Raw genomic sequence first — 106096 nt, 5'->3', positions numbered from 1 at the left:
TTGGTACTATTTGTATTCGCATCAATGTGAAAAGTTCTATTTTCCTGATATTTCACCCATCCGGTGAATTCGTCTAACAGTCATACGCGTTATTGTTCAATAGGTTACATGATTATTGGGGTGTCTATAGCGGGGATAAGGGAATTAACAAAATGAGATTGCTTTTTATGTTTGATTTTCAAGGAAACAATTGTACATTTGCACAAACAACAACATTCTTTCACTAACTGTTCGGAGTAAACAATGAGTCAGAAAGTAAAATCTGTCCATAAAGAAAGTATTATCAGTGGATTACTTCTTGTAAGTGTTCTTGTTCTTTTCGTGTCTGCTTTTTCATTCTCCCAAGATGAGATATTCTCAAGCGGTGGTACGGCTCGAAATATTGCACTTGGTGGCGGACCAATAAACCCGTTTCTTGACGATGCAATGCGTGTGCATATTAATCCGGCACAGTTCATTGAATATAAAGACTTCATTTGGGGTGATGTTGGATTCCGCACTACCGATGGTTCTTCTGGGAGTGGTAGCACACAATATTTGGGAGCGAATATTACACTCTCGGAAAATTTTAATACTGCGATTATTTTTAATAAAAGAGAGTCACCGCTCTACACTTCCGATTATTCCAATGCCTGGTTTGATCCGACTTCAGAGATGAACAGAAAAACATTCCGGGTCGGACTTTCGGATTTTGGAAGACCTCTCAATCCTGTTGAATTAGCGCTTGCCTATCGTTTTGAGAAGTTTGACCTCGGAGCGTCATTGAGTATTGGAGGTTGGAGTAGAAGTGCTGATGATATCGCAAAAGTCACTGAGCAATCAAGTAGAACAACCCGCCTGAAAATCGGTGGCAATATGGAAGTTCGTGACAACGTAGTTGCAGACGCGGTTTTTTTATTTGGCTTCAATTCAATGAAAGGAACCTATTCCTCATTTTATCAGACTACGACACTTGAAACGGATGGAGGAACTGAATACGGATTTGATATAAGAGTGCGTTATGAACTCGATGATAAATTAACATTGATACCGATTGGGCGACTATACAGTTTCACATGGGAGCCTAAAATTACGACGACCGAAGTTAGCAACCCAGTAGAAACATCAGAGTGGAGTAATTCAACTTGGGAAATGGGAATTGGCTTTAACTATAGTAAGAATCGGTTATTGCTTGTCGGTGGTGCGACTATGCAGATTCAGTCACTCTCAACAAATAATAAAATGAGTTCAATTTCAAGGGTAGAAAAAATGTCAGACTTACCAAAAATATCATTTGGTATGGAATGGAAATTTACTGACTGGTTCATTGGTAGAATGGGCTATTTTAACAGATTTACATCAACGAGGATTGAACAGACTGCAACCAATACTTCGACTACAACAAGCACTACAGAACAGCCATGGTATGGGGACCCCAATGGATTTTCCGCAGGTCAACAAAGAATTACGCTCGGCTTAGGATTTCGATTTTGGGATTTTGCCATTGATGGGACGATAAGTGAAGGAATGATTATTAAAGGTCCTTGGTTTATCTCCGGTGAGACACAATCATTATTTAGCCTTCTCTCGTTACATTATCAATTATAAAAAAAGTTTGTTACATTACTATCGAAATTTAGTATGGAGATTCTTATGAACGTTAAATATTTATTAGCAGTTGTGCTCACGGCTTCAGTCATATTTATTTCCTGCACGGAAAAGATTGTTGAGTACAGAACAGTTAATCCTACAGATAAACCAACCGTCAATGACCAGTTTCATGGCGATATTGTCGGGCGTGTAGTACAAAAGAACAGTGGCGCGAAAGTCTATATTAGTCAGGTGAACATTGTTGACTCTGCGCTGATTGACCCGAACGATGGCTCGTTCGCGTTCAACAGTATTCAAATCGGAAACTATGACATGACGGTGAAGGCGGCAAATTATCGCTTGTACAAACGGTACAATGTTGTCGTCACAGGCGGGGGGGTTATTTATGTCGGCGATTTCGATTTATCGAAAACGCCTGACCTCGTTTCATCCTATTATCCACAAGATAAAGCAGAAGTTGTGTATGATAACAGGTATGCGCGACTTTCGATCTCGGTAATGTTCACTCAACCGATGGATAGGAAAAGTGTTGAAGAAGCGTTCTCGACCAATCCACCGACGAAAGGAGTTTTCCATTGGGGCGTGTACGCACCGACATTGCAGTATGCTTATTACTATCGCGATATGTCGTTCTCGCCGATTGAATACGGGGCAGTGATAACAACCTACAGCAAAATTACTTCCTTTACATATTCAATCGCTAAAGTAAATTCGTACGTTGATACGACGTATACAATCACGCTTGGAACCGGAGCGAAAGATACAGCAGGAAATCATTTGCAATTTCCTTTGAACTTTAGTTTCAGTACTGTTCAAGCAGGCTACACAGTGTACGGAATTCAGAGTGACCCGATAGATGGGGACATTGATGTTCAGCCATTAACGTATGATGGAATAACAGTAACATTTCCGCGACGGATGAATAAACACTCGACTCAACAAGCGGTTTCCATTACACCGAATGATGCACGGATATTTGTTTGGCCCGACAGCAACAGGATGAAAATTTATCTCGGTGGAGTATTTCGTGCTGACACGACCTACAACGTGTTGATTGATTCAAATGCGCTTGACCTCGATGGAAATAAACTCGGTGAGCAATTTGCATTTTCGTTCAGAACTGCTTCCGTCGCATTATCGAACACCTATCCAACGAATGCAGAATTGTTTGTATCCACGGGAACATATATTCGGATGAATTTCAATACGTATGTCTTGAAATCAAGTGTTGAAACTGCGTTTTCAATTTCGCCCAATGTTTCCGGTACTTTTGTCTGGGGAGATGGTTATTACAATTCAGAAAGCAAAACTCAATTGACATTCAAACCATCAACAGCGTTGCAAGCGAATACGCTCTACACGGTGACGGTTGCAAATACCGTACGTGATTTGTTCGGGACACCGATGAGAGAGAGTTATTCGTTCTCGTTTGTGACAAGACCGAATTGATTTGATTTCGGATTGCGCCCGCCTGCCAAATAACTTGTTCGTCGGGCAGGGATTGTGAATTGCGGATTGGCGCTTGGGAAAATTTCTCCCAAGCGCCCTCGCTCTCTACACCCCAGCAATTACTATCTTGTATCCGCTTACTTTTTCACAGACCAAAACCCCGGAACTTTCAACCTGCACTTCGGGCAACACCCATTCTTCATCGTGTTCTTTTGAATAGTATATCCCCAACGGGCAATCAACAACTCATGGCATTTCGGACAGTAGGTATTCTCATAACTGCCAACTTGTCCCGGAATATTTCCGGCATACACAAAGTGTAATCCTGCTTCATAGCCAATCTCTGCGGCGCGCATCAGCGATTTGATTTGTGTATTTGGAGTGAGTTGCATTTTATAGTCGGAATGGAACGCCGTAACATGCCAAGGAATATCAGGCGAAACGGAAACAAGAAAGTTTGCAATATCTTTCAACTCTTCTTCCGAATCATTGAATCCGGGAACGACGAGCGTAACAACTTCAATCCAAAATTTCTTTTCATGCAATAATTTGATTGTATCAAGCACGGTTTGCAAAACGCCGCCAAGTTTTCTGTATTGTTTATTCTGAAATCCCTTCAAATCCACTTTGTACAAATCAACCCAAGGATGGAGATATTCGATGACTTCCGGTGTTCCGTTTCCATTCGAGACGTATGAAGTGACGAGCCCGTAGCGTTTTGCAATTTTGAAAACTTCAACCGCCCATTCACTAGTAATGAGCGGCTCGTTGTATGTGCTTGTAACAACTGTTGCATCGTATTGATGTGCGGCGAGAATGATATCTTCGGGCGAGAGAATTTCAAACCGTGCGCTTGCAGAAGGGTCACGAAGTGTTTGAGATGTGAGCCAGTTCTGACAATAGCCGCATTGATAATCGCACCCTAACATTCCGAAACTCATTGCAAGATGTCCGGGAAGAGCGTGGAAGAACGGTTTCTTTTCAATCGGGTCAACCTGCAATCCGGCGACATATCCCCACGGTACAAACAATTTCCCGCCGCGATTAAATCTGACACGGCAAATTCCATCTTTCCCATCGCCGATAGCGCAACGATGTCCGCACGAATAACATTCGATACGTCCGCCTTCGAGTTGATTGTAGAGAACACCTTCGTGCGTGTGAGTTGCGAGAATTTCTTTCGGCGTGGTTTCGGATTTTGTCATGACATTGGCTTTACGTCGCTGTAAATATACTCTAATTTTCCCGCACGGTCAATGAAAATCGCTTGCATCGCCAACAGAATTTTCTTATTTTGTTTCGGAAACTTATCAACAACCATTGCTCTTGTTGACCATTCTCTCAAAAATTATTGAAGGTTAACAATAAGTAGCCCACGACTTCAGTCGTGGGACAATGAAAACAAAATTAATTCACCGCTTCTGTAACCATGAAGCGAATTCAATTGTCTAATCATTACCATCAGTAAGAGAAACTATGAAATTTAAAATAATAATTATCGCTACGATTGCTATTGCATTGACAATATTACTTTCTTCATTTGCTCATGCGCTTTCAAAGGGGAAGCCGAAAAAACCGGTGAAAACAAAAAGCAAATCTATTCTTCTCAAACCCGTGAAGCCGCTTCTTGATACGTTGTTGTGGATGGAAAACCTTGCAATTCAACCGTGTGCAGAAGATAGTTTGAGTCTTGCCGCGATGTCGTTGATGCGTGAAGTGAACGAGTGGACGAAAGTGCGATACAGAAAAGGGGGCAATACAAAGAAGGGCGTAGATTGTTCCGGCTTCGTGAAGAATGTTTTCAAAGATGCATTTTCGTTTGCACTACCTCGCACATCGAGAGAACAATTTACGTTGGGCGATTCTGTTTCTCAATCTGAATTAAAGACGGGCGACCTTGTTTTTTTCAAATCAAAAAGAAAACGAATTAACCACGTCGGGATTTATCTCGGCAACGGACAGTTCGTTCACTCCGCACGAAAACTCGGCGTTTCGATTGCCTCACTCGCAAATTCGTATTACCACAAACGATTTGCGGGGGCGAAAAGGATACTTGGATTTAATTCCAACGCACTCGAATCCAACTGAAAAACTTTGTGCGCTTTGCGAGACAACTTTGTGTGCTTTGTGGTTAAACTATCGCTACAACTCCAAAGCAAGTTTCTTCAGTAACGAAAGATTCATTTTATCCTCATGTAAATCCTCACTCTTCGGTGTTTCAAGAATTTTCGGAATGTCAGTGAATCGTGAATCCTGCATCAAAAATCGAAAACCATTCTCACCGATAAAACCTTTCCCGATATGTTCATGTCGGTCAACCCGCAAGCCGAGTGGTTTCTTTGAATCGTTGACATGAAACGCGACGAGCCGTTTCAAACCGAGCACTTCATCAAACTCCTGCATCGTTTTCTCATACCCTTTTTCGGTACTGATGTCGTACCCCGCAGCAAAGATATGGCACGTGTCAATGCAGACTGCCATTCGTTCCGGCTCATCCACTCCATCAATGATTATTCTGAGATGTTCGAACTTATACCCGATTGCGGTTCCTTGTCCGGCTGTCGTTTCGAGAACGCTTAGCACGCAGAATCCCTTTGTCTGCTCGTGCGCAAGATTGAGTGATTCGATGATGAGTTTAATTCCATCCTCCTCGCCTTTGCCGATGTGTGAGCCGGGATGAAAGTTGAGATACGGAATTCCCAGCAACTCGCACCGTTGCAACTCATCCACAAACGATTCTCTTGATTTCTTCAGAATTGCCGAATCAGCCGCACACAAATTAATGAGGTAACTGTCATGCGCAATCACCGGTGCGATGTTTGATTTCGACTGAGCGATTTTGTAGTTTGCAACGTCTTCATCGGTGAGCGGCTTGCCCTGCCACTGATTGTTGTTCTTGGTAAAAACTTGCAACGTTCTGCAACCGACAGAAGCGCCACGCTCGAACGCTTTGTAGATACCGCCTGAGATTGATTCATGCGCGCCGATGAGAGGTTCGTGGTTACTGGTTTGTGGTTCGGATTTTTTGGTTGTCGGATTCATGTATTCATTTATCAAATGAAAGTCATTAGTCAATTGTCATTTGTCATTTGGTGGTATAACTGACAACTCTCTATGTACTAATCACTATTCACGAATCACCAATGACCAATGACCAATGACAAATAACAAATAACAAATGACAGAGAATTAATATGTATGTTTAAACGTATTCAGAATAAAGATAAAAAGAAAAAACTCATTATCGGTTTGATGTCAGGAACGTCGGCAGATGGAATTGACGCGGCGTTGACTGAGATAGTTGGGAACGGAATTCAAACGAGAGTGAATGTGCTTGCGTTCGAGACGTTTCCGTATCCAACCGGATTTAAGAAATTCCTTCTGAAGAATTCCGATGCAAACACCGCTCGACTTGATGATGTTGCCCGATTGAATTTTCTCATTGGCGAGTTGTTTGCCGATGCTGTCATTGCTCTTTGCAAGAAGGCGAACGTGAACATTGAAAATATTGACCTCATCGGTTCACACGGACAGACTATTCAACATCTTCCTGAAACAAAGAAATTATTTGGAAAAGATATTCGGGCGACGTTGCAAGTCGGTGAGCCAAGCGTGATTGCCAAGCGAACAGGAATTGTAACCGTTGGTGATTTTCGTGTTGCGGATGTTGCGGTAGGAGGAACGGGCGCGCCGCTTGTTCCGTATGTTGATTATCTCTTGTTCAGGTCAGAGAAAAAGAATCGTGCGTTGTTGAACATCGGGGGAATTGCAAACATCACCGTACTTCCGAAATCCTGTTCACTCGATGAAATGTCCGCTTTTGATACCGGCCCGGGAAACATGGCTATTGATGCACTGATGAAGAAATTTTACAACCGGGCGTATGATATGAATGGCGAAGTGGCATCAAGCGGAAATCTTATTCCTGAGTTACTTCATCGGATGATGGAACATTCATATTTGAAAATGAAACCGCCAAAGTCAACAGGCAGGGAAATGTTCGGTGAATTGTTTGTGAAGGAGATTCTCGCTCATTCCAAACGAAAACCAACGGAAGATATCATTACAACAGTAACGGAATTCACTGCGCTGAGTGTGTTTGAGGCGTATCTTCTTTTCATCAAAAAGAAAACGAAGATTGAAGAATTGATTGTCAGTGGTGGCGGTGTTCACAATTCTTATTTGATGAACTCGCTTCAAAAATATTTCAGTGAGGCGAGAGTTTCTTCGATTGAAAAATTTGGAATGTCATCAGATGCAAAAGAGGCGGTTGCGTTTGCGATTCTTGCGAATGAGACTATTGCAGGAAATGCATCGAATGTACCGAATGCAACTGGTGCGAGTAAACAAACAATGTTAGGGAAAGTTTGTTTGCCCTGAATATGGCGTTACAGAACAATGAATAATCTTACAACATTTATACTACACCAATCTATTGATTTAGGATAGAGCAATGTTTCTTGATTATGCTGCATATAATGGGCTTAAGTACTTTTAGTCGAAATTTCTCTGTTCGACGTTTGATGCTTCGGGTTAGAGCTTTTTTGTTCTTCTTTATATACTTGGTAAAAATACCTGACTAGTTTGCTTGGTGTCATTTTGCAATTTCATCTAAATTCTCTTTCATTGTTTTTGCATCAACCATCCCCATATTTTCCGAAATAATATTTTCCCCAGTCAATTCAAATGAATTAATAAATTTCTTCAGCAAATCATTTGAAAACATTGATTTTTTCCATTCAAAGTAAAGTTTCTGAATATTTTCATTTGATGCTTCAAATGGAATTTCAAAAAATGCCCCATCAGAAGGTGAAAAGTTTTTAAGCACAATTTGAAAGTATTCCGGGGGATTTCTTTGAAGAATATTTACATCTGCTGTAGCAGGTTTGCTTGTCATTATCGGAACAGAATGATTTAAATAATTCGATTTCATTAAGTATAGATGAAACACTAACGAATTAGCAGTAGCAGGACCTTGGTTCATAATCATTACGCTAACAATCCACCTTCCAGATTTTTCTAAAGTTGAAAAAGGACTACTCACTGGACTAATGGTAAATGCATAACAGATTACAGATTTACTTTTCTTTTCAGATTCTTTTTGAATATCCCAATCAGTTTTAATGCCAAAGTAAAATACAACAGCTGCAAAAACGGCACTGATTAATTTAGTATATGGGCTGGAAATAATTTGCCGAAAACTTTTTTCTTTTTGTTTAATATACTTAGTATTCATCTCTCCTTTTTTTCATTATTTTTATAACCTTGAATTTATACTACCTAACGAACTGGAACAAAGTTGCGTTTTAACGTTTCTGACCGGAGCAACTTTTATTAATTTGTTGATTACTATTGTATCCTAAGTTGTCATTTATAGGAACTCACCATTCAAAACTCAGACGCGTCGTCAGTTGCAACGTCTGGTTGACTGACGGTCTTTGTGAAAGCACGAAAGTAAATTTATTTCTTCTTTCGATTCAACAGTTTCGAGATGGCTTCTTTTAGTTGTGATTGTTCCCGGCGTATCTCACCGACGCGTTCTGCAAACGAGGATAGAACAGTTCTAATTGTACCTGCTAAGTCTAAACATTCTTCATCAGTCTGTGCATGGATGCCTTCACTGAGAGCTTGATGAAGCAATGTCAATGGATTGTGGCCTTCTATCAACAAAGAATCTGGTATTGCTCCTTTGAGAGATTCTACTGCTCTTGAGAACTGAGGTTCTTCTCTTGCTTGTTTTAGTGCTTCTTTTAAAGAAGTTGGGGCATTGGTTAGATCAGCAACTTTGATAACTTCGTCTAAAATCCGATTCTTTTGGTTTTCGACAACTCTTCGATAATAAGCAAATGCACCAATACCAAGACTTTGGTTTTCCGCACGCCTGCCTTTAAGAAAATAATCCTTTTCAGACCCAAGTAAACTAAGTAATCTAGTTGGTGTTGGATCTCCAAAAACAGGAACCTCACCCATTTTATATATGGTTGCGGAAGTATTGTCGTGAAGTGTGAAGATGACAGCAAAAATCTTCTTATTGGTCAAACAGTTTCTACATGAGTACTGTAAGAATGTGATTTCTGATTCCTTCACTTTTGGATAGAGAGATTTGGTTTCAGATCTAAACGATCGAATGCCATTGCATTGCTCTGAGGAGCAATAAAGTTGTAGGTCGCCGAGCGGCATTTCAAGGCCGCTTGACATCGAGGTTTTGTAGGATGTTACATAAACTCTGACTTTGGATTCTGTCCCTGGGGGATAGGACTCAAGAAACCTATTGATTATGACTGGGCTTTCTTCTATTGCCATATTTTTTCGAGTAATAAGTAGAGTCTTTCCATTTAGCTATTGTTTATACAGATTCCTGATATTTCGACTTTCTAGTAAGCGAACTCTCAACAACATTGTAAAATATCCGCATTAACTTAAACAAAGTGAAAAACAAATGCAAACCATCATCGTTTATTGTTCAAATCCTTGATAAAAGATTGAGGTATCATCAGTAGTCCATCGTAAAAAAGAAATACAAAAACACCATCGCCATGCTGAGTTGCAATAAGCGATAGTAATTCGTTTGTTTCGTCTTTAAGAGATTCCAAAGGTAAGCAACAGCGAATAAAACAATTGTTACAAAGAGAAACATTCCGATTGATTCAGGAATATTCATGTTCATACCCCAAAGTTTTGTCATGTTTGTTTTGGCGTTCAGGACTGAGCCGTAAAGAATCGGGAGATGGAGGACGTACACCAACAACGACTCCCGTCCGAGAACTGTCCACCAAGGATTTGCTGATTGAATATTCTGAGAAGCAAACCAGATTGCCGTCGTAATCAAAAACAACGCGCCGGTGCGAATGAAAAAATATGTCGGACATGTGTACCAGAAATCGTGCGCGCCGTATTCATGCCCGGGAATTAATTCGGCAAGTAATCCGACGACAATCATCGCAATGCCTGTTAAACCGAGTTTCTTGATAAACGCTCTCTCTTTTCCGTTTCGGACTGCGACAAGAAATTCAAACGAAGTGATGACGCCTGCATACAAAAATCCGACAAAAGGAAAAAGCGGAAACACAGAACCGTTGTTCATGTTCATCAATTGAGCGAACGCAAGCGGGAGTTTATCAAGCCAATTGATATTCCATGTGATTGGTGTGAGGAACGCAAGCGCAAGACTGATTGCGATAACAAGATAATAAAACCAATCTTCCCGCTTGAAGAAAAAGACCAACGCGTGAAGCGAAAGTAATCCGATGCCGATGCACGCAAGAACATCGGATTGAAAGAGTTGCAGGTAATCTCTTGTGGTTCCTTCAAGTAAGGTTTTTCGGAAAGAAAAGAAGGGGAGATGGATTGCAAGTCCAAGCCCGATGATGATGATGAACCTGCCGACACGTCGTGCAAGCGGCGAGCCCCAGCGATGATATTCCTGCCAGCGTTTATGTGTTGAGATGACAAACGTCAGTCCCGCACCGAATAGAAAAGCAGGCGCACTCAATCCATGAAAGAACTCATGAAACAGAAACCAACCTGTTTGCTGAATCTCCGGAGTTAATAACGCACGAAGCACATGTCCTTCGAGCATGAGAAGGATGATGCATGTCCGGTACACGTCAATGAATAGGTAGCGATGCTTCACTTCGTTCAGTTAAAAGTTAAAAATTAAAAGTGAATGAGAAGTTATACGGTATCAGTTATAGGTTACAGGTTGCAGGTTAGAGGTTACTGCATTTCTCAAAATTAATAACAAGTATCCAGCAACCAGCATTAAGGATCCAGCATCCAGCATCAAGAAACGAGTTCACGCTCCCATCATACAATTAATTGCAACCGTGTTTACAATATCATCTACACTGCAACCGCGTGATAAATCAAAGGCGGGTTTTTTTAATCCCTGCACGACGGGACCAATTGCTTCTGCGCCGCCAAGTCGTTGCGCAAGTTTATAGCCGATATTTCCCGCGTTTAAGTCAGGGAAAATCAGGACGTTCGCATTTCCTGCAACGGGACTTCTCGGCGCTTTTGATTGTGCGACTTTTGTAACGATTGCCGCATCGAGTTGTAACTCTCCGTCAACAATAAGTTGCGGCGCTTTTGATTTGACAAGTGCAGTCGCTTGTTGAACTTTTTCAACAAACGGATGACTTGCACTTCCTTTCGTAGAGAACGAAAGCATTGCAACACGAGGTTCTTCGCCGGTGAGTTTCTGATGATTTTCCGCTGTCGAGATTGCAATATCGGCAAGTTGTTCGATGGTCGGGTCGGGAACGACGGCGCAATCGGCAAACGAAAAAACTTTGTGTGGAAACACCATCAAAAAGAAACTTGAGACAATGCTGATTCCTTCTTTCATTCCGATGACTTGAATCGCCGCACGCAAGACATCGCCTGTGGTTGAAAGCGAACCGGCAACACTTCCTGCCGCCATGTTTTCCCGCACCATCATTGCGCCGAAGAAAAGAGGATTCTGCATAATCTTTTGTGCTTCTGTGAATTCAAGTCCTTTTGCTTTTCGGAGATTAAAAAAGATGTGAGAGAAGTCGCTCAACTTTTCTGACTTGCTCGGGTCAACGATTCGGATTCCGCCGAGAGCGACGCCCAGCGCTTCCGCTTTTGTTTGAATTTCCAATTCGCTTCCGACGAGAATCGGGTTGGCGATTCCTTCATCGGTGAGAATGCGCGCCGCTTTGATTGCGCGTTCATCCGTTGCATCGGGAAGGACGATTGATTTCTTGAGTAGTTTGGATTGTTCTTTTATCGAAGTGAGTAATTCTGAGGGTATCATGGTATTCGTTTTCAAATGTTGTTACAATGTTTTGGCAGATGCTTCATTCGATTCGGTCGAATTGCCATCTTTGGTAAAGAGTTTTAATTTAAAAAAATATGTTGTTCCGGCGAGAAGAGGAAAAACTGTATCGCGTGTTGTGTTTTGGTTGTAGATGTCTTTGATGAATGTGGAAGATGAAGTGGTGAAGCCCCGTACCTTCGAGCGATGAATTTGGTAATGGTCGAACTCAAACGAGTTGCTTCGTGTCCATTTGAGAATGACGGAACTTTCTGTTATGCCTGCGGTATCAACTCCCAGCAAAATGTATTCACGCGTTATGGCTTTTTCTTCTTCTTCACATGCTGAAAAAATAAAAATTCCACCGATGGTAATGAGAATAAGAAGAAATATTTTGCTTGACATGATGAGTTACTTTGTTTGTTGATGCCTGATGAAGATACGAGTTCCCAACATAAAACACTAAATTCGAATATCTAAATCCGAAACAAATTCGAATTTTACAATCATAAATATTGCAAACATGATTTACTGTTTTTCATTCGATAGTAGAATTTTTCTCATGTAGTTCATCCAACGCCATTCCCAGTCGTTTCAATCCTTCAGCAAACAGTTCCGGTTTGCCGCATAACCCAAGTCTGAAATGATGAGGCATGTCGAAGAATTTTCCGGGGACGAATGCCGTTTCATATTTTGTTCGAAGTAGTTCGCTCAACTCGTCAACATTTCCTCTTTTGAGTCGAGGAAAAACGATTGTTCCGTCACTTGGAAGTACGCAATTCAATTCGTTTCTTGAGCTAAGGAATTGATAGAGTAACACGCGGTTTTGGTCGAGGATCGTGCGTGAACGAGTAGCAAGTTTGTCTATTTGTTGAAATGCACGGACACCCAATCGCTCGCTTAATGTTGTTTGATTAACGTACAGAAGGTCAATCAATCGCCACAACTTGTTTGTAATTTCCGGTTCTGCCAGAATCCATCCGAGCCGCATACCACTGAGACCGTACGCTTTCGTGAGACTGTTCGTGGTGATGAATTCTTTTCCGAGTGAAGCGGCAGTGAAAAACGATTTGTCAAACATTGTCGTCAAATAAACTTCGCCAACTAAGACATGAGCATTGACGCTTCGGGCGATGTCGCCGACCTGAAGCAACGTCAGTTCATCGGTATAAACGCTTGTCGGATTGTGAAGATTGGTTAAAACTATCAGCCGCGTTTTGGGTGTGATTGTTTTTTTAATTTCTTCCGGGTTGATATGAAAGCCGTAGTCGAATCTTCTCATAAATCGTTTGACATCAGCGCCAAGAAATTTTGCCGCAGAAACAAGTAGTTCATAAGCCGGATATTCGATGAGAACTTCATCTCCGGGTTTGAGGAGCAATGCCATCACCAAATAATTTGCCATCGAAGCGCCGAGCGTTGTAACAACCGAATCGGCTGAAACGCTGTATTGCTGAGCAATGATTTGTTTGAGCGGTTCATAGCCGTACGAACCCGCTCCGCTGAGGAGCAAATCTTCTTGCTGATAAGGAATTTCAGAAAGCGGATAATCAACCATCCCGCTGATAGCAAGATTGTACCTTACACCCGAAAGAGTTTTTACCCAGTGCATGTATTCCGAACTGAGAAGACGTTGTGTCATGCGTTTCTTCTTTTGATTTTCCAGAGATAAAAAAGTGGTATTCCTGTTGCAATAATTGCCAAGCCAATCAAACTATCAAACGGGAAATTGTACACTGTACTAACGACGATAGCAACGCAGGCAAGTGTGTAAATTCCTGTCGTGTAAGGATGTCCCGGCATTTTGTATCCCGAATGATTGTTGCCAGCGCGCTTATCTCTCAAACGGTAAACAAAAATACACGCGCCGCCCAAACCAAACCAAACCCAATCTGCGGCGACGACATAGTTCAAAATCTGTTCGTACTTTCCTGAAAGTGCGATGACAATTGCCGCGACTCCTTGCATCACAATTGCAACAACCGGCGCTTTTGTTTTGGGATGAACCCAGCCGACCTTCTTAAAAAATACTCCGTCGTTTGCCATCGCATAGTAAACTCTCGGTCCGGTAAGAATTGATTGACTGAGGAACCCGAGAGTTGAAATTGTGATGCCAAGTCCGATGAACAATGCGCCTGTGTTTCCGAGCGCAAGTTGCATCACTGCGCTTGCAGGAGTTTTTGTTTGGGCTAATCCATCTGCGCCGAGCGCATGAAGACAAACGTAGTTGACAAGAATGTAGAGAACGACCACCGTTCCTGTTCCGATTAACAAGCCGCGTGGAAGATTTTTATCGGGATTTTCTACTTCACCTGCGATAAAGTTCGATGTTTGCCAACCACCGTAAGCGAAGAGTAATGGAACTAATGCCGCGCCAAATCCTGAAACTAAATCGAACGAAGGAGGTCGGTCAAGAAGCGGTTGCATCGTGAATCGTGAATCGTCAATCAATAAATATCCACAAACAATCAGCATCAGCACTGCGCCGATTTTCAAAACCATAAAGAAACTTTGGAGGTTGCTTCCCTCTTTTACGCCGAGACAATTCACAGTGGTAAGAATGACAAGCGTTATTATTGCAATGAGCCAATCGGGAAGCGCAAGTCCGGTAAGTGAGAGAAAGTATCGCGAAAACGTGAGAGAGACAGCCGCCATTCCTCCCGTGTGGACAACGAACAATAAACCCCAGCCATACATGAACCCGACAACAGGATGAATTGCATCGCCAAGATACACATACTCTCCGCCTGCTTCAGGTTTACGCGCGGCAAGTTCTGCATAAACGAATGAACCGGCAATTGCAATGATACCGCCTACAAGCCACGCGCTTAAAATCAAAAACGGAGTATGAACATACTGTGCCACCACGTACGGATTCATGAAGATTCCTGAACCGATGATGCCGCCCATGACAATCATCGTCGCATCGAACAAGCCGAGGCGGCGGGCGAGGGTTGGTTGTGTAACTTGGTTGTTCAAATTCATTTTTGACAAAAATACGATAAAATGAACCAGAGTCAAAATAATATTAGTTTGTTCTTGGTTTTGTATATTACCATGAAAATGAAAAAGTATTTTATGTGTTTCCGTACAACGTATCTCATACTCTCTGTCTTGTTAAACTTGTTTCCGATAATGGTTTGGAGCCAGATGGATGAACAGCCATCGAATGTTCTTCGGGATAGTCTTCTCCAAAAAGGGATTCAGTATTTCACGCTCTCAAAATATTCTGAAGCAGTTGAGGTTTTTTCAAAGATTGATTCAAGCGACGGAACCGCCCAGTTTTACCTTGGCATGTGTTGTTTCCAACAGAACGACATTCAAAACGCGATCTCTTACATGAAGCGAGCAGTGATGATTGATTCTGTGAATACATCGTATCGTTTTCAACTTGCAAGAATTTATACCGTATCGGGATTGGTGAACGATGCGAAGCGCGAATTGGAATTTATTGTAATACACGACTTTGATTTTGTCCCTGCCCGATTTCAACTCGCACTCCTGAATTATGAATCAAAAAACATGGAACAAGCGCTTAATTATTTCCATGAAGTTATCAAAAAGAATCCGAAGGATTTTCTCAGCTATTATTATATCGGCTCGGCGTTGATGAATCTTCAGAAAAGTGATTCGGCAATTGAGTTTCTCTCGACAAGCATTTCGCTCAACCCGAACTATTTGCCCGCGATAAATTCTCTCGCGTCCATTTATTTCGGGAAGAAAGAATATCACGAGGCGTTCAGGTTGTTTACCAAAGCAAGGACGATGCGCCCTGAAGTAGCAGACTATCATTACAAAACCGGATTGTGCTATCAAAGCACACAAAATTATGATAGCGCGATTGTGTATTACTCGAACGCCATCGAACGGGATACTTCCAATGACACGTATCTTGCTCAGTTGGGATATTGTCAGTTGATGTTGCAGAACTATGAAGAAGCATTGTCGGCATATTCCAAGGCGCTTCTCATTGATAATGAGAATCCGTTGTACTACACAAATCTTGCACTCGCATATTCAAAACTTGATAGCGTGAAGCAAGCGGCGTCAACATACCGGAAAGCGATTGATGTTTCTCATCCAGAAGTGATTACTCAAATGTATATCAAACTTGGGACGTTATATTTTTATCAGAAACAATATCGCAACGCACTTTCTGCCTACCGAAGAGCGCTTGATATTCATCCTTCAAATAACGAAGCCCAATATTATGTCGCGTTGACGCTTGATTACCTGAATGATTCGAAATCAGCAATCAAACAATATGAAAAGTATTTGAAACTTGTCGCTTATGATTCGTCTCAAATGGAACGAATCGAACAGGCAAATGAGAGAGTGAAATTATTAAAGGCAAGCGGGAAGCAGACTCGATGATAAAATATATTGTCACGCTTTTATTGGTTCTGTTCACCTCCTTTGCAATCAGCCAACTGAAGACGAAAACGAAGATTCCGTTTGAACAGCAATTCCAATCAAACGTAAAGGAAGAACGAATCGGCGAAGAGATACGGAGAACGACTCAAACCCATCAATTCTTTTTTTACGATTCATATCCGCTTGAAGAAGGGAAGTCCGGCTCATTGTTCATTCATCAAACATCGGATATTGTTTCTTCCAATTTTATGGAGGGAAGCGATGGGATTCTCACCATCAACGCATATATGAATGAGAAAGAACGTTACGATAAACCTGTTTGGACAATTGTTGATTCAGCAGAGCAGAGCGAATTGTGGAGGAATTTCATAAAGACAACTAACTTTGCCTGTTGCGGTTCTGAAAACACTTATCGCTACTACAACGTTGTGACTGGAACCAAAATTCTTTCCTCGTCAATTCCGCTTGCAAGAATAGAAGTGTATGATTCGCCTGACGTGCCGTCTCAGAAAACAATGAACCGATATGTAGCGTATCTTTCGAGCGAAGTGTTGAAAGATAATCCGTTTGATAAAACCGATGAAACGATTATAGGGAAACTTATGCTTGCAAGTGATGATGCAGTTCTTCAGAGTTTGATATTGCACGACACGAGCAAGTCGGAAATTCAACCGGCATGGTCTCCGAAGGTAAGCGTGTTCAGAGATGATTATGAATTGAAAGATGAACGAACCGAAATTTGGTTTGAAGGAAATGTAACCGAGCAAAATGAAAAAGCAGTAACGGGCGTTTTCGTACGACTTGTTTTCACTTATATGGATGATGAGCGGGAAGTCCTTGTTCCGATTCTTGATGGAAGATTTGATGTTTCATTCATTCAGAAACCGGACAAGATTGCAATCGAAGAAATCGGAGAGAAGAACGATTGACTCCTGAACTGCTTGGTTACCTCGGCTCTGTTTTTATTGCCGTTTCATTGTGGATGACAAACATCCGTAAGTTGCGATTACTAAACATGACCGGAGCGGGAATGTTGGCTGTGTACGGCTTGCTTATTCATGCGTATCCTGTTCTTGTGTTGAATGCCTTCAATGTGTGTGTCAATATATTTTTCATCAGGCAAATATCGCGGAAGCAGGATTACTTCACGTTGCTTCCGTTACCCGAAGTGAAGACTCCGTACTTAGAAAAATTTCTTACATTTTATCAGAACGACATCAACAAATATTTCCCTGATTTCAATTGGGAAAAATTACACGTGCCGCATTGTTTCTTTATCTTGCGGAATCTTATTCCCGTTGGATTGTTCATCTACGAAACACGAGAAGCCGGAATCATTGACATCAAACTAGATTACGTCATTCCCGATTACCGTGACTTCAAAAACGCGTCGTTCACTTACTCAACAAAGAAAGAAGAATTGAAACAGCAAGGATTTACTACGTTTCAGGTTCATACAACGGTGAAAGAACATCAAGCGTATCTTCTGAAAATCGGATTTACTAAGGATTTTGAAAATTCAGAATACTATCTGAAAGAAATTTGATTCAAGATATAAGATTCAGGATTCAATAGTCAGTGACCAATGACCATTGACAAATTACTAATGACTCATGACAACTAACCACTAACAAATTAACCAATCACTAATCACCAATTCACTAAAAACGATGGCAGACAACAAAATCATCTTCTCCATGATCGGAGTCGGAAAAGTTCACAAACCCAACAAGCAGGTTCTCAAAGATATTTACCTTTCATTTTTCTATGGTGCGAAGATAGGCGTACTTGGATTGAACGGCGCAGGCAAAAGCACGCTATTAAAAATCATTGCTGGAGTTGATAAGGATTATCTCGGAACTATCAACGCACAGAAAGGAATAACGTTTGGCTATCTCTCTCAAGAGCCGGAACTTGACCCGAACAAAACAGTAAAAGAAATTGTGGAGGAAGGCGCGGCAGAAACGGTTGCGTTGCTGAAAGAATATGAAGAAATCAGTGCAAGGTTTTCTGAGCCGGATGTGGACTTTGATGCGCTTTTGGAAAAGCAAGCCAAACTTCAGGAGCGAATCGAGCATCTCAACGCATGGGATTTAGACAGCAAACTTGAGCAAGCGATGGATGCGCTTCGTTGTCCGCCGGGCGAGACATCAGTCAAGACAATTTCAGGAGGCGAGAGAAGACGGGTTGCATTGTGTCGTTTGCTGTTGCAGGAACCGGATGTTTTATTGCTTGATGAACCGACGAACCATCTCGATGCGGAATCGGTGGCATGGTTGGAACATCATCTTGCCGAATACAAAGGAACGGTGATTGCCGTTACGCACGACAGATATTTTCTTGATAATGTCGCCGGATGGATTTTGGAATTGGACAGAGGCGAAGGAATTCCGTTTGAAGGAAATTACACTTCATGGCTGGAACAGAAACAGGCGCGGCTCGCCGTCGAAGAAAAACAGGAATCGAAACGACAGAAAGTGTTGCAGAGAGAACTTGAATGGGTGCGATTGAATCCTAAAGGAAGACATGCAAAAAGCAAAGCAAGAATCAGCGCGTACGAAAAGATGGTTGCTGAACAAGGCGAAAGTCGGAATGAAGAATTGGAAATATTTATTCCGCCCGGACCGCGACTTGGCAACTTAGTGATTGAAGCCGAGCATGTAGAGAAAGAATACGGTGATATTGTGTTGTATGATGACATGTGTTTTAGTTTACCGCCCAGCGGCATCATCGGCGTGATTGGTCCCAACGGAGCGGGAAAGACAACGCTTTTCCGAATGATAACGGGACAGGAGAAACCTGATTCAGGAACGATTCGCATTGGCGAGACTGTGAAGTTGGCGTACGTTGACCAAAATCGACCGCTCGACCCGAACAAAACTATTTGGCAGGAAATATCTGAAGGAGAAGATTTGATTAAGTTGGGAACTCGTGAAGTGAATTCACGTGCGTATGTTGCCCGCTTCAACTTCAGTGGAACCGATCAGCAGAAACCGTGCGGTGTTCTCTCCGGCGGCGAACGAAACCGTGTTCATCTTGCAAAGATTTTAAAAACGGGAGCGAACGTACTTTTACTCGACGAACCAACGAACGACCTTGACGTGAACACACTCCGTGCGCTTGAAGAAGCGTTGAGCAACTTCGCCGGTTGCGCCGTCATCATCTCCCACGACCGATGGTTTCTCGATAGAGTTGCAACACACATCCTCGCGTTTGAAGGAGACAGCAGTGTTGTTTGGTATGATGGCAACTACTCCGAGTATGAAGATTTCCGGAAGAAGAAATTAGGCATTGATGCGGAACGACCGCACCGGATTAAGTATAAGAGGTTGGTGAGGGAGTGATAATTAACATAGTACAAAAGGAAAAAAATATAATGGATCAATTTATTCAACAAATATTTGAGAACCTTGACAAATGGAGACACCTTCCTGCTTACCAGTTGGAGCGCAGGGCAGATATTTTCTTTTCAGTCTACCTTCCTGAGTATATCAAGCGGGAATATCAGTTAGAAGTTGAATTAATTATACCTGAATTTCCTATAAAAGTAGATATAGCCTTTCCTAAAGCAAAAGGCAACAGATCGTTTAAGATCGATTATTTATTCAAGTTTAAGAACACCAGAAAAATTTGGTTTATCGAATTGAAGACTGACACGGAATCAGTTAATGAAAAACAAAAGAAGTACTTGAGTTCAGTTAAAAATACAAGTATGGTAATGATATTGAATAAAATTAAGGAAATCATCAAAGCATCTTCATCGAAAAAATATAATAATCTTATTACTCTTTTAATCCAAGGTGGATTCGTCAAGGATTCAGAGGATGTTTTTGATATTATAGTTGGTGATTATGAAAAAGAAATCGTTTTTGTATTACCCAAAAAGATGAAGGAAGATTTAGAAAAAGATTTTCGTGTAATTTACAACCATGATATTTCGAGTGTTATACAATCTTTCCCAGATGAATTGAGTCGAAGATTTGCAAAATCTTTAACTGAGTGGGCGACAATCAATGCTGACGGGAATTCTGTTAGCAATGTTTGATTCATTAGTTATAATTTATCCACAACTCACACTCCAATAATCCAACTTGCTCTCCCTTAACTCCATAAGCATCCAATTCGGCGGCCGCTCGCTGTTTGATGATGTCTCGTTCATGATTGGTCCGCACGACCGCATCGGGTTTGTCGGCTCGAACGGCGCGGGGAAATCAACTCTGCTGAAAATTATTGCCGGCATCAACGAAGCAGATTCGGGGAGCGTTGATAAAGCGAAGTATGTTACAGTTGGGTATCTTCCGCAAGATGGAGTGATTGCTTCCGGCAAGACATTGTACAAAGAAGTTGAAACAGCGTTTGAAGATGTAATGTTTGTCCAACAGGAATTGGAGGAGGCGCAACAGCAACTCAGCACACTCAATCCTGAAAGCGAAGAATATGCGGATGTGTTGGAGGTATTCGGAGAACTTCAACATAAGTTGGAGGACTTAGACGCGTTCCGAATGAAATCAAAAATTGAGCGGGTGTTGATGGGGCTTGGTTTTTCAGTTCCCGATTTCGAGCGGCAGACGGAAGAGTTCAGCGGCGGTTGGCAAATGAGAATCGCTCTTGCAAAGTTATTGCTCAAAGAACCCTCGGTGCTTCTGCTCGATGAACCGACAAACCATCTCGACCTTGATTCGCTTCAATGGCTTGAAGAATATCTTCACAATTACAATGGCGCAATCATTCTTGTCTCGCATGACAGAGCATTTCTCGATAGCATCACGACGAAGACCATCGCCATCAGTCTGGGAAATGTTGACACTTACGCAGGCAATTATTCTTTCTATGAAAAAGAGAAGGCGGTGAGAAAGGAGTTGCAGGTTTCTGCGTTCAAAAATCAGCAACAGCAGATGAAGCAGACTCAGCAGTTCATCGAACGGTTCAGGTACAAAGCGACGAAAGCACGGCAGGTGCAAAGCAGAATCAAACAACTTGAGAAAATTGAACTCGTAGAGATTGAAGACGAAGAAGAGGAAATTCATTTCCACTTTCCGCAGCCGAAACCGAGCGGCGCGATTGTGATGGAGTTGAAAAGTATCAACAAAAGTTATGGACAAAAAAAAGTATTTCATGGTTTGAATTACACGCTCGAACGAGGAGATAGAATTGCAATTGTCGGTGTGAACGGCGCAGGCAAATCAACATTCTCTCGGATTGTTGCGGGAGTAGAACCGTTTGATTCGGGTGAACGAAAACTTGGATACAATGCGATTCTTTCCTACTTCGCACAACATCAGGCGGAAGAACTTGATATGTCGAAAGAAGTTTTGCAAATCGTTGATGAAGTTGCTGAAGGAGAAATCAGAACAAAACTGCGGACAATTCTGGGCTCGTTTTTATTTCATGATGATGATGTGTTTAAGAAAGTTTCTGTGCTGAGTGGTGGAGAGAAGAGTCGGCTTGCGCTGGCGAAAATGCTTCTTCAACCTGCAAACTTTCTCATCATGGACGAACCGACAAACCATCTTGACATGCGCTCGAAGAAAGTTCTTCAAGAGGCATTGCTGGCGTATGAAGGGACGTACATCATCGTCTCGCATGACCGTGCATTTCTCGACCCGATTGTGAACAAGGTGTTGGAATTTTCTTTATCCGGAGCGCGAACGTATTTGGGAAATGTCTCTGAGTATCTGGAGCGGAAGAAACTTGAACGAGAATCGGTTATGGAGAGCAAGGGCGCGCGGGTACAAGGGCGCGCTGGAGAATCGTTGAATGCGAGAAGTGGTGATTCACGAATTACCAATCACGAATCGCCAATGACGGAAAAGGAACGAAAGCGACTCGAAGCCGAGGCACGTCAGGAACTCTACAAAAAGACAAAGGAACACAAAGACAGGTTAGTGAAAGTGGAAAAGGAAATTGAGAAGATGGAACAACGAAAAGCCGAAATTGAGACGATGATGGCTGATGTCGAGTTCTACAAGAAAGGGGAGGAAGCGAAGAAGGTGGCGCAGGAACATCGGGAATTGAAGGTGAAGTTGGACGACGCATTTCTGGAATGGGCGGAGATTTCGGAGATGATTGAAAAGATAAAAAACGAATAATTTTGCCGTGAATTGATTTCTTTTTGTAAATGAATTTCTTACCTTTACCACAAAGACACGGAGACACAAAGTTGTTTTCAAATCAAGCATACACTCTGTGTCTTAGCGTCTCAGTGGTTAATAAAATCTATGAAACTGACTTATAAAAAATTAGACTCCTCAACATGGAATAACTTTGCCGAACTGTTTGGCGAGCGGGGCGCGTGCGGCGGATGCTGGTGCATGGCATGGCGACAATCATCATCGGAGTATGCGAAGAATAAGGGAGAGAAGAATAAGCGTTCGATGAAAAAATTAGTGATGAGCGAAGAACAACTTGGCATCATCGCGTATCATGAAGGAAAACCGATTGGTTGGTGTGCGGTTGCGCCGAGAGAACGGTATTCAAAGTTGGAAGCATCTCGCGTGTTGAAGCGAATTGATGATGCGGCAGTCTGGTCAATTCCGTGTTTCTTTCTTGCGAAGGAGTACAGGCGCAAAGGACTTTCCTCTGAAATTTTGAAAGGAGTTATTGCGTACTGCAAGAAAAAGAAAGTGAAAGTCCTCGAAGCGTATCCTATCATTCCGTATTCGGAAAACATGCCCGCTCCGTTTGCTTGGACAGGAATGTTGTCATCGTTTTTGAAAGCAGGATTTGTGGAAGTGAAACGCTGGTCGAAGTCGAGACCGATTGTGAGATATTATTATTAACAAAAGGCAGTTTATGGTAAATAAAGCATACTTGAATATTATTATTTGTATTTCATGTGTAGTAGTTGTGATTTCTTCATGCACAACAATAAATGCAACTTCTAATTATGATCGAAACCAATCAAGAAAGATTGGCAAGATTTTAATTCTTTTTTCAACGAATGAAGCTTTTAACGATTTAATGGAAGGATTTTATTCAACTTTCAAAATGAGTCTTGACAGTTCCGGAATAGAATCTAAGAATTGGAGAGATGATGGTCTTTCTTTAGAAAATGATTTAAAAAAAGTTATTAATGATTTTGAACCAGATGTTATTTTGAAAATAGTTCAAACGGAAGCAAAGTCCTATCATGATGGTTGGTTAACATTAGGTGCATCGGTAAAATTGAATGCTAGTCTGATTGATGTAAAACTTTTAACACCGTTTTGGAGGTCGAATATAGATGTTAATTGCACAAAATATAGTTATCCGGGTAGAGGTGATGGAAGATCGCTTGCACGAGAGGTGGGAAACTTACTTGAGAAGGATAAAATTATTTTAAACTTCAGACATATTCAAAGTAAATAATTTTTTATTCTATTTTTAAAAAATGCTCAAATACAATTTAAGGTATAGACGAACGACAGCAAATATGATTACAAAAAAAGATGGTTTTAAATGTTTCATTGGTTTATGTTCACTATCTATCCTATTTTTTTCCTGTGCAACAATTGTCGAAGTTAGATCTAATTTCGATGTAACATATAAAAATGAAGTTAAAAAAATGTTAATAGAGTTTGGAACAAATCATATCTTCAATGAAATGTCAACTGGTTTTTACAATACATTCAAACAATGTCTTGATAGCTCGAATATAGATTCAAAAATATGGCGTGATGATGGGCTTACATTGGAGGAGGATTTGAAAAAAGTTACTGGTGGCTATGAACCTGACCTTATTTTGTTGATAACTCAACGAGAAGCTACTTTGTTCCAAAATATATTTGGGGCAACGACGGGAACCGACCTAATTTTAAATGCAACAATTTATGATGCGAAGAATATTAAACGTATTTGGAGAGGGGATATTGACTTTAAAAAGAATGGTAGGGGCAAACCCAATATTGATGATGGAATAATTCTCGCTCAAGCAATAGCTAAAAGATTGGAAGAGGACAAAGTGATTGTAAACTTCAAAAATATTCTTAAGAGGTGAATACTGAAACTAATTAGTGTAAGTATTATCTTTAGTCAGGTCAGAATATTTATTGAAAATAATACGCATATTCAAAATTATGAACCTTGAATCAGTAAAAACATATTGTCTCTCATTCCCTCACGCCACAGAAAAAATTATGTGGGATGACGATTACGTTTTTAAAATCGGTGGGAAGATGTTTGCCATTGCGGCGACACGACCGGATGCAAAGTATGTGCTTTCTTTCAAATGCACACCGGAGAAATTTGCTGAACTGACAGAGCGAAATGGAATAGCGCCTGCACCGTATGCGGCTCGTTATTTTTGGGTTTCGTTAGAACGGTTTGATGTGTTACATCAGAAAGAAGTGAAAGCATTGTTGAAAGAGTCTTATGAAATGGTGTTTGAGAAATTGACGAAGAAGTTGAAGAAAGAGTTACTCGATGCTTGAAACATGAAACTCAAACCCGAAACTCAAAACTTGTAAGCAGAAACCGGTAACCCGTAGCCCGAAAGTGTAAGATTGTAGATTCAACCCTAACTAAAATTCAAATTCATTCTAAGGATAAATTCTATGGCGTACACATACGAACAACTCAGTAAAATGACTGTTGTTGACCTTCGGAAAATTGCCGATGGGATTACTCATGAGGCAACCAAAGGTCACAGCACGATGCATAAAGACAAATTGCTTCCCGCTCTTTGTACCGCGCTCGGTATTGAAGCGCATGCTCATCATTATGTTGTGGGCATCAATAAAGCAAAAGTAAAAACCGAAATTCGTGTGCTGAAAAAGGAGCGCTCATCCGCTCTTTCATCACACGATAAAGAGCAGTTGAAGGAAATAAGGAAGAAGATTCACAAGTTGAAACATACGTTGCGGAAAGCAACTCGGTAAAAAATCATAAAGGGATAACATTACAGTAGACGAGACTGATGTTATCCCTATTTTATTCTCGTCAAATAAAAAGATTGAATTATGCAAAGCGGAAGAATATTCTTTGATTTGACCGGAAAAATATTTAATTCTTTACTACTCATTGTGGTGTTATGCAGTGTTGCTCTTACTCAGGTATCTGACACCACTCAACAAGCAGATACAAGTTTAAGCGCTAAGAATAGAGGCTCTGACAATCGGGTGAGAATTTTTGCCGGGTTGGTGAGTAAATGGGAACCTGAATTATCAAAAATAGGAAGCCCGTTTCCGTTTATCAATTGTAATTATCGTCTATCTAATTTTTTACCATCTGATTCATCGTACAAATCGAAACTTGGATTTTCAACAGAAATTGGAACGAATTATATCATTATTCCCTATTTTAAAATCGGACCAGAGTTCAGACATTCAGGTGGATTGTACATTGATGTTCATGCAGGTGTAACGACATCTTTTACACAGTTATTTCCAATCATTCCATTTTATGGGGCGGAGTTGGGTTTGATTGGAAATCCAGATGCGAAAACGAGAGTTGAATTCGAGGTTGGTGTAAATTTTAGCATGATGATTCTCCCATATTTTGCTGTCGGCGTTAGTTTTTAATCAAAGTATACTTCCTGAAAAATTCCTATATTCTTTCAATAAAAAACTATCAACGTGAAAATTTCAGGTATCATTTGGTTGGATGAAATTGTTGAAAAAATCCAACAAAAGCATGATGTACTTCCTATAGAGGTGAAAGAAGTGATAAACTCTTCAAAGCATTTTCGTTTTGTGGAAAAAGGATTCCGTGAAAGTGAAAATGTTTATGCTTCATTTGGTAGAACAGACGCCGGAAGATATCTGATTGTCTTTTTTATCTACAAGAAAAACCAACAAGCCCTTATTCTCTCTGCACGTGATATGACGAAAGCAGAAAGGAAACTTTATGAAAAAAAATAAAACACCAATATCTCAGGCGACAACGTATTCTGAAGTAGGCGAGTACTGGGGAAATCATGACATAACGGATGTTTGGGACAAAACCCGCGCAGCGTCGTTTGAAGTGAACATCGAATCGGAAGTAACATATTTTGCTGTGGAAAAAGAACTTACTGAAAAAGTTCAATCGTTTGCAAAAGCACAAGGCGTTTCTTCCGGGACATTAGTCAATTTATGGATTCAGCAAAAGATACAAAGTCAGTCGAGAAGGAAAGCAGTTCGATAATGTCGAAAAAAAATGTTTTCCTCTTTCTACTCGTCGTTACGGGTTTTGTTTTTCAATCTTTCAGCCAACAGAAAATTGATTTTGCCAAACTGAAAGCAACGCCAAAGTCCGATGCGTACATGCAAGGATTTTACTGGAATGTGCCTCCCGGTGGAATTTGGTGGGACTCACTTGCGAAACTTGCGCCCCGTCTTGCTTCGGCGGGCTTCAGCGGAATTTGGTATCCATCTCCGGCAAAAGGGGCGGCAGGCGGCTACTCGATGGGCTACGACCCGTACGACCATTTTGATTTCGGAGAGTTCGACCAAAAAGGTGGAGTTGAAACTCGTTTCGGAAGTCGTCAGGAACTCATCAATTCAATCAATACTTTTCATGCAGTCGGCATCAGTGTTTTTGCTGATGCTGTCATGCGCCACATGAACGGAGCGGAAGCAAAAGCACCGTATGAATGTCAGCCTTATCCCGAACATCCCGATTCTTCTTGGATGGTATTTCAATATCCTTATGGTTCTGGGCGATTCAAAAAAACTCAGGCAGACTTCATTCCCAACTATACCATCTGCGACATTAATCCTCCGTATCATGGTCCCGACGACCCGATATACAAATTCGGTGAGTGGCTTTGCCATGAAAAGCAAAGTGTGAAAGATAGTCTCATTGTTTGGGGACAATACATGCGCAATGTTCTTGGCTTCGATGGATTCCGTCTTGATGCGGTGAAACATATTAATCCCTATTTCATGGGTTCATGGTTGCAACAGGCAAATGCGGGAGGGTTTGCGGTGGCAGAACATTACAGTTCGGTTTCAGAAATCGGTTCATGGTTGAATGATTGCCAAAATAATGCAGGCGGCGATGTTTCGATGTTTGATTTTCCGCTTCGTTTTGATTTGAAATCTATGTGCAATAATACATCGGGGGGATATGATATGCGATGGCTTGATGGTGCCGGGTTAATAAATAATGGAATTTCCGGTTTTGATGTTTCAACCTTTGTAGAGAACCACGACTTAGACAGAACGCAGTACGACGGGACGTATGCAAACGGTCACGACCCGATTCTTACCAACAAAGATATGGCGTACGCGTACATTTTGTTCTCCGAAGGTCGCCCGTGTGTTTGGTTCAGAGATTATTTTGCGTATGGATTGGCTGGGAAGATTGATACACTGAATTGGATTCGGACAAATTTTCTTTGGGGTGGAACGACGAAACGAAGTGGATTGGATCCTTGGTACGTCGGAAGTGCCGCATCGCAGGAAGACCAATCGCATGATATTTATGTAGCACGAAGGGATGGAGGAAACGGAAGACCTCCCGTTTATCTTGTTCTTAATGATCATGCAACAGAATGGCGCGGAGTATGGGTTGATGCAGAATCGAATAAAGTGTTTCGCGATTTTACAGGTCGTGCAATTGATAAAACTTCAACGAATGATGGTCGCGTAGAATTATGGGCGCCGCCTCGCGGTTATGCAATCTACGTTCCTGATACAACTGTAAACATAAATCATCCGCCGTACATTCAAACAATCTCTGAGCAGACTGCCTACATCAATACGTTGTATTCGTTTCAAACGCAAGCGGCAGACCCGAACAATCAAACAATAACGTACTCGTTAGGTGGCAATCCGTCATGGATGAGTGTAACTTCCGGCGGCGTATTGACGGGAACTCCGACAATAAACGATACAGGAACAACCTCGGTTATTCTTACTATCACAGACCCGTTCAATCAAACAGCATCGGATACATTTTCAATTTATGTCAGCAATCATCCAATTATGGATGGAGTGTTTGAAGGAATGGGAGTCTGGAATTCCGCATTTGTTACGGCAGATACTGCGGCAGGCTGGGCAGGCGCGAAAGCGCAAGAGATTTATGTAACGGAAGATGAACAGTATGTTTATCTCGGAGCGAAAGTAACTGCCAACACGCAAATGCACTGGGCGTTTCTGTTGATGTCGAAATACGGCGGCGGTTCATCAGAGAGTTGGGGGAGAAATATTGTCTATGCTCATCGCGATTTGCCCGATTACATTTTGCGGGGACATTTCCAAAGTTATGCTGAGTTTCATTCGCGTGATTTGAACTGGTGGAACGGAGTCGGTACACAGATGAACACTTCAGAATGGGGAGAGAATATTTCAGAAGATAGTTTGTTGCAGGAAGGATGGGTCGAAGGAAGAATTTTGAAATCCACAATCGGAAATCCGACAGGATTTGCAGTACAGTTTTATTTAACCGGAAATTCTGATGCGAATGCAACATTCGATGCGTGTCCCGACGATTCAAACACAACGGCGGCAAGCGGTGTTCAAACACGATTAAGAAAATATGCAAAGTACGGAACGGTAAATATTTCGTTTGAGAATTTGCAATGGCCCCCCAACGCGTATATCAGTCTTGGCGGTTCTGTGACAACCTACGGTCGAATCTACGCTTTTGAAGTTACGGACACAGTCGGACAAGGAAACGGAATAAGCGCCTGGGTTGGGTATGATTCAACAAACTCGAATCCTTCGACGTGGACGAATTGGTTGCCCGCCACATACAACGTTGATTATAGTTCGACCGATGAATACATGCAATCAATCGGTTCGACGTTGCCGAAAGGAATTTATTATTACGCGTATCGTTATCAAAAAGGAAGCGGAGAATTTTTGTACGGCGGGTATAGTACGAACGGAGGTGGAACCTGGGATGGAGTGACGAATGTTTCCGGTGTTTTGTATGTTGCGATGCCTCCGCTTGCGCCGACACTTTCCTCTCCGGCTCAAGGTGCAATCAACGTTCAGACGACAACAACATTATCGTGGACTTCTGTCGGTACTGCGACGCATTATCGTCTGCAGGTTTCGGTTGATTCATTGTTCGGGAGTTTCGTTGTGAATGATTCAACGATAACATCTACAAGTAAAAGTGTAAGCGGACTTTCTTCATTAACGAAATATTATTGGAGAGTTGTCGCGAAAAATTCTTCCGGTTGGGGAGATTGGTCGGAGACACGGAATTTCACAACTGTTTTGCCACCGCCTGCCGTGCCGACACTTTCATCGCCGTCGAATAATTCGGTCAATCAGGCAACAAACGTCACGTTGCAATGGAACGCTTCTTCGGGTGCGACATCGTACAGGATTACAGTTTCTAAAGATACCAATTTTACTCAAATCGTTTTTGATGATACTGTTCTGACAACATCACAAGCAATGAGTGGTTTGTTGAACTACACAAATTATTTCTGGCGCGTTCGGGGAATCAACGCAGGTGGTTCAAGCGCGTTCACGAGTGCATGGAAATTCAGAACAATCGTTGCCGCACCTGCTACGCCTTCGTTAGTTTTACCTGCTCAAGGAGCGACGAATCAGTTTACAACGCTGAAGTTGTTTTGGAATAAATCATCGCTGGCAGATACATACTGGTTGCAGGTCGCGAGTGATACGAATTTCACTTCAATAATTTTCAGTGATTCGACTCTTACCGATAGTTCTAAATCAATGAGCGGATTGAATTCAAGCACGAAATATTTCTGGAAAGTAAGAGCAAAGAACGTCGGAGGTGTTAGTTCTTTTTCAACAGTTCGCTCATTCACGACTGCTCAGCAAGTTACCACACAATTTACATTGTATGATGGCTGGAGTTTAATCTCTTTGCCTTACATGATGAATCAAATAACAAAGAGTACGTTGTTCCCGACTGCGGTTTCCTCTGCTTTTATGTTTGAAACAGGAAACGGTTACATTGCAAAAGATACATTACGAAACGGACTTGGCTATTGGTTGAAATATGCTGATACAACACAAGTGAGTCTGTCCGGGATTCTACTGGCGACAGATACATTCGATGTCGCCGCTGGTTGGAATTTGCTTGGCTCTATTTCCGGCTCTGTTGGTGTTAATTCGATTATTCAAATACCTGACAGCAATATAACAACATCATATTTCAAGTTCGAACAAGGAAGCGGCTACACACAAGCAACGACAATCGAACCAATGAAGGCGTATTGGGTGAAGACGAAGTCGGCAGGAAAACTTGTTTTATCAACAACCTTAGAAGCGCTTAATCGCTTGAGTCAACCAACAAAGAAATAAATCAAAATGACAAGACATACACGAAACAGAATAATTATTTTATCCTCATTGATTATCGGCTGGGTAGTTGTTGCCGTGCTTCGTTCGGGAACTGCATGGTGATTATGTTTACATCTAAACAATGATCTGGTAAGAAAATGAATAAAAGTGTTCTACTCATAGTTCTCACTTCTCTGTTCATCCTCTGGTGCGGGTTTGAGGTTCTTCACCCGACTGGTGAAGTTGGAAGGACGAAAAAAAATCCGAATGATAATGGTTGTTATTGCCACAGCCCTGGAATACCGACTGATACGATTTTAGTTTATGTTGAAGGACCGGAAACTGTTAGTGTTGGAAGTTCAAATATCTATACACTGCATATGATTGGGGGACCATCTGTTATTGGTGGATTTAATGTCGCTATTGGACGTGGTTCGCTTCAATCGTTAGACGTCTCAACACGATTGGAGAATGGTGAACTAACGCATACACAACCGAAATCATGGGGCGACGCAATTGTTAGTTGGCAATTCATGTACATAGCACCTCCAACAAGTGGAGAAGATACAATCTTTTCTCTGGGGAACAGTTGCAATGATGATGAAAGTCCGGTTGGTGATGAATATAATTTTGGAGATAATTTTTATGTGACTGTCATTGATTCACCACTTGGAGTTTCTGAGGACAAATTTCCGAATTCATTTGAGTTATTCCAGAACTTCCCCAATCCGTTTAATCCGTCAACTGTAATCAGTTATCAGGTTATTGCCGGAGGCTGGGTGTCCTTGAAGGTTTTTGATTTGAACGGAAAAGAAGTAAGTACGTTAGTGAATGAGGCTCAAAGCCCAGGTTTGTATTCAATCAAATTTGATGGTTCGGGTCTGACAAGCGGAATTTATTATTACCAACTGATGACTGACGAAATCAAACTGACAAAAAAATTATTACTTCTCAGATAGTTTCAGATTTGATTCTTCAGGAAGATTCTCTATATTCTGCCGAAATAATTGCCTGACAACAATGCCTTTCGATGAACGCGTAAAACACATTTTATTGGTTGATGATGAAACCGGCTTTGCTCAACTCGTTGCACAGATGTTGAGGATGGACGGCTATGAAGTTACCACAGCAGAGGATGGAGTTGATGCCTTGGAAAAGATGAAGAGCTTCAAACCCGATGCTATTATTTCTGACATCATGATGCCCCGGATGAACGGATTCGAGTTTTTTGAAAAAGTTCGTTCGGATGTTCTGACCAAAGATGTCCCGTTCTGTTTTATTACCGCGTATCAGGATTCGGAGGTGTTATCACGAGCGCGAAGGGTTGGCATTTTCGGAATCCTCCGCAAGCCGATTGACCTTGACCAGATCGAGCGAAGGTTAAGGGAACTGCTGAGGTAATTACTTTAAAAATAAAACTTCGTTCCTCATTCATTATTCAGTATTCATCATTTGATATTCTCTTAATATCGAATGTCGAATAATAAATGTTAAATATCGAACGAGATTTAACTTCCTTTATTACTTAATTATGACCGGTAAATTACTAATTGAATTTCTTCCGGCAACCAGCCCGACACTTCCCGAATAACATCTCCCCGCAACGCCTTCTCCATCAATTTTCGCTTCGTGGTTCCGAGTAGTAATCGTTCAACCCCGAACATCGCGGCGTGTTCACTAATGCTGTAGCCGACTTCATTCGAGATAATCGTGATGACTTTGTACGGGACACCATATTCATCACAGATTTCTTTTATCCATTCAAATGTAGGGAAGGCATCGGTTTGAATTTTTTGCGGCAGAAATCCGACGATGGAAATCTCCTTCACAGATAAAATAAAAAGGAACGAATTTCTCAACTTTGCTTCATGGCATGCCTGGCGTAACAGGTGTTCACCCCTGTTTTTTATTGCAACCATCATACGTGATTCGAACATCGCTCCGCCATTCATTTGTACGGTAGAAGATTGAATAACTGGAACCGGTTGTTGAGCCAATGCCGCAACAGGCGTTTTCCGGGCAAGCGCTCTTGCAGTCAACCCGACTGCAAGAACAGAAAGAGCAAAGAGAAGCGCTTTGGTCTTTTCGATAGCGATTGTTGCTTCAATGAAAAATAAAATTAAAGCAGAACCGATCATGAACCACCGCTTTGTCGTTGAAAGTTTTATGTCCGGGTCGGTACCGGTAGAGCCGATGTTGATAAGGACAGCGCCGACAACACCGATGGCGTACATCTGCGCAAGCGTAATGACGTCATGCACAATCACTAACACGATGATGGGAATAAGTGTAGCAATGAGCAGAGGGTAAACAGGAACACCATGTTTATTCAACTTACGGAGCGGTTTCGGTAGTTCTCCGTCAACTGCCATAAGAAATTGAATGGCAGTCAACGCGTTGATGGCTGTGTTGCCTGCGGAAATGAGAAGCAGTGCAATGACAAATCCGATAATAGGACCAAACCAATCACCGACATAGACAACGCCGAGATGCCGCACCATTTCTTCTTTGTATTCGAGCCGGTCGAGCGCAGGGATGGCGTTCATTGCAAACGTGAGGACGAGAGTGGCTATGGAAATTTTTGCAAGAACGGAGAGAATCGCGCGTCGAGAATTTTTAAGAGGGTCTTTCATTACTCCTGTCATGTTCGAGATTGCTTCGATGCCGGAGATGGAGAGGATGATGCCGACAAAGATTCTCCAATTATTTAAGAACCCACCTTCTGCGGGAGAGAAGGTTATATTTTGCACTGCAGTCGGAAAACTGAATGAAACGAGGAGGGCAAGGCAAAGTAATGTTGCACCGGAAATGATAACTGCAAACGCGCCTGCATGTTTCGGTCCAAACCAATTCATTGCTCCGATAACGATAATGATACCAATCGCCCAATACTGTGGATTATGGAATCCAAGGTAATGGCAACCATCGAGAACGGAAAGCGAAACGGTAACGACGTAATCGGCGGCAAGCATGAGCGCGCCAATAACAGCAAATGTTTTCGAACGATGGCTGACAGAACTATATACACCACCTCCGTTCGGATACAATCTGCAAATGCTTACGTAATTAAGAGCAATCATGATGGTAAATGCAACCATCATGACTAAATGTAAGCCACTACTGTATCCAGCGAGGGCGAATGCAATTCCTAAGACGTATGCAAGACTGGTTCCCCAATCTCCGTCTAAAATTGCCGCGCCACGAAGCCAACCAATCACTCTTGGTTGACTTGTTGAGAGTTCCATAAACTCTTAGACTTCTACCTGATAATTCATAAAAGCGGGTGCAATGATACCAAGAATTTTCAGAATAATCAACTACCTTGATTTTGAAAATGGAGTGTGAATCAGAAAATCACCGGAATTGTTGAATAATCATTCTATTCTCAATATATTCAGCCGTTCAAGAAATCATGCAAGTACCGTTTTCAAATAGTCTCCGCTTTAAAATCGGTTTCAGTTACATTTTCCTGATGGTGATTAACGTGGGAGTTACCATCTGGACGATTTATAATTTCGGACGGCTTACCAACGCCTTAACAGAAATTCTCAGCCAGAACTATCCTAATACGATTACGGTTGAAAACATGGCGCGCTCGGTCGAGCGGCACGATAAAGCCGTTCGGTTTTTCCTCAATGGCGATATCAACAACGGAAAGATTGAATTGACGATTGCGAAGGACGAATTCTATCAATATTTTGATGCGGCAAAAGAGCAAATCTCGAACGAATTGAATCAGGCAATTCTGGAAGACATTCAATCCACGCACACGGGGTATTTAATGTTGATTGATTCGCTCCAAATTATTGTCGAAGAGGGAAGGTTTACCCGCGCCCGTCAGTTTCATTACGATGCCCTTCTTCCGTTCTATCAACGATTGAGTGACAACTGTTTCTGGCTTGTGGAAGAAAATCAGAAATCCATGACGGCGGTGAGCACTCGCACTAAAGAAATTGCCAACGATTCAGTGATTGCTATTCTGACTGCTTCGTTGATTGCCTTGGTTGTAAGTATTCTCATAATCATTCAGTTTACAAAACGGATTATTTTGCCTGCAGAAAAACTTGCCGAGTCGGTGAATCAGATTGGCAGAGGACAATTGGATTTGAAAATTGATGTTCAAACGACAGATGAATTCGGTTTGCTCAGTCGTGAATTTAACAAAATGACCGAGCGGCTTCGGAAGTTTGAAGCGATGAATATTGATAAGATTCTTTCCGAGAAGCAGAAATCGGAAACGATTGTTACGAGTTTTTCCGATGCGATGATTGTGTGTGATTCAGCAGGGAGAATTCAGCACATCAACAGCGCGGCGGAACAATTGTTCGGAAGGAAACAGGAAAATCTTATCGGACAGTTTACGACGGAATTAACGTCAGACAAAATATTTTCATCCATCTTTTCAGAACAGGAACACTCGACGTATATCAATCAACCGTTTGTGGAATTTCAAATGAATGGGAAAACAGTTTATCTTCGACCGAGAATATCCTACATTTTTTCCCGACACAATGAACGGGAAGGAACAATATTTATTTTGCAGGATGTCACGCAGTTCAAAGAACTCGATAAAATGAAGTCCGATTTCATGGCTACCGTTTCGCATGAGTTCAGAACGCCTGTAACTTCCATGACAATGGGAGTTGATATTTTGCGTCAACAACTACTCGGTCCCCTCACGAAGGAACAATCGGATATGCTTGATTCTTTCAAACAGGATTGCGGACGATTAACAAAGTTAGTGAGAGATTTGCTTCAACTTTCGAAATTGGAGTCCGGCAAAATCAAGCGGAGTGAAGAGAAGGTTAATATGCGTGCGTTGCTTGATTCAACTGTGAATCAGGTGCGGTTGCCCTTCAAAGAAAAAAACATTTTACTTGAATTGCAATCAGCAGAAACGCTTCCTCCTATTTTCGGAGATGAGCAACAAGTTTCGTGGGTGGTTTTGAATTTATTGAACAACGCACTTCAATTCACACCGTCTGGCGGAAAAGTTGTTATTTCCACTTCGCTGGAAGGAAAATTTCTGAATGTTCAAGTGAAAGACACAGGGAAAGGAATTCCTGAAGAATCATTGGAAAAAATATTTAACAAGTTCGTGCAGGTGAAACATCCGAACGACCCGACTCCCGGAAGTGTTGGACTGGGGCTTTCCATTGCAAAAGATATTGTTGAGATGTACGGCGGGAAAATTTGGGTAGAGAGTGAACTTGAAAAAGGAAGCACGTTCACGTTTCAACTTCCTACTCAGAAAGGAACTATAGCATGAAGCATCGCGGAAGTATTATAATAATTGATGATGAACCAAATATCCTGAAAACCTTAACAATTGGTTTGCAATCGCTTGGATTTGAAGTTGATGGTTTTTTGAATCCCATCAATGCTCTTGAACATGTGAAAGAAAAAAAATATTCGCTTGCGTTTATTGATTTGATGATGCAACCGATGGATGGAATGGCGGTGCTGAAAGAACTTCGTCGTTGCTGTCCGGAAGTGACCGCCGTAATGATTACGGCGTACGGAACGGTGGATACTGCTGTCGAAGCAATGAAGATGGGCGCGTATGATTTTCTTCAGAAGCCGTTTGACCTGAAAGAACTCCAAGCGTTCACGGAAAAAGTATTCGAGTATCATCAACTTCAACAGGAAGTGCGGGACTTGCGAAGTAAATTGGCAGATGTAAAGTCAGCCAATATCATCACAAAAAATTCAGTCATGCTTCAGCAACTTGAATTGGCGACACAGGTAGCCGATAGCATGTTAACTGTGTTGATTGAAGGGGAAAGCGGAACAGGAAAAGAACTTGTTGCTCAGTTTATTCATGAGCAAAGTGTTCGGAAGGAGAAACCTTTCGTGAAAGTAAATTGTGCCGCGCTTGCCGAGAGTTTATTGGAGAGCGAATTATTTGGACATACCAAGGGCGCGTTTACCGGCGCGTACAAAGACAGGGAAGGAAGATTTGAAGTTGCTGAGGGAGGAACACTGTTCTTGGATGAAGTAGGAGAAATTCCTCAGTCGGTTCAGGTGAAGTTGTTACGGTTCCTGCAATCACGAGAGTTTGAACGCGTCGGAGAAAATATCACCCGGAAAGTTGATGTGCGGGTGATTGCCGCGACGAACCGACGACTTATAGAATTACTTCAGGAGGGAAGTTTCCGGGAAGATTTGTATTACCGAATCAATGCTGTACGGATTTCACTTCCACCGCTTCGCGAACGCCCCGAAGATTTACTTTTGCTGATTTATCATTTCATCAAGAAATTTTCAGGCGGAAGAAATGAGGTGGAAATCTCTGCTGAATCAGTGAAACTACTGACTTCGTACCGTTGGCCCGGGAACATTCGTGAGTTGGAAAATGTCATCGAGCGGGCTTCGATATTAGCGCGGGATGGAATCATTAATACTCAACATCTGCCGGAAGAAATTCAACATGCCGATACGGAAAAAATCGGATTGCTTTCACTCGAACATATCGAACAGCAACATATATCCCGCGTACTCAAGGTCACGAAAGACTTAGACGAGGCATCGAAAGTGTTGAACATTGACCCTGCAACACTCTGGCGAAAGCGAAAAAAGTACGGGTTGTAATGCTTGCAATCTTGCAGATTGCAAGATGTCTTATCCTTTGTAAGTAAATAACTTATCGTCTTCTCATTTGAAGTAGGGAGAATGTCGTGCATAATGCAAGATGGAGTATTGTCTTGCTAAGTATTCTAACCGAAAAAATCTGTTAATCTGAGAGATTTCCCAATCTATCAAACACTAATTGCTGGCATCTTATTTGAGTAAATGAGATATAGTTCAAATTAATTGTTTGGTAATTTATTCAGTGAGAATTCAATAAGGAATGTAATGGCTGTTAAAGCGAAGACAGAAAAAAATGGTCGCATCGGAATTATCGAAATCAAAGGCTCGTTAGTCGGCGATAGTGAAACCGATAGTTTCCGGGAAGCATACAGCGACCTCATCGAACAGGGAAATAAGTTTTTAGTTATCAATCTCAAAAAGGTTAATTACATCAACAGTTCGGGAATCGGTGCGCTGATAGGTTCTCACACTTCCTACGCGAAAATCGGTGGGGAAGTAAAGTTGGCAGGCTTAAGCAACAATGTTCAGAACTTGCTCGTCGTAACCAAACTAATTGATATTTTCGACACACACGATACCGTCGAAGAAGCAGTACAGAGTTTTGTAAAAGAAAAATCACTAAGTTAATTCACTCACGTTTCAACTAATTTCATGGAGTTCAAATGAAACAATCCGTATTCGCCACCATTTTAGTGGTTGGCGCTCTTGCAATATCGTTCGCAATCTATCTTTATATTTTAGGAAGTCCGGATAACTTCTCCGACGGAGAAAACCGGGAAAAACCAACCAACCTTATGGGAACCGTTTATACAGGCGGACCAATCGTGCCTGTGTTAATCACGCTCTCCATTATGGTTATCACATATGTTATTGAGCGAATGCTCTCGCTAAAGAAAGCCCAGGGACGCGGTTCATTAGCATCATTTTTGAAAAATCTTCAAGGTGCATTAGCCACCGGGGATATAGAAACCGCGATCGCCGCGTGTGATAAACAGCGGGGTTCGATGGCAAACATTATTCGCTCCGGCTTGGAAAAATATAGCGCCCTCGCGAAGGACAAGAATTTAGAAGCAAGCAAGCAGATGGATGAAGTCCAACGCTCCATCGAAGAAGCAACAGCATTAGAAATGCCGATTCTCGAACGGAACCTGATTGCAATGTCAACCATTGCTTCAGTTTCTACGATGTTCGGTCTTCTTGGAACGGTCGTCGGTATGATTCGCGCATTCTCTGCATTGGCAAACGCCGGCGCACCGGATGCAGTTCAACTTTCGATTGGTATTTCCGAAGCGCTTATCAACACCGCGCTTGGTATCTTCGGCGGTATCGTTGGTATTATCGCGTACAACTTCTTCGTCAATAAGGTTGACCATTTCACCTATATGATTGATGAAGCAAGTTATGATGTAATTCAAACATTAACAGCAAAAACGAAGTAACACCTCAAAGGTGAGAATATGCCAAAATTTAAAAAAGCCCGGATTGCTGTCAAGATAGACATGACTCCGATGGTGGACGTGGCGTTTCTGTTGTTGACATTCTTTATGTTGACGACGCAATTCCGTCCGCCGGAAGAAGTTCAGATAATCTTGCCATCATCCCACTCAGCATTCAAATTGCCTGAGACTGACGTGATGATGGTAAGTATCTCCAAAGATAGCCGAGTCTTTTTAGGATTTGATTCACAAAAGATGAGACAAAGAATATTCGGTGAAGAGAATAAACTCAAAGCCGGAGTGGAAGTTGATATTAAAGCGCTTCCCGATTTGTTGATTCGCGCGAGAACGGCAAATCCTAAACTGCGTACGGTAGTCAAAGGAGATGTGGATGCGGAATATGGAATCACCGAAGACGTGATGGATGTTCTGCAAAAGACCAACATAACTCGTTTTAACCTTATCACAGATTTAGAAAAGTAGAAAGGAACAGATTATGGCTGATGTTGGTGGCGGTGGTGCCCCTCGCGGACACGACAAGAAAAAGAAAAAGAAAAAAATGCGCCGGATTAGCATCCGTATAGACATGACACCGATGGTGGACGTAGCATTTTTATTACTCACATTTTTCATCATGACGACGACGATGAGTCGTCCGCAAACGATGGAAATTAACTTGCCTCCCGGTGAGACGCAAGTTGAAGTTGCAGAAAGTAATCTGCTCACGCTTCGTGTAAAAGAAGATGGTTCAATCTTCTGGAACATCGGAGTTGAAAAGCCCAATAAGATTGAGTTTGCAAAACTTCGCGAAACGTTAGAACAGAAAGCGGCTCAAAATCCGAAACTGATTACACTCATCAAGATTGACCGAAAAGGAAAATACGTGATGATGGTGGATATCATGGATGAGCTGAATCTTGCAAACATTACTCGTTTCAGTTTAGCGCCGATGGAAGAAACTGACAAGAAAATCCTTGAACAAGCAGAAACAGCATCGTAGAAAGGAGATGAGAAAATGACACAAGTAGAAGCAACAGTCCAATATGGAATGCGCGAGTTGAAAAAACTCTATCAAAAGTATGCTTTTGTAGGGTTGGCAATTGCCGCATTAATGCACTTTGGAATTATCGGTGTGTATTATTTAGTCGGTTATCTTCAGGAAGAAGAAGAGCCGGTTGTAATGGTACGCATAACAAAATATACAGACTTAGGTCCTCCTCCTTCAATCACAAATGCAGAAGCGGCTCCTGCAGTTCAGGTGAGCGCTCCGGTTGCCCGACCGACCGTCGGCGTGCCGGTTCCCGTGCCTGATGCTGAAGTCAGTCCCGAACAGACAATTGCATCACAGGAAGAACTTGCGGCAGTGCAAAGCCCGGTTATTTCGATGGATGGAGATGGTGGCGGAATTCAAGTCGAACAAGATTTGAAAGTCGAGTTAGATGAAGAACCGCCCGATTTCGTTCCGGTTGAAAAGCAACCCGTGCCTGTCAAGCAGGTTCCCCCCGAATATCCTGACATCGCAAAACGCGCCGGTGTTCAGGGAACGGTCTGGGTGAAATGCCTGGTGGACAAAGAAGGAAAAGTTAAGAAAGCGGTCATCATGAAAAGCGATGCGGAAATCTTTAACGAGCCGGCAATTCAAGCCGCGCTCCAATGGGTTTTCACACCGGCAATCATGAACAACGGACCCGTTGCCGTTTGGGCGGCAATTCCGTTCCGCTTTGTGTTGAATAAATAATTACGTGTGTCATTCTGAATCCCGTTGTATCGGTGATTCAGAATGACATAACATAAAACAGTTAGGAACAATTCAAACAGATGTGAAGTAACACCATTGTAATCAATTCGGAAACGAAGAGAAGAAAGGAAAGAATAATCATGACAGCAATATTGAACTCAGACCACTTCAGGACGAGAGGATTGCAAAACTTATCCTATCAAAAGAACGCGTTTTACGGATTGACCTTCGCCTTACTTTTTCATCTCTCCTTTATCGCGACTTACTATTTTACGAATAGTTTGGATGGTGGTGTTAATCCTCAAAGTGATTCAGGAATTATTTTTTGTAGATTAACACCTTTTCCAGTTCCTATAACAGATGTAGCTACAGGAACAGGTTACAAAGTCACAATACCTTTAAGTAAACCAACTTTTGGTGTGCCGATTCCTGTTCCCGGTGTTGAGATTTCTCCTGAAAAAACAATTGCGACTCAACGGGAGATTTCCCAAGCGAATGATTCTCAACTGAGAAATTATTTTGGAACAGGAAAAGAAATTGTTTCTCAACCAATTATAAAAATTGAAAATGAAGCAGAACCACCAATTGATTCATTTATTGCTGTTGAAATCCGACCACAAATAGTAAAACAAATTGTGCCCGATTTTCCTGATATCGCTCGTCGTGCTGGTGTTGAAGGAACGGTTTGGGTGAACTGCCTTGTTGATAAAAATGGAAGAGTGAAAAAAGCAATTGTCATGAAAACCGATAACCCGATTTTCAATGAATCGGCAACCGAAGCGGCAATGCAATGGTTGTTTACTCCTGCCATCATGAACGATGGTCCCGTTACAGTTTGGGCAACAGTACCGTTTAAATTTCAATTGAACAAGTGATGTTTAATCCGTCAATCATAATTTACATAGTCAGTTACTTCACGGCATCGTTGATTGCGGTGCTTGGAGTAGCGGCGTTGTTCGGTTGGTTTTTCCCGACATACATCCCGGAAAACATTCGCCTGCTTTTAGGTGTGATGATGATTCTGTGGGGAATCTACCGTGTTGTGAGTACGCGAATGAAGCAACAACAGGAAGTGAGAGAACGAGATGAAGAGTAGCCTGTTCAGATATTCGCTCGTGTTTGTTCTTGCTTTGACATTCTTTGGTTGTTGGAAAGAACGAAAAGAAACAACCACCAAAGGTGAAGTGGATGTTTTCGTTGATGAATCAGTGTTTCCTGTGATTAAACAACAGGAAGAAAAGTTCGAGTCACTCTACGCTCAAGCAAAGGTGAATTTGCACTCGCTGACAACACGCGAAGCGATTGTAAGATTTTTGAATGTCGAAACGACGAAAGTGATTATTACATTTCGCCCGATGAACGGTGAAGAGCAGTCGGTTGCACAACGGGCAGGATTGAAATTTCAGGAGATGAAAATTGCTCTTGATGGTGTTGTACTGATTGTCAACAAAGCCAACCCGGTTGAATCATTACGAACGACACAACTTGACAGCATCTTCCGCGGCGTAACTACAAAGTGGAATGAACTTGGATGGAAGAACAGTTCGTATTCAATCGGTACGAGTATTCCCGACCAGAATTCCGGTGCGTTCGAAGTTATGGCAGTAAAGATATTGCACGGAGAAAAGTTCGGTCCGGTTGCAAACATTACCTCCTCAGCCGACTCACTCATTGAATACGTTGAACAGTATGAGAATGGTCTTGGTTTTCTTAGCATCGGTCAACTGCGCGGCAAGGATGAAAACGTGAAGATTCTTGCTATCTCCAATCCGAACGCTCCTGATTCGTTGCATAGAGAAGGAGAATATTTCACTCCTCATCAGGCACACATGTACCGCGGCTATTACCCGATAACAAGTGAAGTCTATGTCTATTCCCGTGCTGATAAATTCAATGTTGGAACCGGATTTGTTTCATTCATTGCAAGCGCAGCGGGGCAAAAATATTTTCTCAACTACGGACTCGTTCCGGCAACAATGCCCGTCCGTCTGGTTGAATTAACAAAAAGAGAGATTAACCCGTGAAAACAATTATCAAAAACATTTGCTCATTCGTTCTTGTCACTCTTATCGTTGCAACATCAACTCATGCTGACGATAGATATTTGAATTGTATGGACGCATTCAATAAAAAAGATTATGCATCTGCAATTCCCTGCCTGAGAGAAGCCAATCGCAAAGACAAGAAAAACCCGAAAGGATTTTTCTATCTTGGAAAAGCATTGCTTGCTATTGATTCTGCTGAAGCCGCTGTTCCGGAATTGATTCAAGCGCGTGAGTTAGATACTGCAAACATTGAAGTGTATGTGCTACTCGGTGACGCGTACGTAAAGCAAAATCTTTATTCTGTCTCGATTGATTTTTATAAAAAAGCGGCTGACATGGATAGTTTAAATCCTAACTATCATGAAAAATTAGCCGATGCCTATATGAAGACCCGCCAATACACAGAAGCCGCAACTGCCTATCGCAGAGTTATTGCCCGTGATACATCAAACTTAGAGATGTTTAAAAAACTCGGCAACCTATTGTATAAAGCGAAACAATATGCCAACTCATTACCGTTTCTCGTTCATTACGTTTCAAGAGACACCAACGCAATAGAAGAAAAATATTCAGTCGTCAACGCGATGTATCTGACTAATCGTTTTGCGGAGTTGATTCCTTATGGTGAGAATCTTTTAAAATCTGACTCTACCAAAATAGATGTGCTGAGAATGGTTTCTTACGGCTATGTGAAAGCGAAAGATTATGCGAATGCCGAAATTTCATATCTGAAACTTGAACAAAAAGATACGTTGACTGCTGAAGAATATCTTGAACTTGCTAAGGCGTTAAAGGCGATGGAGAAAAATGATTCAGCAATTGTTTATTATGAAAAAGCAAAACAAAAAGATTCAACTCTCACTGCAATTTTTTATGACCTCGGTTCATTATACATGGGAAAGAAAATGTATAAAGAGGCGGCAGAAAATTTTGAACGAAAGATTGCAACCGATACAACTTCCGGTTATCAATTTGCTTCGCATCTTAATGCCGGTTTGTGTTTGATGCAGTTGAAAGAATACAACGCATCGCTTGCACATATCAAAGCAAGTCTTGAAATTCGTCCCGACTATTTACAAGGATGGAGTTCCCTCGCGGCATGTTATGCACAGATGGAAGACTCGACTGCTCAGCAACGCATTGCAAATCAAAAAGTAATTGAATTGATAACCACTGGTGGGGAAGAGAGTTTAGAGAAGAACAAAGGAAAGTTAGAAGAAGCATATCGAGTTGAAGGAATTATTTCCTTCACAGAAAAAAATTATGACCGTGCTTTGACAAACCTTTTAAAAGCCTATCAACTCGACCCGAAGAATTGCCAGACAAATTTACTTATTGCACAGTGTTATGCAGTTCAAAAGAAGAACGACGATGCAAAAAAGTATCTTTGCAAAGTACTCAATCAATGTCCGAAAAATGAAGATGCGAAGAAATTAGCCGCGTTCATCGGTGTCGTGAATGGAGATTGTAAATAAGAAATAATTGGTTCTCCGGGACTGATTCGGTTTTTACATTTTTTTTCTGTAATTTTGCACCGTTCTGAACGGTGATGCCGTTCCGCCTCTGTCAAAGTGGGGCGGAACGTGTCATTTTTCCCGGAACCGTGTGCAAATTTTCCCTTCTCGTTAGTAATATTATTTAAGGTTATTGACTTATTTTCTCAGATTATGAGTGTTCGTATCATTACCTTCTACAAATATTTCTAATCTTTCGTTTGCGCAAACCGGGAATTGCATTTTCCATCAATATTAATCGTAACCAATAACTATCCACCCAACGACGAATCGCCTAAGGCGTTCTCGTTGACAACTAAGGAATTTTAGATAGCACTATGGAATTAACTCTTATTTTAGGCATCAGTATCTTCGGTTTACTCTTTGCGTTGTATCTCATCAAGGATGTAATGAGGCGACCGACCGGAAGTGAAAAGATGCAGGAAATTTCCAACGCGATTAAGCAGGGAGCGGAAGCCTTCTTGCGTCGCCAAAACAAAACCATCATCTACCTTGCGCTTGCGCTCGGACTTCTTATTTACATTTTATACGCCTTCGTTCGTGCGCATAACGAGCACGACCCTGCGTCTCAAGCCGACCTTGCGCTTTGGACTACGCTTTCTTTTATTCTCGGCGCTGCATGTTCTGTTGCCGCTGGGTATATGGGGATGTGGGTTTCTATCCGCTCAAATATTCGTACTGCCGCGGGCGCATTGAAAGATATGAACAGCGCATTGCAACCGGCGTTACGAGGCGGTGCTGTTTCAGGATTCTTTGTCGTAGCAATGAGTTTGCTTGGCGTCGCAGGATTGTTTGCTTTAGTGGATGCCGCCGGAGTTACTGACGATGTGACAAAAATTCCTTTGTTGATTGTCGGTTATGGTTTCGGTGCAAGTTTCGTTGCGCTTTTTGCACAACTTGGTGGAGGAATTTATACAAAGGCGGCTGATGTCGGCGCAGACCTTGTTGGAAAAGTCGAAGCCGGAATTCCCGAAGATGACCCCCGCAATCCTGCTGTGGTCGCTGACCTTGTCGGTGATAATGTCGGTGATTGTGCCGGTCGTGGCGCTGACTTGTTTGAATCAACAGCGGCAGAAAATATCGGAGCAATGATTCTCGCGGCGGGTTTGTACAAAGCTAACGTCGGTATTTTTGAAAGTCATGGTTTGACACTTATTGGTGTTTTACTCTTCCCGCTTGTAGCGCGTGCATTTGGTATTCTTGCATCCATCGTCGGAATCATGATGGTCAAAGTGAAAAATGAAAAAGAAGACCCGATGAAAGCATTGAACCGTGGTTATTGGATAACCTCAGTTCTGGCAATTATCGGATTTTTTGTTGCCTCACGTTGGTTGTTAGGTGAACAATATTATTTCAATTTCTTCTTATGTGGTTTGATTGGAGTGTTGACTTCGATAGCATTCGTTCTCATAACTCAGTATTACACTGAATACAAATATCGTCCTGTGAAGTTTATTGCAGAGGCATCGCAAACCGGACCCGCAACAAACATTATCAGTGGTATTGCAATCGGGATGGAATCAACCGGTTATCCGGTACTTGTTATTGCCGCCGCAATTGTAAGCGCATATTTCCTCGGCGCAAACTCTGGACTTGAACACGCTGGATTGTTCGGAACTGCGGTTGCTACGATGGGAATGTTAGGAACTGCCGCGTATATTCTTGCAATGGATACGTTTGGACCCATCACCGATAACGCAGGTGGAATTGTTGAAATGAGTCAACAACCGCATGAAATTCGCGAGCGAACAGACCGACTTGATTCTGTCGGAAACACAACAAAAGCCTTAACGAAAGGTTACGCAGTTGGTTCAGCCGCGCTTGCCGCATTCCTTCTGTTCAGCGCTTACATTGATGAAGTGAAAATTTACATGCCGACGTTTGAAGGAGTCATCAATCTCAACAAACCGGAAGTGTTTGTCGGTGCGTTATTCGGCGCGGTGTTAGTATTTTTATTCTCCTCGATGGCGATTAAAGCAGTTGGTCGTGCCGCCTATGCAATCATCAACAATGTACGTGACCAATTCAAAAACAATCCAGGAATTATGTTGGGAACAACAAAACCGGATTATGGACAATGCGTTGATATTGCAACACGAGCGGCATTGAAAGAAATGGTTCTGCCGGGTTTGCTAGTGGTTGGAATGCCTGTTGTGGTTGGACTTGTCTTCAAATGGTTATTTGTTTCTCAAGGTTCTCCTGTTCATGGAGCGAGCGGCGCTGAAGTTGTCGGTGGTTTTCTCATGGTTGGAACGATTGTGGGAATTCTCATGGCGCTCTTCCTCAATAACAGCGGCGGCGCGTGGGATAATGCAAAGAAATACATAGAAACCGGCGCGTACGGTGGAAAAAAATCCGACCCGCACAAAGCATCGGTTGTGGGCGATACAGTGGGTGACCCGTTCAAAGATACAGCCGGTCCATCGCTTCACGTGTTAATCAAATTACTCTCAACCATTACCCTTGTGTTAGCTCCGTTGTTTATCTAACGGTGATTGAATATCGGGGAAATTTTTCGGGAGGCGAAACAAAAGTACTTGTGTTGAGTAAACAAGAGAAATTATTCTTGCTTTAGTAGTTTGAATTTCGTACATATATGCCCGAAAATAATACATGGCTGACGAAAACAATATAAACTCAATACACAATCAGGAATCGGAAAAAGGTGTCCGTAAACTTTGCGCAATCATGTTTACGGACATCAAAGATTTTTCCGGCAAAATGCAGCGTGATGAAGTAGGCACCATGCGTATGCTCGGCATTCATAACAGGATGATGACCGAAGCAGTACATAAGTACGGAGGCGTTGTTATTAAAACCATCGGGGATGCATTTCTTGTTACCTTCGACAGCGTTGTGAGTGCGACTCAATGCGCAGTCGAAGTTCAGCAAAGTTTCCTTCAATACAATTCCCAAATCAAAAACGAAGACGAAAAAATCACCGTTCGAATCGGCGTCCATCTTGGTGATGTGTTTGTTAAAGAAAACGATGTTTTTGGTGATGGCGTCAATATCGCTTCCCGTGTTCAATCCATTGCTGAAGTTGGCGGTGTCAACATATCGGAAAGTGTCTATCAGCAAGTAAGGATGAAACTAAACATCAAGGTGTTGAATCTTGGTGTCCCGCAGTTGAAGGGAATTGACCAACCGATAAAAGTTTATCAAATCATTGTCATTCCGACAGACAAGGCGAGCGGGAAATTTTCAACAAACTTGTATGTGGCGAAAACAATCCTCAAGCGAAAAAAAACGAAGAAGAGAATTGCATATGGATTTGCAACCATTCTTGTTCTTGCTGCAGTTTATATTTTTGTGTTTGCGCCGGAACCACCGCCCAATTCGTTAGCAGTTTTACCATTCGACTATAAAGGTGACTCATCTTTTTCATATCTCGCTGGTAGTTTTACAGATGACATTCGTACTTCCTTGCAAAACATGACTCATATTAAAGTTCTTCAATCAGGAAGTACTGACGGATATAGAAACACTAAAAAAGGAGAAGATGAAATTGCCAAAGAATTAAATGTGCGGTATTTGTTAAGAGGGTCTTTAGAATTTCAAGATGATGATTTAACGATACGGTTCCGATTGGTTGAACCACATGAACAACGGGACATTGAAAGCCGGGATTTCTCTTATCTTAAGAAAAAGGATATGTCGAAAATTCGAGGTGAAATACTTCGACAAGTTGTTTCATTATTTGAATCACAAATCAAGGGAGATTATGTTCCGAAGCCGGAAGCGTATGAGCATTTCATGGCTGGATTAGAATATGACCGACGAGAACGGAAGGAAGATAACCAATTAGCAATATCCGAACTAACTCAGGCGATTGAAAAAGATGAAAAATTTCTCCCTGCATACATAAAACTAGCAAGCACACAGTTACTGAATCACGAACGAGGCTATGATTTAAATGAGAGATGGTTAATTGAGGCAGAAAAAAATATTCGAAAAGTATTATCTTTCGATAGTACAAATTCTGAAGCATATTTGTTGCTCGGTCGACTGAACATCGAGCGAGGAGATAGAAAAAAGGGAGTGGAATATTTGGAACGTTCAATTCAAATGGATCCTAATCTGATGCGGGCATATGTCACCTTAGCGAATGAATACTTATTAAATCTTAATGACCCCCCAAAAGCAATCAGTGTGTTGTTGAAAGCGTTTGAAATAGAACCGACAAACTATAACATTTCCGTCAACTTAGCTGTTGGTTACGCCATGATGAAGAAATATGATGAGTCTGTTGAAGTCTTCAGGCGAGCCACAAAATTAAATCCGGAACATGAATTACCATGGATTAACTTGGCATACCTGTACGAGATATTGGGTAAACAAGACAGCGCGCTTCTTTCTTATGAAAATGCATTGAAACTCAATCCGGCGAATCCTATCACCGCTGAATATCTCGGTATTCTTTTTCTCAATAAAGGTAATTATACAAAGGCAGAATCAACAATAGTAGCATGCTTAAAGTATGAGCCTTCGAATTATCGGTTGATTTATACATTGGGGATAACACAATATCGTCGCGCGAAAAAGGATGTTGCGGTAAAAGCCTGGCGTGATGGACTAAGTCTTGCAGAAGAAAATACAAAGCTCAATCCCAATGTTGCAGAACATTATTATTTTGTTGGATTATTTTCCGCCCGACTTGGAGAAAATGAAAAAGCAATTTCAAATATACTGACAGCAGTGAAAATGGATTCCTCAGAAAACAATCTCATGGGTGCAGCGCGGGTGTATGCAATTCTGGGTAAGAAGCAAGAAATGATTTCCTGGTTTTCGCGTGCACGTGCTATGAATCCGGAATATGATGAGGCATTTATAACAAATGATATTGATTTACAAACGTATCGGAATGAAGCAGACTTGATTATAGCTGCTAAACGGTAGTTACCAACGCCAACTGTGAAAAGCCGGTCAGTTCATTGACCGGCTTTTTCATTAATACCTTTGACACTATTTCATCAGAAGCATTTTGCGTTGTGTCTGATACATAACTTTATGATTTGATGTTGAGGCATCAGTGACAGTAATACTATAAAAATAAACGCCACTTGATAATACCTCGTTGTTAAACAACTCTGAATATTTCCCCGCCTGTTGTTGTTTGTTTTCAATGAGTGTAGCAACGAGTTGCCCCAATACGTTAAACACTTTCAGTGTTACAAATCCGTCGGTTGGAATATCGTATCGAATTGTTGTTGATGGATTGAACGGATTTGGATAGTTCTGATACAACGCAAACTTCATAGGAATTGATACGTCTCTGGACGGCAATAATCTTAACCCTACATACGATGTGGGTGTTAATACTGTTGTTTGTCCTTTTCCCAAAAGCGGTATACTGCGTTTGTCAATTACGAGGTCTGCGGAAATGGAAGAGTGTTCCAACGTTTCCCATGAAATTGTGAGCGGGTATTTCGCTGAGGTGATTTGAATCGGAATTTCTCTAACGATTTCTTTGTGCCGAATGGCTGCGATTGAATTATGAGCGAATCGTGCATCGAAAATACCGGATGGCGACAATGGCGGCATTTCAAATGTACTTTCCGTGATTTCATTACTCGAACCAAAATAGAGTGATTGGTTATTCCCATTTGCATCGGATACCAACATTTCTCCAAGACTTTTTAGTATTCTATACGCTGAAGATGTTTTCGCAGTACCCTGAGAACTTTGTTGGAACGTCAAACTTCCAGCATTATTAACTTTTATCCAATATGCATGAAGAGCACGAAGAGTATCTGATACAAAATACCCGTTACGATACCCAAAAAATACACCGGAAATTTCTGCTCCGGTAGTATCAGTGACTGATGATGCGGCAATTGGAAAACTAATAGTTCCGACCAAATTCCAACCGCTTTCAACATCTACTGTGAGGGTGCGTTGTTCTTCACCAAGGATGCCAACGAACTCTGTTGCAGGAAATTTTAACCAGTAACCTGAGCCAATATCAAGTGAAGATTGCTGAAGATAGCCACTATTCTGGTTGAATTTAAAAGCATTTGAATTTGCTGAAGGAAACAGTGCGGCAACCTCGTAGGTTGTTTCCGGGAGTACCGGGATTGAAATCATATTCCAGTTTTGGTGCATTGTATCTGCCACGATTGGACCCTGCAATAACCGAAGGTCGGATTGTGATTGACCTTCAAATAATTCATCGTCGTCGTAACGTAGTTGTAGCGTTGCGTTAAAATTACCTCCGCCTGAATTTGTAATTGTGTACATCCTGCTCACTGTAGGAGAACCATAGTTGATTGAAGTGTTGGTTGCTTTGTTATATCCAGTACCGGGTTTGCCGAGCACCCACTTCGAGAATTTTCCAATCGAATCAACTGTCACTGTATTTGAAATTGTATCAAGCACACCGCCAACTACCTTCCAGTGAAAATCGAAAACATCGGTGGTTGTATCGGGCAACGTTGTAATAAGTACGGTGTCCGGTAATTCTTCTCCTGCGTTAAATGATAGAGAGGAGGATGTACTTTCAAATCTATATGTTCCGCCACTGATTGTGTTAATCACTCTTCTGATGGAACCACGGGGCAAAATTCCTGTACTGTCGATAGCATCGGGCGAAGGATTCTCAATAGTAATCGTATCCTCAGCCCGCGTATTCAACGACCTGTACAACGCAAGACTGTTTTGAATTCTCATATTGCCAATTAGATTTGTGTTCTCGCCATCAATGACAAGATTATAGAAACTATTTGATGTATAATCATTTGGAGTTCTCTCTTTTCCCGGAAGAGTAATTGTTTCACTTTCATTAACTATATCACCGGCAACAATTGATTTTGCAGAATCTCCCTTGAAAACAATAGTTGATTGTCCTGGAGCAAATATTCCATAGTTAATCCAATCGCCATATAGTACAAGTCCGGATTGAGCGTTGGTAAGGGATGACATTGTCCCGCCATCGAAAGAAAGTGTCCCGCCCGAATCAATTTGTAATCTCCCTTGAATGCGGAGAAACATGTTTAACAATCCAAAATGAATTCTCCCTCCTTGTTGAATACGAACAGAATGAATACTATCAGATGGTAATGAATCTATCACGACAGAAGTATCACGAGGAATAATTATCGGAGTCCCGGCATCGGGCGGATGACCGCAGCTCCAATTTGCCGGGTCTTGCCATGAACCACCTACCTGCCCGATATAACGGCACGCTATCGTGTTCCCAAAATCAAGTCCGGTCTTACTTATTCCCTGCGATAATTTCAGAATGTAAATTCCCGGTTGATAACCGGTTGCTACATCCACCGAACGAGGATATGTTTGTACCCATTCATCTTTCAAAACTTCTTTGATGATATACACACCGTCGGGAAGATTCTGGAATGAATAATTCCCAAGTGAATCAGTTGTATCTACCATGACAGTGCTTCGGGACGAATCAAATAATTTTATTTTCCAGTTTTCTAAACCCGGTTCAAGAGAATCTTTTACTCCGTTTGCATTGATGTCAAAGAACTTCATTCCACTCAAAGAATTTGGTAATTTATAATTACCGAAATCCTGATTAGTAATTCTTTGCCCGCTTGTTTTGATAGTATCAAAATAACGGAGGTTAGCCGGATACGTCTGTTGCCATCCTGCCTGATACACTTCATGAATTCTGTACGCTCCGGCAGGAAGATTGTTAAATTCATAATATCCGTCGGATGAAGTGAATGTTGTTTCGTTGACAGTTCCTTTTAGAACGATTTTCCAGTTTGATAAACCTGTTTCATTAGTGTCCCTTGCACCATTATTATTAGCATCATAAAATTTGATACCGCTGATATTACCGAAATTATAGTTGCCGAAATTAATCCCAGTTATGTTATTTCCACTCAATGCAGTAAAAGAATAATTTGAACTTCCGGGAAACGTTTGTGTCCACCCAGCCTGATTAGTTTCAATTAGGCTATGACTACCGGGACCGATGTTTCTGAACTCGAAATATCCTGTGCTATCAGTCGTAACAGATGTCCCGTTGTTCAATGTTATAACCCAACCCGATAGACCAGGCTCGTTGGTATCAAAATTACTATTTATGTTGAGGTCATTGAATTTCTTTCCGCTTAATGAAATTTTCTTAAAATTCAGAAAGCGAATACTATCTTCGAAACCACTTTCAGAAATGGTGAAAGTAAATGTATCGAATGAAGTAATCATCCAACCGCTTGTCGATGAGATTTGCTCTACTTCATACGTTCCAGCATCTAACACAACAGGATAACTTAATAAACCGTCTCCATGAACAAATTCTGAAATAATGGTAGTATCTTGTCTGAGAACAAATGTCGCCAACTCTCCTGCGGGGAGTGGTGCATTGTCAACGGAATCAACAGTTCCGTCACCGTCAATATCAATTGCAAGGTCTATTCGTATTTTGCCTAACTCGAAATTACCAAAATTTATATTTTCATTTGTTAGACTTCCGGGATGAATCGAAATATTATAAAATTCAAATGTAGGATATGTCTTTATCCATCCGGTTTTCAATGATTCTGTTACGATGTAAATACCTTCAGGTAAATGCTGAAACAGGTAATTTCCGTTCGCATCTGTTTGTGTTGTAAGAGAAGCAGGACCTTGTAGGTTGATTGTCCAACCTGCGATTCCTGGTTCGCTTGCATCGCGAGTTCCGTTCTTGTTTATATCTTCAAATTTGTAACCCGAGATACTTCCGCCGCTATCAACCTTTAATGAAAAATCATCAAACGCCCAGCCGCTATCGACACTCATTACATCGGAGTAAGTCCAGTAACGAAATTGAACGAGTGGTTTTCCTGCTACTTCCTGAGTTTGCCGGAATGAAGTAAAATATCCAAACGGACCCTCTGCAATGTCATTTCCTAAACAATCACCATTGCTTGTCCATTTCGGTCCTTGTGGGAACATGGAACCATCCGGAGCGACGGCGGCAGTTTGGTCGAAGCAATTTTGAGAACCGCCAGAATTTTGATAAACGGATTCATCATACCAATAACCGGAATAAGGTGCGCTGAGGTTTTCCATGTTTTCCCAAGTTGCGCCCATATTTGTAGTGAATTGAAATACGCTTCCATCCCAGGATGGTTCGGTACGAATACTGTGCGCAAATTGAATCTTGGGGAAAAAATTGTTACTCACATCAAAGTAGGGTGAAAATAAGAATGAATGTTTTTTAGGAGAATATTCATCCGTGAGTTTTGTTGTCCAAGCCTTAGTACCTGAATGAGTGCCACCTAATTTTTGAGGATTACCTAATTCCCAATCACCTGTTCCCAACCAGCCTTCTGTTTCAGTGTTTGTTTCAAATGTACTTGAGTAATTGTTTCCGTCGAAAATCGGAAAAACTCTGTGGGATTTGAATGATGAATCATTAGCAGGGTAGGAATCTGTAGCATGTTGACTCACTGCCTGTATTGTATATAATTCTAATGAACTGAGTGTCGGTGGTGCCCATGGCGCGGGTACGGTTGCTGAAAAAAAATCAAATGGTGGTGCGGTGAGAGTTACAGTACCGTAGTATATAGCAGTTCCGTTTTCATTTAATACAGAAACAAGCAATACAATATTTTCAGTTGATGAACCATTGTTTTTTCCCCGAACGGTTAAGTTGAGCGGTTGTCCTTCCGGTGAGCCGTACAAATATCCTGCAGAGATATTAAAAAGTTGAATATCACTGAAAGATTGCAGGGTGACATTTTCATCGCATCCGGCATCGGGGCTCATGCCGTTTCGCATTTCTCCATCTCTATCGTTTGCAACTTCTGTAATTTGAACACCAAGATTATTTGCATACGAAGTTCCGAAGTTTGCCAGATGAAGGTCTGTGGGACTTATGAAGCCGGGGTCACCGCTCACACTTGTTTGGCTAAGTCCGCATTGTGAATTCCATCCTTCAATATTTGGAATTCCTTGATAAATGCTTCCATTGGGAGAGTAGAGAACATTATGGTCTTCATAAGAAAAATCCGAACACCTCTTATCGGAAAATAAAACTGTTACCAAACCGTTTCCGTTTGTAGAGGAGTTCATAAAAGCATTGTTCCGGACATTTGCTTCCGACGATAACATGCTATCCCCTTGAACATAAAGACAAGTATTTATTCCGCTATTTGAACTTGCTTGAGAAAGCCAAACGGAGTTGTAGTATATCTTCGGCTGTCTATCTAATGTAAGATGAATTCCTGAAACCAAAACGGCTGATTTTGGATTCGAACTAAGGTCTTTATGTGAATTAACAGATGAAATGCTGTTGTTTGCCAGCAAATTATTTCCGGGCGAAGCAAGTGATAAATTTCCGGTAACTCTAATGCCTGATGAAGATGCTGTAGAGCCATCGGTTCTGTCCCAGACAACATTATTGATTGTGTTAGCTCGAAGAGTAGTGTTAGTTGTTGAAAGTGTTGTTATTCCTGCTATTCGGTTATCAATAGTAGAAAATATAATTTGAGCAGGCATCCGAACACCATCTATCAAATTCGATTCAATGCTTGATGAATCAATTCTATTAAGTAAAATACCACCTGAACTAAGTGAGTCGCGAATGTCGAACATCAAAATAGATGAAGCAATATCAGCAAATCCGCCTCCGAATTTGTTCATTGACACGAACCAATATTTGTCAGGTTGTGATGAAGAAGCGCCGTTCTGGTTAATTCCATACCGCCCGCGTGTTATGATACAGTACTGGATGTTGATAGAATTACACGAACCTGTTCCAACAGAACTTAAAGTTGAAATTGCATCGTAACCTTTAGTTCGGGCTGGGTTGAATCTTCCAAGAATTTTTGTGTTGAGAATTTGAATGTTTGAACTTGAGATAATTCGAATGGCGCCTGCATATTGATTTACGGGTTCAGATTGATTCTCATCGTATTTTATTGTCAAGGCATTAAGGCTCGTCCCATTTGCATTCATTCCATTGATGACAACATTGCTGATTTGTTTGATGACGAGGCATCCGTTTTCAGTATTATCAATGCCAACAGAAACAACACAAGAATTTACTCCGAGCGAGGGTTGAATGGTAATAGTATTGAATCCACCTGCGCCTGCAATTCCGTCGATTATTATCGGTGGTTCAATGTAAACCGAATCGGTGAGAAGAAGTCGGACCTGCCCTGAAATGCCGTTGAGTTTAAGAGCAGATATAGCATCTATAAGTTTAGTAAACTCTTGCCCGGAACCTACAAAATGGTCACCGGAAATCGGGGTGGACGAAACAGAACGTGGAGGTTCTGTTTGTGAATGTACAAATGATTGTACTTCAATGTGATTTTCTTCAGCAAGGATTGAACGAGAAACTTCTGAAGAAGTATTTTTCGGTTTGGATTGAGAAAGAACAGAGGATGAACAAATCCCTATGATGCTTATCGCAATGGAAATGAAAATTACAATGCGAATGATTGACGAATAAATTCGTCTGATGCTGTTTTTCATACAAATATCTCCACAGATGATTGTTAAAGAAAATTACCGGTACGGAAGCAAGAGTGTTTACTCTATGTGTCCTCAAATAAAAAATGAAAATACATTGATGAATTCATAGTCTCACGTTACCGCGCTAATATCATTTTTTTCATATCAGAAAATGAGCCGGCAGTCAACTTATAGAAGTAGACTCCACTTGACCAATCTGTTGTATTGAACGACAGTGAGTGGTGTCCTGCTTTGAATTCTGAATTATTAATGGCTGTGACAATTTCCTGTCCGAGAATGTTGAATATTTTCAAAGTAACAAGTTCATCCTTGGGAAGGTCGAAGGAAATAGTCGTTGTGGGGTTGAAAGGATTCGGGTAATTCTGATACAATGCGAATGATTGCGGGAACTCCGGTGATGGAGTGGTATTGAGTTTTAAAGCAACAGAAACAGCCGGATTGGTTACAGTAATTTTTCCATTTGTCCACAACGGAATTTCTTTCCCGTCAACAAGCAAAGTTGCATTTCCCGACTTATTTGTAATGTTCCATGATATGGTTAATGGTGTAGTCGTTGATGAAAGCGTGACAGGGAGTAATTTCGATGATTGATTTGTCAAATCTTCAAGCATATTTCCTGAAGCAAATCGCGCATCAAAAATTCCTTGTGGCGCTATTGGTGGAAGTTCAAACCGACTCGAATTCAAATTCTTTTTGTATGTGAAATACAACGATTGCTTTGAACCTGATGCGTCGCTGAATGAAATTGAATTGCTTTGCTTCAGTATCTCATCAACGGAAGATTTGGGAGAGGGTGTTGGCTCATTCATATCCAGAACAATTTCAAGCGCAGACGAAGATTTTACCCAATATGCTCTCATAGGTTCGAGTACGGTTGCAAGTTCATATCCATTATCATAACCAAAGAACGATGAAGAAGTAAAATATTCTTTATCATTTTCATTGTTGTAGTAATAGATAGCCGATGGGTCTATAGGATAGCTGATTGTTCCAATCATGTTCCAACCTTCTTCTAGATTAACGACGTTTGAAGTTTGGTCGTTACCGAGAATGGAAATTTCCTCAGTTTGTGGATATTTTAACCAATATCCGGTTCCAAATGATAACGATTGAGAAGATGTATATCCTGCAAAATTGTCAAATCGAAATGCATCAGAGGTGGAATTTCTGAACACAGAATCCTTTTGTGTATCATCGGGAAGAACGGGTAATGAAAGCATGTTCCATCGTCCACGAACCGAATCAACATAGAACGCTCCATACGCAAGTTCCAAATCCTCTTCATTTTGGCCATCATAAATATCTCCGTCTTCATACCGCAGTTGGAGAGTAGCATTGAATGAACTGCCGCCTTCTGCAAGTACCGTGTATGTCCTTGACGCTTTTGGAACAACATAATCAGGATTTGATGCCGTCCCTTTACGGTATCCGGTGCCCGGTTTACCCAATACCCATTTTGAAAAATGGTCGAGTCCCGAAACAGTAAATGTATTCGTTGTGGTGTTTTGAATTGCATCAACCTTTTTCCAGCGTAAGGTTGTTGAATCAGGGTGCGCGTCTGGCTGAGGAGTTACCGAAATATATTCCGGCGCGCCAGTTTCATCAAATTGAATAAAAGAGTCATCACTTTCAAATCTGTACTGGTTGTTCTGAGTAACTTTTCTCCTTAATGTACCCGTTGGTATTAATCCCGAACCTGATAGTGAACCGGCATTGGGATTTTCAAGCGATAATGTATCATCTTCGCCTAAGGATAACGATTCAACTAAATCAAGTTGATTATTTACAACAACATTTCCATTGGTAGAAGTATTTGTCCCGGTAATGGTTAGATTGAAAAATGTATTTCCGGTAATTGCTTTCACCTCTGGGCTCTTTTTCAAGGAGAAACTATTCGCGGGCGGATTGTAGATGATAGTTTTATTGTCCGTTCCCGTAAAGACGATAGTTGAGTTTCCTGCCTGGAAATTCCCTTGATTTTCAAAATCACCATCACAGTATAACCATGTGTTTCCAGAGCCTCCATCTAAAATTGCTTCTTCATCAATCTGTAATTTACCTTCAATGTACAGAGAACCACCGCCGGAATTTAGTTTGGATTTTGATAAAGTATTAAATGTAAGTCTACCGCCCGGACCGATACGTAATGCCCCAATAGAATCATCGAATGGAACATCATATACAATTTCTACTGAATCAAAATATACAGGTGTATCGTTTCCGGGAATGTCGCCACCTTCCCAGTTCCCCGGGTCATTCCATGAACCACCAGGAGGTCCGCTGAATTTATAACCAGAAGCGTTTCCGAAATTGATATTGGTATGAGAAGTTCCACCGGAGATTGTCAATTGGTATTTTCCATTTCCCGCGGGATATGTTTGAAGCCAACTAATTTGTTGTACTTCCGAAAGTTGATAAATGCCTTCGTCTAAATCAGTAAAAGAAAAGAAACCGAATTCGTTAGTGTATGTTGTTTCTGCTTTAAACGTGTTTGTAATGTCTGAGTTAGTAGGAAGTTGTTGCAAAATAATTCCCCAATTTCCCAACACAGTGTCGCCTGAGGTTTCATCATAATATCCCAAATTTACTCTATCCCAGAATTTTATACCGGAGACAGAACCCGGAATCTTGAATTCGGATGGTTGTCGGGCAATGTTGGATATGCGGATTTCATCAATAGAGCAGTGCAATACACCTGTTGATGTTTTTCCAATACCTGAGAATGTTCCCACCGTAACAGGTGCAGGGGAAATGTATAGCGAAGTTGGAAAACTGCCAACGGAAGTTGTTGGTTGTAACAATCCGTTGTGGAAAATTCTGACTTCAAAATTCACCAAATCAATGATTGCCGCAACGTGTTGCCAGGTATTTGCTTGCAACGGATAACTTATTGTAGATGTTTGTGATTGGAAAGTTCCATCGCTACTAAGATTAACTTCGAGTTGATAAAAGGGATTAATTTTGAATTGAAATGCTAACGAACTATCCAGGGGAGAACCATGACCAATAATCAGAACTTCACCTCCTCCATAAAATTCAGGATTCACCCAAGCTTCGAGTGTAAAACTTTCATCAGTAAATTCAAGTGAAGCATTTGAAATGATTTCAATTTGTTGAGTCAACCGAGTGAAGTCACGTGCGTAACCATATTTACCTGGAATGATCTCCGGCGAAGTTGATCCCGATAACGTATCAACAGTACCATTATTCTCTTGCCCGCTGTAATCTTGTATGAATTCTTTTGCGTCGTTCAAATGATAAAGTCCGACGGTGTAACCGTCCGGTAAGTATTCATTCGATGAAGCAAGAGTTGTAAACATCATTGTATTAAAACTGGTTGATGCGCCGCCGACATTTAATGCATTTGCAAAATACTGATACGTCGTGTTCGGTTGTAAATTGTTTACAACTGTGGTGTAAGGGTGAAACAATGTGTCGGAACCAATATTTACCGGTGAAGTAACATTCAAGAGAGAGTCTTTTCCCCATGTAAACCACGCAGTAGTGTTATACCCGTTGGGATTGACTTCGCCCTGAAACGTGGCAGAAGTTAAATCTATGTCAGAAGGAGGTCGAACATAGACAGTCGGAGTAGGGGCGGACGGTGTGGTAAAGCTTTTATCCACTCCATTTGATGTTCCATCGGAATTGGTAGCCGTGATGCGGAAATGATATTGTGTGTTTGGAGTTAATCCGGTGAGTAGTGCAGTAAACGGAACATTCGTGTTGCCACTTCCCACATTAGTAAGTGTTGTAACATTTCCGTACGATAGGGTTGTTCCCCATTGAAACTGTGCGGCAGTTAATTTGCCTTGTGGATTAACAGTTCCATTGAGAACGGCAGATAAAGCACTCGCGATAGTTGCAGGGTTTGTAACTACAGTCGGAGGTGTAGCAAGAGTAACATCAAGATTCGGCTTGATGTTGTATGTAGAGTTCTCTTTGTTGGATTGTGCAAATGTAAGCGTTGAAAAAATAATCAAGGTTGCACTAAGAAGAACAAGAATGGAACGAGTAAACATATTTATACCTTTACGCACAAGATGATGAATTGTAATAAACAAGAAAATTATTTAGTTACGGAATCAAGATTAAAGTAATTCCTGATAATTCTGAGACAACTATAAGAAAATAGTTTGGGAATGTCAAACTTTGGTGTCACAGTAAAAAACAAAATCGAAATAGAAAAGAAGTGAAAATCAAGCATTTGGATAACTGCCGTTTTTTTTGTTAATTTGCACCGAATCAAATGAAAATGTTCTGAAAATTGATGGAAACTCCACAAGCAGTTGCCGCACCGAAACCATCCGCTCCGGCTCGAAAGAAACGACCGAAAGAATTAGCTGTAGTTAATCAGGAAGGTTGTACCGGATGCGAGGTTTGCCTCGAATTTTGTCCTGTTGATTGTATTTACGTCGTTTCCGGACCTGATTACGATGTACACAAGAAAGTAGTTGAGATAGACCTTGATATATGTATCGGGTGTAAGCTCTGCGTGAAATATTGCCCATGGGAAACAATCGAAATGATTGAAAGTGAAACGGCGGGCGATATTGCAAAAGATTGGACATTGCGAACGGTACTTCCTGATAAAGAATGGATGTCCAGTGGAAACGCAGAGGTTTCAGAATTTTTCCCGACCGTATTTTACGGTCAGAAACCTACAGTATAAATTTTCGCTGAAGTAGCTCAGCTGGTAGAGCAGCTGATTCGTAATCAGCAGGTCGAGAGTTCAAGTCTCTCCTTCAGCTCACACACAATCCTGTCTCAATTTTTTTGAGACAGGATTTTTTTATTGAATGAATGTTATGAATAAACTATTTGATGTAATAATCATAGGTGCCGGTCCGGCGGGGATTGCCTGCGCGATCGAATCTCACAAATCAGGCTTGAAGTATCTTCTGGTTGATAAAGGTGGAGTGGTAAACTCCATTCAACAATTTCAACGCGACATGTTTTTCTTTTCGACACCTGAATTGCTTGAAATAGGAAATGTTCCCTTCATCGTTCCAACCACTCGACCCACTTCACTCGATTGTGTGAAGTATTATCGTAGGGTAGTCGAACATTACAATCTGGCAATTCAATTTTATCAAGACATTATTGGCGTGAAGAAGCACGATGGAATATTTTTTCTTGGATCTTCTACGGGAAACACTTTTCAATCCAAAGCAGTTGTGATTGCGACCGGTTATTATGACACTCCAACACCGCTCAATGTTCCGGGTGAGGAACTTCCTCATGTATCGCATTTTTATCGCGATGCGCTACCATTTTATAAGCAACATGTTCTTATCGTTGGTGGAAAAAATTCTGCTGTGGAAGCCGCGTTAGATTTGTATCGTCATGGCGCTTCGGTTACAGTTGTTCATCGAGGAGATGCGTTGAGTCCCGGAGTGAAGTATTGGATTCTCCCGGATTTTGAAAACAGGGTGAAGGAAGGTTCAATCACGCTACAGTTGAAGACTGTTGTGAAAGAATTCAGGCAAGGCATGACTATTGTCGAAAATCAAAATGGAACAAGGACAGAAATCAAAACGGATTTTGCATTTGTCTTGATTGGTTATCTTCCGGATGTTGCATTTTTAAGAAGTGTCGGCATCAATGTGGATGTAGAAACACTCGCACCGCAATGTCATCCTGAAACATTCGAGACAAATGTTCCTGGTCTCTTCGTTGCCGGCGGATTAGTTGGAGGAAAATTCAACAATAAAGTGTTCATCGAAAACGGGAGAGAACACGGGAAGAACATTATTGAAGCGCTGAAGAAAAAATTGAATCATAGATTGCCGTTGACTTAAGCCGACTGCAATCTATTGAAATCATTTTGTAGTTTGTGGTAATTCTCCGAGTTGTTTTTTTATTATTTCTCTCTTCGGAGAATTTGGAGGGAGTATTTTTGCATACTGCTCAAGTACCACCCTCATGTTATCAGGTCGTTTGAGTGTGAAATAGAGTTGATATAAATCTTCATACGCGGCTTCATTCTTTGGGTCCATATTCAACGCTTTCACTAACGTTGCTTCCGCTTCCTTCATTTTATTCAAACGCAACAACGCTCTTCCAGCCAATCCGAAAACACCCGCTTGCTTGGGATTATATTTCAACGAGACTTGCAATTGCTGGAGAGCATCGTCATAACGTTCTAATTCGAAATACACTGACGCAAGTTGATTTCTCAATGCAATATTTTCCACTTCTACCGTTAATATCTCGCGCAGGAGTTGAGAACTCTTTTCTAATTTTCCTTTTCGATATAAAATCAAATTCAGTTGTTTCAGAAATTTACTGATATGTAAACTTTCAGGATTTGACTGAAGTCTGTTAAGGAGACTCTCATCGAAACTCGGTTGAATCATTTCTTTCGGACAGCGATAGAGTTTGAACGAAGGTCCCGTTACTTCATCCGACGGGGTTATTTCAAACAGAACGTTCCACTGTTTATTAAGAGACGCATAGTACGAGAGAAAATCTTTGAACCGTTCTGGTTCACGTCTGAATCTTCCGCCGTCATAATCCGACGTAATCAAAACATCAACTTCATCATACCATCGGGCATCATAAAACGGAGCGACTTTTTCTGTCTCGACAGAAATAAACGGAATTTTAAGCGTGATGTATTCTTTTTCATCAAAGTAAACTCCATACGGACCGGACGCTATAACTGAACCTTGTTTGATGTTTTCCTGAATCCATTTTTTTGTAAGTGTTCGCGTATCCGGCAAGGTAAGCGAACGAAGATTGCGGTAGTTACTCATCGTCGGCTGGATAAGAAAGAGTAGAGCAAAAACCGATGCAACAGCGATGTTCATTGTCTTCGATGCGGGGTAAATTCCCTCTTTATGTTTTGAAATGAACTTGATAATCAAATCAAACAAAAAAAATATTCCAATAGAAGCAATGACAAGTAGAGTCGGAAACGCAGGAAGGATGTAACGCTCCGCACGCATCTGCCACGAAGAAAGGACTATCAAAAATATTACAGGGAAACTCAGGAGAATGTAATTTCTTTTTTCTTTCTGTTTGATGCAATACCAGGCACCAACGAAAACGAACGCATACACAAGCCAACTCAATTGATTTCCAAACACATCAAAGAGATAATATCCGATGGTGGATTCGGTTGTCAGCAATCCGAGATGACCGTAGGAAACATGATACTGTTCGAATGAAAAATCTGCGAGGAATTCATTGAAACTGAGAATGATGTATGGGTTGAGCAAAAAGAATGTGAATGCCGAAGCAATAAGTCCGACAAGAAGTTTTCTTTCTTGGAGATGATTGAGAGCGAGTTTGAAAGAACTGAAACGAAGCAGATGCGAAACGAGAAACACAGGTATCAAAAATGCACCTGTATATTTTGAAGCCGCTGCTAATCCGATTGTAATTCCCGAAAGCAAATAATTTCTGTTCGATGGCTGACGATATGAACGAACGATGAAGTACAAACTCAACGTGCAGAAAAATGCAAGCGGTGAATCTACCTGAATGAGATGTGCCTGCTGAATATGCAACGGATTAAACGCAAGAAGTGCAGATGCAATCAATGCTGTTTTTTTGTTTGAGAGTTCTTGTGCGAGGAGAAACACTGCAATGATAGTTGCAACTTCAAATACAACGGTTAGCAATCGTGAAGAGATGATGAGCGGGTCTTGCGTCACTCCGAAGTCCTGAAGACTTGAATAAAAGCCAAGTAGATGTCCAACCCAATAATGAATTGCCTGAACAGCAAAATTGAGATAGAATGTAAGCGCGGGATAATTAAAAAAATGTGGATTGAAATCGAATCCTTTTCCTTCAAAGTTCCAGAGTTTCCACGAAACTGTGAGAGGCGTAGCTTCTTCGTACAATTCCGGTAAGCCCCAGTTGATAAAAAGTACCCTGAGAATCGCTCCGACAAAAATGATTGAGAGGAGAATTCTGTTCTCTTTTAAGAGAGTCTTCAAAAATAATTTCATTTACTTGATTGTGCTGATTGTTGTAACTCTTCAATCCGTTGTTGAACGAGAAAAGTTGCTTCGCTTTCGTTCGGGAGAATTGATTGGTAGCGTTTCAAAATATCAATTTGCTTGGAAATATTTCTTGTTTTTCTGTACATCATTTCAAGGTCAAGATACGGAAATTCAAATTTATCATTGATGGTGAGTGCGTAGAGAAGTCGTTGCTCGGCTTCCTCGAACCGATTGAGCCGAAGGAGGGAGCCGCCTTCAAGAGCGATTACTTCCGCTTGCTTTGGCTCGATGTTAAGTGAGAGTTGAGAGTAACTCAATGCTCGTTCAAACTTGCCTAATCGAAAAAGAGTCCACGTTAGTTCTTTCAGCAATCGAAGATTGAGCGGGTCGAACATGAGAGCGTGTTCCATCAACTGTTCGCTTTTTTGCAGTTTTCCCTTAGAAAAAAGTGAATATGCAAGTCTATCGAGAAATGTAGTTACGAGTGTAGTCTCTGCTAAAATCCCTAACCCGCGAACTAAGTTCATGTCAAATAATTCTTCTGTGCTTTGCGGCGGATGATACAACCAAACAGTCGGTCCATTCTGATGTTGTTCCGGTTTGATTTCATGCACAAGTAAACACTGTGATTTGATGACACTATAAAATTTCAGGAACGCTCCATATTTTTCCGGCTCAAGAGCGTATCGGTCGTAATCGTAACTGCTGCAAATAAGAATATCAACATCAGTGAACCAACGAGCATCATAAAAAGGTAACAGTGCGTGAGGAGTTACCGGATGATACGGGATATTGATTTGGATAAATTTGTTCGGAGGTAATTCCATTCCAAAAGGAACCATCGCAACAGAAGATTGAGAGGGAATGTTTTTCAAAATCCATTCTCGTGCAACGGTGCGTGTGTTGGGAAGCGATTGTGAGCGTTGATATTCGTACGAGTGCAACGCCATCGGGAAGGACAGCACAAGTACGAGCACGAGAAGAATCGCAGGAGTTACAAATGCTAACTTCTTGTTTGAGTCTTCGCGCCCTTTAATTTTTGCGTTGATTTGATTCCACAGCGTTATCGTTCCTATAGTTCCAATGATAGTAAGAAGTGGAACGATGGGGAGAATATATCTATCTGCCCGATATTCCCATTGTGCAATGACAATCAAATAAATAAGAGGGAAAAAAAGTAAGAGGAAACTCTGTTTTTCTCGCTTCCACATCAAATAGAAAATTGTTCCGACGATTGTCAGCGTCAATGGAATTCCTAAGTGAGATGGAATTGATTGGAATAAGTAAAAGGCGATGCTGCTCTCCGATGAGACGACGCCTAAATGTCCATACGAAATTACATTGTAGTAGATGAAGGATACGCGGTGAAAGAATTCATCGAAACTCAGGATGATGTATGGATTGAGAAGAAAAAATATCGCTAACGCTATGATTCCGGAGAAAGTCAGATGAGATGATTTCAGAGATATAAACGCTTCTTTGATTGAAGATGAACGAAGAACGTGAGCGAATACAAGTCCGGCGAATAGAAACGCTCCGGTATATTTTGTCGCCATCGCAAGTCCGATACACAGTCCACTGAGGAGATACCATTTTCGGGATGGAGAATGATAAACCTGAAAAATGCAGAAGACTCCGAGCAAGACAAAAAATGTCAGCGGCGTATCAACATTTACAAGATGTGTCTCTTTAATGTGTAACGGATTTATTGCAAGAAATATCGCACTTAAAAACGCGGCTGGTTTACGAAAATTTCGCATGACGAAAAGATATGTAACGAGCATTGTTCCAACATCGAAAACGAGCGATGCCATACGAGCATGAATTAAAAAACTTGTTGTGTCAGTTTCAAACGCTTGATGAAAGGCTTCGAGGTTGGAATAAATCCCAAAGATTGTTCCTACGGCGAAATGAAGAACCTGAATCAGAAACTGCACATAAAAACTCAAAGCCGCATAATTGAAAATGTGAGGATTAAAATCGAAACCTGGCTTTCCCCAAATCCAGAAGTTCCATGCAGTTCTGAACGGGTAGGCTTCCTCATAAATGAACGGGAGAGACCAATTGATATTCCACAAACGCACTGCGATTCCAACTCCAAGGATGAGGAGGATGTATTTCTGTGCGGTTATGAAATCAAACAGTTTCTTCATGAGCGTGTGAACATAAAAAAAAATCCGTAGGTGAACAATTGCAGATAAAATTTTCCCGCTTCGATATTTCACCTCAACTTTGTATCTTGTTCCATCATTTATCAGTTGTTTGTGTTCATCAGGATTTTTGTTCTTAGTTTATTACTCTCTTTGCAGGTATCGTTCGCACAGGAACGATATTATTATCATGGCAGAAACTTCGGCAGCGAGGCATTATTCAATCCCGTAACACTTCTTCTGAACAGTAGTTTCGATATTCTTCAACTTGAAGAGTATCCGCGGGATGTCTTTTCATATCCATATCGCATTTCATCAAACAATGTTATGAGAAATTTAGGGAGTCCGTTTGCAACTATCAATCGGTATGGTTGGGGAAGATTTTTACAGAACGAAGTGTTCCCGCTCAACTGGTCATCATCAGGCGGGCAGTGGCTTCCGAACTATGAACTTCATTTGGTTGGCGGCGGAATGAACTACGTCGCTACGCGCGAATGGTACAGCGAGCATGGATTTCCTTCGCCAGCAGTTTTTTCAATCGCAACGATGGCAATGACTCACACGTTGAATGAATTCGTCGAGAACGGAAATTACGAAGGAGATAATGTTGACCCGATTGCCGACATTTTTTTATTTGATGCTGGCGGAATTGTACTTTTCAGTTTTGATGGAGTGAATGAATTTTTCAGTCGCACATTGAATCTTGCTGATTGGTCTCTACAACCATCCTATGGAGTTTCACAATCCACACTTCAGAACAACGGACAATATTATTCGCTCAAATGGAAATTTCCTTTCTCCGAGCAATGGCATCTCTTTTATTATTTCGGCATGAACGGATTGCTTGGTGTTTCTTACAAAGATGAACACGCCCAATCGTTTTCTGTCGGTGCCGGTCTTCGCTCAAAACATTTACGATTGATTGACCCTTCGACAAACCAAAAGTCGGCAGAGTTGGCGTGGAACGTAGGCTTCTTTTATGATAAAGATAATTCATTGCTTGCAAGTGTTCTGTTCAGTGGATTGGAGAATAATCTTGTGAATGTGAATGTATATCCGGGAGTGCTCGGCAACGAAACATTTTCACCGGGAGTTTGGCTCTCCGTTTCAAGACATGGGAATATAATCGGAGGGATTTCAACCATCTGGCTCCCCGGAATTTCTTTCGGGAACAGATAAGCATCCTACCCCTTACGCTCAGGCAAAGGAAAAATTCGTTTGGTAAATTCCCTTCAATCTGCTATATTTGTGCCGAATTTTCTTACAATCCCAGCACTCAAACCTGAAAAGTTGGGCTTTCTTACGCAATTTTATCTAAACAATCCGCCTTGGGCGGAAAGGAACTGAATGAACGAAGGTATAATTACGCAGGTCATCGGACCTGTCGTTGATATTGATTTTTCCGGCGGCAAACTTCCCGCAATTCTTAATGCTGTCAAAATTCCACGTAAAAATATCGAAGGCGGGCAAGAAGAACTTATCTGTGAAGTTCAACAACACCTCGGCGAAGAACGTGTTCGTACGGTTGCGATGGACTCGACGGACGGCTTGGTTCGCGGCATGAAAGCGATTGATGTCGGAACGCCAATTTCAGTTCCGGTCGGACCTGCAACGCTCGGTCGTTTAATTAATGTCACCGGACAAGCGATTGATGGACTTGCCCCATTAAAAACAGATACTTACTACGCCATTCATCGTCCTGCACCGGAGTTTAAAGACCTCAGCACAAAAAAGGAGATGTATGAAACAGGCATTAAAGTTATTGATTTGCTTGAACCATATTCAAGAGGTGGCAAAACCGGATTATTTGGTGGTGCCGGTGTTGGTAAGACCGTTGTTATCATGGAATTGATTCACAACATCGCAATGCACCACGGCGGCTACTCCGTTTTTGCAGGAGTTGGTGAACGAACACGTGAAGGAAACGACTTGTACCTTGAAATGAAAGAGGGTGGAGTTATTGATAAAACGGTGCTTGTGTTTGGACAGATGAATGAACCTCCCGGCGCACGTCAGCGTGTTGCGTTGACTGCTTTAACAATGGCAGAATATTTCCGTGACGAGGGCCGTGACGTTCTTCTCTTCGTAGATAATATTTTCAGATTTGTTCAAGCCGGTTCTGAAGTATCCGCACTTCTTGGTCGTATGCCTTCCGCTGTCGGATACCAGCCGACACTTGGAACAGAAATGGGTGAATTGCAGGAACGCATCACTTCATCGAAGAAAGGTTCAATCACGTCGGTGCAGGCAATCTACGTTCCTGCCGATGACTTGACCGACCCCGCGCCAGCAACGACATTCAGTCACCTTGATGCAACAACAGTGTTGAGCCGACAGATTGCGGAACTTGGAATTTATCCCGCCGTTGACCCGCTCGATTCGACTTCCCGTATTCTCGACCCACTTATCGTAGGTGAAGAGCATTACAATGTTGCAAAACGTGTGAAAGAAATCTTACAAACATACAAAGACTTGCAAGACATCATCAACATTCTTGGTATTGACGAATTATCTGATGAAGATAAAGTCACTGTTGCCCGCGCACGAAAGATTCAGAAGTTCCTCTCACAGCCATTCTTTGTTGCTGAACAGTTTACCGGTTTTGCAGGAAAATATGTGAAGTTGGAAGATACAATCCGCAGTTTCAAAGGACTCGTCGAGGGCGAGTACGACCACATTCCCGAAGGCGCATTCTATATGTGCGGCGCAATCGAAGATGTGATTGAAAATGCAAAGAAGATGGCAGCATAAGGTTCATGTCAGACAAAAAATTCCAGCTAGAAATTGTAACGCCACAACGCGTTGTCTTCAAAGGCGATGTGGAAAGTTTTACTGCACCCGGAGTGATGGGAAGTTTTCAGGTGTTGGTGAACCACGCACCGTTGCTTTCTGCCATTGGTGTTGGTGAAGCGAAGATGCGCGATACACAAGGCAACGAAATCAAGTATGCAACAAGCGGCGGCTTTGTTGAAGTGATGAACAATCGTGTCGTGATGCTTGCAGAATCAGCAGAACGCTCGAACGAGATAGATGTTCAACGAGCGGAGAAAGCAAAATCCCGCGCGAAAGATAGACTCGAACAGCATCCAAAAGAAATAGATATTGAACGAGCGAGAGCCGCTTTAGCCCGTGCGCTAAACAGATTGAAAATTGCAGGACGTGCATAATCTTCATTGTCATTGAATCTCAACCCACTTTGGAATTATTTTCGGAGTGGGTTTTTTGTTTGATGAAGAAATTGTATCTTTGCTTCCTAAAAGTGTCATATTTAGCAATAACAGTAAAATAACTATGAGACAAGTCGTAATCCATCCGGGCGACGATGGCTATTGGGTAGCCGAGTGTCCAAGTCTTCCAGGATGTATCAGTCAGGGGTTGAATAAAGAAGAAGCGATGTGTAATATCAAAGAAGCAATTCAAGGATATATTAATGCGTTGCGAGAAGATGGTATTGAAGTTCCGGAAGAACATTTTGATACTATGCTTGTCGCTGTATGAGTAAGTTACCGAATATTTCCGGCCGTGATTGTGTAAAAGCACTAAATAAAATTGGATATTTCTATAAGCGGCAAGAAGGAAGTCACATCATACTCAGAAGGACAGAACCCTTTAGTCAGTTAGTTGTTCCTGACCATAAGGAACTTGACAGAGGGACGCTGAGGGCAATCATTCGTCAAGCAGGAATATCAGTTGAACAATTCACCGAACTGCTTTGAGTGTTGTTTCATCAATACTAATTACAACAAACAATAAAACCTGAAACCACAAACCTATAACCTGCAAACATTAATTGTGAGAGTCTCCCGAGTCGAAATAAATCTTTCCGCACTTCAGCACAACTTCTCGTACGTAAAGCAGAAGGTTGGCAAAGATGTTAAAATCATGGCGGTGGTGAAAGATAATGCGTACGGACATGGAATGATTCAGATTGCGAAATCTCTTGAGCAATATGGAGCGGATTATCTCGCCATTGCACATGCAGATGAAGGAGTGATTCTTCGTCAGAACGGAATCAAAACTCCGGTGCTCGTGCTTGTCGGATTTCAGAAAGATGAGATTCATACGATTGTTGAAAACGAACTCGATGTTTCCATTCCATCGGTTGAGAAAGCAGAATACTTACAGTCGGAGTTGGAAAAACTTGGCAAAACAAAAGCCAATGTTCATTTGAAGATTGATACGGGAATGGGAAGAATCGGGGTGAGAACCGAGAGGGCGATTCAGTTTATTGAACGTGCGTGTTCGTTGAGTAGATTGAATGTGGTTGGATTGTACAGTCACTTTGCAAATTCGGATGAACAGGATAAATCGTTTGCATATTACCAACTTGCACAATTCAAACACATTCTTGCAGAACTTGAGCGGTTGAAAATTCAAATTCCGTTTATTCATATTGCAAACAGCGCGGCTGTACTTGAAATGCCCGAAACATATTTTTCGATGGTTCGTCCCGGCATCGCACTTTACGGAATTCATCCATCAAGAGAAATGAAAACGAGTAACGGATTGAAAGCGGTTCTCTCATTAAAATCAACCATGAATTTTTGGAAAGTATCACCCGCAAATACGAGCATCAGTTACGGAAGAAGGTACTTCACCAAAACTGCAACGAAGATTGCCACAGTACCAATTGGATATGGAGACGGATACAATCGTGGTTTGAGTAATAAAGCGGAAGTACTCATTCACAGCAAACGCTTTCCGGTGGTTGGAACGATTTGCATGGACCAAATCATGGTTGATGTTGGAATGCACTCGACAATTCATGTCGGCGAAGATGTTGTGCTGATTGGAACATCGGGAGATGAAACAATTACTGCGTGGGAACTTGCAGAAAAACTCGGTACAATTCCGTATGAAATTCTGACGAATATTTCTGAACGTGTCCCCCGAATTATTATCAATGATGGAAAATATTGATGATACAACTCAAAGCCCAAAACATGAAACATCAAACTAAAACTCAAAACACGAAACTCTAAACACGTAAATGAAGATTGTAACTAAGGAAATGTATGCCTAATGTTTATGCAGTAATCATGGCAGGGGGAGTCGGCACGAGGTTTTGGCCCCGAAGCCGCGAAAAAACTCCCAAGCAATTGCTGGAAATTGTTGGTAAAGGAACGATGATACAAAATACGGTTGGTCGTCTTCGTGATTTGATTGACCCGCGCAAAATTGTCATCGTCACTAATAAAACGCAGAAGCAAGCGCTTGTGCGGCAACTGCCGGAAATTCCGCTTGAAAATATTCTGCTAGAACCGGTCGGACGAAACACTGCGCCGTGCATCGGACTTGCCGCAATGTACATCCGTCGCTTCGACCCGGAAGCGGTAATGGTCGTGCTTCCCGCCGACCACATCATGCAAGACGAAGAAGAATTTCGGCGTGTACTTCGACTGGCAATCTGGGTCGCTGAAGAATCGGGAAGTCTCATCACCGTCGGCATTCAACCGACAAGACCGGAAACAGGTTACGGCTATATTCAGGTTCGAGATGACGAGGATAAGGATAATCCGTATTTTGAAAAAGGTGTTTACCGGGTGCGTACGTTTGCCGAAAAGCCAAATCTTCCGACTGCGTATCGCTTTTTGGAAAGCGGCGATTTTCTTTGGAACAGCGGTATGTTCATCTGGCGCGTGGACGCAATCCTAAGAGAAATTCAATTGCTTCTTCCTGAAATGAATGAGGAGTTGCTCAAGATTGACAAGGCATTCGGAAGCGACAAGTTCGAGCAGGTGTTTGATACTGCGTACCGGACAATCCGCGGAATTTCCATTGACTATGGTGTCATGGAGAAGGCGAAGAGCGTCTATGTTATTAAAGGAAATTTCGGATGGAGCGATGTCGGTTCGTGGGACGAAGTGATGCGACTTGCGTCGAAGGATGAGCATGGAAATTCAAGCAGTGGCAAAGTATTTTTCCATAATTCAAAGAATACGTATGTTCATGCCGGAAATAAATTCGTCGCTTCTGTTGATGTTGATAATTTGATTGTGATTGTAACAGATGATTCTGTCCTTGTGTGTAAGAAAGACCACTCACAAGACGTGAAAGAAGTTGTGGATTACCTGCGACGGAAACAACTCAACGACTATCTTTGATGCAAACGAAACGACACAGTCTTCGCAAATCCTATTTATCAGTTAAAGCGATCTCTTATTTTCTTCTTTGTTCGGGAGCGAGATTGCTTCATCCCGTTCTGATAAATGATGAACGGGATTCGCAATGACAATGAATTTCGAGTCATTGCGAATCCCGCTTCAGCGGGGTGAAGCAATCCCACTCTCAGTGCATCATTCGAGTGCGAGATTGCTTCGCTACGCTCACAATGAAAACAAGATTGTTTGTTTTTATTTTATATTTGCATGCCTTCTCTTGATTGGCTGTACCTCATCGCCGCGTTTTACCTCGCGATATGTCGGCGATGGAAATTATCAATTGGTAGAAGAAGGAATTGCTTCGTATTATGCAGAGCCGTATCACGGACAACAAACATCGAACGGTGAAATATATGACATGTATAAAATGACTGCGGCACATCAGACATTGCCGTTCAATACACGAGTAAAAGTAACAAATCTTACAAACATGAAAACAACAGAAGTCCGCATCAACGACCGAGGTCCGTTTGTCGGCGACAGGATTATTGACCTCTCGGTTTCTGCTGCTAAAGAGATTGACATGATTGGTCCAGGAACCGCTCGTGTGCGACTTGAAGTAATCGAACTTGGTCCCGTAACTCCTGAAAAATAAATTATGGCAAAAAAGTTAATCAGCGAACAGACAGTTTTCGAAGCATCGCAACGCGGTGAGAAAAACATCACGTATGAAAAAGGAACGCTCGTAACGATGGCGGCAAAAGAGCGGGCAAGACTTCTCGGTGTGAAATTAACCGAGCAAGCGAAGGAATCAGCAAAGCCATCAACCCCCGCGATGCCACAACCAAAGACGGACGGAAAAGGAGAAACCGTCGCCATCGGAAGCGACCACGGCGGATTTCAACTAAAAGAACAATTGAAGCCGTTCATCGAAAGTTTGGGATATAAAGTTGTTGATGTCGGCACGTATTCGGAAGAAGCGTGCGATTATCCATCTTTTGCGTATGCAGTTGCTCGAATGGTCTCGCTTGGCGAAGCATCAAAGGGAATTATGATAGATGCAGTCGGTGCCGCATCGGCGATGGTGGCAAACAAAGTTCCGAAAATTCGTGCAGCATGTTGTCATAACGAATTCACTGCACGAAGCAGTCGTGAACATAATGATGCAAATGTTCTCACGCTCGGCGGCCGCGTTCTCGGAAGCGAGTTAGCAAAAGCAATTGTTAAAGCATGGCTCGAAACATGGTTCGGCGGTGGCAGACATGTGAAGCGTGTGGAGATGATTATGGAAATTGAGAAGAGGTTTGGGAAGTAAGAAGCAATCCAGCGGGCAAGTTATGGCAGTTATTTCAATGTTTTATGGTTTGATTATCTCGATGTACTATTTGGATAACAAACGACATAATGTTCCACACATTCATGTACGGTATCAAGAAGAAGAAGCGGTTTTTGCTATTCCGAACGGAGAATTGCTTGAAGGTGATCTTAAATCAAATAAAATGAAACTGATTCAAGCATGGATAGAAATTCATAAGGAAGACCTCATGGCAGATTGGGAACTTGCTTCGAAAGGGGAAAATGTTTTTAAGATTGAACCATTAAAGTAGAAGGGAAATATGAATCCGCGTGTTAAATCTGTAAAGCCGAATAACGATTTTACTCTTGTGCTTAAATTTGAAAATGGAGAGAGTAAATTATTTGATATGAAACCGTATTTATCAATCGGAATATTTAAAGAACTGAAAGATAAAAACTTATTTTACACAGTCAAGCCGTTTTTAGGAAGTGTACAATGGATGAATGGTCAGGACTTATGCCCAGATACATTATATGCAGAAAGTAAACTCCTACAAGAGGAAGAAATGAATCAACAACTTGTAGGAGCTACTTAATTTTCTATAACAGGATTACTGAGACCTACGGCAACAATATCGCCGAAGCAAGCACTGTCGTCCACAACCCGTTCTTATCGCCTTCCGCAGATTGCGTGATGTTAAACGTCCGCACAATCTTTCCGCTCATCTTGTACTGTTTCTCTCGTTCATCCCATGCTGTGTCGGGATTAAACTCGACTCCTAATGTAGTTGCCAACATTGTAGCCGCAAGGTCTTCCGCGTACTCGCCCGCTTTTTCATCGGTTTCACCGAAGGGATGATGCTCGGACAGATAACCGTACTGCGTGCTATCTGCGGGGACTGCAACACCGATTGAAGATGCAATAAGACGATTCGGTTCGTTCGTTGCGTTGCGGGCAATGACTGCAAACGTAATTTGTCCGGGTTGAAGGGCTTTTAATCCTTCATCGGTGGGAATGCGTTTGCATCCGGGGGGATAAATACTGGAGACAGTGACGAGATTGCATTTTTCGATTTTTGCATCGCGCAATGCTAACTCAAATGATTGGAGGTAATCTTTATGGCGACCCACGCCTTTGGTAAAGAAGAGACGAGTTGGTACGTACAACTTAGTAATCCTTGAAATTAAGTAATGATATTTGTGACATAATTTATTGTATTGTTTTGCTAAATAAAACTTGAAACAGAAATCCTAAATTCTAAAAACGAATTTCTAAACAAATTCTAATGTCGAAAATTCACAAATTAGTTTGAAGTTTTGATATTAGAATTTGTTTAGGATTTAGATATTCGGATTTAGTATTTATTCAGTATTGCGTCTGCGGATTTCCCGCTCGGCATCTCGCTTGGCAATTGTCTCACGTTTGTCATACGACTTCTTCCCGCGGGCAACTGCAAGTTCAATCTTTGCAATGTTCTTGACAAAATAGACAGAAATTGGGACAAGGGTAAGTCCCTTATCAACGACACGCGCTTTCAGGCGTCTGATTTCCCGTTTGTGAAGGAGTAATCTCCGTTCCCGTTTCGGGTCGTGATTGTTGATGTTTCCTTTTTCAAATTGGTTGATGTGCATTCCGACCAACCAGACCGAGCCGTCACGAATTGCCGCGTAACTATCCTGCAAATTTGCCTGATTCAGCCGCAACGACTTGACTTCGGTTCCTTTCAGCGCAATGCCTGCTTCAAACGTTTCTTCGATGAAATAATCATGCTGGGCTTTGCGATTGGTAACGACGACTTTTCGTTCGTCGGTCTGTGGTGGTTTGCTCATCGCTCATTTTCGATGGGACAAAAATAATCATTTTGGAAAAATAATACAAGGGTGCCAATTCCTTCAATGAAAATTGATGAAAGTCAGAAGAATCCCTTGCAATACTTGAAAAAAATAGTTAATTTAGACCCGACATTTAATAAACTATTTAACTCAGTTTGCTGTACAAATTTAACATGGCATTTGATAACGCAACAAGTTTCTGGTTAACGATACTGGGTATCTTTCTTCAACGAGTGTTTTCCCCCGATTTCATCAGGGAACAATTGCCCACTTCGTTCCGTTACTTCGCTCCGGCAAAGGTCCGGCTGCTACGTTGCACACATTCTTACCGGCGACAATTCTTACAGCGGGATTATTTTTGGAGCGGCTGTCCGAACGACAGCTATCGAAAGGAACGAGGTACTCTACATGAAAAAAGAAATCATCATCAACGAAACAGCGAATGAAATACGCATTGCAATTACAGAAGATAAACGACTTGCGGAACTGTACGTTGAAACACCGGAGAAAGAACGCCTTGTAGGCGATATCTTTTTCGGTAAAATTGCCCGGGTTATGCCGGGTATCCGGGCGGCATTTATTGATATCGGACATAAGCAAGACGCCTTCCTTCATTTTTCAGACATCGGCGAATCATTCAATGAATATTCTGCATTGGTTGGTGAAGACGATGCTGATATTGATGATGACGATGATGATGATTCCGATGAAGACGATGAAATCCCCGGCGCTAACTCCCTCGAAGAAGTTCCTGCAACTCCCGTAACAAAAAGTCGTCAAGATTCCAGACCAAGACAACGATATGGTCGTCCGCCGGAAAACAAACGAACGAATCCAAATTTAACTGCCGGACAGGACATCATCGTTCAGGTGACGAAAGAACCTGTTGGGCGAAAAGGTGTTCGTGTCACTTCGGAAATTTCTCTCCCCGGACGCTTTATTGTTTTGATGCCGTTCAACGGACGGATTGGAGTTTCTAAAAAGATTCCCAATTTCCGTGAAAAGCGAAGATTACGAAGAATTGTCAGAAGCATCTTACCCAATGGTTTCGGCGTGATTATTCGAACGGTTGCAACCGATCGTGAAGAATCAGCCATTAAGCAAGACCTTGAGAAACTGATTGAAACGTGGCGTGAAGTTGAAAAGAAAGTAAAAGCAGAGCAACCGCCAACATTGTTGTACAAAGATATGTCCACAACATCGCATGTGATTCGCGATTTGTTTACGGACAATGTTGAGCGCGTTGTAACTGACTCAAAGAGACTTCACAAAGAAATCCGCACGTACTTAGACCAAAACTCGGCACATCTGATTGATAAAGTCGAACTGTACAAAGACCGCGAACCAATCTTTGATGCGTATGGTGTTGAAAAAGAAATTGCCACCTCGTTCGGTAGAAAAGTCTGGCTGAAGAGTGGCGGCTACATTATCATCGAACAAACCGAAGCGATGGTTGTTGTTGATGTCAACAGCGGACGCTACGCGGCGAAACGGGAACAGGAACAAAACTCGCTTCGAACAAATCTTGAAGCATCGCGTGAATTGTGTCGTCAACTTCGACTGCGCGACATAGGTGGAATCATCGTTGTTGATTTTATTGACCTCGAAGATGATTCAAGCAAAAAGAAAGTATATGATGAGTTGAGGAAGGAATTCCGTAGAGACCGCGCAAAAGTAACGGTTCTCCCGATGACTGAATTTGGTATCGTTCAAATAACAAGACAAAGAATCCGTCAGAGTGTTCTGCACAGTTTCAGTGAGCCGTGCCCCGTTTGCGGCGGCGCTGGTCTTGTTCAATCGAAGGCAACAGTGGTCAATCATATTGAACGATGGTTGCGACGATTTAAATCTGAGGGTCCCGAATTGCGTATCATCCTCAAACTCCATCCAAGTCTTGCGGCATATTTGAACCAGGGATTCTGGAATAAACGGCGGGAATTTATGCTGAGATTTCGTGTCATCATCAAATTGGAAGAAGACCCGAAGATGCCCGTTGCAGAATATCGCTTTTTCTCAATCAAGCAAAACAAAGACATTACCGAAACATTTGAATCTAATTAACACTGACTATGAAAATTTTTCTTGACACTGCAAACTTCAATGAAATCCGTGAAGCGGCAAGCACGGGTTTACTCGATGGAGTAACTACGAACCCAAGTCTTGTTGCAAAAGAAAACCGTCCGTTCAAAGACATTATCAAAGATATTTGTGGAATTGTGAAAGGCGATGTAAGCGCCGAAGTAACTGCCACGGATGTCGAAGGAATGCTAATCGAAGGACGTGAACTTGCAAAAATCTCTGACAATGTTGTCGTGAAAGTTCCGCTTATCAAAGATGGCTTGATTGCCGTTCAGCGATTCAGCGCGGAGGGAATTCGTTGCAACGTGACGTTGTGCTTTTCTCCGACGCAAGCATTACTCGCCGCAAAAGCTGGCGCGTACATTATCAGTCCATTCATCGGTCGGCTTGATGACATCAGTCAAACAGGCATGGAACTCATCAGCCAAATTATCACGATTTACCGGAACTACAATTTCGATACGCAAGTGCTTGTTGCAAGCATCCGCAATCCTGTTCACGTTGTTGAGTCAGCAATGCTTGGCGCAGACATTGCCACAATGCCGTACGGTGTCTGGACGCAACTCATCAAACATCCTCTCACCGATATTGGCTTGACTCGTTTCCTTGAAGATTGGAAAAAAGTTCAGGCAAAATGAAACAAACCGCATTTACCCAAATTCATCGGCAACTTGGTGCAAAGTTAATTGAGTTCGGTGGATTTGAGATGCCTGTCCATTATACCGGCATCATTGAAGAACATAAAGCCGTACGTTCGTCCGTCGGCGTGTTTGATGTTTCGCACATGGGTGAAATTTTCATTACAGGGACCGATGCTCTTGCACTTGTTCAACGACTTACGACGAACGATGCTTCAAAACTGACTCACGGAAAAGTTCAATACTCAGCGATGTGTTATCCTGATGGCGGCATCGTGGATGACTTACTTGTCTATTGCTTGGGCGATTCGTACATGCTTGTTGTGAACGCATCGAACCTGCAGAAAGATTTTGAATGGATGAAGTCGAACGTTGGTTCGCTTCAGGCAGAAGTGACGAACAGAAGCGATGAGTATTCATTACTTGCAGTGCAAGGTCCGCAATCCTTGGCAACAGTTCAGAAACTTACCGATGCGAAGTTGAACGAGATGCCGTACTATACATTCGTTCATGCGAAGGTTGCAGGAGTTGAGATGCTCGTTTCACGAACCGGTTACACCGGCGAACTTGGTTTTGAATTGTATTTCGATTCCAATCAATTGTTGGGTGAAAACGTCTGGAGTGTGCTCATGGATGCGGGGAAGGAGTTTAACATCAAACCAATAGGACTTGGAGCGCGGGATACACTCCGGCTTGAAATGGGATTTTGCCTTTACGGTAATGATATTGACCAAACAACGAATCCGCTAGAAGCAGGTTTGGGGTGGATTACAAAACTGAACAAGGGCGACTTTATCGGACGAGATGCCTTGCAAACAATTCAGCAAGATGGTTTGAAAAGAAAATTAGTGGGCTTCATCATTGAGGATGAAAAAGCATTTCCCCGTCATGGTTATGAACTTCGTTCCACGAATGTTTCCATCGGAGCGGTTACGAGCGGAACGCTTTCACCGGTTCTTGAAAAAGGAATCGGGATGGGCTATGTGTCGCCTGAATTTTCTCAACCGGATTCTACTATCGAAGTAGTAATTCGGAATAAAACCATCAATGCGCGTGTAACGAAACTTCCGTTTCTCAAAAAGTAAAACATGAAATCAAACAAAAATAAAATCGAAGTTCACTTTACACCATCAAGTGTTGATGAAGAATTGCTCACCGGCAAAAATGTCATCGTGATAGATGTGCTTCGTTCTGCATCAACTATTGTGGTTGCCCTGACGAATGGCGCGCGGGAAATTATTCCCGTCGGCGATATGGAAAGCGGCTACAAAGTCTTCAGCAATTTAACGAGGGAAGTAACTCTGCGGTGCGGCGAACGAAACGGAAAGATGATTGAAGGATTCGACCTTGGCAATTCTCCGCTCACCTTCACGGAAGAAAAAGTCAAAGGAAAATCTATCGTTCTTCTCACGACGAACGGAACCGCCGCGATGGTGAAGGCACGTTATGCAAAAAATCTACTCGTCGCGTCCTTCATCAATTTAACGAGCGTGGTAAATCTCATTCAAAGTTGGAAGAGCGACGTCGTCATCGTTTGTTCCGGTCAGGCAAATCGTTTCTCGCTTGAAGATACCATCTGCGCCGGGAAAATTATTTCCGCTTTGATGGACAACGAGGAAGACAAACTGCTTCTCGATGATAGCGCACGCTCAGCCGTCGCACTCGATAAAACATTCGGAAGCAATGTGTTGAAGATGATGAAACATTCAGACCACGGAAAGTATCTTGTCGAAATCGGGTTTGAAGATGATTTGAAATTCTGTTCGGAGATTGATTCGTACGGTTCCGTGCCGATGCTTGCGGGCGGAGTCATCAAACTCAGCACCGACGCGACGAACTCACACAGTAAGCAGGCGAACTAACTCACCGGCGACTTCAGTGAAGCAAGCCCCGAAAAAAACTCCGAAGAAACAATCGAACCCGGAGCGTTGGAAACAACTTACCGCGCTCGGCGTCATTGTGCTTGGTCTGTTCTCTTTCCTCAGTATTATTTTTTACAACGAAGAGGGGAACAGTCTTGGTATCGTCGGAAAGGTGGTTTCTGATTTTTTTGTCAACGCGACTGTCGGGTTTGCTTCGATTGCTTTGGCATCGCTCATGGTGATGTGGGGTTGGGTGGCTCTGCGCAAACTTGATAAGCGCAAGCCGGTTATTTTCACAAACTACACACTCATTTTCGTACTTCTCTTTTCAACGGCGATGGGAATATCCAATCTTGTTGTCGGCGATATCCGGAGCGAATGGTTTGGTGCGATTGGTGGATTCTCGGCAGAAATTCTTGTTGAACTTCTCGGAAGTATCGGTTCTTCGATAATCGTTGTAACATTGATGCTCGTTACCATCATCCTCGCAGTTGATTTAGATATTCATAAATCGCTTGAGCGATTGGAAAATCTTTGGAAGGAGATGACAGGTTCGCTTTCAAAAAAATCAGAGAAGGAAGAAGTCGAAGAAGAATCAGAAATGGAGTTTGCTGTTCGCAGGGAAGAAGACATCGAACAAGAAGAAGAACCTGAAGTCGAAGACAATGATGAGGAGGAAGAAGCGCCTCCGAGAGAAATGGAAATCGTTGTCCGACCACACGAGCCGGTTGATGAAGAGGAAGAAGAAGTAGAACCACCTCCGAAAAAGCAACCTCAACCAAAGCGAGTAGTACAGGAAGTTGAATCAAACAACGAGAATGAAGTTGAGCCACTGCCTCCGGCAGAAAATGAAAACGAAGAAATCGAGTACGTATTTCCTTCGGCTGATTTACTTGACATGGTTCGCGGCGGTGAGGAAATTCCGGAAGAAGAACTGAAAGCGAACGCAGAACTTGTTCGGGCGAAACTTGCCAACTTTGGAATTGAAATAGAAAGCGTCAGTGTTGTCCCCGGTCCCGTGATTACGTTGTATGAATTGGTTCCGGCATCGGGAGTGAAAATCAGCCGCATCGTGAGTTTGGAAGATGATATTGCGCTCGCGCTTGCGGCGAAAGGAATCCGCATTATCGCTCCGATCCCCGGAAAAAGCGCTGTCGGCATCGAAATTCCGAACAAGAATCCGTCAATCGTCTATCTCAAGAGTGTTATTGTTTCGAACAAATTCCGCGAGCAAAAATCATCGCTCCCGATTGCACTCGGCAAGACAATTTCAGGCGAGGTGTTTGTTGATGATTTATCGAAGATGCCACACTTGTTAATTGCCGGCTCGACCGGTTCAGGAAAGAGTGTCGGCATCAACACAATTCTTGCAAGTCTGTTGTTTAAGATGCATCCGTCGGAAGTGAAGTTTGTTATCATTGACCCGAAGAAAATCGAGTTGACGAATTATAAACGGCTCCGGCAGCATTTCCTTGCATGTTCACCCGATATGCGCGAAGAGATCATCACGACTCCGGACAACGCGGTGAGCGTGTTACGAAGCGTTGAGTTGGAAATGGAAAAACGTTACGACCGACTTGCCGCAGGCGGTGTTCGCAACCTTCAGGATTACAACGAGCGGTTAAAAGACGGACGACTGAAAGACACGGAAACAATCAAGCATAGGAAAATGCCTTACATTATTGTCGTGATAGATGAATTGGCTGACCTGATGATTACTGCCGCGAAAGAAGTGGAAGAACCGATTGCACGTCTCGCACAACTTGCGCGCGCCGTCGGGATTCATCTCATTCTTGCAACGCAACGACCGTCGGTTGATGTTATTACCGGCGTCATCAAAGCAAACTTTCCTGCACGCATTGCGTTTCAGGTTGCATCGAAAACAGATTCGCGAACCATTCTCGATATGAACGGAGCGGAACAATTACTTGGAAGCGGCGACATGTTGTACTTGCCTTCCGGTTCGCCCAAGCCGACGCGTATTCAGAACGCATTTATTTCCTCCGATGAAGTCGAGCGGTTGACAAATCATATCGCAAAGCAACAAGGATACAGCAAACCGTTCATGCTTCCTTCAATTGTCGAACGGAAGTCATCGAGAATGGGGGGAACTACAGGTGAGAGAGATGAGTTCTTTGAAGAAGCGGCAAGTCTTGTGGTGCGTCATCAACAAGGTTCCGTTTCGCTGATTCAGCGGCGATTGAAAGTCGGTTACTCCCGCGCCGCCCGTTTGATTGACGAACTCGAAGCCGCCGGAATAGTCGGTCCATTTGATGGAAGTAAAGCACGCCAAGTACTCGTTGAAAACGAAGAACAATTGGAGCGGATTCTTGAGAATCCGATGATGTTGCCATAGTTAATGCAAAAAACAAATCTCACATATTATCTTTTATTGATTGTAATTCTCGCCCCGAATTTCACATTCGCCGACGATTCAGAAAAAATCCTCTCTCAACTTCAAAAGAAGTATGATGGACTAAAAGACGCCACGATTTCGTTCGCTCAGAAGATGCAGTTCACCGTTTCAAAGAAAGAACAATCGTTCGTCGGAAAGTTGACCTTCAAGAAAGGAAACAAATACAAAATTGAAGTCGGTGAACAAACGATTATCACCAACGGCAAAACAGTCTGGACGTATTCAAAATCAAATAAGCAAGTGTTAGTGAATGATTATCAGGAAGAGGAAGATATGCTCACACCCGATAAAATCATGACTGCGTTGCCAAAGCAATTCACAAGCGAAACAATCGGTAAAGAAAAACTCGGCTCTCTCAACACGACAGTCATCAAACTTTTTCCGAAAGAAAAATCTTCAATGCAATTCATGCAGGCTTGGGTTGATGAATCGGCATGGCTGATGCGAAAAATTCAAATTCATTATCTCAATGGAAATACGACAACATACAGCATTGATGAAATCAAATTGAACACAGGGATTTCTGATTCTCTCTTCATGTTCAACGCACCGAAAGGTGTAGAAGTCATTGACATGAGATGATATGCGATGTGGGATATGAGATATGCGATGTGGACAATGAGCATCGAAGATTCTCAAATGACCAATGACGATTGACTAATAACAAAGAACCAAAACTACAAACCAAAAACTACAAACTAACACGAGTGAAATCAACGTTAAAAACATTATCAAGCCTGTTGCTGATGGGAGTGTTTCTGTTCTTCGCGTTTCGCGGAACGGATTTCGGAAAGTTGTGGGAAACACTTTCGCAGGCGAACTATTGGTGGGCGCTCGCGATGTTTCCGTTGTTGGTGTTGAGTCATGCAGTGCGGGCGTGGCGATGGGAATATTTTCTTCGACCTGTCAAAAAGGATATAAAGTACCGGAATTTATTTTCGTCGTTGATAGTCGGGTACATGATGAATAACGTCCTGCCGAGGGCGGGGGAGTTTGTTCGACCGTATGCTATCGGAAAGTTGGAAGGAGTTTCTCGAAGCGCCGCGTTCGGAACCGTGCTTATTGAGCGAATATTTGATATTCTGTCGTTCATGGTGTTAATAATGTTGATTCCGTTCATGTATAACGGACCGCTGACGGAAAATTTTCCGTGGCTGGAGGAAACCGGAATATGGCTTACCGTTGTTACCTTAGCGTTTCTTGGATTGTTCATTTATCTCATGTTCCGTCGGGATATTGTTGAGAGATTTCTTAAATTCATTACGCGAAAATTATCCGAACGAAAAGCACAGTTAGTAGAACATATCGTTCATTCGTTTCTTGACGGATTTTTGTTTTTGAAAGACCCGAAGAATTATCTTGTCATGGGTTTTCAAACGGTCGTCATTTGGGGATTATATATCTTAATGATGTATCTCCCGTTTTACGCATTTGGAATGACGACGACATACAATCTTGATTTTGCATCTGCGTTTGTTGTTCAGGCAATCTCAAGCATCGGTATTGTGATTCCGACTCCCGGCGCAACCGGACCGTATCACTACTTCACGATTCAAACATTGACGAAGTTGTATAATGTGAACGAAGATGTCGCCCGAAGTTATGCAACCATAACTCACGCAGTCGGATTTGTCGGTGTCACACTTCTCGGTGCAGTCTATTTCTTCAAAGATAAACTGCACATGTCGGAAGTGATGAAAGCGGAACGGACAGTCAAGGAAACAGTGGAAAACTCTAATGTCTAATTTTGAATATCTAAACAAATCCTAAATCCTAATAACGAATCAATTGCTTACTTTAGGATTTCGAGATTTGAATTTGTTTAGAATTTTGAAATTCGGATTTAGAATTTCGTAGTCAAATAGTTTTTAATACAATAAAAATATTATAATTAACCATCATCAATTAACAATCAAAGAGGAATCTATGATTCGAAATCTTTTTTTCATCGTTGCAATGATTGCCTTCGTTGGCATCGTTGCACTTAATGCGCAAGATAAAACCAAAAAGGAAGAACCAAAGAAAATGGAAAATCAAGCAGAACCGAAAAACCCTGTTCCGAAAACTCCGGAAATCGTCGTGATAGAAACATCCATGGGAACAATTGAAATTCAAATGTTCCGTGGCGATGCACCGAAGACAGTCGAGAACTTTGTCCAACTCTCGAAAAAAGGGTACTACAACGGAATAATTTTTCACCGTGTTATTGACCAATTCATGATTCAAGGCGGCGACCCGACCGGAACCGGAATGGGCGGCGAAAGTATCTACGGGAAAAAATTTGAAGACGAGTTCAGCCCCAAATATCAATTCGATAAAAAAGGCATACTCGCAATGGCGAACGCCGGGCCTGGGACAAACGGCAGTCAGTTTTTCATCACGCTCGTGCCAACGCCGTGGTTGAACAATAAACACACCATCTTCGGACAGGTCGTTGCGGGAATGGATGTTGTCGAAGCAATCGGAAAAGTGAAAGTTTCCCCGCAAGGAAACAAACCGCTTACACCTGTAACCATGAAAAGCGTGTATGTGAAAGGTGAAAAGAAAGAAGAACCAAAGAAGTAATATTTTTTGGTGAAAGTATTTGGGATTAGTTTGCCGATTCGGTAAACTAATCCCGCTTTATTTTTTACACATGGCAAGCACAAAGATTGAAGGAATTCCCGTTGCAGAACTTGAACGGTTGCTGAAGAAGCAACAGTTCTCGTCACTGTATCTTGTGTTCGGCGAGGAAGATTTTCTTGCGGCGGAAGCAATGCAGTTGCTTATCAAGCACGCAGTAGATGAAGCGACGAGCGGATTTAATCTTGATGTGCTGTACGGGAGCGATGTTGAGGCGAGGCAGGTGTTGGCAGTTGCATCATCATATCCGATGATGGCGGAACGGCGTGTGGTCATCGTTCGTGAGTTTGAAAAAGTGAATAACAAAGAATCGCTTGTTTCCTATTTTGAAAAACCATCTCCATCTACCTGTTTGATGTTGATGACGACCAAACCGGATTTCCGGCAGAAAGTATTTTCAACTCTGAAAACCAATGCAATTCTTGTCGAAGGAAAATCTCCGTACGATAATCAAATGCCGGATTGGATTCAGACGCGAGTGAAGAAACTCGGAAAGAATATTAGTCTTGAAGCAAGTCAACTTCTTCACGCACGAACAGGAAATGCGCTTCGTGTAGTGCAGAGCGAAATTGATAAACTGTTTATCTACGTTGGAGAGAAAAAAGAAATTGCACTCGACGATGTAGAAGAAGTCGTCGGCATGTCGAAACAGTACAACATCTTCGAACTGCAAAAGATGCTCGGTAAATTGCAAAGCGAACGCACACATGAAATTATGGAGCGAATGCTCGACTCAGGGGAAAGCGCAATCTATATGGTGACACAAGTAACCAAGTATTTACAAAAGTTGTGGCTGTATCATGAATACAAAGCACAGAAGTTGAACGACGCAACGATTGCGGGGAAATTCAGAATCAATCCCTACTTTTTAGATGAGTACGCGCAAGCGGCAAGAAACTTCCCGCCCCATGAAATCGAATTCTGTTTCCGTCACCTCCTCGAAGCAGACGAAGCGTTAAAATTTTCAGCAGATGAAAAATTGACTATGACGGTGTTGCTCTACAAAATGCTCAATAGAGTTAAAACGCTTGAATACGAAGCGGTTTGAAGAATTATCAAATAGTCATTCGGGAACAAAATGAGTCGCCACAAGTTTAATCCACGGGTTGATGGCTGAACAACGACCGCTCCGCGACCTGACCGACGAAGAACTTGTAACGGTGTTCAAAAGCGGCAAAGTCGAAGCATTCAATGAATTAATCGGACGCTTCAAAGACCCGCTCGTCAATTATATCTATAGGTACCTTGGAGATTTCGATGAAGCGGATGATATAGTTCAGGATACGTTTGTCCGGGTGTTCCGGCACATTGACCAATATCAACCTATTGCTAAATTTTCAACATGGATTTACACTATTGCAACAAACCTTGCCCGCACACAATATCAGCGACGAAAGCGATGGGGAATTTTTTCGTTCGGGCATAGAGATGATGAGGATGATGAACGAAGCCAAGAGTTACGCGATGAACAACTACTGCCCGATGCGATTGCTGATGGTTCGTTGTTGCATGAACAGATTCAACAAGCGTTGAACAAACTCGCGCCGGTCTTTCGTGAAGTGATAGTGCTGTATGAAATCGAAGAAAAATCCTACGAAGAAATTTGTGAAATCACAGGACAGAATATGGGAACGGTGAAGTCAAGACTTAATCGCGCTCGTGCGAAGTTGCAGTTACTGCTTAAAGAATTTGTAAGTGAGTAGTAGTGTGCGGTTTGTATGTTGAAAGTCAATAGTCATTAGTCATTAGTCATTAGTCATTTGTCATTTGTCATTCAGTAGATTACTAAAAAACGAAAAATAAAAACCAGGAACCTCAAACCGGTAACCATAAGAAATGGATGAAAAGAAAAAACATATTAAAGATGAAAGCAGTGTCAGTAAGTTGCTGAAGGACTTGCCGCGCGTGAAAGCGTCTCCTGATTTTGAAGCGAGACTTCATCGGAGAATTGTTTCATCGAAAGAGGAGAGCGAAAGAAAGAGTTTATTTGATATTCTTTTCTTTCCGCGTCGTGTTCCTGTCTTTGCAACTTCAATTCTTGCTTTGCTCGCGGTGAGTGTGATTTCGTATGTTGTATTTATGAAAAACCGCGATGAATCTGCTTCAACAACTCCTCAGCATCCCACAATTGCAGAAAGTTCTGAGCCGCAACCACCGAATCAAGCAGACGGTAGAGCGGTTGAACAGGAATCAAATCAGTTGGAAACATCCCAAGATATTTTGGTCCGGAAAGATGAAGAAATCAAGAGCAAGAAGGAAACTGTTTTTCCTGCTTTGAAGTTACAAGAGAAGGCAACTCAAGTTGCGCCTGAAGTAGCGGGACGTTCACGAGAACCCAACATTGAATCGGATGAACAAGCGGCTGTTTCGGTTCAGGATAATGCAGAAAAAGGTGTCGTTGCACAGGAAGAGTTGGAAAAAAAAGCAGTTCAGCAGAATATCGAAATGCAAGCCGCAGAACCGGCGCAAGAAATCCAAATGAAAATGACTCAGCCGTTACAGCAATTGCAAAAAATGAAAAACACTACAGAAAAATTTCCTCTGACAGAATTCGCCGCAGAGCCACAAAAAGTAAAGGGTGGTAGGAGCCGGGACAGTATCAGAATTGCCGACTCTCTCAGAATAGATTCGATTCAAAAAGCTTTGCAAAAGAAACTTCTTCAGCAAAAACAGAAAATTAAACCGGAGTAATCCGCTCCTTCATTTGACACCATAATTTTTCGGTGAATGTGCTTGGTTCATTCAACTTTTCTTTGTATGATTGTGCTGTTTTTAGGGACTTCTCTATAATTTTATTTATTAACATGGGATAGATATGAGACGCATCGTTTATTCTTTCAGTATTCTTTTCATCTACATTTCGTTTGTTCACACTCAACAAACTTCGTGGCAGCCGGTGAGTCCGTTGCCGCAAGGAAATGTTCTCAACGAAATTTCTGTTGTAAATCAGGACACGCTTTTCGCGTGCGGATTGATGGGGACATTCATGAGTTCGGTCAACGGAGGACAGACATGGAACGTAGATATTAATCTGAATGGCTCTACGGAAGAATTCCACGCAATTCATTTTTTTACCGGAACCCTCGGTTGGGTTGCGGGTGAAAACGGTGTGATGTTGAAAACGACCAACGGAGGTGTCAGTTGGATTCGACAACAATTGCCAACTGCCGCGTTTATTTACTCTGTCAATTTTATTTCTTCAACAACGGGTTGGGCGTGTGGAGAATATGGAACAATTATCAAAACAACCGATGGTGGAACAACGTGGACTCCTCAGACGACTTCTACCAACGCGCTACTCTGGACAATTCAATTTCTCAATTCATCGACGGGATTTGCGGTTGGTTCCGGCGGGAAAATTTTAAAGACGACCAACGGGGGAACAACATGGCAAAGTCTTACTTCTCCCACAACACGATTTTTGTATGGAATGAGTTTCACCTCAACATCAACGGGAATTATTTCCGGTGATTACGGCTTGGTATATAAAACGAACGATGGAGGCGCTTCGTGGTTGCCCGTTGAAAATTTAGGATTCGGAACATTGTGGGGAGTTCACTTTGTCACTTCGACCGTTGCTTATATTGCCGGTTCATTTGGCATGGTGTTGAAATCAACCGATGCCGGTTCAACATGGGAATTATTTGAAAATGTTGATACGTACAAGGATTTTTTCCACGTCAGATTTTCCAGCGCGACCAATGGTTGGGCGATGGGTGATTTCGGTACAATTTTCAAAACAACAAATGGCGGCTCAACATGGATTCACCTTTCCACAGAGCCGAAAACAGAGATGTCTCAAACATATTTTGCCAGCACAAAAGTTGGTTACTCGGTCGGTGAAGAAGGCGCTTGCTTGAAAACAACAGACGGCGGATATAGTTGGAGAAAGTTAGACCTCGGATATTATCTTTGGATGTACGGTGTCATGTTTGTGAATGAAAACACCGGCTGGGTTGTCGGTGATAGCGGACTTATCCTCAAAACCGGAAACGGTGTAAATTTTTCCCGACAAACTTCCGGCTTGGAGGAAGATATGTTGCCGTTGTACTCAGTCTATTTTGTTGATGGAACGTATGGCTGGGCTTGCGGAAGTACATTCGGAATAATTTTAAGAACGACGAATGGCGGGCTAGTCTGGCAACATGAAACAACCGATGTCGGTTCTGATTTGCAAAAAATTAAATTCTTTAATAGGAGTATTGGCTGGACTGTCGGTACCGACGGAACGATTATGAAAACAATTGATGGAGGAGACAACTGGACTCTTCAGGAATCTGGCGTGAACTTCCCCTTGTATTCAATTGATATTGTTGACCAGAATACTGTTTTTGTTTCGGGTGATTTCGGGGTGATACTACGAACGAATGATGGTGGCGCTACCTGGCATCAAATGCAAGTTACGGATGGTACAACATCAGAGTTGCTGTACGATATTGCAATGTATAACAATGGAGTGAATGGTTGGGCGGTTGGAGATTACGGTGTTATTCTTGCTTCGACTGATGCAGGGACGACATGGAAACTACAATCATCCGGCACACAGAATACACTGTTCAATGTGCAGGTTATTCCCACAACGACCGGAGCATTGCTTTTCGCCGCCGGACAAGGAAATACCATTCTTTCTTCAGCGTTATCTCCACTCTCGTTACGGAAGTGGACGGGTAGTAGGGATTCTCTCTGGGACAATGAACTCAACTGGCAGCCGACAGGAGTTCCGGAGTTTGCAGACAGCGTTTATATTCCCGCCGCAACCAGAAGGGCAACGTTACGACATACGGCTCAACGGATAAACATTGCTTCACTGAATGTTGGAACCGGAGGACAATTGGTTCTTGGTTCTGGAATTTCCGAGTTGATTGTTTCAAATGGAATTATTCTCGACGGACGATTCGAAGTTGATGCGGCTTCGAAAACGGATATTATCTCCGGCGGCGGATTTATCATCAATACAAATGGCGAATTGAATCAGGCTAACTCTACCTTGACATTAAATGGAGGAGGAACTATAAAGGGAACGTTTAGCCATATAACCTTAACGGAAAGTTCGAAAGTCAGCACGAGCGGGAATGTGTATATCAATAAATATTTATCGCTGAATGCGCCTCTCAACGTTCGTGGCAACGATACAATTTCGATTGTTACGACAGATACCGCGGCAATTTTCGGTAACGGATATTTCAACGGCGGAACTGTGAAGCGAGCGATTGCTTCCGGTTCGACCTCAACCTATCGGTTTGAAAGTCCTGTAACGACAGTGAGATTTTATCCGGGTGGAACAACGCCCACTCATGTGCTTTTAACTTCGTTCCCGAATTTTTATTCTCCATTAATGCCCGATTCGATATATGTCAGACGATATTATGTCGGAACGGCGGTCGGTGGAAGTAACTACAAAGCAACTGTCTTTCTCCGCTATGCCGAGGAAGAATCATACATGTCACCGTACGAGGTTGCGTTCTTCAAAGACTCAAGTAACCTTCTCATCAACTTAGGTAATTCGGATTTTATTGATGAAGAGTATATGGCGACCGGACTTGATTCAGTGAAAGAGTTTATGACATGGTATTTGGGAGATGCTTCCCATTTTCCGAAACACCCGCAGGAATTTGTCGCGAATTTCACTGTGACGGATAATGGAGCCGAAACTTCGGCACTCTCATTCGGTGCCTTGAAAGCCGCGACGACAGGGTTAGACCCTTCACTTGGTGAAATTCAACTTGGTGTAACACCACCGGCAGGAACATTTGACGCCCGGTGGATTTTGCCATCCGCAATTCCGACGGCAATTGATTATCGTCCGTTCACAGAAAATACAAACACAGTCAACACATACACATGCACGTTTCAACCCGGCACAGGCGGTTACCCGATTCAGTTACAATGGAATCTTCAATCGAAAGCAGATGGTATGTTGTTCCTTATTGATTCGGCAACGGGAGGAACGAAACTTCATATCAATATGAAAACGCAATCGTCGGTAACGATAACTGACCCGACAATCAAGAGTGTGCAACTGGTACAGAAGATTCCGTTTTACATCAATATATTGCAAAATTGGAATATTGTTTCGCTCCCGCTCAATGCAACAACAAGTTCTTTGAAGACTTATATCTACCGGAATGCAGTTTCTACGGCATTCGGGTACAAGAACGGATACTTCGCGGCGGAGACATTGAAAAACAGTTTGGGGTACTGGCTGAAGTTCTATCGTGCTGAGAAAGTAGGATTGGAAGGGACTGTTCGTACAGTGGACACATTTACCGTTGCAACAGGATGGAATATGGTCGGTTCTATCTCATCGGCGGTTGCTCCTTCCGGAATCTCATCGAATCCGCCGGGTATTGTGTCAGGTGCATATTACGGGTACGCGGGCGGGTATTCCCCGACCGATTCCATCAGACCGGGGAAAGGATATTGGGTGAAGACGACTCAGGCAGGGAAATTATTTGTGACGGCTTCTGGATTTGCAAAACAGGAAAACGCCTTTGAACTTCCTGACGTTCACCAATTCAATAAACTCATGATTCGCGACAGAAAAGGGGGAGAGCAAATATTGTATCTTGCCAACGAATCTTCACTAACGCGCTCAATTTCGGAATTTGAATTGCCCCCCGTTCCTCCGACTGATGCGTTCGATGCACGGTTTACTTCAAACTCATTTGTTGAATTGCTATCCGGCAAACAAACAACGAGCAAGAAACTTATTATTCAATCAAGCGCTTATCCTGTAACAATTCAGTGCGAGGGAGTCGGGAATGAAATTCAGTTTATAACTATTTCCGATGCGGAACGAGGAACACGGCTCGGCACAATCATGGCGGATGGAAAGTCCTCGCTGAGGATTGATAATCCTGCAATTACAAAAGTGGAATTGACAATGCAATCCGGCGCAGAACTTCCGAAAGTATTTTCGCTTGAACAGAATTATCCGAACCCGTTTAATCCGTCAACAACAGTTCAGTTTAATCTTCCCGAGCCAGTGACGGTGACGTTGCAAATCTATAATGTCCTTGGACAGGAAGTTGCAACATTATTAAACAACACACTCTACGAACCCGGCAGTTATGTTACAACATGGAACGCCGGCAACTTCGGTTCGGGAATGTATTTCTACCGCCTCACCGCACGGAAGCAAACCAACGGTGAAGTGATGTTTCAGGATGTGAAGAAGTTGTTGTTGGTGAAATGATGATTCATGCCAACAATGCCATGTCTTCGATTAGTGATTTTTACTAACGAGTAAAATTTTGATAGTAGCATACATTGTTTATGTTTGACTGGCAGGTTGGTGTCAAATGTTGAAAATTGAATGTTGTCCATGATTTTATCCTTGGTAACTCAAGCGAACAGATAGAGAAACGAAAAGGTTGGGAAGTGAATTTCATAGAATTCTTTTTGTACCGGGGCGGGCGCATTGTTGACCCCTTGGGAAGGAAGGACTTAACCACCGAAGGATATGGATTCAGACTGAAAGGAGCGTACAGGTTGTTTGAACTACTTGTGACCGGTAAGATTGATGACCCGTCTTACAAATGGTTTTCCGACCACGTGGACTTTATGTATAATTTCAGTGTCGGTTCATCTGATTCAGACATAAACGAAGAACACCGATATCAGGACTTTCTCTTGGTTATTAAGAATTAGCGGCACGGTATGGCTGAAGTACAAAAAGGCAGGCGGGTAGGAATCGCTGTCTTGGGGTACTTTTTTCATTTTCTTCATAAATAGACTACTTTGGGCAGTTGTGGCTTCCACAAAACGGTTGTGGAGTTCTACGGACGGGTTGTGGAACTTCTCCGAACAGTCGAGGGACTTTTCGACTCAATCCGGGGACTCGCGGAAGCAGTCGTGGGACTTCTCGCCCGAATCCGGGGACTCGCGGAAACAGTCGTGGGACTTCTCGCCCGAATCCAGGGACTCGCGGAAACAGTCGTGGGACTTCTCGGCTGAATCCGGGGACTCGCGGAAGCAGTCGTGGGAGTTCTCGCCCGAATCCGGGGACTCGCGGAAACAGTCGAGGGACTTCTCGCCCGAATTCGGGGACTCGCGGAAACAGTCGTGGGAACTCTCGCCCGGATTGCCGGACGTGAGATTTGATGTGTGGTATCTTCGTCTCATTCGTTTCGGTTCAGCAATCAACACACTCCTTCTGGACGGTCAATGGTCGGATGAAATCCGCGTGATGGCGAAAATCTTGTAATCGGCAAGAGATGTGGGGAGGGTGGACTCCCTCTTTTCTTTCTGTTTGCAGATGGGGCAGAAGGAGTCCACCTGCCTCATCGAAGTGTACAGGTTTGAAGATGTTTATCGTTTCTATCGAAAAGGTGGACTCCATCTTTTCCAATATTAATCTCAACTCTCAAGACTACCTACACTATTTTCCACCGCTTCCAATATCTCGCACGACTTCACCACCTCTTTCATCTTCGTATGGTCGGGGTAGAGCGGTCGGTCAACATCGAGATGCTCGACATGGTTGCGGATAATTTGCTTCGCGGTGGAAACGCCTTTGCCGGGAGTGAACTCGCGGAAATCGAGCGCTTGCGCCGCCGCCATAAATTCAATGCCGAGAACTCCGTATGCGTTATCAAGAATTTGTCCGTTCTTGATTGCTGTATTCATTCCCATCGAAACAAAATCTTCCTGGTCTGCGGCGGCGGGAATAGAAGCGATGGATGCGGGAGCGGAGAGAATGCGTTGTTCAACGATGAGCGAATCCGCGGTGTATTGACTTAACATCAAACCGGAAAACATTCCAGCCCCTTTGGTAAGGAACGCGGGAAGTCCGACACTGAGCGCGGGATTGAGCAAACGATTTAATCTTCGTTCGGAGAGAACACTCACCATTGTAATTGCCATACTTGCCATATCCATCGGAAGAGAGACAGGCGTCCCCTGAAAGTTCGCTCCTGTTAATGTCAGTTTGTCTTCGGGAATGAAAATGGGATTATCGCCGACGCCGTTGAGTTCAATCTCAACCTGCTTTCGAGCAAATGCAATTGCATCATGCGCCGCGCCGATGACTTGCGGAGTCGAACGCATCGAATACGCATCCTGCACTTTTGTTTTCATCTTGCCGGAAAGTAAATCGCTTCCTTTGATGCACGCGATAATCGCTTTCGCGCTTCGGACTGCGCCGGGGAATCCACGGAGTTCATGAAGCCGGACGTCGTACGGTTTCATATTCGCATACAATGCTTCAAGGGACATCGCCGCGGCAATCTCCGCTTGTTTCAGCCAACGATTCATGTCGTACAAATGAATCGCGCTCATGGCGGTGAGCAGGTTCGAGCCGTTAATCGTTGCAAGTCCATCCCGTGCATGAAGTCCGGGAACAGGAATTCCTGCACGTTCGAGAGCGATTTTGCCGGGAAGTCGTTCGCCGTTATACCACGCTTCGCCTTCGCCCATCATCAACAAAGCGATTTGCGACATGGGAGCTAAATCTCCGCACGCACCGACAGAACCTTTCTGACACACAACGGGCGTGACACCCTTGTTCAGCATTGCAATAAGTGTGAGTGTGATTTCGGGACGACACGCAGAGTTTCCGTGTGCATGGACATTGATTCTTCCTGCCATCGCGCCGCGTACATATTCAATCGGCGCGGGGTCGCCGATACCGGCCGCGTGGTTGTAAATCAGATACTTCTGAAATTCTTTTACCTGCTCGTCGTTGAGAACAATTTCGGAGAACTCGCCGATGCCGGTGTTTGTGCCGTACATGATTTCATGCGCCTGAATTTTTTCTTCAAGCATTGCGCGGCATGTTTTGATTCGTGTCAGCGCGTCAGGATGAAGTTCAACTTGTTCGTTGTGTCGTGCTATGCGAACAAGTTTTTCAATTGTTAGACCGGAGCCATCTAAGGTTATGGACATTTCAATTTTCTACTTTCGTTGTTAATGAAGGGGATTTTATAAACCGCAAAGAGCCCAAAGAAGACGCTAAGTGCACAAGGGATTTCCCTTAAATTCAATATTGGACGATAACTTTTTGTAAGCCAAATGTATCGGGGATGCGTACCCAGAGAATTTTTTGTGAAGAATTGTAAGCCCACGTAAGCGCCGTCGTTGGTTCGATTTCTTTTGAGGAAAATTGTAGTTCATCACGGTCAAGGAAAACCGTCGTTGGTTTCTTTGATTGTGCATTGAACTTCATGACGATTGTACGCATCGGTGGTTTGTAGTCACCTTTTGGTTGGGTAAGAGCAACTTTCATGTTCTCTTTCGTTTGGCTAAACGTTGCTTCCCGGGTGAAATATTTTCCTTGTTGATAATCGAGACTGATACCATCATCTTCATACCACTCAGTCTCGGCAATGGCAGCAGGAAATATTTCTAAGGTCAACGGGTCAATCGGTTCCTGGTCAGTGTATTGAACGACTTGCTGTGTCGGAATAATCGAGCCGGCTTTCACAAACAACGGAAGTCTGTCGAGTGGTGCATCAACAGTGATGTCTTTCCCGCCGGAAATTTTTTCGTTCGACCAGTAATCGTACCATTCGCCTGCGGGAAGATAGACGCCTCGCTTTGTTGCCCGTTCTTCAATAACAGGAGCGACGAGAAGTGCATCACCGAACATAAACAAATCATCTTTCCAGAGCGTGTTTCCGTCTTCGGGGTAATCATACACGAGCGGACGCATGAGCGGTGTGCCGTCAGTCGCGGCGTTGTAAAATTGTGTGTAGATGTAGGGTAAAAATTTGTACCGCATCTCGATTGACTTTTTATTGATTGCTTCAACCTCCGGTCCGAATTCCCACGGCTCTTTGTTCATTGCATCAATAACAGAATGAGCGCGCATGAGCGGTGTGAACACGCCAAGTTGCATCCAGCGAGCAAACAATTCTCCGCTCGGATTTCCGACGAAGCCGCCGATATCGGTCCCGATAAATGGCTGCCCGGAAATGCTGAGACCGAGGCACATCGGAATTGCCATTTCAAGATGGTCCCAGTTGCTGATGTTGTCGCCCGTCCAAATTGAAGAGTAGCGTTGAACGCCAGCGTACCCTGCGCGGGTAAGAACAAAGGGGCGTTCATTCGGTTTGAGTTTGAGCAAGCCTTCGTACGTTCCGCGTGCCATCTGCATTCCGTACACGTTATGATTTTTCCGGTGGTCGGACGGAGTGCCGTTCGCATCGTGCATCACTTCAAGTGCAAATGTTTTATTGGGTGAATCAAACACAGATGGCTCGTTCATGTCGTTCCAAAATCCTTTGATACCAACATCAACTAAACTTTTGTAGAGTGAACCCCACCAATCACGCGAATCTTGTTTCGTGAAATCAGGAAAGACACATGCGCCTGGCCACACTGTTCCGACAAACGGTTTGCCGTCGGGATATTTTGCAAAGTGATTTCCTTTCATTCCCTCATCATACACCCAATAGCCTTCTTCTTTTTTGATTCCCGGGTCAACGATGGTAACGATTTTGAAACCATCTTTCGCAAGGTCAGTAGTCATTTGTTTCGGATTTGGAAAACGAGTGTTATCCCACGTAAAGCATTTGTATGCATCCATGTAGTGAATATCGAGATAGATGACATCGCACGGAATTTTCCGGTCGCGGAAATTTTTTGCAATCTCACGCACACGAGTTTCGGGATAGTAACTCCAGCGACATTGCTGAAAGCCGATTGACCATTTCGGCGGCATCGGCATGGTCCCGGTGAGCGCGTTGAATTTTTGCAAAACGTCTTTAGGTTTCGGTCCATAGATGAAGTAGTAATTCATTTCTCCATCAACCGCGCCGAACGAATATTGGTCGGGATGTTCTTTTCCGAAATTGAAATAGGAACGATACGTATTATCAAAGAAAATTCCGTACGCGTTTCCCTTTTTGATTCCGTAGAAGAACGGAATTGTTTGATAGAGCGGGTCGGTGTCTGCTTTGTATGCGGGAATGTCGGAGTTCCAGTTCGCATACGATTTTCCTTTCCGGTCGAGCGAGCCGGATTTTTCTCCCAGTCCAAAATAAAATTCATCCTGCGGCATCACTTTCCAAACAGCGATTTCATTTCCTGAGCGAGCCATTCCTTTCTTCGGGTCATCCTGATTGATGAGGCTATCTTTTTTATCGTAGATGGAGAGACGAAACGGGTTGTGGTCAACTCTCAGTTCAAGAAGAGAAGTGGAGAGTACTGTTTTCTCTTCGAACCTCTCGAACTTGAAGTTCTTTCCACCGATATTCATGTTCACGACTGCCCAAGAAAAATCTGTTGCATTGGAATATTCAACCGGATAATATCGAACTCTAATGACTTCCGGTGCGAGGATGGAAATATCAACCTGTTCTCCTTCTAAGGAAAATGTCGCGCCGTTGTCTGTTTGAGTTGCCTCAAGAACGTTGCTGATGGATTTCCATTGAGAGGAAGTAATGCAAAATGAAAAAGGAAAAAAAGGAGAAGGAGTCGAGGTTTAGTAAGCATGGAAATCTGATTATTCAAAATTAAATAAACCGCAGAGACGCGCAGAGTGATTTAAGAGGAGATTACAAAAGTGATTCACCTGTTGTCTTGTCGAAGAAGTGGAGTTTGGACGTATCGAAGTAGAGTTGAAATTCTTTGCCGGCTATCGGATGAATGTCGGATGGAATTCTGGAGACGTATTGCTCAGGGGATTTTCCTATTTTGAAATAGAGGAAAATTTCATTCCCGACCGGTTCGGTGACATCGAGTTGCGCGGTGAGTGCGTGACTCGAATCGTTCTGTGATTTCGCATAGATGGATTCGGGACGGATACCGAGAGTAATCTCTTTATTCGCAAGCGATGATAATTTTTCTTTTGAGGAAGTCAAGGGAAGTGTCAGCGAGCCGGATGAATCTTTGAATGTAAATCCGTTTGTGTTGGTGATTGTCCCTTCGATGAAATTCATCGTCGGGCTGCCGATGAATCCGGCGACGAATTTGTTTGCAGGTTTGTGGTAAATGTCTAACGGCGAATCAATCTGCTGAACGATGCCGCCTTTCATCACGACAATTCTATCGCCGAGCGACATCGCTTCGATTTGGTCATGTGTAACATAAATCATCGTGGTTTGCAGTTGTTTGTGAAGGCGGGAAATTTCGGTTCGCATCTGCACGCGTAAATTTGCATCAAGGTTGCTAAGAGGTTCATCAAACAAAAATACTTTGGGATTACGAACGATTGCGCGACCGAGCGCCACGCGTTGCCGCTGACCTCCGGAAAGCGCCTTCGGTTTTCGTTCAAGATATTCTCCGATTCCTAAAATCTGAGCGGCATTCCGAACTCGTGTGTCAATATCAGACTTGTCATGTTTTCGGATTTTCAATCCGAACGCAAGATTTTCATAGACGCTCATGTGCGGATAGAGTGCGTAGTTTTGGAAAACCATTGCTATGTCCCGGTCTTTCGGCACTACATCATTGACGACCTTTTCATCAATAAAAATTTTTCCTTCGGAAATTTCTTCCAAACCGGCAACCATTCGAAGTGTCGTTGACTTTCCGCAACCAGATGGACCGACGAGTACGATAAACTCTTTGTCTTCAATAGTAAATGAGACATTATTCACCGCGATGTTTTTGTTGTCGTACTTTTTGTAAACGTTTTCAAGCCGAACACTTGCCATGAGAATTTTCCAAATTGAAAAGTGAGTATAATGAACGGGACGAATATACGGAGACTCGGCTCGAAACTCAAATAATGTTCTCGTGATGGTTTCAGGTAGCAGGTTGCGGTTTGGGAGAAGAGCTATGTGTATTTTTCCGTTTTCAATGTTTGATTATGGTGAAAAAAAATCGTAAGTTTGCCACGACCATTTACCTGATGTTTCATCAGTCCATCTTAATTTATGTAATGTTGTTACAACGCGCTTTACATTTCGATTCAGTTTCACTTCTTAATAAGGCTGTGCAATGAAGATTGCTCGACTCCTTTTTGTATTTCTTTTCTGTTTCTCTCACATTCTTTTTGCCGGGAACACCGGGAAAATATCCGGTAAAGTTACCGACGCGAAAAATTCTGAAGGACTCATGGGTGTGAATATCCATGTTGTCGGAACAGCATTTGGTGCAGTAACGGATTTTGAGGGGAATTATTCCATCATCGGTGTACCGCCCGCAACATACACGCTGAAGGCATCGCTCATCGGCTACAATTCCGTCAGTGTTACCAATGTTGGCGTTAACATAGACCTGACAACGAAACAGGATTTCCAATTAACAGAAACAACCGTTGAAGTAAAAGAGATGGTCATTGTTGCAGAAAAGCCGATGGTGCAACACGATATAACCGCTTCAACATCAATCGTGAGTAAAGAACTGATTTCAAATCTTGCCGTAACGGAAATGCGCGATGTTATTCAGTTACAAGCAGGAATAGTTTCTCAAGGCGGTGACTTGCATTTACGCGGTGGAAGAAAAGGACAAATCGCTTACCAGATTGATGGCGTTCCGGTTTCCGATGCTTACGATGGAAGCAACACCGTGGAGTTGGGAGCGAATGCAATTCAGGAATTACAGGTTGTCAGTGGCGCATTCAATGCGGAGTATGGGCAGGCGATGTCAGGAATAGTCAACATTGTAACGAAAGATGGCGGAGATAAAATTTCCGGTAATGTGCAGATGTATTCAGGAAGTTATTTGTCAGAACGGGATAATATTTTCTGGAACCTGAAAAATTATCGTCCGCTCTCTGTGAAGAATGTTGATGTCAGTTTAAGCGGTCCGCTTATCTCAGATAAGTTATATTTTTATGCAAACGCGAGGTATTTCGGTAGCGATGGTTTTCATTGGGGGAAGCGAGTTTTTAATCTTAATGATTATTCATTTGAAGACGCGAGTAGTTCAGAGTTAAATTTTATCATTCGGAAAACCGGTAATGATGAATATGTTTCTCTCAATCCAAATAAGAAAAATTTCCTACAGAGTAAACTAGCATATCGTCTCCTCTCGAATTTAAAAGTCTCTTACAATTATATTTATGATTACCAAGAGTATAGAGATTTTGATTTTAGTGTTCGTATGACCCCCGATAATAATTTAGAGCGATTTCGTTTCACACATTCAAATATTGTAACAATCAACCACGCGTTATCGTCATCAAGTTTTTATAATGTAAGTCTTTCTTATCTCTTCAAAAATTATCGTCATTATTTATTTGAAGATATTAACACGGGGAATCCTTTCATGCCGACATTGTATGTTGACCATCGAAACAACCAAAATCCTCCATACACGCTTGGAATCGGTGGAACGAAGCACGAGCGGTTCCAGAGGAACACCGGAACGATGGGAGTGAAATTGGATTGGATGAATCAGTTCACAAAAGAAATCGCGGTTCAATTTGGCGGCGATTTCAAACGACACAGATTGTTCTACCAGAATATCAATCTTGTACCGAAACTTGATTCGGCAGGTTTGGAAGTATTTCCATACGACGTGATGGTCGCTCCAATATCCAGCCAAAGTTATGATGAATATTTGCATGAGCCGACGGAAGGCGCGTTATATTTTCAGACAAAAATTGAAGCATTCAACTTGATATTGAATGCCGGTTTCCGTTTCGATTACTTCAATCCAGATGGTGTTGTGCTGAACGATGAACATTCAGACCCGAATGACCCACTCTACTATCAATACACCGTTGATGACCCGAATATCAATAGCCCGTTAAAACCGGATAATAGATTTTTTGATTACAATGGAGATGGTGTTCAGGATACTGCCGCGGGAGAGCGAACAAAAACTGTAGCAGACCGTTTAGAATACTGGTATAAAAAAGCAAAGAGCAAGACACAAATCAGCCCGCGCTTCGGACTTGCATTCCCCATCAGCGCTGATGGCGTAATTCACTTTTCCTTCGGACATTTCTTCCAACTCCCTTCGTATGAATTGATGTACGCCAATCCTGAATTTGAAATCGGAACCGGTTCTGGAATTCAAGGATTGTTTGGCAACACTGATTTGGAACCACAAAAAACAGTAAAGGGAGAAATCGGCTTGAAACAACAATTGACCGAAGAGATTGCGGCTGATGTAACAATGTTCTTTGAAGATTTCAGAAATCTTGTCGGGACGCAAACAGCGGACGTTGTTGTGTTTGGAAGAGACAGAAGTTACAGAAAGTATGTGAACACGGACTTTGGATTTACCAAGGGAGTTGTTTTGAAACTAGAAAAACGTTTCTCCGATGGAATCGCGGCAAATCTTGATTACACATATTCAATGACAAAATATAATGCAAGCGACCCGGCAGATTCGAGAAATGCTATCTTTGGCGGGAAGCAACCCCAAACCTATCTCGCCCCTGCTGATTGGGACCAGACGCATACACTTAATGTTGTTGTTGCGTATTCTCAACCGCAAAACTGGGGATTGTCTGTTATTACGAATTTCTCAACAGGCACTCCGTATTCACCAACCAACAATAAGAACAGCGCTGTCAAAGAAAATGTATATCCATATAATAGTGAATATAAACCCAACATTTTTAATGTTGATTTACGCGTGAACAAGGATTTTCATTTGGGCAGTTCGACCCTTTCGTTCTACATGCGTGTCTTTAATTTACTTGATTTAGATAATGCCCGCTCAGTGAACGCGAATTCCGGTGACCCGTACTTCAACTTTGACAGACTGGAGGCTGAAGAAAACATTAGGACGTATAATTTCAAATATTATAACACGCTTGATGATTACTACATCAATCCCGGAAACTTCTCTGAACCGAGAAGAATCGAACTTGGCACTTCGTTTACTTTTTAATTTTGATTTGATATGAACATGAAACGATTTTACGTACCGCTTGTAATTATCCTGACAGGATTATTTGTTGCAAGTTCTTTTTCACAACCGTTTTCTGATCCAACGTTACGGCGGCTGGGGTACCATACAGGAAACCGTATCGGGGTTTCATTTTACAACGATGGTCAGGTTGCAGGATTTAATACCGGACTTGATATTCGTGGTGAGTGGCCTCTTGGTTCGGGAGAGAACTATATCGGAGATTGTATCCCGCTCGTTGGTGTTGAGTTTGTAGATGCTCGTGGCGAAACACTTCATTCGGTAACAATTTCCCGTGGTCCGAGAAACAATCAATCAAACGAAAAACATCCGGTCTATGGATATTTTTGGGGATGGAATCCACGTCCGGGTTACTTGAATCCGAACGCGCAGGCAATCGCCATGAGTCACATGCCCAATACATGGCCCATCGAAGGATGGTTCGACCAGCCAGATTGGAAAGACCCGAACGGAGTAACGCAGTGGAACGGATATTTTGGTCGCGGGATTACTAATGCAGACCAGGAAAGTTATTTTGTTGCCGATGACCAATGGGATGACGAATTCAATTCGTATTACAGACCGGACACCGCGAATCTTTCAAGAAACGGAATGGGATTAAAGATGAACGTGCGCGGCTTTCAGTGGTCAAGTTTTCTCGCGGAAGATTGTTTATTCTGGCTCTATGATATTACGAACGAAGGAACGAATACATATCGCAAGTCAGTTTTCGGAACGGTCGTCGGGACACTTGCAGGGGGTGATGGAGATAGTCAGGACGACCTTGGATTTTTTGATGTGAACGATGCTATCACATACTCATGGGACAGTGATGGCAAAGGAAACAAAGGACAGAAAGTCGGTTACGTTGCCTACGCCTTTTTGGAATCACCCGGAAATCCATACGATGGAATTGATAACGATGGCGATTCTCCCGACCCGAACTCTCCGATGTTTGTCATTACTGATTTCGATTCAACAATATATTCAGTTGGAAGCAAAGTTGTTTTAATTGACCCGACGACCTATGTTCGAACAATTCATACAGTTTCAGCGGCGGTTGAAACAGTCTATTCGTTGGGTGTTCAGTTTATCATCAAGCCGGGAAAAGGATTTCGCGAAGGACATATTGCTTCGATTATCAACGGTGTTTCAACTCCGCATCCGTCGGCCTATGATGGATTAGATAATGATTTGGATGGAGTAGTTGATGAAAACCAGGCAATTCATTATGAAACGAGAATCAGGAGAAATCAACCGGCAGTTAAATATAAGAACTTCCGAACTGGCGCCGGTGTGAGTGACCCGTTAATTGACGAGCAACGCGATAATGATAAAGGAACGATGGCGTTGAATTGGGTTCGTTATCCCGACGGTACAACAGCGCAAATCATGCATTGGTCAGGCGACGAAGATGGTGATTGGGATGCCGCGAATGATGATGTCGGTTCGGATGGAGTTGGTCCGTTAGACAACGATTATTTCGGGCCAGACTTAGACGGGACGGAAGGGAATGGAGTTCCCGACCAAGGCGAACCAAACTTCGGAAAAACCGACCCTGATGAATCCGACCAAATCGGGTTGACGAGTTTTAACTTCTTCAACATCTCCGCTTCACCCGATATGGCGAATGATTTGATTCTTTGGGATAGAATGAAACCCGGGCGGTTTGACGTAATTCCACAACAACCGCAAGATGGTGATTTCATCTATGCTTCGGGATATTTCCCGATGCGTCCGAAACAGGTTGAGAGATTTTCTGTCGCGTTACTTTTCGGAGCGGATTATGAAGATGTTGTAAGAAACAAGAAAATTGTTCAACAAATTTATAATGCCGGTTACAAGTTTCCACAACCGCCGCGCAAGCCGAAAATCAATCTCACGGAACAAAACGGGAAAGTGGTTATTTATTGGGATGGCAGGCTAACAGAAAACTCCCGTGACTTCATCACGAAGAAAAAAGATTTTCAGGGCTATAAAATTTACCGCGCGACGGATGTTGGTTTCAGGGATGCACGGCAAATTACCGATGCGAAAGGTGTTCTTGCCTTCGATAAACCAATTGCACAGTTCGACTTAAAAGATACAATTTCAGGATACTTCGCACCATCAGCCGAGTTGCTGGCGCAGGTTGGTGGTACAACGTATTGGCTTGGAAGCAACACGGGAATTATGAATAAATTTGTTGACTCGACAGTTGTTCCGGGGCAGAGATATTTTTACGCGGTCGTTTCGTACGATGGCGGAGATTCCAAACTCAACATTTTCCCGTCTGAAAATTCAAAGTTTATTTTCCAGACGAACACGGGAGAAATCCTTAACGATGATAACACTGGCTACATAACTCCCGGCGCACCGCCAATTGGTTATGTTGAAGCGAAGCCATCCAATTTGACAAAGGCAGATGGGTTCCGTGCAACTGGGAACGCGTGGGTGGAAATTGTAGATGACAAAAAAGTTATAGATGGGAAAAAATACCAAATAGTATTTCAAGATTCAGGTGTACAACACTATACTTTAAATTGGTCGTTAGTTGACAACACAACACCCGATACAGTACTCATCAACTCAACAGGAGAAACAAAAATTGTTTCACCCGGAGATTCAGTAACAGTTCCGGTTAACGATACTATTACGATAAATGGAGAGTCTTATTTTTCTACTGCATCAACATTTACTGCAGGATATGATACATTGATTGCACACGATACAACATACTCTGGAAATACTCTGATTAAAGATGGCTTTAAAGTGCAGATGATGAATGACAAAGAAATCATTAAAGACACCCTCAAATCAAAATTTGAAGGGGCATTATTAACTGATTTTCAACAGTATACATTTGCTCCATTCTTTTGGGCAGAGACAGGCCGGGCTAGCACCTATAATGGACGTCGTGTACCTTACAATTACCAATTCGAATTTTACAACACAATCGTAGATACCTCTGTAGCAGATACCCTTTATCCGAATACATCCACAAACAGAAAGCCTGCGATACCTATTACATTCAAAGTGAAAAATCTGACTACAGGTAATTACATTGATGTCGTTTATTTCACAACCGGCTCAATCAGTGTCATCCATAATATCTGGTTTAAAGAAGTTATTAATGGGAAAAAATATCGTACATGGCGTGTTAATTTTAATTACAAATCAGTTGTCCCCATCGAACAAACAGGTACGTTGAGTATCTATACTTTGAAGCCTTTCAGTACGTATGATTCATACACCTTTACAATGGTCGGTCCACACATTGATAAACCGAAAGCCGCAACGTTGTTAGACGAGATTAAAGTAGTCCCGAATCCGTATGTGGTGATGCATGATTTGGAACCAAGGTTGCTTTCACTCCAACAAAGCGGCCGTGGTGAACGATTCATCAGGTTCACACATGTTCCTCCGGGTTCTACAATTTCCATCTTCACCGTACGAGGTGAATTGGTCAGAAAATTGACACACGATTATCTCTCGGTTGGTGATGTGAAATGGAATTTACGCACGGAAGAAAATTTAGATGCGGCGTATGGTGTCTACATTTTCGTCGTGGAAGCGCCCGAAATTGGGACGAAGACGGGTAAGTTTGCGTTGATAAAATAATGTGAGGAACCGAAATGAACAATGAAATTACATCGAAAAATATACAACCCATGAAAAATATTCTTATTCTCGTATTGATATGTTCAACTATGCTTGTTGGACAAACCAAAGTAGGTTCTACTGCGGCGCCGTTTCTGAATATTGCAATCGGTCCGCGCGCTATTTCAATGGGCGGAGCGTTTGTTGCTACGGCTAATGATGCAACTTCACTTTATTGGAATTCTGCAGGCGCGGCTCGGGTGAGCGCAAATGAAGTGATGTTCTCACACACAAAATGGTTTGCCGACATCAATTATAATTGGGTAGGTGCAATGGTGACAATGGGTGATATTGGTACGGTCGGATTGAATTTAACGTACATTGATTATGGTGACATCGAAGTTACGACCATCAATGAGCAGGATGGAACTGGCGAATTTTATAGTCCGACTGATATTGCATTGGGACTTTCATACGGGTATAATCTCACCGACCGTTTTTCACTTGGTCTGACAATGAAGTACATCAATCAAAATATCTGGAATTCATCGGCAAGCGGTTTTGCTGTAGATGTTGGTACGTTGTTCATCTCGGATATTTATGGTTTGAGAATCGGCGCTTCAATTTCAAACTTCGGAACCGAAATGAAAATGAGCGGGAAAGATTTGTTGAGATTATATGATAGTAATCCTGATGTCTACGGAAACAACGACAGGAATCTTGTATCGTTGGAAACTGATTACTATCCCCTTCCTCTCATGTTCCGTGTTGGATTAGCAAAAGATTTTATGTTGAACGACATGAACCGTCTGACTGTCGCTGTTGATGCAACCCATCCGAATGACAATGCCGAGTCACTGAATCTTGGAGCAGAATATTCCTTCAACGAGAATGTTATGCTCAGAGCAGGATATAAATCCTTACTGCTTGAGAACACTGAAGAAGGATTGACGCTTGGTTTGGGATTGAAACATGAGTTTTCAACAAGTTTTATTGTCAACGTTAACTATGCGTATCAGGAATTCGGAATTTTGGATATGACGCAACACTTTTCGGTCGGAGTAAGGTTTTAATAGGAGATTTTTAATAAAATAAGTATATATTACATCAATGATATATACATAATTCAACAATTAATTACAGGGATAAAAATGAACAAATTTTTAATAATAGTTATGATGCTTGTAGTAGTGACAAGCATAACCTATGCCGGTGGTGCAACTATCAATGCAACCGCTAGCACAGGAGGAACGATTTCGCCGTCGGGAACAGTGAGTATTCCAACACCGGCCGACCAAATTTTCGTAATCACTGCGGATGCTGGTTACCACATAGATAGTGTTGTAGTTGATGGAGTAAAAACAGATTCCACGGGAAGTTATACATTTTATTCAGTTGTAACTGACCACACGATTGATGCTTACTTTTCAATCAACAGCTACATATTAACTTACAATGCGGGTTCGAACGGTTCAATTACCGGAACGACACCGCAGACAGTGAATCATGGTTCAGACGGAAGCGCAGTAACAGCAGTTGCAGATACTGGTTATCACTTTGTAGATTGGAGTGATGCATCTACCGATAATCCACGGACAGATATGAACGTCCAGAGCGATATTACGGTAACCGCGAACTTTGCAATTAACACTTACACGTTGACATACAATGCGGGTTCGAACGGTTCAATTACCGG

General features: G+C 42.4%; 86 protein-coding genes and 1 tRNA gene. 67 read left to right on the top strand and 20 right to left on the bottom strand.

The features are described 5' to 3' along the window. The first annotated feature begins 243 nt into the window (after nt 1-243). Together HY960_04615 and HY960_04610 are read left to right on the top strand one after the other, a co-directional pair. A complete protein-coding gene (locus tag HY960_04615; protein MBI5215012.1) occupies nt 244-1587 on the top strand; it encodes a hypothetical protein in 1344 nt (447 codons plus the stop codon). Between the two features lie 45 nt (nt 1588-1632). Further along, nucleotides 1633-3039: an Ig-like domain-containing protein gene (locus HY960_04610; GenBank protein ID MBI5215011.1), complete on the top strand. Its 1407-nt coding sequence runs from the start codon at nt 1633-1635 to the stop codon at nt 3037-3039. 137 nt (nt 3040-3176) lie between these two features. Here HY960_04610 and amrS read toward each other — a convergent pair whose 3' ends face one another. Together amrS and HY960_04600 are read right to left on the bottom strand one after the other, a co-directional pair. After that, complete coding sequence (amrS, locus tag HY960_04605; protein ID MBI5215010.1) at nt 3177-4244, bottom strand: AmmeMemoRadiSam system radical SAM enzyme; 1068 nt, start codon at nt 4242-4244, stop codon at nt 3177-3179. Then, complete coding sequence (locus HY960_04600; GenBank protein MBI5215009.1) at nt 4241-4384, bottom strand: hypothetical protein; 144 nt, start codon at nt 4382-4384, stop codon at nt 4241-4243. Before HY960_04600 ends, amrS begins: the two co-directional genes overlap by 4 nt. Nucleotides 4385-4515: 131 nt before the next feature. Between HY960_04600 and HY960_04595 the strand changes: the two genes are divergently transcribed. Next, nucleotides 4516-5127 carry a C40 family peptidase gene (locus tag HY960_04595; protein MBI5215008.1) on the top strand — a complete coding sequence of 204 codons (612 nt, stop codon included), beginning with the start codon at nt 4516-4518 and terminating at the stop codon, nt 5125-5127. 54 nt (nt 5128-5181) lie between these two features. Here the strand turns inward: HY960_04595 and nfo are convergent, their stop codons facing one another. Next, nucleotides 5182-6081 (bottom strand): deoxyribonuclease IV, encoded by a 900-nt coding sequence (nfo, locus tag HY960_04590; GenBank protein ID MBI5215007.1) that lies wholly within the window; start codon nt 6079-6081, stop codon nt 5182-5184. A 156-nt stretch (nt 6082-6237) separates the two neighbouring features. Here nfo and HY960_04585 point away from each other — a divergent pair, with 156 nt between their 5' ends. Continuing rightward, complete coding sequence (locus HY960_04585) at nt 6238-7419, top strand: anhydro-N-acetylmuramic acid kinase (GenBank protein MBI5215006.1); 1182 nt, start codon at nt 6238-6240, stop codon at nt 7417-7419. A gap of 214 nt (nt 7420-7633) precedes the next feature. On the opposite strand, the gene HY960_04580 is transcribed toward HY960_04585, so the two are convergent. The 7 genes from HY960_04580 to HY960_04550 form a co-directional block, all read right to left on the bottom strand. Beyond that, entirely contained in the window at nt 7634-8275 is a 642-nt protein-coding gene (locus tag HY960_04580; protein ID MBI5215005.1) for a hypothetical protein, read from the bottom strand. Between the two features lie 224 nt (nt 8276-8499). Continuing rightward, nucleotides 8500-9342, bottom strand: a complete 843-nt coding sequence (locus HY960_04575) for a hypothetical protein (protein MBI5215004.1) — start codon at nt 9340-9342, stop codon at nt 8500-8502. A gap of 190 nt (nt 9343-9532) precedes the next feature. Next, entirely contained in the window at nt 9533-10672 is a 1140-nt protein-coding gene (locus HY960_04570; protein MBI5215003.1) for a DUF1624 domain-containing protein, read from the bottom strand. Between the two features lie 162 nt (nt 10673-10834). Beyond that, nucleotides 10835-11818, bottom strand: coding sequence for a phosphate acetyltransferase (gene pta / locus HY960_04565; protein ID MBI5215002.1), 984 nt, complete (start codon nt 11816-11818; stop codon nt 10835-10837). Between the two features lie 21 nt (nt 11819-11839). Continuing rightward, nucleotides 11840-12223 carry a fibronectin type III domain-containing protein gene (locus HY960_04560; protein ID MBI5215001.1) on the bottom strand — a complete coding sequence of 128 codons (384 nt, stop codon included), beginning with the start codon at nt 12221-12223 and terminating at the stop codon, nt 11840-11842. 133 nt (nt 12224-12356) lie between these two features. Continuing rightward, on the bottom strand, nt 12357-13460 hold the full coding sequence (locus HY960_04555) for an aminotransferase class I/II-fold pyridoxal phosphate-dependent enzyme (protein MBI5215000.1): 1104 nt from the start codon (nt 13458-13460) through the stop codon (nt 12357-12359). Continuing rightward, complete coding sequence (locus HY960_04550; protein MBI5214999.1) at nt 13457-14803, bottom strand: amino acid permease; 1347 nt, start codon at nt 14801-14803, stop codon at nt 13457-13459. Before HY960_04550 ends, HY960_04555 begins: the two co-directional genes overlap by 4 nt. A gap of 78 nt (nt 14804-14881) precedes the next feature. On the opposite strand from HY960_04550, the gene HY960_04545 reads away from it, so the two are divergent. The 17 genes from HY960_04545 (at nt 14882) to HY960_04465 (ending at nt 31764) form a co-directional block, all read left to right on the top strand. After that, on the top strand, nt 14882-16192 hold the full coding sequence (locus HY960_04545; GenBank protein ID MBI5214998.1) for a tetratricopeptide repeat protein: 1311 nt from the start codon (nt 14882-14884) through the stop codon (nt 16190-16192). Next, nucleotides 16189-17121 carry a hypothetical protein gene (locus tag HY960_04540; protein MBI5214997.1) on the top strand — a complete coding sequence of 311 codons (933 nt, stop codon included), beginning with the start codon at nt 16189-16191 and terminating at the stop codon, nt 17119-17121. Before HY960_04545 ends, HY960_04540 begins: the two co-directional genes overlap by 4 nt. After that, nucleotides 17118-17738 (top strand): YgjV family protein, encoded by a 621-nt coding sequence (locus tag HY960_04535; GenBank protein ID MBI5214996.1) that lies wholly within the window; start codon nt 17118-17120, stop codon nt 17736-17738. The genes HY960_04540 and HY960_04535 overlap by 4 nt, the downstream gene beginning before the upstream one ends. Nucleotides 17739-17862: 124 nt before the next feature. After that, entirely contained in the window at nt 17863-19536 is a 1674-nt protein-coding gene (gene ettA / locus HY960_04530) for an energy-dependent translational throttle protein EttA (protein ID MBI5214995.1), read from the top strand. Nucleotides 19537-19568: 32 nt separating this feature from the next. Further along, nucleotides 19569-20237 (top strand): hypothetical protein, encoded by a 669-nt coding sequence (locus HY960_04525; protein MBI5214994.1) that lies wholly within the window; start codon nt 19569-19571, stop codon nt 20235-20237. Nucleotides 20238-20283: 46 nt separating this feature from the next. Next, on the top strand, nt 20284-22281 hold the full coding sequence (locus HY960_04520; GenBank protein MBI5214993.1) for an ABC-F family ATP-binding cassette domain-containing protein: 1998 nt from the start codon (nt 20284-20286) through the stop codon (nt 22279-22281). 129 nt (nt 22282-22410) lie between these two features. Then, nucleotides 22411-22971: a GNAT family N-acetyltransferase gene (locus HY960_04515; GenBank protein MBI5214992.1), complete on the top strand. Its 561-nt coding sequence runs from the start codon at nt 22411-22413 to the stop codon at nt 22969-22971. Between the two features lie 13 nt (nt 22972-22984). Continuing rightward, entirely contained in the window at nt 22985-23539 is a 555-nt protein-coding gene (locus HY960_04510; protein ID MBI5214991.1) for a hypothetical protein, read from the top strand. A gap of 64 nt (nt 23540-23603) precedes the next feature. After that, nucleotides 23604-24167: a hypothetical protein gene (locus HY960_04505; GenBank protein ID MBI5214990.1), complete on the top strand. Its 564-nt coding sequence runs from the start codon at nt 23604-23606 to the stop codon at nt 24165-24167. Between the two features lie 79 nt (nt 24168-24246). Next, nucleotides 24247-24600, top strand: coding sequence for an MmcQ/YjbR family DNA-binding protein (locus HY960_04500; protein ID MBI5214989.1), 354 nt, complete (start codon nt 24247-24249; stop codon nt 24598-24600). 123 nt (nt 24601-24723) lie between these two features. After that, nucleotides 24724-25047, top strand: coding sequence for a hypothetical protein (locus tag HY960_04495; GenBank protein ID MBI5214988.1), 324 nt, complete (start codon nt 24724-24726; stop codon nt 25045-25047). 81 nt (nt 25048-25128) lie between these two features. Beyond that, the gene (locus tag HY960_04490; protein ID MBI5214987.1) at nt 25129-25689 is read left to right on the top strand and encodes a hypothetical protein; all 561 of its coding nucleotides are present in this window, start codon (nt 25129-25131) and stop codon (nt 25687-25689) included. A gap of 54 nt (nt 25690-25743) precedes the next feature. Then, the gene (locus HY960_04485; GenBank protein MBI5214986.1) at nt 25744-26028 is read left to right on the top strand and encodes a BrnT family toxin; all 285 of its coding nucleotides are present in this window, start codon (nt 25744-25746) and stop codon (nt 26026-26028) included. Then, entirely contained in the window at nt 26015-26293 is a 279-nt protein-coding gene (locus tag HY960_04480) for a hypothetical protein (GenBank protein ID MBI5214985.1), read from the top strand. Before HY960_04485 ends, HY960_04480 begins: the two co-directional genes overlap by 14 nt. After that, on the top strand, nt 26293-30384 hold the full coding sequence (locus tag HY960_04475) for a DUF1939 domain-containing protein (GenBank protein ID MBI5214984.1): 4092 nt from the start codon (nt 26293-26295) through the stop codon (nt 30382-30384). The genes HY960_04480 and HY960_04475 overlap by 1 nt, the downstream gene beginning before the upstream one ends. 137 nt (nt 30385-30521) lie before the next feature. Beyond that, nucleotides 30522-31322, top strand: coding sequence for a T9SS type A sorting domain-containing protein (locus HY960_04470; protein MBI5214983.1), 801 nt, complete (start codon nt 30522-30524; stop codon nt 31320-31322). Between the two features lie 61 nt (nt 31323-31383). Then, a complete protein-coding gene (locus HY960_04465) occupies nt 31384-31764 on the top strand; it encodes a response regulator (protein MBI5214982.1) in 381 nt (126 codons plus the stop codon). Nucleotides 31765-31892: 128 nt separating this feature from the next. Here HY960_04465 and HY960_04460 read toward each other — a convergent pair whose 3' ends face one another. Beyond that, entirely contained in the window at nt 31893-33608 is a 1716-nt protein-coding gene (locus HY960_04460; GenBank protein ID MBI5214981.1) for a universal stress protein, read from the bottom strand. 167 nt (nt 33609-33775) lie between these two features. Between HY960_04460 and HY960_04455 the strand changes: the two genes are divergently transcribed. The 13 genes from HY960_04455 (at nt 33776) to HY960_04395 (ending at nt 48586) form a co-directional block, all read left to right on the top strand. Continuing rightward, complete coding sequence (locus HY960_04455; protein MBI5214980.1) at nt 33776-35632, top strand: PAS domain S-box protein; 1857 nt, start codon at nt 33776-33778, stop codon at nt 35630-35632. After that, nucleotides 35629-36954: a sigma-54-dependent Fis family transcriptional regulator gene (locus tag HY960_04450; GenBank protein ID MBI5214979.1), complete on the top strand. Its 1326-nt coding sequence runs from the start codon at nt 35629-35631 to the stop codon at nt 36952-36954. Before HY960_04455 ends, HY960_04450 begins: the two co-directional genes overlap by 4 nt. A 264-nt stretch (nt 36955-37218) precedes the next feature. Beyond that, nucleotides 37219-37581 carry an STAS domain-containing protein gene (locus HY960_04445; GenBank protein MBI5214978.1) on the top strand — a complete coding sequence of 121 codons (363 nt, stop codon included), beginning with the start codon at nt 37219-37221 and terminating at the stop codon, nt 37579-37581. Between the two features lie 35 nt (nt 37582-37616). Continuing rightward, nucleotides 37617-38393: a MotA/TolQ/ExbB proton channel family protein gene (locus HY960_04440; protein ID MBI5214977.1), complete on the top strand. Its 777-nt coding sequence runs from the start codon at nt 37617-37619 to the stop codon at nt 38391-38393. A gap of 18 nt (nt 38394-38411) precedes the next feature. Continuing rightward, nucleotides 38412-38873 carry a biopolymer transporter ExbD gene (locus HY960_04435; protein ID MBI5214976.1) on the top strand — a complete coding sequence of 154 codons (462 nt, stop codon included), beginning with the start codon at nt 38412-38414 and terminating at the stop codon, nt 38871-38873. Nucleotides 38874-38886: 13 nt separating this feature from the next. Further along, nucleotides 38887-39390, top strand: a complete 504-nt coding sequence (locus tag HY960_04430) for a biopolymer transporter ExbD (protein ID MBI5214975.1) — start codon at nt 38887-38889, stop codon at nt 39388-39390. A gap of 15 nt (nt 39391-39405) precedes the next feature. Beyond that, nucleotides 39406-40128 (top strand): TonB family protein, encoded by a 723-nt coding sequence (locus tag HY960_04425; GenBank protein ID MBI5214974.1) that lies wholly within the window; start codon nt 39406-39408, stop codon nt 40126-40128. Between the two features lie 140 nt (nt 40129-40268). Continuing rightward, entirely contained in the window at nt 40269-41003 is a 735-nt protein-coding gene (locus HY960_04420; GenBank protein MBI5214973.1) for a TonB family protein, read from the top strand. After that, a complete protein-coding gene (locus HY960_04415; GenBank protein ID MBI5214972.1) occupies nt 41003-41224 on the top strand; it encodes a hypothetical protein in 222 nt (73 codons plus the stop codon). The genes HY960_04420 and HY960_04415 overlap by 1 nt, the downstream gene beginning before the upstream one ends. Beyond that, entirely contained in the window at nt 41214-42152 is a 939-nt protein-coding gene (locus tag HY960_04410; protein ID MBI5214971.1) for a substrate-binding domain-containing protein, read from the top strand. The genes HY960_04415 and HY960_04410 overlap by 11 nt, the downstream gene beginning before the upstream one ends. Next, on the top strand, nt 42149-43648 hold the full coding sequence (locus HY960_04405; protein ID MBI5214970.1) for a tetratricopeptide repeat protein: 1500 nt from the start codon (nt 42149-42151) through the stop codon (nt 43646-43648). Before HY960_04410 ends, HY960_04405 begins: the two co-directional genes overlap by 4 nt. A 356-nt stretch (nt 43649-44004) precedes the next feature. Continuing rightward, nucleotides 44005-46176: a sodium-translocating pyrophosphatase gene (locus tag HY960_04400; protein MBI5214969.1), complete on the top strand. Its 2172-nt coding sequence runs from the start codon at nt 44005-44007 to the stop codon at nt 46174-46176. 124 nt (nt 46177-46300) lie between these two features. Continuing rightward, a complete protein-coding gene (locus HY960_04395; protein ID MBI5214968.1) occupies nt 46301-48586 on the top strand; it encodes a hypothetical protein in 2286 nt (761 codons plus the stop codon). Between the two features lie 66 nt (nt 48587-48652). Here HY960_04395 and HY960_04390 read toward each other — a convergent pair whose 3' ends face one another. Next, nucleotides 48653-55120, bottom strand: a complete 6468-nt coding sequence (locus HY960_04390; GenBank protein MBI5214967.1) for a T9SS type A sorting domain-containing protein — start codon at nt 55118-55120, stop codon at nt 48653-48655. A gap of 116 nt (nt 55121-55236) precedes the next feature. After that, complete coding sequence (locus tag HY960_04385) at nt 55237-59142, bottom strand: T9SS type A sorting domain-containing protein (GenBank protein MBI5214966.1); 3906 nt, start codon at nt 59140-59142, stop codon at nt 55237-55239. Between the two features lie 248 nt (nt 59143-59390). On the opposite strand from HY960_04385, the gene HY960_04380 reads away from it, so the two are divergent. From HY960_04380 to ypdA, 3 genes are all read left to right on the top strand, one after another. Next, entirely contained in the window at nt 59391-59792 is a 402-nt protein-coding gene (locus tag HY960_04380) for a 4Fe-4S dicluster domain-containing protein (protein MBI5214965.1), read from the top strand. A gap of 6 nt (nt 59793-59798) precedes the next feature. Further along, nucleotides 59799-59871 (top strand) — tRNA-Thr (locus HY960_04375). A gap of 57 nt (nt 59872-59928) precedes the next feature. Beyond that, nucleotides 59929-60921, top strand: coding sequence for a YpdA family putative bacillithiol disulfide reductase (gene ypdA / locus HY960_04370; protein ID MBI5214964.1), 993 nt, complete (start codon nt 59929-59931; stop codon nt 60919-60921). Between the two features lie 21 nt (nt 60922-60942). On the opposite strand, the gene HY960_04365 is transcribed toward ypdA, so the two are convergent. Both HY960_04365 and HY960_04360 read right to left on the bottom strand, forming a co-directional pair. Next, nucleotides 60943-63066: a glycosyltransferase family 39 protein gene (locus tag HY960_04365; GenBank protein MBI5214963.1), complete on the bottom strand. Its 2124-nt coding sequence runs from the start codon at nt 63064-63066 to the stop codon at nt 60943-60945. An 8-nt stretch (nt 63067-63074) separates the two neighbouring features. Continuing rightward, nucleotides 63075-65297 carry a glycosyltransferase family 39 protein gene (locus tag HY960_04360; protein MBI5214962.1) on the bottom strand — a complete coding sequence of 741 codons (2223 nt, stop codon included), beginning with the start codon at nt 65295-65297 and terminating at the stop codon, nt 63075-63077. 78 nt (nt 65298-65375) lie between these two features. Here HY960_04360 and HY960_04355 point away from each other — a divergent pair, with 78 nt between their 5' ends. The 11 genes from HY960_04355 to HY960_04305 all read left to right on the top strand — a co-directional run bounded on the left by HY960_04355 (nt 65376) and on the right by HY960_04305 (nt 73215). Further along, the gene (locus tag HY960_04355; protein ID MBI5214961.1) at nt 65376-66401 is read left to right on the top strand and encodes a hypothetical protein; all 1026 of its coding nucleotides are present in this window, start codon (nt 65376-65378) and stop codon (nt 66399-66401) included. A 168-nt stretch (nt 66402-66569) separates the two neighbouring features. Next, complete coding sequence (gene atpD / locus HY960_04350; protein ID MBI5214960.1) at nt 66570-67973, top strand: F0F1 ATP synthase subunit beta; 1404 nt, start codon at nt 66570-66572, stop codon at nt 67971-67973. A gap of 5 nt (nt 67974-67978) precedes the next feature. Continuing rightward, nucleotides 67979-68389, top strand: coding sequence for a F0F1 ATP synthase subunit epsilon (locus tag HY960_04345; GenBank protein ID MBI5214959.1), 411 nt, complete (start codon nt 67979-67981; stop codon nt 68387-68389). A gap of 124 nt (nt 68390-68513) precedes the next feature. Then, on the top strand, nt 68514-68720 hold the full coding sequence (locus tag HY960_04340; GenBank protein ID MBI5214958.1) for a type II toxin-antitoxin system HicB family antitoxin: 207 nt from the start codon (nt 68514-68516) through the stop codon (nt 68718-68720). Further along, entirely contained in the window at nt 68717-68938 is a 222-nt protein-coding gene (locus HY960_04335) for a type II toxin-antitoxin system HicA family toxin (protein ID MBI5214957.1), read from the top strand. Before HY960_04340 ends, HY960_04335 begins: the two co-directional genes overlap by 4 nt. Nucleotides 68939-69014: 76 nt before the next feature. Beyond that, nucleotides 69015-70142 carry an alanine racemase gene (gene alr, locus HY960_04330; protein ID MBI5214956.1) on the top strand — a complete coding sequence of 376 codons (1128 nt, stop codon included), beginning with the start codon at nt 69015-69017 and terminating at the stop codon, nt 70140-70142. Between the two features lie 95 nt (nt 70143-70237). After that, nucleotides 70238-71326 (top strand): mannose-1-phosphate guanylyltransferase, encoded by a 1089-nt coding sequence (locus HY960_04325; GenBank protein ID MBI5214955.1) that lies wholly within the window; start codon nt 70238-70240, stop codon nt 71324-71326. Nucleotides 71327-71456: 130 nt separating this feature from the next. Beyond that, a complete protein-coding gene (locus HY960_04320; GenBank protein MBI5214954.1) occupies nt 71457-71978 on the top strand; it encodes a septal ring lytic transglycosylase RlpA family protein in 522 nt (173 codons plus the stop codon). A gap of 180 nt (nt 71979-72158) precedes the next feature. After that, entirely contained in the window at nt 72159-72638 is a 480-nt protein-coding gene (rpiB, locus tag HY960_04315) for a ribose 5-phosphate isomerase B (protein MBI5214953.1), read from the top strand. Nucleotides 72639-72660: 22 nt separating this feature from the next. Then, a complete protein-coding gene (locus HY960_04310; protein MBI5214952.1) occupies nt 72661-72930 on the top strand; it encodes a DUF4160 domain-containing protein in 270 nt (89 codons plus the stop codon). 9 nt (nt 72931-72939) lie between these two features. After that, the gene (locus HY960_04305) at nt 72940-73215 is read left to right on the top strand and encodes a DUF2442 domain-containing protein (GenBank protein ID MBI5214951.1); all 276 of its coding nucleotides are present in this window, start codon (nt 72940-72942) and stop codon (nt 73213-73215) included. 25 nt (nt 73216-73240) lie between these two features. On the opposite strand, the gene HY960_04300 is transcribed toward HY960_04305, so the two are convergent. Continuing rightward, a complete protein-coding gene (locus tag HY960_04300; protein ID MBI5214950.1) occupies nt 73241-73786 on the bottom strand; it encodes an arginine decarboxylase, pyruvoyl-dependent in 546 nt (181 codons plus the stop codon). 195 nt (nt 73787-73981) lie between these two features. Further along, on the bottom strand, nt 73982-74449 hold the full coding sequence (gene smpB / locus HY960_04295; protein ID MBI5214949.1) for an SsrA-binding protein SmpB: 468 nt from the start codon (nt 74447-74449) through the stop codon (nt 73982-73984). A 176-nt stretch (nt 74450-74625) separates the two neighbouring features. Between smpB and HY960_04290 the strand changes: the two genes are divergently transcribed. From HY960_04290 to HY960_04220, 15 genes are all read left to right on the top strand, one after another. Next, nucleotides 74626-74898: a hypothetical protein gene (locus HY960_04290; protein ID MBI5214948.1), complete on the top strand. Its 273-nt coding sequence runs from the start codon at nt 74626-74628 to the stop codon at nt 74896-74898. Further along, nucleotides 74861-76513 carry an Rne/Rng family ribonuclease gene (locus tag HY960_04285; protein MBI5214947.1) on the top strand — a complete coding sequence of 551 codons (1653 nt, stop codon included), beginning with the start codon at nt 74861-74863 and terminating at the stop codon, nt 76511-76513. The genes HY960_04290 and HY960_04285 overlap by 38 nt, the downstream gene beginning before the upstream one ends. 8 nt (nt 76514-76521) lie before the next feature. Next, entirely contained in the window at nt 76522-77169 is a 648-nt protein-coding gene (gene fsa, locus HY960_04280; GenBank protein ID MBI5214946.1) for a fructose-6-phosphate aldolase, read from the top strand. Further along, the gene (gcvT, locus tag HY960_04275; GenBank protein ID MBI5214945.1) at nt 77166-78254 is read left to right on the top strand and encodes a glycine cleavage system aminomethyltransferase GcvT; all 1089 of its coding nucleotides are present in this window, start codon (nt 77166-77168) and stop codon (nt 78252-78254) included. The genes fsa and gcvT overlap by 4 nt, the downstream gene beginning before the upstream one ends. Before the next feature lie 3 nt (nt 78255-78257). Beyond that, nucleotides 78258-79031 carry a 2-phosphosulfolactate phosphatase gene (locus HY960_04270; protein ID MBI5214944.1) on the top strand — a complete coding sequence of 258 codons (774 nt, stop codon included), beginning with the start codon at nt 78258-78260 and terminating at the stop codon, nt 79029-79031. 94 nt (nt 79032-79125) lie between these two features. Continuing rightward, entirely contained in the window at nt 79126-81387 is a 2262-nt protein-coding gene (locus tag HY960_04265; GenBank protein ID MBI5214943.1) for a DNA translocase FtsK 4TM domain-containing protein, read from the top strand. 3 nt (nt 81388-81390) lie between these two features. Next, nucleotides 81391-82029: an outer membrane lipoprotein carrier protein LolA gene (locus tag HY960_04260; GenBank protein ID MBI5214942.1), complete on the top strand. Its 639-nt coding sequence runs from the start codon at nt 81391-81393 to the stop codon at nt 82027-82029. A 125-nt stretch (nt 82030-82154) separates the two neighbouring features. Then, the gene (locus HY960_04255) at nt 82155-83192 is read left to right on the top strand and encodes a flippase-like domain-containing protein (protein MBI5214941.1); all 1038 of its coding nucleotides are present in this window, start codon (nt 82155-82157) and stop codon (nt 83190-83192) included. A 181-nt stretch (nt 83193-83373) separates the two neighbouring features. Beyond that, on the top strand, nt 83374-84012 hold the full coding sequence (locus tag HY960_04250; protein MBI5214940.1) for a peptidylprolyl isomerase: 639 nt from the start codon (nt 83374-83376) through the stop codon (nt 84010-84012). A 70-nt stretch (nt 84013-84082) separates the two neighbouring features. Beyond that, nucleotides 84083-85117: a DNA polymerase III subunit delta gene (gene holA / locus HY960_04245; GenBank protein ID MBI5214939.1), complete on the top strand. Its 1035-nt coding sequence runs from the start codon at nt 84083-84085 to the stop codon at nt 85115-85117. A gap of 88 nt (nt 85118-85205) precedes the next feature. Continuing rightward, on the top strand, nt 85206-85772 hold the full coding sequence (locus tag HY960_04240) for a sigma-70 family RNA polymerase sigma factor (protein MBI5214938.1): 567 nt from the start codon (nt 85206-85208) through the stop codon (nt 85770-85772). 133 nt (nt 85773-85905) lie between these two features. After that, nucleotides 85906-86760 carry a hypothetical protein gene (locus HY960_04235; GenBank protein ID MBI5214937.1) on the top strand — a complete coding sequence of 285 codons (855 nt, stop codon included), beginning with the start codon at nt 85906-85908 and terminating at the stop codon, nt 86758-86760. A gap of 124 nt (nt 86761-86884) precedes the next feature. Further along, nucleotides 86885-91264 (top strand): T9SS type A sorting domain-containing protein, encoded by a 4380-nt coding sequence (locus HY960_04230; protein MBI5214936.1) that lies wholly within the window; start codon nt 86885-86887, stop codon nt 91262-91264. Between the two features lie 185 nt (nt 91265-91449). Further along, on the top strand, nt 91450-91719 hold the full coding sequence (locus tag HY960_04225) for a hypothetical protein (protein ID MBI5214935.1): 270 nt from the start codon (nt 91450-91452) through the stop codon (nt 91717-91719). A gap of 90 nt (nt 91720-91809) precedes the next feature. Further along, entirely contained in the window at nt 91810-92025 is a 216-nt protein-coding gene (locus tag HY960_04220; GenBank protein ID MBI5214934.1) for a hypothetical protein, read from the top strand. A gap of 402 nt (nt 92026-92427) precedes the next feature. On the opposite strand, the gene HY960_04215 is transcribed toward HY960_04220, so the two are convergent. The 3 genes from HY960_04215 to ugpC all read right to left on the bottom strand — a co-directional run bounded on the left by HY960_04215 (nt 92428) and on the right by ugpC (nt 97667). Further along, complete coding sequence (locus tag HY960_04215) at nt 92428-93954, bottom strand: aromatic amino acid lyase (protein MBI5214933.1); 1527 nt, start codon at nt 93952-93954, stop codon at nt 92428-92430. A 94-nt stretch (nt 93955-94048) separates the two neighbouring features. Continuing rightward, complete coding sequence (locus HY960_04210; protein ID MBI5214932.1) at nt 94049-96268, bottom strand: DUF5110 domain-containing protein; 2220 nt, start codon at nt 96266-96268, stop codon at nt 94049-94051. Between the two features lie 298 nt (nt 96269-96566). Next, complete coding sequence (gene ugpC / locus HY960_04205; protein ID MBI5214931.1) at nt 96567-97667, bottom strand: sn-glycerol-3-phosphate ABC transporter ATP-binding protein UgpC; 1101 nt, start codon at nt 97665-97667, stop codon at nt 96567-96569. Between the two features lie 286 nt (nt 97668-97953). Between ugpC and HY960_04200 the strand changes: the two genes are divergently transcribed. The 4 genes from HY960_04200 to HY960_04185 form a co-directional block, all read left to right on the top strand. After that, on the top strand, nt 97954-100803 hold the full coding sequence (locus HY960_04200) for a TonB-dependent receptor (protein MBI5214930.1): 2850 nt from the start codon (nt 97954-97956) through the stop codon (nt 100801-100803). An 18-nt stretch (nt 100804-100821) separates the two neighbouring features. Next, nucleotides 100822-104421: a hypothetical protein gene (locus HY960_04195; protein MBI5214929.1), complete on the top strand. Its 3600-nt coding sequence runs from the start codon at nt 100822-100824 to the stop codon at nt 104419-104421. A gap of 14 nt (nt 104422-104435) precedes the next feature. Beyond that, the gene (locus HY960_04190) at nt 104436-105473 is read left to right on the top strand and encodes a PorV/PorQ family protein (GenBank protein MBI5214928.1); all 1038 of its coding nucleotides are present in this window, start codon (nt 104436-104438) and stop codon (nt 105471-105473) included. A 78-nt stretch (nt 105474-105551) separates the two neighbouring features. Continuing rightward, on the top strand, nt 105552-106096 hold a 545-nt coding region (locus HY960_04185; protein ID MBI5214927.1), incomplete at its 3' end, for an InlB B-repeat-containing protein.

It is taken from the genome of Ignavibacteriota bacterium (assembly GCA_016212665.1).
Taxonomy (GTDB): Bacteria; Bacteroidota; Ignavibacteria; order UBA10030; family SZUA-254; genus FW602-bin19.
The sequence above is the reverse complement of the archived record's forward strand: the minus strand, read 5'-3'. Positions and strand labels throughout refer to the sequence as shown.

Excerpts from the sequence above, each read along its gene's own strand:
- HY960_04260 (MBI5214942.1), top strand. The coding sequence starts at position 81,391 with ATGCAAAAAACAAATCTCACATATTATCTTTTATTGATTGTAATTCTC.
- ugpC (MBI5214931.1), bottom strand. The coding sequence starts at position 97,667 with ATGGCAAGTGTTCGGCTTGAAAACGTTTACAAAAAGTACGACAACAAA.
- HY960_04440 (MBI5214977.1), top strand. The coding sequence starts at position 37,617 with ATGAAACAATCCGTATTCGCCACCATTTTAGTGGTTGGCGCTCTTGCA.
- HY960_04430 (MBI5214975.1), top strand. The coding sequence starts at position 38,887 with ATGGCTGATGTTGGTGGCGGTGGTGCCCCTCGCGGACACGACAAGAAA.
- HY960_04545 (MBI5214998.1), top strand. The coding sequence starts at position 14,882 with ATGAAAAAGTATTTTATGTGTTTCCGTACAACGTATCTCATACTCTCT.
- HY960_04235 (MBI5214937.1), top strand. The coding sequence starts at position 85,906 with ATGGATGAAAAGAAAAAACATATTAAAGATGAAAGCAGTGTCAGTAAG.
- HY960_04445 (MBI5214978.1), top strand. The coding sequence starts at position 37,219 with ATGGCTGTTAAAGCGAAGACAGAAAAAAATGGTCGCATCGGAATTATC.
- HY960_04290 (MBI5214948.1), top strand. The coding sequence starts at position 74,626 with ATGGCATTTGATAACGCAACAAGTTTCTGGTTAACGATACTGGGTATC.
- HY960_04575 (MBI5215004.1), bottom strand. The coding sequence starts at position 9,342 with ATGGCAATAGAAGAAAGCCCAGTCATAATCAATAGGTTTCTTGAGTCC.
- HY960_04475 (MBI5214984.1), top strand. The coding sequence starts at position 26,293 with ATGTCGAAAAAAAATGTTTTCCTCTTTCTACTCGTCGTTACGGGTTTT.
- HY960_04435 (MBI5214976.1), top strand. The coding sequence starts at position 38,412 with ATGCCAAAATTTAAAAAAGCCCGGATTGCTGTCAAGATAGACATGACT.
- HY960_04190 (MBI5214928.1), top strand. The coding sequence starts at position 104,436 with ATGAACAATGAAATTACATCGAAAAATATACAACCCATGAAAAATATT.
- HY960_04425 (MBI5214974.1), top strand. The coding sequence starts at position 39,406 with ATGACACAAGTAGAAGCAACAGTCCAATATGGAATGCGCGAGTTGAAA.
- HY960_04250 (MBI5214940.1), top strand. The coding sequence starts at position 83,374 with ATGATTCGAAATCTTTTTTTCATCGTTGCAATGATTGCCTTCGTTGGC.
- HY960_04335 (MBI5214957.1), top strand. The coding sequence starts at position 68,717 with ATGAGTAAGTTACCGAATATTTCCGGCCGTGATTGTGTAAAAGCACTA.
- HY960_04270 (MBI5214944.1), top strand. The coding sequence starts at position 78,258 with ATGAAATCAAACAAAAATAAAATCGAAGTTCACTTTACACCATCAAGT.
- nfo (MBI5215007.1), bottom strand. The coding sequence starts at position 6,081 with ATGAATCCGACAACCAAAAAATCCGAACCACAAACCAGTAACCACGAA.
- HY960_04410 (MBI5214971.1), top strand. The coding sequence starts at position 41,214 with ATGAAGAGTAGCCTGTTCAGATATTCGCTCGTGTTTGTTCTTGCTTTG.
- HY960_04465 (MBI5214982.1), top strand. The coding sequence starts at position 31,384 with ATGCCTTTCGATGAACGCGTAAAACACATTTTATTGGTTGATGATGAA.
- HY960_04195 (MBI5214929.1), top strand. The coding sequence starts at position 100,822 with ATGAAACGATTTTACGTACCGCTTGTAATTATCCTGACAGGATTATTT.
- HY960_04320 (MBI5214954.1), top strand. The coding sequence starts at position 71,457 with ATGAATTTCGAGTCATTGCGAATCCCGCTTCAGCGGGGTGAAGCAATC.
- HY960_04200 (MBI5214930.1), top strand. The coding sequence starts at position 97,954 with ATGAAGATTGCTCGACTCCTTTTTGTATTTCTTTTCTGTTTCTCTCAC.
- HY960_04500 (MBI5214989.1), top strand. The coding sequence starts at position 24,247 with ATGAACCTTGAATCAGTAAAAACATATTGTCTCTCATTCCCTCACGCC.
- HY960_04400 (MBI5214969.1), top strand. The coding sequence starts at position 44,005 with ATGGAATTAACTCTTATTTTAGGCATCAGTATCTTCGGTTTACTCTTT.
- HY960_04525 (MBI5214994.1), top strand. The coding sequence starts at position 19,569 with ATGGATCAATTTATTCAACAAATATTTGAGAACCTTGACAAATGGAGA.
- HY960_04215 (MBI5214933.1), bottom strand. The coding sequence starts at position 93,954 with ATGTCCATAACCTTAGATGGCTCCGGTCTAACAATTGAAAAACTTGTT.
- HY960_04210 (MBI5214932.1), bottom strand. The coding sequence starts at position 96,268 with ATGAATATCGGTGGAAAGAACTTCAAGTTCGAGAGGTTCGAAGAGAAA.
- HY960_04510 (MBI5214991.1), top strand. The coding sequence starts at position 22,985 with ATGGTAAATAAAGCATACTTGAATATTATTATTTGTATTTCATGTGTA.
- HY960_04480 (MBI5214985.1), top strand. The coding sequence starts at position 26,015 with ATGAAAAAAAATAAAACACCAATATCTCAGGCGACAACGTATTCTGAA.
- HY960_04455 (MBI5214980.1), top strand. The coding sequence starts at position 33,776 with ATGCAAGTACCGTTTTCAAATAGTCTCCGCTTTAAAATCGGTTTCAGT.
- HY960_04490 (MBI5214987.1), top strand. The coding sequence starts at position 25,129 with ATGCAAAGCGGAAGAATATTCTTTGATTTGACCGGAAAAATATTTAAT.
- HY960_04495 (MBI5214988.1), top strand. The coding sequence starts at position 24,724 with ATGGCGTACACATACGAACAACTCAGTAAAATGACTGTTGTTGACCTT.
- HY960_04515 (MBI5214992.1), top strand. The coding sequence starts at position 22,411 with ATGAAACTGACTTATAAAAAATTAGACTCCTCAACATGGAATAACTTT.
- fsa (MBI5214946.1), top strand. The coding sequence starts at position 76,522 with ATGAAAATTTTTCTTGACACTGCAAACTTCAATGAAATCCGTGAAGCG.
- HY960_04385 (MBI5214966.1), bottom strand. The coding sequence starts at position 59,142 with ATGTTTACTCGTTCCATTCTTGTTCTTCTTAGTGCAACCTTGATTATT.
- ypdA (MBI5214964.1), top strand. The coding sequence starts at position 59,929 with ATGAATAAACTATTTGATGTAATAATCATAGGTGCCGGTCCGGCGGGG.
- HY960_04345 (MBI5214959.1), top strand. The coding sequence starts at position 67,979 with ATGTCAGACAAAAAATTCCAGCTAGAAATTGTAACGCCACAACGCGTT.
- atpD (MBI5214960.1), top strand. The coding sequence starts at position 66,570 with ATGAACGAAGGTATAATTACGCAGGTCATCGGACCTGTCGTTGATATT.
- pta (MBI5215002.1), bottom strand. The coding sequence starts at position 11,818 with ATGATACCCTCAGAATTACTCACTTCGATAAAAGAACAATCCAAACTA.
- HY960_04325 (MBI5214955.1), top strand. The coding sequence starts at position 70,238 with ATGCCTAATGTTTATGCAGTAATCATGGCAGGGGGAGTCGGCACGAGG.
- HY960_04380 (MBI5214965.1), top strand. The coding sequence starts at position 59,391 with ATGGAAACTCCACAAGCAGTTGCCGCACCGAAACCATCCGCTCCGGCT.
- HY960_04470 (MBI5214983.1), top strand. The coding sequence starts at position 30,522 with ATGAATAAAAGTGTTCTACTCATAGTTCTCACTTCTCTGTTCATCCTC.
- HY960_04305 (MBI5214951.1), top strand. The coding sequence starts at position 72,940 with ATGAATCCGCGTGTTAAATCTGTAAAGCCGAATAACGATTTTACTCTT.
- HY960_04460 (MBI5214981.1), bottom strand. The coding sequence starts at position 33,608 with ATGGAACTCTCAACAAGTCAACCAAGAGTGATTGGTTGGCTTCGTGGC.
- HY960_04580 (MBI5215005.1), bottom strand. The coding sequence starts at position 8,275 with ATGAATACTAAGTATATTAAACAAAAAGAAAAAAGTTTTCGGCAAATT.
- rpiB (MBI5214953.1), top strand. The coding sequence starts at position 72,159 with ATGCCACAACCAAAGACGGACGGAAAAGGAGAAACCGTCGCCATCGGA.
- HY960_04450 (MBI5214979.1), top strand. The coding sequence starts at position 35,629 with ATGAAGCATCGCGGAAGTATTATAATAATTGATGATGAACCAAATATC.
- HY960_04550 (MBI5214999.1), bottom strand. The coding sequence starts at position 14,803 with ATGAATTTGAACAACCAAGTTACACAACCAACCCTCGCCCGCCGCCTC.
- HY960_04615 (MBI5215012.1), top strand. The coding sequence starts at position 244 with ATGAGTCAGAAAGTAAAATCTGTCCATAAAGAAAGTATTATCAGTGGA.
- HY960_04420 (MBI5214973.1), top strand. The coding sequence starts at position 40,269 with ATGACAGCAATATTGAACTCAGACCACTTCAGGACGAGAGGATTGCAA.
- gcvT (MBI5214945.1), top strand. The coding sequence starts at position 77,166 with ATGAAACAAACCGCATTTACCCAAATTCATCGGCAACTTGGTGCAAAG.
- HY960_04610 (MBI5215011.1), top strand. The coding sequence starts at position 1,633 with ATGAACGTTAAATATTTATTAGCAGTTGTGCTCACGGCTTCAGTCATA.
- smpB (MBI5214949.1), bottom strand. The coding sequence starts at position 74,449 with ATGAGCAAACCACCACAGACCGACGAACGAAAAGTCGTCGTTACCAAT.
- HY960_04390 (MBI5214967.1), bottom strand. The coding sequence starts at position 55,120 with ATGAAAAACAGCATCAGACGAATTTATTCGTCAATCATTCGCATTGTA.
- HY960_04310 (MBI5214952.1), top strand. The coding sequence starts at position 72,661 with ATGGCAGTTATTTCAATGTTTTATGGTTTGATTATCTCGATGTACTAT.
- HY960_04505 (MBI5214990.1), top strand. The coding sequence starts at position 23,604 with ATGATTACAAAAAAAGATGGTTTTAAATGTTTCATTGGTTTATGTTCA.
- HY960_04585 (MBI5215006.1), top strand. The coding sequence starts at position 6,238 with ATGTTTAAACGTATTCAGAATAAAGATAAAAAGAAAAAACTCATTATC.
- HY960_04285 (MBI5214947.1), top strand. The coding sequence starts at position 74,861 with ATGAAAAAAGAAATCATCATCAACGAAACAGCGAATGAAATACGCATT.
- HY960_04395 (MBI5214968.1), top strand. The coding sequence starts at position 46,301 with ATGGCTGACGAAAACAATATAAACTCAATACACAATCAGGAATCGGAA.
- holA (MBI5214939.1), top strand. The coding sequence starts at position 84,083 with ATGGCAAGCACAAAGATTGAAGGAATTCCCGTTGCAGAACTTGAACGG.
- HY960_04540 (MBI5214997.1), top strand. The coding sequence starts at position 16,189 with ATGATAAAATATATTGTCACGCTTTTATTGGTTCTGTTCACCTCCTTT.
- HY960_04560 (MBI5215001.1), bottom strand. The coding sequence starts at position 12,223 with ATGTCAAGCAAAATATTTCTTCTTATTCTCATTACCATCGGTGGAATT.
- HY960_04555 (MBI5215000.1), bottom strand. The coding sequence starts at position 13,460 with ATGACACAACGTCTTCTCAGTTCGGAATACATGCACTGGGTAAAAACT.
- amrS (MBI5215010.1), bottom strand. The coding sequence starts at position 4,244 with ATGACAAAATCCGAAACCACGCCGAAAGAAATTCTCGCAACTCACACG.
- HY960_04415 (MBI5214972.1), top strand. The coding sequence starts at position 41,003 with ATGTTTAATCCGTCAATCATAATTTACATAGTCAGTTACTTCACGGCA.
- HY960_04230 (MBI5214936.1), top strand. The coding sequence starts at position 86,885 with ATGAGACGCATCGTTTATTCTTTCAGTATTCTTTTCATCTACATTTCG.
- ettA (MBI5214995.1), top strand. The coding sequence starts at position 17,863 with ATGGCAGACAACAAAATCATCTTCTCCATGATCGGAGTCGGAAAAGTT.
- HY960_04340 (MBI5214958.1), top strand. The coding sequence starts at position 68,514 with ATGAGACAAGTCGTAATCCATCCGGGCGACGATGGCTATTGGGTAGCC.
- HY960_04595 (MBI5215008.1), top strand. The coding sequence starts at position 4,516 with ATGAAATTTAAAATAATAATTATCGCTACGATTGCTATTGCATTGACA.